Annotated in this window: 97 protein-coding genes, 1 other RNA gene and 1 pseudogene (1 of these 99 running past the window's edge); 35 read left to right on the forward strand and 64 right to left on the reverse strand. The window is 61.0% G+C overall.

Annotated features, from left to right (window positions below; translation table 11 throughout):
* Positions 1-147 precede the first annotated feature (147 nt).
* The gene (locus NLI84_RS07085; protein WP_255989218.1) at positions 148-1737 is read left to right on the forward strand and encodes a peptide chain release factor 3; all 1590 of its coding nucleotides are present in this window, start codon (positions 148-150) and stop codon (positions 1735-1737) included.
* A 142-nt stretch (positions 1738-1879) separates the two neighbouring features.
* On the opposite strand, the gene NLI84_RS07090 is transcribed toward NLI84_RS07085, so the two are convergent.
* The 6 genes from NLI84_RS07090 to NLI84_RS07115 all read right to left on the reverse strand — a co-directional run bounded on the left by NLI84_RS07090 (position 1880) and on the right by NLI84_RS07115 (position 7620).
* Positions 1880-2953 carry a glycoside hydrolase family 18 protein gene (locus NLI84_RS07090; protein ID WP_255989220.1) on the reverse strand — a complete coding sequence of 358 codons (1074 nt, stop codon included), beginning with the start codon at positions 2951-2953 and terminating at the stop codon, positions 1880-1882.
* Positions 2954-2989: 36 nt separating this feature from the next.
* Positions 2990-3343 (reverse strand): RidA family protein, encoded by a 354-nt coding sequence (locus tag NLI84_RS07095; RefSeq protein ID WP_255989221.1) that lies wholly within the window; start codon positions 3341-3343, stop codon positions 2990-2992.
* A 145-nt stretch (positions 3344-3488) separates the two neighbouring features.
* Positions 3489-4682 (reverse strand): DesA family fatty acid desaturase, encoded by a 1194-nt coding sequence (locus NLI84_RS07100; protein ID WP_255989222.1) that lies wholly within the window; start codon positions 4680-4682, stop codon positions 3489-3491.
* 113 nt (positions 4683-4795) lie between these two features.
* A complete protein-coding gene (locus NLI84_RS07105; protein WP_255989223.1) occupies positions 4796-6145 on the reverse strand; it encodes a mechanosensitive ion channel family protein in 1350 nt (449 codons plus the stop codon).
* Positions 6146-6157: 12 nt separating this feature from the next.
* The gene (gene rfaE2, locus NLI84_RS07110; protein WP_255989224.1) at positions 6158-6649 is read right to left on the reverse strand and encodes a D-glycero-beta-D-manno-heptose 1-phosphate adenylyltransferase; all 492 of its coding nucleotides are present in this window, start codon (positions 6647-6649) and stop codon (positions 6158-6160) included.
* A 143-nt stretch (positions 6650-6792) separates the two neighbouring features.
* Positions 6793-7620: a ferritin family protein gene (locus NLI84_RS07115; protein WP_255989225.1), complete on the reverse strand. Its 828-nt coding sequence runs from the start codon at positions 7618-7620 to the stop codon at positions 6793-6795.
* A gap of 126 nt (positions 7621-7746) precedes the next feature.
* Between NLI84_RS07115 and NLI84_RS07120 the strand changes: the two genes are divergently transcribed.
* The 4 genes from NLI84_RS07120 to recD all read left to right on the forward strand — a co-directional run bounded on the left by NLI84_RS07120 (position 7747) and on the right by recD (position 17661).
* Positions 7747-8481 carry a competence/damage-inducible protein A gene (locus tag NLI84_RS07120; RefSeq protein WP_255989227.1) on the forward strand — a complete coding sequence of 245 codons (735 nt, stop codon included), beginning with the start codon at positions 7747-7749 and terminating at the stop codon, positions 8479-8481.
* 98 nt (positions 8482-8579) lie between these two features.
* Positions 8580-12029: an exodeoxyribonuclease V subunit gamma gene (gene recC, locus NLI84_RS07125; protein ID WP_255989229.1), complete on the forward strand. Its 3450-nt coding sequence runs from the start codon at positions 8580-8582 to the stop codon at positions 12027-12029.
* The gene (gene recB / locus NLI84_RS07130) at positions 12026-15631 is read left to right on the forward strand and encodes an exodeoxyribonuclease V subunit beta (protein WP_255989230.1); all 3606 of its coding nucleotides are present in this window, start codon (positions 12026-12028) and stop codon (positions 15629-15631) included. Before recC ends, recB begins: the two co-directional genes overlap by 4 nt.
* Positions 15628-17661: an exodeoxyribonuclease V subunit alpha gene (recD, locus tag NLI84_RS07135; RefSeq protein ID WP_255989231.1), complete on the forward strand. Its 2034-nt coding sequence runs from the start codon at positions 15628-15630 to the stop codon at positions 17659-17661. The genes recB and recD overlap by 4 nt, the downstream gene beginning before the upstream one ends.
* Before the next feature lie 341 nt (positions 17662-18002).
* On the opposite strand, the gene NLI84_RS07140 is transcribed toward recD, so the two are convergent.
* Both NLI84_RS07140 and NLI84_RS07145 read right to left on the reverse strand, forming a co-directional pair.
* Positions 18003-18875, reverse strand: coding sequence for a hypothetical protein (locus NLI84_RS07140; protein WP_255989233.1), 873 nt, complete (start codon positions 18873-18875; stop codon positions 18003-18005).
* Between the two features lie 258 nt (positions 18876-19133).
* A complete protein-coding gene (locus NLI84_RS07145; protein ID WP_255989234.1) occupies positions 19134-20060 on the reverse strand; it encodes a LysR family transcriptional regulator in 927 nt (308 codons plus the stop codon).
* 431 nt (positions 20061-20491) lie between these two features.
* On the opposite strand from NLI84_RS07145, the gene alaS reads away from it, so the two are divergent.
* From alaS to NLI84_RS19145, 10 genes are all read left to right on the forward strand, one after another.
* On the forward strand, positions 20492-23125 hold the full coding sequence (gene alaS, locus NLI84_RS07150; protein WP_255989236.1) for an alanine--tRNA ligase: 2634 nt from the start codon (positions 20492-20494) through the stop codon (positions 23123-23125).
* A gap of 56 nt (positions 23126-23181) precedes the next feature.
* Positions 23182-23412 carry a DUF1653 domain-containing protein gene (locus NLI84_RS07155; protein ID WP_255989237.1) on the forward strand — a complete coding sequence of 77 codons (231 nt, stop codon included), beginning with the start codon at positions 23182-23184 and terminating at the stop codon, positions 23410-23412.
* A 106-nt stretch (positions 23413-23518) separates the two neighbouring features.
* Positions 23519-23818: a hypothetical protein gene (locus NLI84_RS07160; protein ID WP_255989239.1), complete on the forward strand. Its 300-nt coding sequence runs from the start codon at positions 23519-23521 to the stop codon at positions 23816-23818.
* A gap of 48 nt (positions 23819-23866) precedes the next feature.
* The gene (locus NLI84_RS07165; RefSeq protein ID WP_255989240.1) at positions 23867-24415 is read left to right on the forward strand and encodes a DUF1415 domain-containing protein; all 549 of its coding nucleotides are present in this window, start codon (positions 23867-23869) and stop codon (positions 24413-24415) included.
* A 63-nt stretch (positions 24416-24478) separates the two neighbouring features.
* Complete coding sequence (locus NLI84_RS07170) at positions 24479-26833, forward strand: heavy metal translocating P-type ATPase (RefSeq protein WP_255989241.1); 2355 nt, start codon at positions 24479-24481, stop codon at positions 26831-26833.
* A complete protein-coding gene (locus NLI84_RS07175) occupies positions 26826-27125 on the forward strand; it encodes a hypothetical protein (RefSeq protein ID WP_255989243.1) in 300 nt (99 codons plus the stop codon). Before NLI84_RS07170 ends, NLI84_RS07175 begins: the two co-directional genes overlap by 8 nt.
* Positions 27126-27156: 31 nt before the next feature.
* Positions 27157-27369, forward strand: coding sequence for a heavy-metal-associated domain-containing protein (locus NLI84_RS07180; RefSeq protein WP_255989244.1), 213 nt, complete (start codon positions 27157-27159; stop codon positions 27367-27369).
* Positions 27350-27652, forward strand: a complete 303-nt coding sequence (locus tag NLI84_RS07185; protein ID WP_255989246.1) for a metal-sensitive transcriptional regulator — start codon at positions 27350-27352, stop codon at positions 27650-27652. The genes NLI84_RS07180 and NLI84_RS07185 overlap by 20 nt, the downstream gene beginning before the upstream one ends.
* 88 nt (positions 27653-27740) lie before the next feature.
* Entirely contained in the window at positions 27741-28904 is a 1164-nt protein-coding gene (locus NLI84_RS07190) for a YjgN family protein (protein WP_255989247.1), read from the forward strand.
* The gene (locus NLI84_RS19145; RefSeq protein WP_255989249.1) at positions 28901-29905 is read left to right on the forward strand and encodes a M48 family metallopeptidase; all 1005 of its coding nucleotides are present in this window, start codon (positions 28901-28903) and stop codon (positions 29903-29905) included. Before NLI84_RS07190 ends, NLI84_RS19145 begins: the two co-directional genes overlap by 4 nt.
* A gap of 358 nt (positions 29906-30263) precedes the next feature.
* On the opposite strand, the gene NLI84_RS07200 is transcribed toward NLI84_RS19145, so the two are convergent.
* Together NLI84_RS07200 and NLI84_RS07205 are read right to left on the reverse strand one after the other, a co-directional pair.
* The gene (locus NLI84_RS07200) at positions 30264-31403 is read right to left on the reverse strand and encodes a serine hydrolase domain-containing protein (protein WP_255989251.1); all 1140 of its coding nucleotides are present in this window, start codon (positions 31401-31403) and stop codon (positions 30264-30266) included.
* 92 nt (positions 31404-31495) lie between these two features.
* The gene (locus tag NLI84_RS07205; protein ID WP_255989252.1) at positions 31496-32731 is read right to left on the reverse strand and encodes an aspartyl protease family protein; all 1236 of its coding nucleotides are present in this window, start codon (positions 32729-32731) and stop codon (positions 31496-31498) included.
* A gap of 1198 nt (positions 32732-33929) precedes the next feature.
* Between NLI84_RS07205 and NLI84_RS07210 the strand changes: the two genes are divergently transcribed.
* Entirely contained in the window at positions 33930-34406 is a 477-nt protein-coding gene (locus NLI84_RS07210) for a hypothetical protein (RefSeq protein ID WP_255989253.1), read from the forward strand.
* Between the two features lie 19 nt (positions 34407-34425).
* On the forward strand, positions 34426-34827 hold the full coding sequence (locus tag NLI84_RS07215) for a hypothetical protein (RefSeq protein ID WP_255989255.1): 402 nt from the start codon (positions 34426-34428) through the stop codon (positions 34825-34827).
* Between the two features lie 952 nt (positions 34828-35779).
* Here NLI84_RS07215 and ssrA read toward each other — a convergent pair.
* From ssrA to mutS, 8 genes are all read right to left on the reverse strand, one after another.
* Positions 35780-36143: a transfer-messenger RNA gene (gene ssrA, locus NLI84_RS07220) on the reverse strand.
* Between the two features lie 78 nt (positions 36144-36221).
* Positions 36222-36623 carry an alternative ribosome rescue aminoacyl-tRNA hydrolase ArfB gene (gene arfB / locus NLI84_RS07225; RefSeq protein ID WP_255989257.1) on the reverse strand — a complete coding sequence of 134 codons (402 nt, stop codon included), beginning with the start codon at positions 36621-36623 and terminating at the stop codon, positions 36222-36224.
* A 26-nt stretch (positions 36624-36649) separates the two neighbouring features.
* Positions 36650-37471 carry a thymidylate synthase gene (locus NLI84_RS07230; protein ID WP_255989258.1) on the reverse strand — a complete coding sequence of 274 codons (822 nt, stop codon included), beginning with the start codon at positions 37469-37471 and terminating at the stop codon, positions 36650-36652.
* 94 nt (positions 37472-37565) lie between these two features.
* Positions 37566-39641, reverse strand: a complete 2076-nt coding sequence (locus tag NLI84_RS07235; protein ID WP_255989259.1) for a sensor histidine kinase — start codon at positions 39639-39641, stop codon at positions 37566-37568.
* Positions 39642-39752: 111 nt separating this feature from the next.
* Positions 39753-40334 carry a transcription elongation factor GreB gene (gene greB, locus NLI84_RS07240; RefSeq protein ID WP_255989260.1) on the reverse strand — a complete coding sequence of 194 codons (582 nt, stop codon included), beginning with the start codon at positions 40332-40334 and terminating at the stop codon, positions 39753-39755.
* A gap of 6 nt (positions 40335-40340) precedes the next feature.
* Positions 40341-41438 carry a 23S rRNA pseudouridine(2605) synthase RluB gene (gene rluB / locus NLI84_RS07245; RefSeq protein WP_255989262.1) on the reverse strand — a complete coding sequence of 366 codons (1098 nt, stop codon included), beginning with the start codon at positions 41436-41438 and terminating at the stop codon, positions 40341-40343.
* A 108-nt stretch (positions 41439-41546) separates the two neighbouring features.
* A complete protein-coding gene (locus NLI84_RS07250; protein WP_255989263.1) occupies positions 41547-41981 on the reverse strand; it encodes a hypothetical protein in 435 nt (144 codons plus the stop codon).
* 94 nt (positions 41982-42075) lie between these two features.
* Complete coding sequence (gene mutS, locus NLI84_RS07255; protein WP_255989264.1) at positions 42076-44637, reverse strand: DNA mismatch repair protein MutS; 2562 nt, start codon at positions 44635-44637, stop codon at positions 42076-42078.
* Positions 44638-44810: 173 nt separating this feature from the next.
* Between mutS and NLI84_RS07260 the strand changes: the two genes are divergently transcribed.
* Positions 44811-45287, forward strand: coding sequence for a hypothetical protein (locus tag NLI84_RS07260; protein WP_255989265.1), 477 nt, complete (start codon positions 44811-44813; stop codon positions 45285-45287).
* Positions 45288-45296: 9 nt separating this feature from the next.
* Here the strand turns inward: NLI84_RS07260 and NLI84_RS07265 are convergent, their stop codons facing one another.
* From NLI84_RS07265 to phaR, 3 genes are all read right to left on the reverse strand, one after another.
* Positions 45297-45722, reverse strand: a complete 426-nt coding sequence (locus NLI84_RS07265) for a DUF3293 domain-containing protein (RefSeq protein ID WP_255989266.1) — start codon at positions 45720-45722, stop codon at positions 45297-45299.
* Between the two features lie 2 nt (positions 45723-45724).
* Positions 45725-46507 (reverse strand): inositol monophosphatase family protein, encoded by a 783-nt coding sequence (locus NLI84_RS07270; protein ID WP_255989268.1) that lies wholly within the window; start codon positions 46505-46507, stop codon positions 45725-45727.
* A 221-nt stretch (positions 46508-46728) separates the two neighbouring features.
* Positions 46729-47379, reverse strand: coding sequence for a polyhydroxyalkanoate synthesis repressor PhaR (gene phaR, locus NLI84_RS07275; RefSeq protein ID WP_255989269.1), 651 nt, complete (start codon positions 47377-47379; stop codon positions 46729-46731).
* A gap of 224 nt (positions 47380-47603) precedes the next feature.
* Here phaR and NLI84_RS07280 point away from each other — a divergent pair, with 224 nt between their 5' ends.
* Positions 47604-48170 (forward strand): phasin family protein, encoded by a 567-nt coding sequence (locus NLI84_RS07280; protein ID WP_255989270.1) that lies wholly within the window; start codon positions 47604-47606, stop codon positions 48168-48170.
* A gap of 63 nt (positions 48171-48233) precedes the next feature.
* Here the strand turns inward: NLI84_RS07280 and NLI84_RS07285 are convergent, their stop codons facing one another.
* From NLI84_RS07285 to rimP, 8 genes are all read right to left on the reverse strand, one after another.
* Positions 48234-49289 (reverse strand): SGNH/GDSL hydrolase family protein, encoded by a 1056-nt coding sequence (locus NLI84_RS07285; protein WP_255989272.1) that lies wholly within the window; start codon positions 49287-49289, stop codon positions 48234-48236.
* Positions 49290-49484: 195 nt separating this feature from the next.
* Positions 49485-51638, reverse strand: coding sequence for a polyribonucleotide nucleotidyltransferase (gene pnp / locus NLI84_RS07290; RefSeq protein ID WP_255989273.1), 2154 nt, complete (start codon positions 51636-51638; stop codon positions 49485-49487).
* Between the two features lie 226 nt (positions 51639-51864).
* Positions 51865-52134, reverse strand: coding sequence for a 30S ribosomal protein S15 (rpsO, locus tag NLI84_RS07295; protein WP_255989274.1), 270 nt, complete (start codon positions 52132-52134; stop codon positions 51865-51867).
* A 96-nt stretch (positions 52135-52230) separates the two neighbouring features.
* Entirely contained in the window at positions 52231-53133 is a 903-nt protein-coding gene (truB, locus tag NLI84_RS07300) for a tRNA pseudouridine(55) synthase TruB (RefSeq protein ID WP_255989275.1), read from the reverse strand.
* A gap of 56 nt (positions 53134-53189) precedes the next feature.
* Complete coding sequence (gene rbfA / locus NLI84_RS07305; RefSeq protein ID WP_255989276.1) at positions 53190-53561, reverse strand: 30S ribosome-binding factor RbfA; 372 nt, start codon at positions 53559-53561, stop codon at positions 53190-53192.
* A gap of 150 nt (positions 53562-53711) precedes the next feature.
* Entirely contained in the window at positions 53712-56408 is a 2697-nt protein-coding gene (infB, locus tag NLI84_RS07310) for a translation initiation factor IF-2 (RefSeq protein WP_255989277.1), read from the reverse strand.
* A 16-nt stretch (positions 56409-56424) separates the two neighbouring features.
* Positions 56425-57897, reverse strand: a complete 1473-nt coding sequence (nusA, locus tag NLI84_RS07315; RefSeq protein ID WP_255989279.1) for a transcription termination factor NusA — start codon at positions 57895-57897, stop codon at positions 56425-56427.
* A gap of 67 nt (positions 57898-57964) precedes the next feature.
* The gene (gene rimP / locus NLI84_RS07320) at positions 57965-58393 is read right to left on the reverse strand and encodes a ribosome maturation factor RimP (protein ID WP_255989394.1); all 429 of its coding nucleotides are present in this window, start codon (positions 58391-58393) and stop codon (positions 57965-57967) included.
* 313 nt (positions 58394-58706) lie between these two features.
* Here rimP and fadD point away from each other — a divergent pair, with 313 nt between their 5' ends.
* The 6 genes from fadD to NLI84_RS07350 all read left to right on the forward strand — a co-directional run bounded on the left by fadD (position 58707) and on the right by NLI84_RS07350 (position 64262).
* Positions 58707-60368: a long-chain-fatty-acid--CoA ligase FadD gene (gene fadD / locus NLI84_RS07325; RefSeq protein ID WP_255989395.1), complete on the forward strand. Its 1662-nt coding sequence runs from the start codon at positions 58707-58709 to the stop codon at positions 60366-60368.
* 24 nt (positions 60369-60392) lie between these two features.
* Entirely contained in the window at positions 60393-61547 is a 1155-nt protein-coding gene (locus tag NLI84_RS07330; protein WP_255989280.1) for a PilT/PilU family type 4a pilus ATPase, read from the forward strand.
* A gap of 60 nt (positions 61548-61607) precedes the next feature.
* On the forward strand, positions 61608-61964 hold the full coding sequence (locus NLI84_RS07335; protein WP_255989282.1) for an ArsC family reductase: 357 nt from the start codon (positions 61608-61610) through the stop codon (positions 61962-61964).
* Complete coding sequence (dapE, locus tag NLI84_RS07340; protein WP_255989283.1) at positions 61961-63115, forward strand: succinyl-diaminopimelate desuccinylase; 1155 nt, start codon at positions 61961-61963, stop codon at positions 63113-63115. Before NLI84_RS07335 ends, dapE begins: the two co-directional genes overlap by 4 nt.
* Positions 63116-63121: 6 nt before the next feature.
* Complete coding sequence (locus NLI84_RS07345; RefSeq protein WP_255989285.1) at positions 63122-63745, forward strand: hypothetical protein; 624 nt, start codon at positions 63122-63124, stop codon at positions 63743-63745.
* Between the two features lie 97 nt (positions 63746-63842).
* Positions 63843-64262, forward strand: a complete 420-nt coding sequence (locus NLI84_RS07350; protein ID WP_255989287.1) for a VOC family protein — start codon at positions 63843-63845, stop codon at positions 64260-64262.
* A gap of 49 nt (positions 64263-64311) precedes the next feature.
* On the opposite strand, the gene NLI84_RS07355 is transcribed toward NLI84_RS07350, so the two are convergent.
* Positions 64312-65868 carry a family 16 glycosylhydrolase gene (locus NLI84_RS07355; protein ID WP_255989289.1) on the reverse strand — a complete coding sequence of 519 codons (1557 nt, stop codon included), beginning with the start codon at positions 65866-65868 and terminating at the stop codon, positions 64312-64314.
* A 963-nt stretch (positions 65869-66831) separates the two neighbouring features.
* On the opposite strand from NLI84_RS07355, the gene NLI84_RS07360 reads away from it, so the two are divergent.
* Entirely contained in the window at positions 66832-69354 is a 2523-nt protein-coding gene (locus NLI84_RS07360; RefSeq protein ID WP_255989290.1) for a heparinase II/III domain-containing protein, read from the forward strand.
* A gap of 3 nt (positions 69355-69357) precedes the next feature.
* Here NLI84_RS07360 and NLI84_RS07365 read toward each other — a convergent pair whose 3' ends face one another.
* From NLI84_RS07365 to earP, 3 genes are all read right to left on the reverse strand, one after another.
* Positions 69358-69672 (reverse strand): integrase core domain-containing protein, encoded by a 315-nt coding sequence (locus NLI84_RS07365; RefSeq protein WP_255989291.1) that lies wholly within the window; start codon positions 69670-69672, stop codon positions 69358-69360.
* A 385-nt stretch (positions 69673-70057) separates the two neighbouring features.
* On the reverse strand, positions 70058-70624 hold the full coding sequence (gene efp, locus NLI84_RS07370) for an elongation factor P (RefSeq protein ID WP_255989292.1): 567 nt from the start codon (positions 70622-70624) through the stop codon (positions 70058-70060).
* Between the two features lie 48 nt (positions 70625-70672).
* Entirely contained in the window at positions 70673-71818 is a 1146-nt protein-coding gene (gene earP / locus NLI84_RS07375; RefSeq protein WP_255989293.1) for an elongation factor P maturation arginine rhamnosyltransferase EarP, read from the reverse strand.
* Positions 71819-71899: 81 nt separating this feature from the next.
* Here earP and NLI84_RS07380 point away from each other — a divergent pair, with 81 nt between their 5' ends.
* Both NLI84_RS07380 and NLI84_RS07385 read left to right on the forward strand, forming a co-directional pair.
* Positions 71900-72196, forward strand: a complete 297-nt coding sequence (locus NLI84_RS07380; RefSeq protein WP_255989295.1) for a hypothetical protein — start codon at positions 71900-71902, stop codon at positions 72194-72196.
* Positions 72197-72713: 517 nt separating this feature from the next.
* Positions 72714-73199 (forward strand): annotated as a pseudogene (locus tag NLI84_RS07385) (FxDxF family PEP-CTERM protein); the annotation flags it as partial.
* 353 nt (positions 73200-73552) lie between these two features.
* Here NLI84_RS07385 and wecC read toward each other — a convergent pair.
* From wecC to rpsU, 24 genes are all read right to left on the reverse strand, one after another.
* Complete coding sequence (gene wecC, locus NLI84_RS07390; RefSeq protein WP_255989298.1) at positions 73553-74800, reverse strand: UDP-N-acetyl-D-mannosamine dehydrogenase; 1248 nt, start codon at positions 74798-74800, stop codon at positions 73553-73555.
* Positions 74801-74803: 3 nt separating this feature from the next.
* The gene (gene wecB / locus NLI84_RS07395) at positions 74804-75925 is read right to left on the reverse strand and encodes a non-hydrolyzing UDP-N-acetylglucosamine 2-epimerase (protein WP_255989299.1); all 1122 of its coding nucleotides are present in this window, start codon (positions 75923-75925) and stop codon (positions 74804-74806) included.
* On the reverse strand, positions 75922-76695 hold the full coding sequence (locus tag NLI84_RS07400) for a WecB/TagA/CpsF family glycosyltransferase (protein ID WP_255989301.1): 774 nt from the start codon (positions 76693-76695) through the stop codon (positions 75922-75924). The genes wecB and NLI84_RS07400 overlap by 4 nt, the downstream gene beginning before the upstream one ends.
* Complete coding sequence (locus NLI84_RS07405; RefSeq protein ID WP_255989302.1) at positions 76676-78823, reverse strand: heparinase II/III domain-containing protein; 2148 nt, start codon at positions 78821-78823, stop codon at positions 76676-76678. Before NLI84_RS07405 ends, NLI84_RS07400 begins: the two co-directional genes overlap by 20 nt.
* Complete coding sequence (locus NLI84_RS07410; RefSeq protein WP_255989303.1) at positions 78804-79865, reverse strand: glycosyltransferase family 4 protein; 1062 nt, start codon at positions 79863-79865, stop codon at positions 78804-78806. Before NLI84_RS07410 ends, NLI84_RS07405 begins: the two co-directional genes overlap by 20 nt.
* A complete protein-coding gene (locus tag NLI84_RS07415; protein WP_255989304.1) occupies positions 79862-81112 on the reverse strand; it encodes a phenylacetate--CoA ligase family protein in 1251 nt (416 codons plus the stop codon). The genes NLI84_RS07410 and NLI84_RS07415 overlap by 4 nt, the downstream gene beginning before the upstream one ends.
* Positions 81105-81542 carry a serine O-acetyltransferase gene (locus NLI84_RS07420; protein ID WP_255989305.1) on the reverse strand — a complete coding sequence of 146 codons (438 nt, stop codon included), beginning with the start codon at positions 81540-81542 and terminating at the stop codon, positions 81105-81107. The genes NLI84_RS07415 and NLI84_RS07420 overlap by 8 nt, the downstream gene beginning before the upstream one ends.
* Positions 81543-81546: 4 nt before the next feature.
* Positions 81547-82530, reverse strand: a complete 984-nt coding sequence (locus NLI84_RS07425) for a glycosyltransferase family 2 protein (protein ID WP_255989397.1) — start codon at positions 82528-82530, stop codon at positions 81547-81549.
* Positions 82530-83753, reverse strand: a complete 1224-nt coding sequence (locus tag NLI84_RS07430) for a polysaccharide pyruvyl transferase family protein (protein WP_255989306.1) — start codon at positions 83751-83753, stop codon at positions 82530-82532. Before NLI84_RS07430 ends, NLI84_RS07425 begins: the two co-directional genes overlap by 1 nt.
* Positions 83754-83757: 4 nt before the next feature.
* Positions 83758-85290 carry a lipopolysaccharide biosynthesis protein gene (locus NLI84_RS07435; protein ID WP_255989307.1) on the reverse strand — a complete coding sequence of 511 codons (1533 nt, stop codon included), beginning with the start codon at positions 85288-85290 and terminating at the stop codon, positions 83758-83760.
* Positions 85283-86800: a hypothetical protein gene (locus NLI84_RS07440; protein ID WP_255989308.1), complete on the reverse strand. Its 1518-nt coding sequence runs from the start codon at positions 86798-86800 to the stop codon at positions 85283-85285. The genes NLI84_RS07435 and NLI84_RS07440 overlap by 8 nt, the downstream gene beginning before the upstream one ends.
* Positions 86801-87475, reverse strand: a complete 675-nt coding sequence (gene epsI / locus NLI84_RS07445; RefSeq protein WP_255989309.1) for an exosortase-associated protein EpsI, B-type — start codon at positions 87473-87475, stop codon at positions 86801-86803.
* The gene (gene xrtB / locus NLI84_RS07450) at positions 87456-88349 is read right to left on the reverse strand and encodes an exosortase B (protein ID WP_255989310.1); all 894 of its coding nucleotides are present in this window, start codon (positions 88347-88349) and stop codon (positions 87456-87458) included. Before xrtB ends, epsI begins: the two co-directional genes overlap by 20 nt.
* Complete coding sequence (locus tag NLI84_RS07455) at positions 88336-89202, reverse strand: polysaccharide biosynthesis tyrosine autokinase (protein ID WP_255989312.1); 867 nt, start codon at positions 89200-89202, stop codon at positions 88336-88338. The genes xrtB and NLI84_RS07455 overlap by 14 nt, the downstream gene beginning before the upstream one ends.
* A 12-nt stretch (positions 89203-89214) precedes the next feature.
* Entirely contained in the window at positions 89215-90582 is a 1368-nt protein-coding gene (gene epsF, locus NLI84_RS07460; RefSeq protein WP_255989313.1) for a chain length determinant protein EpsF, read from the reverse strand.
* 13 nt (positions 90583-90595) lie between these two features.
* Positions 90596-91393: an SLBB domain-containing protein gene (locus NLI84_RS07465; protein ID WP_255989314.1), complete on the reverse strand. Its 798-nt coding sequence runs from the start codon at positions 91391-91393 to the stop codon at positions 90596-90598.
* Between the two features lie 33 nt (positions 91394-91426).
* Complete coding sequence (locus tag NLI84_RS07470; RefSeq protein WP_255989315.1) at positions 91427-92335, reverse strand: EpsD family peptidyl-prolyl cis-trans isomerase; 909 nt, start codon at positions 92333-92335, stop codon at positions 91427-91429.
* A 4-nt stretch (positions 92336-92339) separates the two neighbouring features.
* Positions 92340-93821, reverse strand: coding sequence for an undecaprenyl-phosphate glucose phosphotransferase (locus NLI84_RS07475; RefSeq protein ID WP_255989316.1), 1482 nt, complete (start codon positions 93819-93821; stop codon positions 92340-92342).
* 96 nt (positions 93822-93917) lie between these two features.
* Positions 93918-95054 (reverse strand): porin family protein, encoded by a 1137-nt coding sequence (locus NLI84_RS07480; RefSeq protein ID WP_255989317.1) that lies wholly within the window; start codon positions 95052-95054, stop codon positions 93918-93920.
* 1029 nt (positions 95055-96083) lie between these two features.
* Positions 96084-98027, reverse strand: coding sequence for an RNA polymerase sigma factor RpoD (rpoD, locus tag NLI84_RS07485; RefSeq protein ID WP_255989318.1), 1944 nt, complete (start codon positions 98025-98027; stop codon positions 96084-96086).
* 82 nt (positions 98028-98109) lie between these two features.
* On the reverse strand, positions 98110-99993 hold the full coding sequence (dnaG, locus tag NLI84_RS07490) for a DNA primase (RefSeq protein ID WP_255989320.1): 1884 nt from the start codon (positions 99991-99993) through the stop codon (positions 98110-98112).
* 267 nt (positions 99994-100260) lie between these two features.
* Entirely contained in the window at positions 100261-100707 is a 447-nt protein-coding gene (locus NLI84_RS07495; RefSeq protein ID WP_255989321.1) for a GNAT family N-acetyltransferase, read from the reverse strand.
* Positions 100707-101147, reverse strand: coding sequence for a GatB/YqeY domain-containing protein (locus tag NLI84_RS07500; RefSeq protein WP_255989322.1), 441 nt, complete (start codon positions 101145-101147; stop codon positions 100707-100709). Before NLI84_RS07500 ends, NLI84_RS07495 begins: the two co-directional genes overlap by 1 nt.
* Before the next feature lie 106 nt (positions 101148-101253).
* Entirely contained in the window at positions 101254-101466 is a 213-nt protein-coding gene (gene rpsU / locus NLI84_RS07505; RefSeq protein WP_148715328.1) for a 30S ribosomal protein S21, read from the reverse strand.
* Positions 101467-101617: 151 nt separating this feature from the next.
* On the opposite strand from rpsU, the gene tsaD reads away from it, so the two are divergent.
* Positions 101618-102631 carry a tRNA (adenosine(37)-N6)-threonylcarbamoyltransferase complex transferase subunit TsaD gene (tsaD, locus tag NLI84_RS07510; RefSeq protein WP_255989325.1) on the forward strand — a complete coding sequence of 338 codons (1014 nt, stop codon included), beginning with the start codon at positions 101618-101620 and terminating at the stop codon, positions 102629-102631.
* Between the two features lie 4 nt (positions 102632-102635).
* Here the strand turns inward: tsaD and acuI are convergent, their stop codons facing one another.
* Positions 102636-103619, reverse strand: coding sequence for an acrylyl-CoA reductase (NADPH) (gene acuI, locus NLI84_RS07515; RefSeq protein WP_255989326.1), 984 nt, complete (start codon positions 103617-103619; stop codon positions 102636-102638).
* Between the two features lie 83 nt (positions 103620-103702).
* Here acuI and NLI84_RS07520 point away from each other — a divergent pair, with 83 nt between their 5' ends.
* From NLI84_RS07520 to NLI84_RS07530, 3 genes are all read left to right on the forward strand, one after another.
* On the forward strand, positions 103703-104221 hold the full coding sequence (locus NLI84_RS07520; protein WP_255989328.1) for an acyl-CoA thioesterase: 519 nt from the start codon (positions 103703-103705) through the stop codon (positions 104219-104221).
* Between the two features lie 188 nt (positions 104222-104409).
* On the forward strand, positions 104410-104706 hold the full coding sequence (locus tag NLI84_RS07525) for a hypothetical protein (RefSeq protein WP_255989329.1): 297 nt from the start codon (positions 104410-104412) through the stop codon (positions 104704-104706).
* 80 nt (positions 104707-104786) lie between these two features.
* Positions 104787-105548, forward strand: coding sequence for an RNA methyltransferase (locus NLI84_RS07530; protein ID WP_255989330.1), 762 nt, complete (start codon positions 104787-104789; stop codon positions 105546-105548).
* Positions 105549-105566: 18 nt separating this feature from the next.
* On the opposite strand, the gene NLI84_RS07535 is transcribed toward NLI84_RS07530, so the two are convergent.
* The 6 genes from NLI84_RS07535 to NLI84_RS07560 form a co-directional block, all read right to left on the reverse strand.
* A complete protein-coding gene (locus NLI84_RS07535) occupies positions 105567-105866 on the reverse strand; it encodes a hypothetical protein (RefSeq protein WP_255989331.1) in 300 nt (99 codons plus the stop codon).
* Between the two features lie 100 nt (positions 105867-105966).
* Complete coding sequence (gene clsB / locus NLI84_RS07540; RefSeq protein ID WP_255989332.1) at positions 105967-107193, reverse strand: cardiolipin synthase ClsB; 1227 nt, start codon at positions 107191-107193, stop codon at positions 105967-105969.
* On the reverse strand, positions 107190-107951 hold the full coding sequence (locus NLI84_RS07545; RefSeq protein ID WP_255989333.1) for an endonuclease/exonuclease/phosphatase family protein: 762 nt from the start codon (positions 107949-107951) through the stop codon (positions 107190-107192). The genes clsB and NLI84_RS07545 overlap by 4 nt, the downstream gene beginning before the upstream one ends.
* A gap of 162 nt (positions 107952-108113) precedes the next feature.
* Entirely contained in the window at positions 108114-109001 is an 888-nt protein-coding gene (gene htpX / locus NLI84_RS07550) for a protease HtpX (protein ID WP_255989335.1), read from the reverse strand.
* A 49-nt stretch (positions 109002-109050) separates the two neighbouring features.
* Positions 109051-110367 carry a hemolysin family protein gene (locus NLI84_RS07555; protein WP_255989336.1) on the reverse strand — a complete coding sequence of 439 codons (1317 nt, stop codon included), beginning with the start codon at positions 110365-110367 and terminating at the stop codon, positions 109051-109053.
* Between the two features lie 251 nt (positions 110368-110618).
* Positions 110619-111974 carry an L-serine ammonia-lyase gene (locus NLI84_RS07560; RefSeq protein WP_255989337.1) on the reverse strand — a complete coding sequence of 452 codons (1356 nt, stop codon included), beginning with the start codon at positions 111972-111974 and terminating at the stop codon, positions 110619-110621.
* A gap of 288 nt (positions 111975-112262) precedes the next feature.
* On the opposite strand from NLI84_RS07560, the gene NLI84_RS07565 reads away from it, so the two are divergent.
* The 3 genes from NLI84_RS07565 to NLI84_RS07575 all read left to right on the forward strand — a co-directional run.
* Positions 112263-113735: an inorganic phosphate transporter gene (locus NLI84_RS07565; protein ID WP_255989338.1), complete on the forward strand. Its 1473-nt coding sequence runs from the start codon at positions 112263-112265 to the stop codon at positions 113733-113735.
* Between the two features lie 120 nt (positions 113736-113855).
* Entirely contained in the window at positions 113856-114383 is a 528-nt protein-coding gene (locus NLI84_RS07570; protein WP_255989339.1) for a GbsR/MarR family transcriptional regulator, read from the forward strand.
* Positions 114376-115343 carry the 5' portion of an SRPBCC family protein gene (locus NLI84_RS07575; RefSeq protein ID WP_255989341.1) on the forward strand. The gene runs 61 nt beyond the window's last position, so only the first 968 of its 1029 coding nucleotides appear in the window; it begins with the start codon at positions 114376-114378; its stop codon lies off the right edge, out of view. The genes NLI84_RS07570 and NLI84_RS07575 overlap by 8 nt, the downstream gene beginning before the upstream one ends.

Below are 115343 nucleotides of genomic sequence, written 5' to 3' on the forward strand. Positions count from 1 at the left end.
GAAATCTCGGCCGGCAACCATCCCGAGCAAGGCGCCATCTTCACGCTGCGGCTGCCGACCGAACCCGCACGCACCAAACGCTGACGCCCTCGCCCGGGGGCGGCGCTTGCCGTACAATCACGCGTTTTTCCAAGCGCAATCAATACCATGACCGAGATCGCCCGCGAAGTCGCGCAGCGCCGCACCTTCGCCATCATCTCCCACCCCGATGCGGGCAAGACCACGCTGACCGAGAAGCTGCTGTACTTCTCGGGCGCGATCCAGGCCGCCGGCACCGTCAAGGGCAAGAAGGGCGGCAAATTCGCCACCTCCGACTGGATGGAGATCGAAAAGCAGCGCGGCATTTCGGTGGCCTCCTCCGTGATGCAGTTCGATTACCGCGAGCACACGGTCAACCTGCTCGACACCCCCGGCCACCAGGACTTCTCGGAAGACACCTACCGCGTGCTCACCGCCGTCGATTCGGCGCTGATGGTGATCGATGCCGCCAAGGGCGTGGAAGCGCAGACGATCAAGCTTTTGAACGTGTGCCGGTTACGCAGCACGCCCATCGTCACCTTCATGAACAAGTACGACCGCGAGGTGCGCGACAACCTGGAGCTCTTGGACGAGGTCGAGAGCGTGCTCAAGATCCGCTGCGCGCCGATCACCTGGCCGGTGGGCATGGGCAAGACCTTCCGCGGCGTGTACCACATTCTCAGGGACCAAGTGATCCTGTTCCGCGCGGGCCAAGGCCCGCTCGACGAAGTGGAAGTGATCGACGGCATAGCCAACCCGCGTCTGGATGAATTGTTCCCATTGGAAATCGGCCAGACCCGGATGGAGCTGGAACTGGTGCAGGGTGCCAGCCACCCCTTCGTGCTGGAGGAATTCCTCGCCGGCGACCTGACCCCGGTGTTCTTCGGCTCGGCGATCAACAACTTCGGCGTGCGCGAGATCCTCGATTCGCTGGTCGACTGGGCGCCGCCACCGTCGAGCCGCGATGCCACCGTGCGCACCGTGGCCCCCAATGAGGAGAAATTCTCCGCCTTCGTGTTCAAAATCCAGGCCAATATGGATCCGCGCCACCGCGACCGCATCGCCTTCCTGCGCATCTGCTCGGGCCGGTTCGAGCGTGGCATGAAATTCAAGCACTTGCGCCTGGGCCGCGATATCGCCGCCAATTCGGTGGTGACTTTCATGGCGCAAGGCCGCGAGCAGGTCGAAGAGGCCTATGCCGGCGATATCATCGGCCTGCCCAATCACGGCAATATCCAGATCGGCGATTCGTTCTCCGAAGGCGAAATGCTGGCTTTTACCGGCATTCCTTACTTCGCGCCCGAATTGTTCCGCGTGGTGCGCATCAAGAACCCGCTGAAACTGAAGCAGCTGCAAAAAGGCCTGCAGCAATTGGGCGAGGAAGGCGCGGTGCAGGTGTTCAAGCCGCTCAACGGTTCGGACCTGATCCTGGGCGCCGTCGGCGTGCTGCAGTTCGAAGTCGTCGCCAGTCGCCTGGCCAACGAATATGGCGTCGATGCGGTATTCGAATCATCCAGTATCTATACCGCGCGCTGGGTCACCTGCGACGACGCACGCATGCTGAGCGACTTCGAGAGGCAGCTGGAAAACAACCTGGCGCGCGACGCCGCGGACAGCCTCGCTTACCTCGCGACCAGCCGCGTCAACCTGGAGCTGATCCAGGAGCGCTGGCCCAAGCTACGTTTTCACGCGACACGCGAGCACGCGGTCACGCTGTAACAATAAGCCGGCGCAAGCGCCGGCTTTTTTACAGACATCCTAGCGCCCAGGCTCGCCCGGATCGGGACGGCGGTGGCGAGGCAGCCGCCTTCCCATCCCGGCGCCCCGAGCGGCTACACGCCTGCCACTGCCGCCAACTGTATCAGCGATGCGTCCACAGGGTATTGAGCAGCGTATCGGTACCGTCTTCCGTGTACTCCCAAAAGAAGGTTCCCGCCAAGCCCTGCTCCTTCGCATAGCTTGCCTTGTGGCGCAATGATTCGGCGTCTTCGTAAGTCACGAATTCGTCACCGTCGACCAGCAGCCAGGGGGCCTTGGCAAGCGCGTCCCAGTGGCGGGCTGCACGGCCCGTGGCGATCAGCGTGCAGATTTCGGTGTAGCTGTAGCCGCCATTGCTCTTAGGGGTACCCTGCGCGCCAAGGCCAGCGCTACCCACGCCCTTGAGGCTGCGCCCGTAGAAGGCGCAGCCCAGCACCAATTTTTCCCGCGGCAGACCGTTGGCGACGAACAGTGCCACCGATTTTTCGCAACTGTCGCCTTCCGGGTCGACGGGCGTGTTGTAGAGGTTGGTATGGTGCCCGGCACGGGTCGCCCAGCCGTTGTAGAAATCGTAGGTCATCAGGTTGACGAAATCGCACAGCCGCGCGACTTCAGCCATTTCGACCCCATCGAGGTAGTACTGACCGGCACCTGCAGCGATGGTCAGCAGATAACGGTCGTCGCCCTGGCGGCTTTCGGCATCCGAGAGCGCGTCGAGCCGTTCACGCAGGTCCGCCAGCATCAGCGTGAAGTTGCGCTTGTCCTCGGGGCGCGCCTTGATGCTCGCCATGTCGTTGCTTGGGTATTCCCAATCGAGATCGATGCCGTCGAGCCGCCTTTCCTGCATAAAGGCGATGGCGGCCTTGGAGAAGCGCTCGCGCGTGCCCGCGTCGAGCGCCGCGTCGGAGAAGCCATCGGCAGCCCAACCTCCGATCGAGATCAACAGCTTGAGCTTGGGATTGATCTCGCGCAGCCGATGCAGCGTGGCGAAGTGGGTCTGGGCCCTGGCCTGCTTGTCGGAATCACCTTCGGCAAAGAGCGCCAGTTCGCCGTCGCCGCGGATATTGGCAAAGGCGAAACAGATATGGGTCAGGCGCGTTGCGTCACGCTCGAGCGGCAGGCCGCTCCAGTCTTTCCAACCGGCGAAGTAGGCAAGCAGGATGGGGTTGCTGGACATCACGATTCCTTCAAACGGTTAGAAGATCAACGACGATCACAGGGCGGCGATCACCGACATTTCGACACGGTAGCGCGGGTCGGCCAGGCGCGCCTCAACCGTTGCGCGCGCCGGAGTCTGGCCATGCACCACCCACCCGGACCAGACTTCGTTCATCGCGTCGTAATCGGCCATGTCGGTAAGGTAGATGGTGACCGAGAGCAGCTTTTGCTTGTCCGAACCCACTTCGCCCAGCAGGCGATCGATCGCGGCCAGCACTTCCTCGGTCTGGCCACGCGCGTCTTTGTCCAGCGTATCGGCAATCTGGCCGGCGAGGTAGACCGTGTTGTTGTGGACGACGATTTCGGCGAGGCGTGGCCCGATGTGGTAACGCTGGATGGCTGCGGACACGGCAAGGCTCCTTGAGTCGGGGGAAATAATAAGGCGAACCTCGTAAGGTTCGCCTTGCTCAAATTGCGCTTCGCCGGCGATACGGTACGGGTAAGCCATGTGGACACTCCATCATGGCCGCCGTATCGCGTCCGTGCAATCAGGATCAGTGCACGGCAGCGACCGAGCGCAAACGCAGCGAGAACTCCTGCAGCGCGGCGATGCCGCTCGCTTCGGCGCGGGAACACCAGTCCTGCAGATGCTTCACCAGCTCGCTGCGGGTCAGCGAGGAGCGCTCCCACAGCCGGGTGAGTTCCTGACGCATCTGGTAGACCTGAGCCAGCGTCTTGCTCTCAGCGAGCAACTGATCCAGGCGCTGCTTGTCGTTCTCGGGCGTGTCCTTGGCATCCTGCTTCAGCCACACCTTCATCTGGCGGGCCGGATTGGCTTCCAGTTGCGGCAGGCGGGCGTTGGCGCGCAGCTTGTCGAGCTCCTCGGCGACGATGGCCTTGAAGCTGCGGGCGTACTGCGCCGCGATGGCGTAGCGGTTGGCGATCACCACGGCGAGTGCATGCTCGTCGATTTCCGGACGGACCTCAGCGCGCTTGAACTTGGGTGCCACGCGGCGCACCTTGGCCATGCGCAGGAGTTCCAGCGTGCGGATATAGCCCCAGCCGATGTCGAACTCGAACCACTTGTACGAGAACTTGGCCGAGGTACCGAAGGTGTGGTGGTTGTTGTGCAGCTCTTCACCGCCGACGATGATGCCCCACGGCACGAGGTTGGTCGACGCGTCCTCGCACTCGAAGTTGCGGTAACCCACATAGTGGCCCAGGCCATTGATCACGCCAGCGGCCCAGAACGGAATCCACGCCATCTGGATCGCCCAGATCCAGATGCCGTTCGGTCCGAACAGCATCAGGTTGATGATCATCATCGTGGTCGGGCCCTTGGCGCTGTGCTTGCTGTACAGATTGCGCTCCAGCCAGTCATCCGGCGTGCCATGGCCGAACTTTTCCATCGTTTCGGCATTCTTGGATTCGGCGCGATAGAGCTCGGCGCCTTCCCACATCACCTTGTTGATGCCCAGCACCTGCGGGCTATGCGGATCTTCCGCCGTCTCGCAACGCGCGTGGTGCTTGCGGTGGATCGCCGCCCACTGCTTGGTGACCATGCCCGTGGTCAGCCACAGCCAGAAACGGAAGAAGTGGCTGGGAACCGGGCCCAGATCGATGGCGCGGTGCGCCTGGTGACGGTGCAGGTAAATCGTGACCGATGCGATGGTGATATGGGTGAGCACCAGCGTCACCACGATATAGCCCCACCAGGGCAGGTCGATCAGGCCATTGAGCCAAGTCATGCTTTGTGTATCTCCGTAGGTACAATGCGCGCGCACCCTAACACGGGATTCACTCGCAGGGCGCTGATATTAATCAAATTTTCATCTGATTGCATGGGTGATTATACCGGCGGCTACCGCTCGTTGCCTGGAACCGGGTCGCCCGAGTCCAATCCCTGCAAGTTGCCATCGCCCGCTTGCCGGCTGGCCGGGCGAAAATGCACCACATCGACCCGATTGAAGGGGATGCTGATTCGGTGCGTCCGGAATGCTTGCCAGATGCGCTGGTTAATGTCTGACCGCAACGCCAGCGTTCCGTTCTCGGGATCTTTCACCCAGAAGCCCAGCGACATGTCGACGCCGCTGGCGGCAAAGTTCTCGAGAAAGGCGCGCGGCGCCGGATCGCGCTTGATGCGATCGAATCCGGCGGTGGCATCGACCAGCAATTTCATCACCAGGTCCAGATCCGACTCGTAAGCGACGGACACCGGCATCTTGATCCAGACATCGCGCGCGTTGTACGACTGGTTGACCACGGTGGACGTGATCAGGGATTCGTTCGGTACCAGCGCCTCGGTGCCATCGGAGCCCTTCACCACCACGTAGCGCGACGTGAGGCCCGTGATCACGCCCTGGCGATTGTCCACCTGGATCAGGTCACCGAGCTTCACCGAGCGATCGAGCAGGATGATGAAGCCCGATACATAGTTGGACGCGATCTTCTGCAGGCCAAAACCCAGGCCGACGCCCAAGGCGCCGCCGAATACCGACAGCACGGTGAGATCGATCCCGACCAGCGACAACGCCACGATCACCGCCAGCACCACCAGCAAAGACTGGGCGATCTTGACCGAGACCACGCGCAGGTTCATGTCGATCAGGCTCGCGGCCATCATGCGCGCTTCGAACAAGCGCCCCAGCCACATCGCCACCACCAGCGTACCGGCCACCGACAGCACGCCATTGATCACACTCAACAGTGAGATCGAGGTCTTGCCGATCGCAAAGTGCACCTCGTTCAGCGCTTCGGCAAGCTCGGGCAGGATGCCAACCACGTGCAACGCATACAGCAGCCAGATCAAGCCGGCGATGTAGCGCTCGGTGCGTTGCAGCCAGGCCGCATTGTTGAACGCATTGCGCAGCACGTAGACCAGCACGCGGATATTGACCATGGCCATCAGCAGCACGATGGCCACGTCGATCAATTTGTGCGGCGGCGCCCAGGCAAAGCGCAACAGGAAATTGAACAGCCACAGCAACAGCAGCGCGTTGAGCGGGAAGAAGATCCGCATCAATCCTTCGCCGCCGTGCTTCCAGCGGCTGTTCTCCAGCCCGAGCCTCGGCTTGAGATAATGGTTGCCCAAGGCGGCCAGCAACAGCGCCAGCAGCAGCAAGCCTGCCTGGACCAGCAGATGCGGATGCCCCAGCCCGAGCCGGTTGATATCCGCGATCAGTGAAACGACGAGATTCTGGCGTTCGGTCATGGTTGCTCGCACCTAACCCAGCGCACGGATTTTCTGCAACATTTGCGTGGTCGAGGTCTGATGCAGGAACGGAATCGAATGCACCTGGCCGCCCCACTCCAGCACCTCGCGACTGCCGACGATGCGCTCGATCGACCAATCCCCCCCCTTGACCAGCACATCGGGCCGGCAGGCCAGGATCAGCTCGTGCGGCGTATCGGCGTCGAACCAGGTGACAAGATCGACACTGGCAAGCGAGGCCATCACTGCCGCGCGGTTGGCAAGCGGATTGATCGGCCTGTCATCGCCCTTGCCCTGGCGCTTTACCGACGCGTCGGTATTGAGCGCCACGATCAGCGACGCGCCCAGCGCGCGCGCCTGCGCAAGATAAGTGACATGGCCGCGATGCAGGATATCGAAGCAGCCGTTGGTGAACACCAGCGGGCGCGGCAAGGCCGCAACGCGCTCGGCCAGTTGCTCCGGCGGGCAGCAATACGCTTCGAAATCGGGTAAGGGGTAGTCCATGCGATCGGCTCGGCTAGTCTCGGGCAATATCGGGTTTTAGCATGGCAGGCTCATCACGCCAAACCCCCCGTCACCCGGTGTGGAAATGACTGCGGCGCTACGGCAATACAGCCGCAGCGCCGCAAGGGAACAAAGAAGGCGAATCAGGCGACGACCAGCTGCTTGCGATAACGGTTCAGGTCCGAGATCGATTCGAGCGCCACGCCGAACAGACTGGACAGGTTGCGCAGGATGCCGCCGACCACGCGTGCCTCCCACTCCTTGCCGAACTGGATCTGGCCGTCGAGCCAGTGCTCCAGCCATTCCGGATCCGGCAGGCGGCTTTGCACGGTGTCGTTCGGATACAGCTCCTTGTTCACGTGCAGATTGGTCGGATGCAGCGGCTTGCCCGAGCGGCCGCTCGACGCCATCAGAAAACCAATCTTGGCAAAGGCGGTGCGCGCCTCGTTGCCACAGCGCTCAATCGCGCGCTTCATGTATTTGAGGTAGGCGCCGCCATGGCGGGCCTCGTCGGTCGACAGCGTCTTGTAGATCGCCTTGATCACCGGCTCGGTGTGCCACTCGGAAGCACGGCGATACCACTGGGTCAGGCGCACTTCGCCGCAGAAATGCAGCATCAGCGTTTCCAGCGGCGGCGCCGGATCGAAGTCGAAGCGCACCGCGTGCAGCTCTTCCTCGGTGGGTACAAGTTCCGGGCGGAAGCGGCGCAGGTATTCCATCAGCACCAGCGAGTGCTTCTGCTCCTCGTAGAACCAGATCGACATAAAGGCCGAGAAATCGGAATCGTCGCGGTTGTCACGCAGGAACATCTCGGTGGCGGGCAAGGCCGACCATTCGGTGATGGCGTTCATCTTGATCGTCATCGCCTGTTCATCGGTGAGCAGGCTGGCATCGAACTCCCCCCAGGGAATATCGTTGGCCATATTCCAGCGTGCCTTTTCCAGGTCGGCGAACAATTGGGGGTACAACATCGATGCAGCTCCTTCGGCTTCGAGGTTTATCATAGAAGCCGGGACGTAGGCTTGAAAGTGCCCGTATTAGAACCGTTGTCATATCGCGCGGCAAGCCAAAAACTTGCGTTTCATGGAGATGTCACAATGGACTTCCATTTGTGTATCGTTGGCGACGAGATTCTGGAAGGTCGGCGTCAGGACAAGCACTATGCCGCTGTGCTGGAACGGCTCACTGCGCGGGGTCATCGGCTGGCCGCCGCTTACTATCTGCCGGACGACCGGGATGAACTCGTCGAGGTCTTTGCCCGCACGCTCGCCCGTGGCGCCCACGTGATTTCCTGCGGCGGCATCGGCGCCACGCCGGACGACCATACCCGACAGGCGCTGGCGCTCGCGGCCAACGTGGCGCTGGAACTGCACAGCGAGGCGGCCGCCTTCATCGTCGCGCGCAGCGGCGATGCCGCGTACCCGCACCGCATCCGCATGGCCGAATTTCCGCTCGGCGCCCAACTGATCCCCAACCCGGTGAACCAGGTGGCCGGCTGCAGTTATCGCCATCACCACCTGCTGCCAGGCTTTCCCGATATGGCCTGGCCCATGCTGGAATGGGTGCTCGATACCCACTACCAGGTTGGCACCACTGAACAACGGTACAGCCTCTTGGTGCCCGATGCCCGCGAGGGCGACCTGATCGCCGAGATGGAACAACTGGTCGAAGCGCATCCTGGCCTGCGCTTTTCCTGCCTGCCCTCGTTCGGCAATGCACGCCATCCCGGACCGCACCTGGAATTCACGCTGGCCGGCGCCGATTCCGCCACCGCAGCCGCCTGGCTGAACGATGCGCTGCGCACCCGCGGCTACCACGTGGAGCAACCGTGACCTGGCTTTCAGCCGCATCGAACCCGGCGGCGGCGTTGCCGCTTTCCACGCCCTGCCCGCTCCACTAGACTGCCGCCCTTCGCGCTCACACCCACTCCATGTCCGGCACCCCGCCCATCACTCCCGGCCTGATGATCGTCCACGGCAACCGGCTGGAAGCGCTGCGCGCGCTCACGGTGGCCTGGCTGCGCGCCTATCCACTGGCGCCGCTGGAGAACGAGGTGGTGCTGGTGTTCAGCAACGGCATCGCGCAATGGCTCAAGCTCGCGCTGGCCGAAGACCCGCAAGGCATTGAGGGCGGCTGCGGCATCGCCGCGGCGCTCGATATCCAGCTGCCATCACGCTTTTTGTGGCAGGCCTATCGCACCGTGTTGGGTGCCGCGGCCGTGCCCGAATCGTCGCCGCTCGACAAGGCACCCCTCACCTGGCGGCTGATGCGGCTGTTGCCCGCCTTGCTCGATCGTCCCGAATTCGCCGCGCTGGCGCTGTTCCTCGCCGATGACGCCGATCTGCGCCATCGCCACCAGCTGGCCGAACGGCTGGCCGACCTGTTTGATCAGTACCAGGTCTACCGCGCCGACTGGCTGGCTGGTTGGGCCGAGGGCCGCGACGAGATCACCACCCGCGCCGGCATCCGGCCGCTGACGGAGGACGAGCGCTGGCAGGCCGCGCTATGGCGCGCGCTGCTCGCAGACACCGGCGCGAGCGGCAACAGCCGAGCCGGCGTACACCAGGCCTTCGTGGCCGCACTGGCGGACCATACCCCGCCCCCGCCCGGCCTGCCGCGCCGCGTGGTGGTGTTCGGCCTCTCTTCCCTGCCCGCGCAGGCGGTCGAGGCACTGGCTGCGCTGTCGCGCCATAGCCAGGTGCTGCTGGCGGTGCACAACCCCTGCCGCTACTACTGGGGCGACATCGTCGAAGACAAGGCGTTGCTGCGCGCCCGGCATCGCCACGCCGCCAAGCCGGGGTTGCCCGGCGTGCTCAGCGAAGCGCTCGCGCACCAGCACGCCCAACCGCTGCTGGCCGCCTGGGGCAAGCAGGGGCGCGACTATATCAACCTGCTCGACCAGTTTGACGACACCGCCGCCCACCTGCCGTTGTTCCGCCCGATCTCGAACGAGCGCATCGATCTCTTTACCGAGCCCGCTACCGGCACGCTGCTTGGCCAGCTGCAGCACGACATCCTGGAATTGCGCCCGCTTGCCGAGACGCGCGCACGCTGGCCCGCGGTCGATCCTGGGTGTGACGACTCAATCCGCTTCCACATCGCGCACAGCGCGCAACGTGAAGTGGAAATCCTGCACGACCAGCTGCTTGCCCGCTTTTCCGCCGACCCGACGCTGCGGCCGCGTGACGTGATCGTGATGGTGCCGGACATCAACGCCTACGCGCCGCATATCGCGGCGGTGTTCGGCCAGATCGCGGCCAGCGACGCGCGCTACATTCCCTACACCTTGGCCGATCAGGGCCGGCGGGGCCGCGCGCCACCGCTGATCGCGCTCGAACACCTGCTGAGCCTGCCCGAGCGCCGCTTTACCGCCAGCGAAATCCTCGACCTGCTCGACGTGCCAGCCCTGCGCCAGCGCTTCGGCATCTCCGAGGCCGACCTGCCCACGCTGCGACGCTGGATAGCCGGCGCCGGCATCCGCTGGGGGCTCGATGCCGAACAGCGGGCCAGCCTTGGCCTGCCCGGCGAGCTGACGCAGAACAGCTGGCTGTTTGGCCTGGCGCGCATGCTGCTGGGCTACGCGGTTGGCAGCGGCGAGCCGCTGTCGGGCATCGCACCGTATGACGAGATCGCCGGGCTCGACGCGGCGCTGGTCGGCCCGCTCGCCCGGCTGATCGAACTCTTGGCGCTCAGCCGGGACGAGCTCGCCACGCCTGCGGCGCCGGCGCAGTGGGGCGAGCGGCTGATGGCGCTGTTGCCGCTGTTTTTTGACGCCAGCAGCGACGAGGATCTCGCGCTGATCACTCAGTTGCAGCAGTTGCTCGACGACTGGCTGGCGCTGTGCGAGGGCGCGCGCCTGACCGCGCCACTGCCGCTGACGGTGGTACGCGAGGCGTGGCTGGCCGGGCTCGATGCCGGCGGCTTGTCGCAGCGTTTCCTCGCCGGTGCGGTCAATTGCTGCACGTTGATGCCGATGCGCGCGATTCCGTTCAAGGTGGTGTGCCTGCTCGGCATGAACGATGGCGACTACCCGCGCATCCAGCCACCGCTCGATTTCGATTTGATGGCGCGCGACTACCGCCCCGGGGATCGTTCGCGGCGCGACGACGATCGCTACCTGCTGCTCGAAGCGCTGCTGTCGGCGCGCGACGCGCTCTATATCAGCTGGGTGGGCCGCAGCGCGCGCGACAACAGCGAGCGCGCCGCTTCGGTGCTGGTGGGGCAATTGCGCGACCACCTCGCCAGCGGCTGGACCCATGCCGCAGGGCACGACCTGCTGGCCGCGCTCACCACCGAACACCCGCTGCAGCCGTTCAGCCCACGCTATTTCGACGGCCAGCACGACCTGTTCAGCTACGCGCACGAATGGCTGGCCGCGCACGAACGCGTGACACTGCCCGCGGCCCAGCCCTTGCCCTCATTCGTTCCCGATGCCGCGCTCAACCTGGAAACGCTGCGCCGCTTCCTGCGCGACCCGGTCGCCAGTTTTTTCAGCGATCGCCTCAAGGTGAGCCTCGATCAACGCGACGATGAGCTCGATGATGACGAGCCGTTCGCGCTCGATGGCCTGGCGCGCCATCAACTGGCCGAAGCGCTGCTGACCGAAGCGCTGGCAGCCGACAATAGCGCCGCCGCGATCGAGCGTACCGCCAACCGGCTGCAACTCGCCGGCGCGCTGCCGCTGGCGGGCTTTGGCGAGCTGGCACGCGCGGCGCTTACCGATCCGCTGAATGACCAGATCGCGCGCTATCGCGCGCTGTGCGCACGCTGGCCGGAACCCTTGGCGTCGCCGCTGGCGCTGCAGTTTGCATATGGCGATATCTTGCTCGAAGCCTGGCAGGGCAGCGTACGCACCGATCCGGCCGGCGAGCTGGCGCTGCTCTTGCCCATGGCTGGCACGCTGCTGGGCAGTGGCAAACCGCCGCAGCGCAAATGGCACCGGCTGCTCGACGCGTGGCTGATCCGGCTGATGGCGAGCGCCTGCGCCACGCCGCTGACCGTCATCGCTGTCGGTGCCGATACCAGCCTGCGCTTAGCTCCACTGTCGCAAGCCGAGGCCGAGACCATGCTGCAAGGCCTGCTCGATGGCTGGTTGAGCGGCATGCAGCGGCCGCTGCCGGTGGCGTTGCGCACCGCGCTGGCTTGGCTGGAAACGCGCGACAAGAGCCCGGAAGCCGCGCACGACAAGGCGCAACTCGCCTTCGAGGGTAACGAGCGCAGCATCGGTGAGGTGACGCAAAGTGCCGCCCTCGCCCGCCAGTACCCGGATTACGCCACGCTCAGCGCCGACGGCGAGTTCGAGCGCTGGGCCGAGGCGCTGTACCAGCCGCTGCTCGATCATCCGCCGCAGGTGGAATCGCCCTCGCAGGTGCAGCCATGAGCCGGCCGCTCGCGCTCACCCTGCCGCTGTCGGGCAGCCGGCTGATCGAGGCCAGCGCCGGCACCGGCAAGACCTACACCATTTCGGCGCTCTACCTGCGGCTGGTGCTGGGCCACGGCGGCGAGCACGCATTCGGACGGGCGCTGCTGCCGCCCGACATCCTGGTCGTCACCTTCACCGAAGCGGCGACGCAAGAGCTGCGCGACCGCATCCGCACACGCCTGGTGGAGGCCGCGCACGTATTCCGCAGCGAAACCGAGCCGGACCCGCTGCTGGAACAGCTGCGCAGCGATTACCCGGAACACGCGTGGCCGCAATGCGCGCGCCAGCTCGATATCGCTGCGCAATGGATGGACGAAGCCGCTGTCTCCACCATCCATGGCTGGTGCCAGCGCATGCTGCGCGAGCACGCCTTCGACAGCGGCAGCCTGTTCGAGCAGACGCTGCAGACCGACCAGCGCGTGCTGCAGGCCGAGGTGGTGCGCGACTACTGGCGCACGCACTGCTACCCGCTCACCGGCGGGCCGCTCAACTGGGTGGCCGAGCACTGGCGCGATCCCGATACCCTGGCCGGGCAGCTCGTCGCCGGCACGGATGCCGTGGCCGCCAATCCCGATCAGCCGCTGTCGGTGTTGCTGGGCGCACCACTGGCGCAACGCGCCGACACACTGACGACCTTGAAAGCACCGTGGCCGGCATGGTGCGACGAGCTGCAACAGCAGCTCGAAGCCGCCTACGAAAACAAGCAGTTCGATCGACAAAAACTGAATCAGAAGCGACTGAAGGACTGGTTTGACGACCTTCGAGACTGGGCCGCCGACGACTCCGTGTCCTTCCCCTTGAGTGACGCCGCCTACAACAGGCTCAGCCCCCAGGGCTTGAGCGAGATCTGGAAAGCAGGAAGTCCACCCAACCACCCGGCGCTGGACGTGCTGGCTGCGCTTCCCGCTGCGCTCGCCACCCTGCCCGATCCGGCCTCCGATGCGTTGCTGCATGCGTCCGCCTGGGTGTCCGCTCGGCTGGAGCGCGAAAAGCTGCGCCGTGCCGAGATGGGCTTTGACGACATGCTGACGCGGCTCGACGCCGCGCTGCAGCGCAATCCGCAGCTCGCGGCTGTGATTCGCCGCCAGTTCCCGGTGGCGCTGATCGACGAGTTCCAGGATACCGATCCGCTGCAGTACCGCATCTTCGATACCGTCTATCGCGTAGTCGAGAACCGGCCGGACACCGCGCTGCTGCTGATCGGCGATCCCAAGCAGGCCATCTACGGCTTTCGCGGTGCCGACATCCACACCTATCTGGCCGCGCGCGCCGCAACCGCCGGCCGGCATGCGAGCCTCGGCACCAATTTCCGCTCCAGCCATGCCATGGTCGCGGCGGTGAACCGGGTATTCGCCAGCGCAGAGGCCCATCCGCGCGGCGCCTTCTTGTTCCAGCGAGGGGGTGACAACCCGTTGCCTTTCGTGCCGGTCGCAGCGCAGGGCCGTCCGGAGCGCTGGACCATCGCCGGCAAACCCGCGCCGGCGTTGACGCTGTGGCAGCTCGACAGTGAAGCCCCACTCGCCGGGGAGCGCTACACGGCACTATATGCCGACACCTGCGCCAGCGAGATCGTGCGGCTGCTGCAGCTCGCTCAGCACGACAAGGCGGGCTTCGCGCGCAACGGCAAGCCCACGCCGCTGCAAGCGGCCGATATCGCCGTGCTGGTGCGCAACGGCCGTGAGGCATCGGCGATTCGCGGTGCGCTGGCCGCGCGCGGCGTGAAGAGCGTCTACCTCTCGGACAAGGACAGCGTGTACGCGAGCCAGGAGGCGCGCGATCTGCTGCTGCTGCTGCGCGCCTGCGCCGAGCCGGGCCAGGATCGCGCGCTGCGCGCTGCGCTGGCCTGCCGCACGCTGGCGCTGCCGCTATCCGACCTCGCTCGCCTCAACGACGACGAGCGCCATTGGGAAGCGCGGGTGCTGCAGTTCCGCGACTACCACGCGCGCTGGCAATCCGCGGGCGTGCTCGCCATGCTACGCAGCCTGATGGGCGAGTTTGCGCTGCCACAGCGGCTGCGCGAGCGCGCCGATGGCGAGCGGGCGCTGACCAATCTGTTGCACCTGTCCGAGCTGCTGCAACAGGCGGCCGCGGCGCTCGATGGCGAGCTCGCGCTGGTTCGCCATCTGGCCGACTGCATCGCGGGCGGCAGCGACGCAGCGGACGAACAGGTATTGCGGCTGGAAAGCGACGAAGGCCTGCTGCGCGTGATCACCGTGCACAAGTCCAAGGGGCTGGAATACCCGCTGGTGTTCCTGCCCTTCGCCTGCACCTTCCGTCCGGAGGAAGGCAAAAGGCCGTTGTATGCGCGCGAAGCCGGCCGACGCGTGCTGCGGCTCAAGCCCACGCCGCAGGAAATCGACGCCGCCGACGACGAGCGCCTGGCGGAGGATCTGCGGCTGATGTACGTGGCGCTCACCCGCGCGCGGCATGGCTGCTGGCTGGGGCTGGCCGACATCAAGCGCGGCAACAACAAGGCATCGCAATTGCACCGCTCGGCCATCGGCTACCTGCTCACCGGCGGCGCGGCGCTGGCCGACACTGGGGAATTGGCCGCGCAGCTGGCGCGCTGGGATGAGCCCGGCGTGATCGCGATCGAGCCCGCCCCCCAGTCGGACCGCACTCCCCTGCAGATGGCGCTCACCTTCACCCCCGCGCTGACCGCAAAGCAACCAGCGCGGCGCGCGCGCGAACACTGGTGGATTGCCAGCTACTCCGCCTTGCGCCTGGCCGATGCGTTGCCCGATGACGAGCACGCGCCGCCTGAGCCGGCCGACGCGCTCAGCGCACGGCTGGGCGAGGATGGCCGCCATGCCCACGGCAGCGCGCAGCCGGCGGAGGATAGCCGCTTGCACCGCTTCGCCCGCGGCCCCGGCCCCGGCAGCTTTCTGCACGGCCTGCTCGAATGGGCCGGCCGCGAGGGCTTTGCCCGCATCGCCCAGCAACCCGCGCTGGCGCGCGATCTGATCGCCCGCCGCGCCGCACCGCGCGGCTGGCAGGCCTGGATAGACCCGCTGAACCAGGCATTGTCCAGCTGGCTGACGCTGCCGCTGTTGGCCGACGGCACGGCGCTTTCAGGACTGCGGTGCTATCAGGTCGAGCTGGAGTTCTGGTTTGCCGCGCACGCAGTCGACGTCACCCGGCTCGATGCCCTCGTCAGCGCGCATACCGAGGATGGCGCCCCCCGGCCGCGCTGCGGCGCCCAGCAACTCAATGGCATGTTCAAGGGCTTTATCGACCTTACGTTCGAGCACGGCGGGCGCTATTACGTGGCCGACTACAAATCCAACTGGCTGGGTGAGCACGACGATGCCTATAGCGCAGAGGCGATGCAGAGCGCCATGCTGGAGCACCGGTACGATCTGCAGTACACGCTGTACGCGCTGGCGCTGCACCGCCAGCTGCGCGCCCGGCTATCCGATTACGATTACGAACGCCATTTCGGCGGCGTCGTCTATCTGTTCCTGCGCGGCCAGCATGCCGATGGCCACGGCATCCACCGCGCCCGCCCAAGCCGGGAACTGATCGATGCGCTCGACGCGCTATTCCGGGGGCAATCATGAGCCGGCTTGCCGACAAGCTGAATGCGCCGCAGGCGCCGCTGCCGCAACCCTTCATGCCACTCGACGATGCCGCCCACCTCGCCCGGCTGCTGGATGCCTGGGTCGAGCGCGGCTGGCTGCGCGCGCTCGATGCCGCGCTGGTCGGGCAGTGCGCAACCCTTGCCCCCGATGCGCCGGCGCTGGTGCTGCTGGCCGTGGCCCTCACCAGCCACCAGCTCGGCCATGGTCATGCCTGCCTCGACCTTGCGCAGGCGCTGGCGAGCCCGGACGACACGCTCTCGCTGCCGCCCGATGGCGAGGAAGACACACCCACGCTGCGACCGTCGCAACTGCTCGCGCCGGTGGCACTGGCGCAATGGCGCGCGCTGCTCGCCGGCTGCACCCTGGTCGACGCCGCCGGCCCCGGCGAGCGGCCCTTGGTGCTGGCAGGCGAACGCCTCTACCTGCGCCGCTACTGGCAATACGAGCACCAGGTCGCCCAGGCGCTGCGGCAGCGGCTGGCGCAGGCTACCTGCGTGCCGGACGACCTCGCCGCGCGCTTGGAACGGCTGTTTCCCGATCAGCCCATCCGGCCGGACTGGCAGATGCTGGCCTGCGCGCTGGCGGTGCGCGGCCATTTCACGTTGATCACCGGCGGGCCCGGCACCGGCAAGACGACCACCGTGGTGCGGCTGCTGGCGCTGCTGCAGGGCAAGGCGGTCGACGACGGCGCGCCGTTGCGCATCCGCCTCGCCGCGCCCACCGGCAAAGCCGCGGCGCGGCTGTCGGCATCGATCGCCGCACAGGTGAGCGCGCTGGCGGTGGATGAGGCCGTGCGCGCGGCCATCCCCACCCAGGTGGGCACCGTGCACAAGCTACTGGGCAGCCGGCCCGACACCCGCCGTTTCCGCCACCACGCCGGCAATCCGCTGCCGCTCGACGTGCTGGTGGTCGACGAAGCGTCGATGATCGACCTGGAAACGATGGCGTGCGTGCTCGCCGCCCTGCCCGCTCACGCCCGGCTGGTGCTCTTGGGCGACAAGGACCAGCTCGCCTCGGTCGAGGCCGGCGCGGTGCTCGGCGAGCTGTGTCGTGATGCCGAGGCGGGGCACTACAGCGCAGCGACGCAAGCGTGGCTGGAACAGTTCGCCGGTGCTCCCTTGGCGGATTTGACTGCCGGCGATGCAGAGCGCCACCCGCTGGCGCAGCAGACCGCCATGCTGCGCCACTCGCGGCGCTTCGGCGCCGACAGCGGCATCGGCGCGCTGGCACGGCTCGTCAACACACAGCAGGCCGCCCAGGCTCGCCGCCTGCTGCAGGCGCCGCCGGCCGACCTTGGCCTGTTGACGCTGGGCTACGGCGATACCGAGTCGCTGATCGCACTGGCGATCAACGGGCGCGGACCTGCCGCAGGCTACCGCCACTACCTGGCGCTGCTGCAACAGCAGCGGCCGCAAACCAGCGAGCTGGCAGCCCACTTGGCCTGGGCACAAACGGTGCTGCAGGCCTTCGACGCCTTCCGCCTGCTGTGCGCGGTCCGGCGCGGCCGCTGGGGCGTGGACACGCTCAACCAAGAGATCGCGCAGGCACTGCACGCCGCCGCGCTGTTGCCGGCGTTTGATGGCTGGTATGAGGGCCGTCCGGTGATGGTGACGCGCAACGACTACGGCCTGGGCTTGATGAATGGCGACATCGGCATCGCGCTCAAGCTGCCCCATGAAACCGGCGCGCTGCAACTACGCGTCGCCTTCGCCCGCAACGACGGCTCGGGCGAATTGCACCTGGTGCTGCCCAGTCGCCTCACCGACATCGAAACGGTGTTCGCGATGACGGTCCACAAATCGCAGGGCTCGGAATTCGCCCACACCGCGCTGGTGCTGCCGGCCACCGCCAGCCCCATCGTTACCAAGGAGCTGGTCTACACCGGCATCACCCGTGCCAGCCGCGATTTCACGCTGATCGAGGCAAGGGCCGGCGTGCTGGAGGAAGCGATCGCGCGGCGGGTGCAGCGCGCCAGCGGCTTGCTGGAGCAGATCGCGCCAACGGCGTAGGTCTCGGTGCCTGCAACGTGGCAAGCTCTGCGTGGCCCCTCCCTTTCGGCCTGCAGCACGGCCAGGGCCATTTCTGCAATGCCGTATCGTTCGCCGCTGGCCAGCTGCAGCGAGTGGGTAGCATCTTCACAACACCCGCCTACAGTAGCCGGCGCCGGGCCTACGCCGGCAACAGCGCGGCTAGGCCGCACCCGGAGGTGCCGCATAACAGGACGTGCAAACGCTATTCAAGATTGACCCGCTCGCTGACTTGCACTGACCACGACGCAGCTGGTGATTCCCCGGTCGCCTGCTCTACAGACTGGATTCAACTAATCGAATGCGTGCACCCTGAGGTTGTACTAGTTGGAAATGGCTGCCGAGGTTACTAGATCAACAAACATCGACGATAGGATATGGTCGCTGGCCACTAAGCACCCGAACGATTGAAAGTCAGGACAATAAAAGTACTCACCACCGACAGCCACATCAGCGTGGTTGCAGGGCCCGTCATAATTCGCGATTCGCGCCATAACCGCTGAATTGTTTGCGTCTCGCATGTCGAGATGAAACTTAAGCGTCAATTCGTTCTGGTCGGCCACAAGAAATGCCCGCACTTGTCCCAAATCCGAACCCAGGCACGCGGCGACTCGTCCGACCTCCAAGATCGCCACAGATTTCGACCGCCAGCGTGTGACCTCCTTATACGCCCGTTCGCGAATGGCGGTTCCATACACCACTGCGCGGCCATGAGCCAAAATCTCCCAAAGTGGCTCTGCATCGGGGTATGGTTTGCCTGACCAATAATCAGTGATCCATTCTGTTGCGACTAGTTGGTCGTTTGTATCCTTGGGAGCGTAGGTAATCCAGTTCGAATCCAACCGCGCGACCTGCGCAGTTTCAAGGAGTTCGAGTTCGGCGAGGTACTCGTCTTCGAAATAGTGGCCGCCCCAGCCTGCGCCTGGGACACGGCGTGCTTGAGCTTCATCCTCAAAAAAGTACATTGCACTCAATCTAGAAGGAAGGTGCGGGCAGATTCCCTGTCGTACGAGTTCTATCTGCAGCTCGTTGTGAATTCGAGAAACGTCGCGATCAAGAAGCATCTGAGCGACCATCATCGAAACAGCGCACGAGTTTGGGGGAGTTTCGGCATATGCCGATACCAGAACTCCTCTGTAGACGGCCCATGCGACTGCAGGGTGGCTAACGTCCAGATACGCAAAGACAGTGGTCATAGGCACTCCTTCAGGAATCACCTGCCGAAGTTTACTGACTATCAAGTTTGCGGCCGCGTTTAAAAATCGACCAATTGCGGTCGGCCGTTACCCCGCCCTACCGATTTCGGGGATGCGATCCATGCTTCGGCGTTCCAGTGAAACCCTCGCGATAAGGATCGCGAGTGCGAAGCAGCGGTAAGTCGGCCGTAACATCGATCAACAGCTCCGGCACCGGGATGGTCCTAGTCGATGCACAACCGCAGCTGCCCTAGGCCTTCAGGCCGCAACCGACGCGAGGTTCAGCCCCCTGTCCCACGGCGGTGCATCGCCCCAGGCCTCGACCAGGAAATCGATCATGCTGCGCACCTTGGCGGTGACATGGCGGCGGCTGGGATAGACCGCCCAGGCGTAGAGCTCGGGCTGCCCATGCTCGGCGAGCAGCGGTATCACTTCGCCACTACGCAGCGCATCGGCGATCAGAAAGGTCGGTTGGCGCACGATACCTTCGCCCGCGATCGCCGCCGCGCACAGCATGTCGCCGTTGTTGGCCCTGAAGTTGCCTTTCACCTTCACCTTTTCGCTGCCATCGATGCCGAAGGTCCAGTCGTCGCCCGTGCTGGCGTAGGTGTAGGCGAGGCAATTGTGCGTGACGAGATCCTGCGGCGTGGAGGGCATACCGTGCCGCGCGAGGTAATCGGGCGAGGCGCAGATCACCAGCCGGATCGGGCACAACCGGCGAGCGATCAGGTTGCCCGGCAATTGCGGCGAGATGCGCAGTGCCAGATCGAAGCCCTCGTCAACGAGATCGACCGCGCGGTCGGCCAGTTCCAGATCCAGCGCCACGTCCGGGTAGCGCTGGCGGTATTCGGCCAGCAAAGGCGATAGGTGGCGGATGCCCAGCGACAGCGGCGCGGAGATGCGCAGCGTGCCGCGCGGCCGCTGCGTGGCGCTGGACAATGCCGCCTCGGCCTCTTCGATATCGCCAAGGATCTGCTGACAGCGCTCGTAGTAGGCGAAGCCCGATTCGGTGGGGCTGAGCTTGCGCGTGGTGCGGTTCAAAAGCCGCGTACCCAAGTGGTTTTCCAGATCGGCCACGAGGCGCGACGCCGCCGTGGTTGAGATCTGCAAACGCTCGGCCGCACGCACGAAGCTGCCCGCTTCCATCACCTTGGCAAACACCTGCATCGCCACCAGTCTGTCCATGATTTATCCCGGATATCGATATATATCGCACCTATCCAGCCAGTTTATTTCATCCTGAGCCGGGACCAAACCATCGCTACACCGTTTGTCACGGCTTGCCGACTCCAGCCCGCGCACCCGGCGCCCGGACGATTGGCCTGCCCCTGGCTGACGCGTCTGTCTGGCTCGTCCTGCCCGTCGCGCGCAGGCAGGATCAGACAGGCTGAATGGCACCAGCGCCACGCGGGTGGTGATCGCCGAGTAAACGCGGCTGCCAGGCTGCCCGCCCCCCGGTTGCCAGCACGCCTACACATCGTTCTTTGCACTGCCAGTGGGCCGGCGCGGTCTCGTTGCGCGTGCCGCAGTGCACGGCCACGCCCCTGCCGCCTGCGGCGCTTTTCCTTTAGAATCGAAAGCTTTGTTATTCCCACGCCTTCGTGCGCGAGCGCTCAATGAAAACCGCCGAGATACGCCAGCAATTCCTTAGCTTTTTTGCTTCCAAGCAGCATCAGGTCGTCGCCTCCGCCCCACTGGTGCCGGGCAACGATCCGACCATCATGTTCACGGTGGCCGGCATGGTGCAGTTCAAGGACTGCTTCCTCGGCAAGGAAAAGCGCAATTACACCCGCGCCACCACCAGCCAGAAATGCCTGCGCGCCGGCGGCAAGCACAACGATCTGGAGAACGTCGGCTACACCGCGCGCCATCACACCTTCTTCGAGATGCTGGGCAACTTCAGCTTTGGCGACTATTTCAAGCGCGACGCCATCGCCTACGCCTGGGAATTCCTGACCAGCCCGCAATGGCTCGCGATCCCGGCCGAGAAGCTGATGGTCACCGTCTACGCCTCGGACGATGAAGCGTTCGACATCTGGCACAAGGATGTCGGCCTGCCCGTCGAGCGCATCGTGCGCATCGGCGACAACAAGGGCTCGCCGTACGCGTCGGACAATTTCTGGACCATGGGCGACACGGGGCCGTGCGGCCCTTGCACCGAGATCTTCTACGACCACGGCCCGTCCGTGGCCGGCGGCCCGCCCGGATCGGCCGATGAAGATGGCGATCGCTTCATGGAAATCTGGAACAACGTGTTCATGCAGTTCAACCGGGACGAAACCGGCACGCTGCATCCGCTGCCCAAGCCCTCGGTCGACACCGGCATGGGCCTGGAGCGCATCTCCACCGTGCTGCAGGGCGTGAAGTCCAACTACGAGACCGACATCCTCGCCGAGCTCGTGAAGGGCGCCGCGCGCGAGACCGGTGTGGCCTACAGCCAGGACCAGCCCTCGCTCAAGGTGATCGCCGACCACATCCGCGCCTGTGCCTTCCTGGTTGCCGACGGCGTGCTGCCATCCAACGAAGGCCGCGGCTACGTGCTACGTCGCATCATCCGCCGCGCGGTGCGTCACGGCTACAAACTCGGTCAGAAGGGCCTGTTCTTCCACAAGCTGGTGGCCGATCTTGCCCGCGTGATGGGCGACGCCTACCCGCAGCTGGTCGATGGCCAGCAACGCATCACCGAGACGCTCAAGGCCGAAGAAGAGCAGTTCGCCCGCACGCTCGACATCGGCATGGCGCTGCTCGAAAAATCGCTTGAAGGCGGCAAGACCACGCTCGATGGCAAGACCGCGTTCACGCTGCACAGCACCTATGGCTTTCCGATCGACCTCACCGCCGATATCTGCCGCGAGCGCAACCTTGAGCTCGACATGGCCGGCTACGAGCGTGAGCTCGCCGCCGAGCAAGAGCGCGGCCGCGCCGCCGGCAGCTTCAAGATGACCGCCGGCCTCGCCTACGACGGCGATGCCTCGCATTTCCACGGCTATAGCGAAGTGAGCCGCGATGCCACCGTGCTGGCGCTCTACAAAGGCAACGAGCAGGTAGAAACGCTCGCGGCTGGCGAAGAAGGCGTGGTCGTGCTCGATCACACGCCGTTCTACGCCGAATCGGGCGGCCAGGTAGGCGACGTCGGCACCATTTCCGCCACCGGCGGCCTCGATGCGCTGTTTGACGTGACCGACACGCAGAAGGTGAAATCCGACGTGTTCGGCCACCAGGGGCGTCTTGCCAGTGGCACGCTGAAGGTCGGCGACGCGGTTGCCGCCACCATCGATCTGCACAAGCGCCACGCTACCCAGCGCAACCACAGCGCCACCCACTTGTTGCACTCGGCGCTGCGCGAGGTGCTGGGCAAGCACGTCGAGCAGAAGGGCTCGCTGGTCACGCCGGAACGCACCCGTTTCGACTTCAGCCACCCCAAGCCGCTGACCGCCGCGGAACTGGCGCGCATCGAGTCGCTGGTCAACCACGCCGTCCTTGCCAATACCGCCGTCGATGTTGCGCACATGAGCTACGACGACGCGATCAAGGCAGGCGCCATGGCGCTGTTTGGCGAGAAGTATGGCGACGACGTGCGTGTGCTGAAGATGGGCGAGTTTTCCACCGAACTGTGCGGCGGCACCCACGTCGGCCGCACTGGTGACATTGGCCTGTTCAAGATCATCGGCGAAGGCGGCGTTGCCGCCGGCATCCGCCGCGTCGAAGCCAACACTGGCGAGGGCGCGCTGGCGCTGGTGCAATCGCACGAAGCCGAACTGAAGGCCGCGGCCGAGATCGTGCAGGCGCAGCCGGGTGAGTTGCTAGCCAAGCTGGAGCGGCTGCAGGCGGAGCTGAAGGCCGCGCAGAAGGAAGCGCAGGCGCTCAAGGGTCAAATGGCGTTTGGGCAGCTCGACCACTTGCTGGGCGCGGGGCTGCGCACCATCAACGGCGTGAAGTGTGTCGGCAGCCATGTCGAGGGCGTCGACGCCGGCACGCTGCGCGAGATGAGCGACAAGCTGATGGACCGCCTGGAAAGCGGCATCGCGCTACTCGCCGCCACCGGCGACGGCAAGGTGAGCCTGATCGCACGCGTTTCCAAGGATCTGACCGGCAAGGTCAAGGCGGGCGAGCTCGTCAACGTCGCGGCGCAGCAGGTCGGCGGAAAGGGCGGCGGCCGCCCGGACATGGCGCAGGCCGGCGGCACCCAACCGGAAAACCTCAAGGCCGCACTGGATGCGGCGACCGAGTGGCTGAGCAGCAAGCTATAACGCAGCGACACACTCCAGGCCGGCCCACGGGCCGGCTTTTTCATTGGAATCCTTGCATGACCGATCTCACCAAACCGACGTTGCCGACCGGCCGCTACCGTCACTACAAGGGCAAGGACTACGAGGTGCTGGACCTCGTTCGGCACAGCGAAACCGAGGAGTGGCTGGTGCTGTATCGCACGCTGTACGGCGACTTCAGCCTGTGGGTGCGCCCTTATGCGATGTTCGTCGAGCTCATCGAGATCGATGGCGTGCAGCGACCGCGCTTTTCGCGGATTGCGCAGTGACCCGGCCCACAGACCACGTCGTGGCAACGCCCGTCGGCGATGCATGGCGCGCCCGTTGCCGCGAGAATCCGGGCTATGCTCAGGCTATCCTCATCGAGCGCCATCCATGAGCCTGCCTTATCCCACCGTACTGACCCCGGTCGATGAAATCGGCGGCATTCCCTTCTCGGTCGAGCTCGAAGACGGCCGCATCGTCGATTGCTTCATCAGCATCGATGCGCTGTCGAGCAACTTCACCGCCTGCGACACCAAGGAAGGCCGCATCCGCACGCTGCAAGGCCGCACGCTGTTCACCCGCTTGGTGCGCGAGCGCATGGCCGCCGGTGAAGAGGAGCCGGTCTACCTCACCTACGCCGTCGTGTTCGGCTATCTGTCGCGCAATCCCACGCTGCCTAGAACCGAATAGCGCCACCCGCAGTATCATGGCGACCGTGTACTTCGCTATCGCCCTCGCATGACCGCCGACCTCGTCATTGTCCGCACCCGCAACTGGCTGGAAAAGGCCGTGATCGGGCTCAACCTGTGCCCGTTCGCCAAGGCGGTGTATGTGAAGGAGCAGGTGCGCTATGTGGTCAGCAGCGCCCGGCATCTGGACGCCTTTCTCGACGAGCTGGAGCACGAACTGGTGCTGCTGCGCGATGCAGACCCCAAGGCCATCGACACCACGCTCTTGATCCATCCCACGCTGTTTGCCGAGTTCGACGATTTCGTCGATGTCATTGCCGCTGGCGAGCGCGTCGTGGCGGATCTGGCGCTGGAGGGCGTGTTGCAGCTGGCGCACTTTCACCCGCACTACCAGTTCGAGGGTAGTACCCCCGACGATATCGCCAACTACACCAATCGCGCGCCCTACCCCACGCTACACCTGCTGCGCGAGGACAGCATCGCGCGCGCCGCCGCTGCGTTTCCCGACCCGGCCGCCATCTTCGAGCGCAACATCGCCGTACTGCAGGAGCTGGGCCCGGAAGGCTGGCGACGGCTATTCCCCGACACCGACCGATAAACGGGCTGCAAATATACCCCCACGGGGTTTAATATACCCCTATAAGGTATATGGAGTCCTGTCATGCGCCAGACCCTCACGCTGCCTATCGCCGGCATGACCTGCGCCGCGTGCGCCACCCGCATCGAAAAGGTGCTAAACCGCCAACCCGGCGTGACTGCCACGGTGAACTTCGCCACTGAATCGGCACAGGTCGAGCTGAGCGACGCCGCCACCGTCGACACCGCCGTTGCCACCATCCGCAAGGCCGGCTACGACGTGCCGGAATCGACGCTGACCCTGGCGCTGGAAGGCATGAGCTGCGCCGCCTGCGCCACCCGCATCGAAAAAGTGTTGAACCGCCTTCCCGGCATCACCGCCAGCGTGAACTTCGCCAGCGAAACGGCGCAGCTGCGCGCCAGCGGGACGATCGATGAAGCCGCGGCCATCGCCGCTGTGGTCAAGGCCGGCTACAGCGCCCGCGCAATCACCCCGGATACCCCCACCGGGCATCATGAAGCGGCATTGCGCCGTACCCGGCTCGCCTTCGCGGCGGCCGCCATCCTCACGGCGCCGCTGCTGATCGAGATGGTGACGATGTTCGCGGGCTGGCATGAGCTGGTGCCGCGCTCGCTGCAATGGCTGCTCGCCACGCTGGTGCAGTTCACGGTCGGACTGCGCTTCTATCGCGGCGCCTGGCACGCGCTGCGCGGCGGCGCCGCCAATATGGACGTGCTGATCGCGCTCGGCACCACCATGGCCTGGGGCTACAGCAGCGTGGTCACCGCGCTGGATCTGCATCACCAGCACGTGTATTTCGAAGCCAGCGCCGCGGTGATCACGCTGGTCCTGCTCGGCAAGTGGCTGGAGGCGCGCGCCAAGGGCAAGACCGCCGGGGCGATCGCTGAACTGCTGGCACTGCAGCCCAAGACCGCCCGCGTGCTGCGCGACGGCCATCCGGTGGAGGTGCCGATCAGTGCGCTCAAGGTGGGTGATACCGTGATCGTGCGCCACGGCGAGCTGTTGCCAGTGGACGGTACGGTGCTGGATGGCCGTGCCGCGGTGAACGAAGCCATGCTGTCCGGCGAATCGCTGCCGCTTGCCAAGATCGCCGGCGACAAGGTCTATGCCGGCACCCACGCGGTGGAAGGCATGCTCACGCTGCGCGCCGATGGCGTTGGTAGCGCCACGCAGCTCGCCGAGATCGTCCGCCTGGTGAGCGAGGCGCAGGGCTCGAAGGCGCCGATCCAGCAGCTGGCCGATCGCATCTCCGCCGTGTTCGTGCCGGTGGTGGTCGCCATCGCCGTGCTCACCTTTGTGGCCACCTGGTGGTGGAGCGACGATTTCGCCACCGCGCTGATCCATGCCGTCGCCGTGCTGGTGATCGCCTGCCCCTGCGCGCTGGGTCTGGCCACCCCCACGGCGGTGATGGTCGGTGTCGGCCTGGGGGCAAAGCGCGGCATCCTGTTCCGCAACGCCACGGCGCTGGAAACGGCCAGCGAGATCGGCGTGCTGATCGTCGACAAGACCGGCACCTTGACCGAAGGCCAGCCCGGTATTGCCGCCATAGCGCCGTCGCCAGGCTGGAACGACGCGCAAGTGCTACAACTGGCCGCCAGTGCCGAGGCCGGCTCGGAGCATCCGCTGGCGCGCGCGCTGCTGACCCGCGCGCAGCAACACGGCGTCGCGCTACTGCCAGCGACCGATTTCGCGGTCGAGGCCGGGTCGGGCGTGGCCGCCAGCATCGAGGGTCAGGCGGTGCGGGTCGGCGTGCCCGGCTGGGCGACGACGCTGGCCGACGCGCAGCAGGCACAGGTGGCCGCGCTATCCACACACGGCCATACGGTGATCGCGCTGGCGATCGACGGAGTGCTAGCCGGGCTGATCGCCATCGCCGATACCGTCCGTCCCAGCAGTAAGGCCGCGGTGGCCGCGCTGCAGGCGCAAGGCGTGCGCGTGGTGATGCTTACCGGTGACAATGCGCAGACGGCCGCCGCCGTGGCGCGGGAAGTCGGCATTTCTGAATACCGGGCGGGGGTAAAGCCGGGCGACAAGGCCGCGGCCATCGCCGAATTCAAGCAGGATGGACGTCGCATCGCCATGGCGGGCGATGGCGTGAACGACGCGCCGGCGCTGGCCGCCGCCGACGTGGGTTTTGCCATGCGCTCGGGCTCGGATGTGGCGATCGAGGCGGCGGACATCACGCTGATGCACAACGATCTGGCGCACGTCGCCGAGGCCATCTCGTTGTCGCGCGCCACGCTCGCCAAGATCCGGCAGAACCTGTTTTTCGCCTTCTTCTATAACGTGCTGGGCATCCCGCTGGCCGCGCTCGGCCTGTTGAGCCCAGTGATTGCCGGCGCAGCGATGGCGGCGAGTTCCTTGTCGGTGGTCGGCAATGCGCTGCTGCTGCGTCGTTGGAGGGCGCGCCGTGACTGACTGGCTCAAATCGCTGGCGCGGATTCCGCGATTCGCCATGGTGTTCGTCTGGCCCAGCGCGCAGGTATGGCGCCAGCGCGGGCTCGATCCCTATCGCTGCGGCAGTGACGACGAAGCCAACGCGCTGCTCGGCCGCAGCGACCGGGCAAGCTTGGTCAGCCTCTCGCTGCCGGGCGGCCTGCAAGCCCGGCTCGGTGCCTGGCCGCGCACCAGCGGGATAGCATCCGCGCTCGGCATGCACTGGGGCCAGCCCTATGCCGAATCCCGGCAGCGCGTGCCGCGCTGGCGGTAACCCGTTTCACTACAACCCAAGGAGCACCATCATGAGCGAACTGACCCTCACCATTTCCGGCATGAGCTGCGGCGGCTGCGTCGCCAGCGTGACCCGCGCGCTGCAGGCGCAGGACGGCGTGGCTGCTGTGACCGTGACCTTGGCCCCGCCGCAGGCCCACATCCGCTACGACGCCGCCGTGATCGGCGCGCAGCAACTGGAAAACGCCATCGAGGATGCCGGCTATGACATCGTCCGCGGATGATTGCTGCGACCACCAGCGCGTGGTGCGGGAGAACAAGGCGGCGCTGGTCTCCCGGCTGAACCGCATCGAAGGCCAGGTGCGCGGCATCAACAAGATGGTGGCGGAAGACCGTTACTGCATTGATATCCTGACACAGGTGGCGGCCGCCAAGTCGGCGCTCGACAGCCTGGCGATGCAGCTCCTGGAAGCGCACGCACGCGGCTGCGTGAGCGGCGCCATCAGGGAAGGCGATGGCGAAGCGGCCATTGCCGAGCTGATGCAGGTGATCCGCAAGCTCGGCTAACAACAGTCGCGACCTGCCCACTTTGCTTACAGTGTGGAAAAGCCATTACACTGGCGCGACAACGATAAGTCGTATCAGGGAGCACACAATGGACGATCACATCAGCGCGCCGCACAACGGCGCCGAAGCGGCCTTGCCGCCTACCGCCGCAGCACCGGCAATCCCGCCAGCGCCGACCGAGCCACCACTGCTGCGCTGGCCGCTGGCCTTCCACGGCCAGGGCAGCGAGTATTTCCGCATCTGGATCGTGAACCTGGCGCTCAGCATCGTCACACTGGGCATCTACTCGGCTTGGGCCAAGGTACGCCGGCTGAAGTATTTTTACGGCAACACCGAGCTTGCCGGAGCGCGTTTCGACTACACCGCCGATCCGCTGAAGATACTCAAGGGCCGGGCGATCGCCTTCGTGTTCTTTGCCGCCTATGTCGCGCTGTCAAATATACATCCGCTTACCGGCATCATTGCCGTGCTGCTGCTGTGGCTGGCGCTGCCCTGGATGATTGTGCGCTCACTGGCCTTCAACTTGCGCCATACGCGTTACCGCAACGTGTCGTTCGGCTTTGCCGGCACGGCAGGCGGTGGTTACAAGCACTTCTTGCTACTGCCGCTGTTGCTGATCCCGTCGCTCGGCATGGCCCTCCCCTACGTGCAGCACCAGCAGCGCCAGTTTCTGATCAACAACCTGCGCTTTGGCAACCAGCAGTTCGACATGAAGCCGGTGATCGGGCCGTATTTCCTGATTTATCTCGCCGCCATGGGGATTGCCAGCGGCGTCGTGATGCTGCTGATCCTGATGGTCGTCGTGATCGGCCTCGTTGCCGCCGCCGCCGGGATCGCATTCGATTGGGGCAACTCGTCTGACGCCCTGGGCGTGCTGGCCGTGCTCGGCATTGGCGGCATTTTCCTCGCCTACGCAGGAATGGGCATGTTCTACTCCATCGTGATGCAGACCATGCATGTGGCGCTGCTCAACGTGACCTGGAGCAACACGCGGGTGGCCGATTGCCAGATCGAGAGCAAGATCGGGCTGCCCGGCTACGTGAAGCTGCTGTGCACCCGCATTCCGCTGTTGGTGATTACGCTGGGCCTTGCCACGCCCTGGGTCGTGATCACGTTGATGCGCTATCGATTGCAGCACACGGCCATTCATGCACCCAATGATCTGGGCAAGTTCGAAGCAGCCATCGCCAGCTATGGCAATGTCACCGGCAGCGAGGCCGGCGAGCTGTTCGACCTCGACCTCGCACTGTGAGCACGCCGCAAGCGAACGCCACCTTCTACGATGGCGCCACCTCCGGGGCATGGCCAGTCACGTTGACGCGTGAGGGCCAGCAGCTGCAGGTGAACGGCCTCGCCGAGGCACGCAGCTATGCCTTGGCCGAGGTGAAGCTGGAGCCGCGGCTCGGGTCGCAGCCACGCCGGATGGCGCTGCCGGGCGGCGCGATCTGCGAAAGCCACGACCACGACGGCATCGCCGCAGTGTTCGGCCAAGGCGACGGCTTGCTGCACCACCTGGAAAGTCGATGGCGCTGGGTGGGCTACGCGGCGCTGCTGCTTGCCGGCTTCGGCGTGGCATTCTACCTGTGGGGCCTGCCCCTCTTGGCCAGCAGCGCCACGCTGATGACTCCGCCCGTCGTCGAGCGCGTGATCGGCGACAAGGCGTTCGAGCATCTGGCCACGCTGGATCTCGATCTGAAACCGACTGCGCTGCCGGCCAAGCGCCAGGCAGCCCTACGCCAGCGCTTCGCCCAGCTGGTCCCTTCCGATAGTCGCTACCAGTACCGGCTGCACTTTCGCGCGGCACCAACGATCGGCGCCAACGCCTTCGCCCTGCCCGGCGGCGTGGTCGTGCTGACCGATGAGCTCGCCGCCATCGTCAGCGACGACGAGGTGATTGCCGTGCTGGCGCACGAAATCGGCCACGTGGAGCTGCGTCACGGCCTGCGCATGATCTACCAGAGTACCGGCATGGGCGTGGCCGTTTCCGCCGTGCTGGGTGACGCCCCCAGCGCCGCAGCGCAGGTTGCAAGCTTCGGCGCGCTGGTGCTGCAACTGGGCTATTCGCGCGAGCTGGAGAGCGAGGCCGATCGCTACGCCCAGGAGCGCCTGACCGCACTGGGCCAAGACCGCCGTAAGCTCGGCAGCGCGCTTGCCAAGCTGATGAAGGCGCACAAGGAGAGCGAGTTGAAAGTGCCGGCCCTGCTGTCGTCGCATCCGGATACGGCAGAGCGGATCAAGACCTTGTCCCGATAAGGCATAAGCCGCCTCCGGAAGGCGGGTAGCCTGGAGCGGGCAACCGCCAAGACTCGCCCCGTTGATTTTCAACGGGGCGAGTCTTGGCGTCGGCGGGAGCAGCACCCCGAGCCGAACCCCAGGAAGTCAGCGCCGCTGGTTGGGCGATGCGGCAAGAGGTCAACGCTCGATGCCCTCGCCGTCAGACTGCTGGATGTTGAGCAGCAGCACGGCGTAGACGTCCACATCGAGGTGCTGCCATGCGGCGTGCATCGCTCGACCCAGGTCGTCGGCTTGGCGGCCTGGTTTAAGGCGGCTTGCAGCGGGGCGCCGAGCTGGAGGCCGTCCTCGACAGGCTGCAGTGGCATGGCGCGTGGGTTCAGTCCAGGAGTCGCGTCAGGGCGTCGGCCAGGCGCTCTTCCGCATGCGCGGCGTAGCCGTTCGCCAGAACCACCGCGGCACGGTCGCGCTCCGGCGCGATGGCCATCATGGCATAGAAGCTGTATTCGTCGCTGCCTGCGCTGAAGGCGATCGGGCGCGACTTGAAGTCGGCCGTCTGCATCCAGCCGGGTGATTGCAGGTCGCCGACCACCTCGTGCATCTGCCGGGCCGTTGCTGGGCTGATGAGCAGGCCCTCGGTGCCGCGCAAGGCCCGCAGGTGCAGTTGCAGGAAGGCGGCAACCTCCGTCAGCCGCATGCTCAGGCCGCCTGCCGGATTCACGACCGGCGGGAACGCGATCAACGGTGTGTCGGGATCGATAGCCACCCACTGGCCCGAGCCGTCCAGCAGGTGCGGCCAGGGCTGAGCGCGATCGGAGCGCGCAGCGGGCGACACGAACTGGGGCGAGATGCCCAGCGGCCGGAACAGCCGCGCCTGCATCAGTTCCTCGTAGTCCTGCTGGCCGACCTCTTCGAGGACTGCGCCCATCGCCATGTAGCCGCCGTTCGAGTAGACGAAGGTCCCGGGCGGCGTGGCGGGCGGCTGGGCTACCGCCCAACGCAGGAACTGCATGCGCTGCTCGCGCGGGGTCCCACTCATCGGCGGGAGCGCAAGAAACTCGTCCAGCGACACGAGGGCATAGAGGCCGCTGCGATGCGTTAGCAGGTCGCGCACGGTGACTTGGGCGTACTCCGGCAGGCCGATTGCAGCCAGCTCGGGAATCGCCTCGTACAGGCGCATGTCCCAACGCAGCCGTCCGGCCTGGACCTCGACGCCTGCGAGGGTGGCGGTAAAGGCCTTCGTCATCGAGCCGATCGAGAAGCGGTCGAATGCCGACACCGCGTTCGCGCCGGTGCCCCCGACGCGGCGAAGGCCGGCGGCGCCAAATCGCATTGCGTGCGAGTCGGCCGCCAGGACGGCAACGCCAGGCATTCCATTGGAAGCGATCGTCTCGCGCGCGACCGTATTGGCGTCAGCCAGCTCGGAGGTAGAGTCCCCGCCGCCGCAAGCCACCAGCATGGCGGCGGCAACCCAGGTGGCGATGAATCGGGAATAGAGGGGCAGGCGTCGTTTGTACATGGCAGTCCTTCGGGTGTATTGCACATAGGTTTAGGGGTTTAGAGTCCTGACCGGGTGGCCTGGCCCGCTTTTGCCGCGCTGCACGCGGCCGATCAGATCAGTTCGCGCAGGCGCAGCGTGACCTCGCGCTCGGCGGCGGCGCCGTCGCGCAGGCGCAGCTGCGGCGACCCGCCCGGTGTCGCCAGAGCCCGCCGCAACATGCGGGCATCGCCGGCCAGCGGCAGGCCGTCGAGCGCAAGCAATTCGTCGTCGAGTTGCACGCCCGCGTCGGCGGCCGGGCTGCCAGGCACCACGTCGGCAACGACAAAGCGACCGTCGCGCAGCGGCGCTGCCAGCCCGGCGCACGGCGCAACGAACGGCTGCGACCGCGCGGCGCCGGGCTCGAGGTGCAGGCGCCGGCCCGCGCTGTCCAGCGTGACGGCGAAGCGGTGCCACAGCTCGCCGCCGAGGTTGCCCATCCACCCGTCGCTGCCGAACAGCCCGTCGTTCTCCAGCGACAGCTCCACGACCACGCCGCGGAAGAGCTGGTCGCCGAGGCCGAGTTCGCCCACACGCACGATGTCGCCGCGTGTCACCCCGTTTGTGCCGATACCGGTCACCATGCGCACCGCGGGCTGCAGGCGCCGGCGCAGGTCCAGGCGTTCGACCGACGGCGTGAACACCGTGACCGCATTGAAGGCCCCGGTGTCGATCGAGAACCAGCCGATTTCGCCGGCGACGCGGGCTTGCACCAGCAGCTTGCCGCTGGGGCTGCGCTGCAGCGGCAGTATCGTCGCGCCGGGCGGCGGCGCCGGCAGGCCGGCGGCGGACGCGGTCAGCCGCAGGCGGCCAGCGGCGTAGTCCAGCCGGGGCACGAAGCGCTCGAAGAATCCCATACCGAGCACGCCGTCGTACGTGAACTCCTCTGGCATCGGGATGACGTAGGCGACGCTATCGCGCACGACGGCGTCGCCGACCGCCAGCCTGTCGAGCTGCACCCAGTGCCGGGGCACGCTCGGGCCGCCGGCTCCCGAGCCGGGTACCGTGCCCTCGGACAGCTTCAGGCCGAGCCGCGCCGCGGTCCTTGCGCTGACCACATCGCGGTCGGCGCCGCTGTCGAGCAGGAAGTGTAGCGCCTGTCCGTTGACGCTGACCTCGACCGACGCATACACGCCGTCGAGAGCCATCGGCAGCTCGACCACTTCGACCGGCGCATCGCCGCTCCCCCCGCTCCCGCCACCTCCACAGCCCGCCAGGCTGGCCGCGAGCGGCGCCACGAGCGACGCCTGCAGGAACCTCCTCCGATCCATATTGCCTCCTATGGCGCAGACGAAATAACTGTATTGCATATTTTTTTGTTATCAAGCGTTCATTCTGGGCAGCGCAGGCTGTGTGGGCGCGCGCGAGGCGCTCGGCCGCCAAGCCGCACCACAGCGCGTCGTCGCTGGAGCGCCGCGCGATCTCGAGCAGCGTCAGGCGGATCAGGTTTCGCTGCACGAGGCTGCCGCCGAAGCGGTGCGTCCGCGGGCTATCAACGGCACACCTGCACCAAGGAGATAGCCCGCCTTATCCATGGCGTCTGTTCAGGGCACGAAGACGACTTCTGGAAACTGCGTCGATACTCCGTTCAGCAGCGCGTTACAGCTGGCTCCGCGCAGGTGACAATCGAAAAATGCCACGGCGTGGCACGTTGGATCGAGGCGGCGCGAATCGGGTCGACCGTGCCAATGGTGTCGGCCGCATCCTCCGGTAGCAGGCCCAAGACTGATGCGACTTGCGCAAGGATCAGGACGAAGTCGCTATAGGTGGCGAGCAGTTCATTACATCTACACCTCTTGAAAAACCAGACTGTCTTCGCTTTATTGGGTACTCTCACTGTGAATCGCCTGACTTTCTGCCACCGGGCTAACCTTTCAGTCAACTGGACAGCCTAAAGCTACGCTTTGGGTTCCCTTCGCTGCTGTGCGGCTCCGGCTGCCAGTTACTTCCAACGTTATGCCCAATACGCCCATGACCCTGGCCGACCTTGATAACGCATTGATACAGAGCGTGATTGCGGCCATGTACGGCTGTTTGAGGTCTATTGCTCGGCCACATATAACAAGACCAACTGGCCATCTGACAAATTGTCAATTCATGCATTGAAAACATCAATGTATTTTGATCAAGCCGCGAAACCGGGGACAAAGGAACATTTTGCCTCCCAATGGCGCACAACATGGCTTGCGGCATTGATTTGATAAAAACGGAAAGAGCGCAGTTATTTTGGAATGCAATTATGGCTAGACTAACTGGGCCTATATGCTCTTGACCCACACAAAAGACATACACAAAACAACTGGGCAGGCTCTTACGATCCCGCAACAACTGCAACCGTTGATAGTTGCTTGGCTCTGAAAAAAATTACTCACTATGGCCATAGAAGATGAATATTAGGTATAGCCTTCCGATCAATGTGACAGCCCAAAGTTGCGCTTTGGATTCCCTCCGCCGCAAGCGGCTCCAGCTGCCCGGTTACCTCCAACATTGGGCCATGAGGATCGCGTAGTGAAACAGATCTTGGTCATCCTGATAGTAGCGGTAACTTTTGGCTGCACGCCCACTCCTAAAGTAGAAGAGACGGTAGATAAAGAGAGAGCCAACCTCACCACGCTGGTCATGGAGTCCATGATTGAAATCCAGCGCAAGGATCGCGAACACGTTCACTTCAAGGCAGAGCAACTTTTTGTTTCAGAGCGAGCGACTTCTGGAAATCCAAGAGAATTTGATTTGGCGGTTGGCCAAGTGTTCTTTCACCCCGACCACCACTATCGAATCGTTTTTACCGTCCGTGAAATCGACGATTCAATTGTGGTGCTAGACTACGAATCAGTTTTCTCACACGAATCTTTCGGAAAGAATTTGATCACAAAGGACAGGGGCACAATTAATGTGCCCTACAAGCAACCGGTAGCGGCCCACCAAAGCGCTCCAGCGGACAGTTCACCAACTGCGCGGCCACCGGCGCTGATTTTCATTCGTTAGGCCTCGTGGAGCACGCATCGTGAACCGAACACCCGCAGTCCTCTTATTTGGCATCTGTGCCACTCTCCACGCCGCAGAACCGGCTTTCAAGTCATGGGACGGCAATTACCTTCCTATTTTTCAGCTTCCACGGGAGAAGCACGCTGAGTCCTTTGAGACGCTTCTGGCGAGTTCCATCCCCTCTCCTTCGACGGCCGAAGATTTGGCTACGCGCTACTGGTTTAGCAATCATGGTCTCCTCGCTGAGGAGGGGCTCCGCGTTTCTGGCTTGTTCCGTATCGGGCGCGACATCAAGGGATTTGCGGCGAAAGGAGAGTGGGTTTGGGAGGTTCGCGTTACGCATCTTGGTTTCAGTCTTGACGGGGTCATTTGGATCAACGCGCACTCAAAAAAGATTCATGCTTTCGGCCCGAAATCGTAAGTCGGCTAACTCTCCTTGCGTTGCAATGCCCATGCTGACCCAGCGCCCCTCTGTCCCCCACCACCCCGAGGCTCTGCCTGGGCTGCCTATCATTCGGCGGCCAGCGAACCCAGCTGCTGCGCATCGGTGCTGCTTGGTACGTTTAGGTCGCATTCCCGGACACTGGCGACCTGAATACGAAGGCGAGGCGCTCTGTTAGTGAAACAGCCGTGCAGCAATGAACACGCAAGCGCAGCGTCTGTCAAAATGCCCACCTCATCCTTCGAACGGATGTCTTGAAGCAGGCTTCCCCACTGGAAGGCGCTGCCCAAGTGAAACGCTAGAGTCTGCAATGCGATGCTCAGCCGACACTGACCAACTTGTTCATGAACTTCTGCTTCGGCCGAGAACCGGCCGTTGGATTCTTGCTGCGGTTGACCAGAGCAGATCGAGGGCGGACATCCTACGTTTGACTTATGTAGAAATCGTCGTTTGCCTTAGCGCTCTTGTCCGGTATTGACTCACGCAAGTTCGCTGAGAAGGATCAGATGTGATCGATCGGCACATGCTACGCTGAGCGACTCTTTTGAAGCATAGTTGTGGAGCTCCTCATGTTTACCTGTCTTAATCAGTCTTGCGATGCACGCTGGAAACAGGAAGAAGTAGTAATCAAGAACGAAGGACAGGGTGAGCTGTTTCGCTGCCCGCTGTGTGGTGCTAGAAACCGGGTGGTCCGCAGTGTAAAGCCCAATGGCCGCGTCACTTACAAGCAGATATATCCCAGTCAGCGAACTGAATAATGCATCGCCCCTGCTTGCGCAGGTTCTGATGGGTTGCCTCGACAGGTTGAATCCACAGTCAAATGGCCATATCACTTCAAGCGCCTTGCCTCCCAGTGTTGACGATCACCCCAAATAGTCCCAAAAAAAAGCCACCAAGCTTTCGCTAAGTGGCTGATTTTTAACAGAAATAGTGGTGGAGCCGGCGGGAGTCGAACCCGCGTCCGGAAGCCCTCTACGAAGAGTTCTACATGCTTAGTGTGGTCTACTGGATTTAACCCTTAACACGCCGGCCCACAGGCTTGTTACGGGCGAGTCACCTTGGATTTAACCCCGGGCCAAGTAACCCGATCCGAGGCGATCCCATCTGAATGACTCTGCTGTCGTTTTTAGGCGACCTACCCGGTGGGCAAAGTAGCGCAGAGTCTGGCGCGATTAAGCAGCCAGAGCGTAAGTTTCGTCGTTTGCGACTAAATGAATTCAGCGTTTAACGGGGTGACTGAGATCCCGGCATGCCCTCACCCGCTTTGCAACCCCCGTCGAAACCATGGCGGCCCCAGTGAAGAACTAACATTGTACCCGCTTTACCTCCCGCGCGCGACCGGCAAAGCCAGCAGCGCCTCAAGCTGAGCGGATTCAATCACCGCTGCCAACCTTACCGCGTAGCGCCTTGACCTGTCCGCGGCCGGATTTGGCATCCAGTCGACGCCGTTGCGAGCCGCGGGTGGGTTTGGTGGCGACGCGCGGCTTGGCCACGACCATCGCCTGCGTCAACAGCTGCTGCAGCCGGGCCAACGCATCGAGCCGGTTCTGCTCCTGGGTCCGGTAGCTTTGCGCCTTGATCACCACCACGCCGTCACGCGTGATGCGGCCGTCATTCAGTTGCAGCAGGCGTGTCTTGCAATAGTCCGGCAGGGATGATGCGCGGATGTCGAAGCGCAGATGGATGGCACTCGCCACTTTGTTCACGTTCTGGCCACCGGCGCCCTGGGCGCGGATCGCCTCCCACTGCACCTCGGCCGGGTTGATCTGGATCATCGTCTCGGTCGCACGCTAGCGACAGCTCACACGGCCACCGGGGCCTTGATCGCCGGCCAGGATTCGTAACCCACCAGTTCGAAATCGGCAAACTCGAAATCGAACACGCTGGTCCGCGCCGGGTTGAGCTGCATCCGCGGCAGCGGCTTGGATTCGCGCGCGAGCTGGGTGTGAACCTGCTCCAGGTGATTGGTGTAGATATGGCAATCGCCACCGGTCCAGACGAAGTCGCCAGGCTGCAGATCGCAAGCCTGCGCCAGCATCAACACCAAGAGCGAGTAGGACGCGATATTGAACGGTACGCCCAGGAACAGGTCGGCGCTGCGCTGGTAGAGCTGGCAGGAGAGCTTGCCGCGCTGGTCGGCCTCGCCCGGCTGGGCCGGCGCGACATAGAACTGGAAGAACGCGTGGCAAGGCGGCAGCGCCATGTTTTCGATCTCACCGACGTTCCAGGCCGAGACGATGATGCGGCGCGAATCGGGATTGTGCTTGAGCTGCTGCACCACCTGGGCGATCTGGTCGATATGGCGACCGTCCGCGGTCGGCCAGCTCCGCCACTGATAGCCGTAGATGGGCCCCAGCTCGCCGCCCTCGCGCTCCCATTCGTTCCAGATCGAAACGCCGCGCTCCTTCAGCCAGTTGTTGTTGGTTTCACCGCGCAAAAACCACAGCAACTCATAGATGATGGATTTGAGGTGGACCTTCTTGGTGGTGACCAGCGGAAAACCCTCGGCCAGATTGAAGCGCATCTGATGGCCAAATACCGATAGCGTGCCGGTGCCGGTGCGGTCTTCCTTCTTCACCCCGTGGTCAAGAACGTGCTGGAGAAGGTCGAGGTACTGCCGCATATGGCGCTCCGAAGGCAAAAAGTAAAACGGCCACCGAGCGGTGGCCGACCAATTTTACGCGAAGCAGTGGCGCTTGGGCGCTGCGCGTTTGCAATCAGCCTGGCACTTTGTCACCTGCGATCGGCAGATCCACGTAGAAGGTCGCACCGTGCCCCAGCACACTCTCACAACCCACCTTGCCATCCATGGCCTCGGCCAGCCGCTTGACGATCGATAGACCCAGGCCGGTGGTGTGCTCACCGCCGGTCGGCACAGCCGAGAGCCGGCTGAATTTGCGGAACAGGCGCTCCATCTCGTGCGTGGCGATCCCCGGCCCCTGGTCGGATACGCGAACTTGCACCCGCTCACCGATGGCAACCGCCTCCAGCCGGATCGTGGTCTGGTGCGGCGCATACTTGGAGGCGTTCGAGATCAGGTTATCGAGCACCTGCCACATGGCCTGGCGATCGGCCGTGACTTCCAGGCCGTTGGGGGTGTAGATGCAGTACTGCTGTTTTTCCGCGAGCCGCGTTTCCCAGCTGGCCACGAGCTCCGGGCATAGCACATCCAGCGACAGCCGTTCCGGTTGCAGCTGATAGAGGCCCGCCTCCAGCGCGTTGATATCGAGCAGGTTGCCCAGGATGCGTTGCATGCGCTCGGACAACTTGACGATGCCAAGCAGGCGGTCTTCGATCCGCTCGCTCGACCACTCGCCAAGCTTGCCGACGATCAGTTTGGTCATGCCCTGGATGCTGGCCACCGGGTTCTTCAAGTCGTGCGCGGCAATGGTCAAGAGTTCGTTCTTTTCCTCGTTGAGCTGGATCAGCCGCAGGTTGGCCGCTTCCAGCTCCATATTGCGTACCGCGAGCTCCTCGGTGCGCTGCTCCACCAGCTCCTCCAGCTTGTGCCGGTGCAGCTCGATGGTGGTGGCCATGCCGTCGAAGGTGCGCGCCAGTTCGCCCAGTTCGTCATCACGGTGCGTATCAAGGTTGTCCGAGCGCTTGCCGGCGGCCAGCGCGAGGATGGCGCCCTTCAGGCGCGATAGTGGCTGCGCCACATCGTGCCGCAGCGTCCAGGCCATCACCGCCAGTTCCAGCACCAGCGCGATCAGGCCCAACAGCAGCACCATGCTCGCCGCAAGCGCCGCCTTTTCCTGCAGCATGCGCTTCGGATACACCGAGACGAACAGCCAGTTCGCGCCCTTGATCGGCGCAACGCCCAGCCATGCGCTGCCGTCGAGCGACTCGACAAAGGGGCGTGTCGGCGTCGCCTTGAGCACCGACTCGTACAAGCCACGCAGCTCCGCATCGTCCATGTCGGTCACGCGATACGCCCCGCCGGCGTCGCGGATCTGGTTCATCCGCCCCGGATGGGCCACCAGGTCGCCATCGCGGGTGATGATGAAATTGTGCGTGCCGGGAATGCTGATGCTGTTGGTGCGCTCTATCAGCTCGTCGAGCAACACGTCCTGGCCAGCGCCGCCGACAAAGCGCCCCAGGTAGTCGATGGGGGTGACCACCGATACCATCCACTGGATGGCCTGCTTGTCGAAGTAGATGCCGGTCCAAAACGTCTTGCGTTCCGGATTGCGCGCCGGTGTCGCGCCGATTTCGGTCGGCAACTCAGCGGCAAAGTCGGCTACCGAACCATTGCGCGCATAGTTCAAATCCGGCAGGAAGATCACGCTGCCGTCCGATACGTTCAGATCGATGAAGGTGTCGTAATAACGGCTGCGGTGTGCCGGGCCGTACTGGCTGGTCAGATCGAAGCCGACCAGCACCTCGCGCATGAACTCGGGCGTGAGCTTCACATTGGGCAGCAGCGCGACCGTGGCCTGATGCTCGAAATCGTCGAGTTCCAGCCGCACCCGCCAGACGCCATCACGCTCCTGATTGAACAACTGGTGAAAGCGTGGCGCCGGATCGGTATCGCCATAGAGCGCCATGCGGCGCACGAACTCGTCGCGCAAGCGCTTGGTGTTGATTTCGGCTTGCAGGAAAGGCTCGGATTCGAGCTGGCTGCGCGCGGCGATGTATTTGCCGAGGTTGACCAGCGCCTCTTCCTGAAAGCGCCAGTAGCTGTAGTAATACGAGACGGCGGTGAGCACCAGCGCCACGATGCCGATACGCAGCGCGATATTGCGCAGCACTCGGCGGGATAGCGTGGGCGTGGGTTTGACAGGCTCGGTCATGGCACGAGCATAACGGAGCCAGTTATCAGCGCCAAGCGGACAGCTCGCTACTGTCGCCTATGCAGCGAATCGGGCAGTAAATCATGACAATGGGTTGAATATCCAAGGCTTTCAGTCCTGCCTGGCCGGATCGGGCGGCCCATCGAGCCTGCGATAGACCACGGTGAGAATTTCCAGCTCTTCGATGCCGGCCGGGGTGCGCAATTGCACCACATCGCCTTCGCGCGCCTTCAATAGCGCCCGCGCCACCGGGCTGGTCCAGCTGATGTGGTTGCGCTTGAAGTCGGTTTCGTCGACGCCGACGATGGATACGGTTTCCTCACTGCCATCTTCGCGCAAATAGCTGACCGTGGCGCTGAAGAATATCTGGTCGGTGACTTCACGCGTTTCCGGGTCGACCACCTCGGCGTGTTCCAGCCGCTTTTGCAGGAAGCGGATGCGCCGGTCGATTTCGCGCAGGCGGCGCTTGCCATACTGGTAATCGGCATTTTCGGAGCGATCCCCATTGCTCGCGGCCCAGTTCACCACCTGGGTCACGTGCGGGCGCTCCTTGTGCACCAGATCGTAGAGCTCGGTGCGCAGCCGGTGCCAGCCGCCCGGCGTCATGTAGTTCTTGCTGCCTGCGGGCACCTTGAGCTCGGGCGGCAGCTCGTCGTCCGCATCCTCGCTCTCGCGGGTGAAGGCCTTGCTCATGCCGCCTCAGTCCTTGGCCTCGCCGTTGAGCTTGAGGTCGGCCCATTTCATCACCGCCAGCACCTCGGTCTCGTTCAGCTCGTAGAACTGGCCGCGCTTGAGCCGGGGCGGCAGGCCGAACATGCCAAAGCGTACCCGCATCAGGCGACTGACCTGCATCTCGTAATGCTCGAACATGCGGCGTACCTCGCGGTTACGGCCCTCCTTCAGCACCACGTTGTACCAGTGGTTCATGCCCTCGCCACCCGAGGCATTGATATGGTCGAACTTGGCCGGACCATCGTCGAGCTCGATGCCTTTCTTCAGCTCGGCGATCTGCGCGTCGGTCAATTCGCCCAGCACGCGCACCGCGTATTCGCGCTCGATCTCGAAGCGCGGGTGCGTCATGCGGTTGGCCAGATCGCCCGAGGTGGTGAATACCAGGAGGCCCGAGGTATTGAAGTCGAGGCGACCGATGGCGATCCACTTGCTCGAAGCGAGCTTGGGCAGGCGCTCGAACACGGTCACCCGGCCTTGCGGATCATCGCGGGTGACGAGTTCGCCTTCCTGCTTGTGATAGAGCACCACACGCGGCAGGCGGTCCGGCCAACGCAGCGCCACGCGCTTGCCGCTCACGCGCACATCGTCGCCCGGTTTGACCTTGGCGCCGAGTTCGGCGATGCGGCCATTCACACTGACTTTGCCTTCGGCGATCCAGGTTTCCACCTCGCGGCGCGAACCCCAGCCGGAGAACGCCAGCGCCTTCTGCAGGCGTTCCTCGCCGATCTGGTCGGCGGCAATGCGTTTCTCGCGCAGCTGTTTCTGCTTGGCCACCTGCACTTGCGAGCCGGCGCGCACCCGCAGTTTCTTGGCACGTTTCACCGGCGCGCGGCGCTCGGTCACCGGCTGGGCGACTTCCTCGCCGGATCGCGCCGTGGCGGCGGCTCTTGGCATTGCCGACTTCGCCGCGGGCTTGCGCCGCTTGCCATCGCCCAGCGCCGACTTGCTGCTGACCCAGTCGCCGCCAGGGCTACTCTTGGCCTGTGCGACCTGAGCGCGCCGTTGCTGACCGGCCTTCTGTTCACTGATCGCCGGCTGCGGGCGACGTGCTCGGTTGTTTTTCATGCGGAATGTTTCCAGTTCAAACCGGGATTATACCTTGGAGCTCCAATGCGCCGCGCCAAAGAACAAAGGCCGCCATCAAGGCGGCCCTGTCGGCAGCGCGCATCGGCATCATCCCTCGGCAAAAAAGGCAATGCTGCCTATGCTGGTGAGCCCCAGATTGAAATGCTGGCGGGCAAACTCTTCGCTGCGTCCGGACAATTCCGCACGACGCATGATTTCGTGCAGCACTTCGACTTCCTTGAACCACTTCAAGAGCCGGGTATCGTTGTTGACAAAGGTTTCGATCGTATTCTTGGCCGGGTGATCGCCCAGCACGGCGACGAGCCCTCCCTCGGTGCTGGCGAGCTGAATAGCCGGCGGAACGGTAACGCCCAGCCCATCCAGATGCCCCATCAGGTCGTCGCCGTAGCGCTTGAGCTCGTTGGCCGCCTTGCTGCGAATGTCCGACAGCCTGACAGGCCCTTCGCCTCCTTCGGCGCCGAGGAACCGCGCTATGCCGCCGTCGAGTGCGGCGCCCTCTTCCACATCGCTTACCATGTTCACGGTGTTCTTCCTTGTCAGTTTAGGTATCAGTTGATCCACCACATCCTAGCAAACCGAATTTTGGATTTTCGGGGCAATGTGACAGACGGTTGACCTAAAGCAAGGAACGGAGTTCATAGAGCATTTCCAATGCCTGGCGCGGGCTGAGCGCATCTGGATCAAGTTCGGCCAGACGCTCCATCGCAGCATGGCTCACCGGTTCCGGTTCGGGCACAGCCTGAGGCGCAAACAAGTCTCCTTGTAAGCCATTTGCCACGCCAACCTGTTCAAGATCCGTAAGCTTACGTTTTGCCTGTCGGATCACCTCCCGCGGCACGCCGGCGAGCTGGGCCACCGCCACACCGTAGCTTTGCGAAGCGGGGCCTTCCTGCACCGCGTGCAGGAACACGATCTTGTCCTTGTGCTCGATTGCATCGAGATGGACATTGGCCACCACCGGATAATCCTGAGCCAGGCGCGTCAATTCGAAATAGTGCGTGGCGAAGAGCGTGTAGGCGCGGTTCTTCTCGATCAGAGCCCGCGCGATTGCCCACGCCAGCGCCAGCCCGTCGAAGGTCGAGGTTCCCCGTCCGACTTCATCCATCAGCACCAGGCTCTCGGCGGTAGCATTGTTGAGGATATTGGCGGTCTCGGTCATTTCGACCATGAAGGTCGAGCGCCCGCCCGCCAGATCGTCGCTCGCGCCGATCCGGGTAAAGATGCGGTCGACCCGGCCGATCGTGGCGCGCGTCGCCGGCACCAGGCTACCCACATGCGCCAGCAGCACGATCAGTGCCACCTGGCGCATATAGGTCGACTTACCGCCCATGTTCGGGCCGGTGATCAACAGCAGCTTGCGGGTGGCCGCCAGCGCCAGATCGTTGGGAATGAAGTCTGCGATCTGTGCCTCGACCACCGGGTGGCGGCCGGCCTCGATATCGAGCAAGCTGTCGTCGACAAACTCCGGCGCCACATAGCGACCGGTGACCGCGCGCTCGGCCAGGCACGCCAGCACATCGACCGTCGCTACCGCTTGCGCCGCCAGACGCAGCTCCGCAAGTTGGGGTTGCAGGCTTTCCAGCAGCTGCTCGTATAGCTGCTTTTCCAGCGCCAGTGCCCGTTCCTGCGCCGACAAGGCCTTGTCTTCGAACTGCTTGAGTTCCGGCGTGATGAAGCGCTCGGCGTTCTTCATCGTCTGGCGACGGCGATAATCGGGCGGCACCTGGCCGAGGAAGGAATTGGTGATCTCGATGAAGTAGCCGGCAACGCGGTTGTACTCGACGCGCAAGGTGGCAATGCCGGTGCGCTCACGTTCGCGCACTTCCATCTGTGCCAGGAACTCGCCGCCGTGGGTCTGGATCTGGCGCAGCTCGTCGAGCTCGGCCGAGTAGCCATCGGCGATCACCCCGCCCTCGCGCAGCACCACGGCGGGCTCAGGCAGGATGGCGGCAGCCAGCTGCGCCTGGATCGCCGCATCGGGCGCCAGTGCCTGGGCCAGGCCGGTGAACAAGCCGCTTTGCGGCAACGCGGCGATCAGCCGCGGCAGCTGCGCCAGGCTATCGCGCAGGCTGGACAGATCGCGTGGCCGCGCCGAGCGCAAGGCGATGCGTCCGGCGATGCGTTCGATATCGGCGATTTCGGCCAGCACCCGCTGCAGATCGACATAGCTGCCGGCATCGATCAGCGCGGCGATCGCGTCCTGCCGCTCCAGTATGCGCGACTGATTGCGCAGCGGATGGTGCAGCCAATGCGCCAAGAGGCGCGAGCCCATGCTGGTCGCGCATTGATCGAGCAGCGAGAACAGCGTGGGTGCGGCCTCGCCGCGTATCGTTTCGGTGAGCTCCAGATTGCGGCGCGTGGCGGCATCGAGTTCGATGTACTGGCTGGCATACTCGACGCGCAGCCCGGCCAGTGCCGGTAGCGCACCGCCCTGCGTGCTCTTCACGTATTCGAGCAGCGCGCCGGCCGCGCCCAGCGCCAGCATCGGCTCGTTGATGCCGAAACCGGCCAGATCATGCACGGCAAAATGGCGCGCCAGATTGCGATTGGCCGCGTCGGCATCGAACTGCCACGGCGCGAGGCGCCGCACCGGAATCTGCAGCTGATCGAGCAAAGCGAGCTCGGTATCGTCGCCGACCAGCAACTCGGCGGCGCGCAAGCGCTCAAGCTCGGACGGCAGCTTGTCGACTTCGGTATCCATCAGCGCGAAATCACCCGAGGCCAGCGACAGCCAGGCGAGACCCAGCCGGCCCTTGTGCGCGACCATGGCCAGCAGGCGGTTCTCGCGCTTGTCGTCGAGCAGCGCCGCATCGGTCAGCGTGCCGGGCGTCACCACCTTGACCACCTTGCGCTCGACCGGCCCCTTGGCCGTCGCGATGTCGCCCACCTGCTCGGCAATCGCCACCGATTCGCCCAGCTTCACCAGCTTGGCCAGATACCCCTCGCAGGCATGGTAGGGTATGCCCGCCATGCGGATTGGTATGCCGGCGCTCTGGCCGCGCGTGGTAAGCGTGATGTCGAGCAGCTTGGCCGCCTTCACCGCATCGTCGTAGAACAGCTCGTAAAAGTCGCCCATGCGATAGAACAGCAACTTATCCGGGTGCTCGGCCTTGAGCCCCAGATACTGCTGCATCATGGGGGTGTGGCTTAACTCGTTACTTTCTTTTTTCTGCTTCATCGAGGCGCTGTCGAATACTATGTGGGCTACACGGTAAGGCCGGCATTTTAGCAAGGCCATCGCCTCAGGCGCGCTTATTTGGTGTGCGACTTCGGTGCATGTTCGAGTAGCTTGCGCCGTTGCAGGCAAAGCAGCCGTGTGCAACCAGGCTTTACCCAAACCAAGACCTGTTTATGAATCACGTCATCGTCGCCCTGGTGCTGGCCCTCATCGCTGGTGCAGCACCCGCCGATGCCACGGCGGAATCACGCAACATGGACATTGCGCAGCCCGAGCACGCGTCAGCCATCCTCAGCAAGGTGAATCTGGACCGGGTAAAACGCCATATCATCGTGGCGGGTTCGCGCTGCACCTATGCCAACAAGTACAACCACAACCCCTGCCTTGCGACCTCCGACTTCCATCTTTACCTGAACCCCGACCCAGGCCCTGACGGACATCCGCAGTGGAATATCGATTGCGATGTGACGCGCGGCGATTTCAACACACTGGTAGTTCAGGAAAAACATGACCAGAACGACTGGCACATGGTCGCTTTCATGGGGATCGACAAGCCGGTACACGTTCGTTCAGGGTCGCGCCGGGTGCTGGAGCAGGCAGTACGACAGGTACTGGATCAGCTCAGCGCCAGCGACACAAGCGGGCAATAGCACTGCCGCTTAGCGACACCACACCAGCTGCACAGGCTCGCCAAGGCGGCCAACTACCACGGCGTTCTGCTCGAAGCGCTGACCCCATGCGCGTGCCGCCGCAAGTTCAAATCCCGGCACCCAGAGGGAGGGTTCGGATTGCCAGCCGGCTTCGTCAGGCTCGCCGAGCGCTTCAACCAGCGTAAAACCCGCCGCACTCAGCGCATCGATCAGGTTCTGATGCCGAGCCAGGTTTTCATGCGCGCAGAGTTGGGCGGCTGAATAAGGATTGCAGGCCGAGATCAACAGCCAGCTCGTTTCGCCCAGTCGCGCCAGCTCCGCGTCGACCTCGGGGTGGCGCTGCCCCACGCGTATGCAGAAGCCGAGCGATGGCACCCGATAGCGGGTGGCGCGGTAGGCCGCGCCAAACTGCGCCTCGAGCTCGGCCTCGGTCATGCTTAGCGGATATGCTGCTTGATCAGGTGCAGCATCTGGCCGAACACGCGCGGTGTGCCACACAGCACGTCGCCCGACTGCAGGTAGTGTTCCTCGCCCTTCATGTCGGTGACAAGGCCACCCGCTTCCTGCACCAGGAGGATGCCGGCGGCGATATCGACCAGCTTGAGATCGAATTCGAAGAAACCATCGAAACGGCCGCAGGCCACGTAGGCCAGATCCAGCGCCGCAGCGCCCGGGCGGCGCACGCCGGCGGCCTGCTGCGCCATATCGCGGAAGATCGCCATATAGGCTTCGAGGTTATCGAACTTGGTATAGGGAAAGCCGGTGCCGACGAGCGCATCGGACAGATCACGTACCTTGGAGACACGGATGCGGCGATCGTTCAGGAAGGCGCCGACGCCGCGGGTCGCGGTAAAGAGGTCGTTGCGGTTCGGGTCGTACACCACCGCCTGGGTGATCACGCCCTTGTGTTCGAGCGCGATCGAGATCGCGTATTGCGGAAAGCCGTGCAGGAAATTGGTGGTGCCATCGAGCGGATCGATGATCCAGGTAAATTCGGATTGACCGCGATTGCCCGATTCCTCGGCATGGATGGCGTGGGTGGGATACGCCTCGAGGATGGTCTCGATGATGGCCGCCTCGGCGGCACGGTCAACTTCAGAGACAAAGTCGTTGTGGCCCTTCTTCTCTGCCGCGATCAGATCGAGGTTGTTGGAGGCGCGCTGAATGACGGAGGCAGCGCGGCGGGCGGCACGAACGGCCGTGTTGAGCATCGGATGCATGGCGGGTTTCCTAGTTTTGCGAGAAGCGGTCGACCACGCTGCATTGCCGCAAATGCGGCAGTGACAGGAACCCGCCGCGCCAGGCGCGGCATCGATGCGGATTGTGGGGTCACCCGAGGCAACCGGCTTCTAAAGATCGAAAAAATCGCGGCTATTGTACCGCGACTCTTCAGATTGCGCTAAGCCCCTGTTCACACGGGTATTTGTGCCTGCCTCACGCTTCAGGACGCCTTGGGTGGGCGACGCTTCGCAGTCTTGGTCTCGTCGTCGCCATCCTTGCCAGCCAGCGGCGGCTCGGACGGCTGAGGCTCGCCGGGGCCCGGCTCGTTCTTGGCATACCCTGGCATGCCAAAGCCGGTGAACAGGTGCTTGGCCCGGTCCTGCAGCTGTTGCTGCATCTCGACGAACAGGCTGGTGCTGCTTTCCAGGTAGTTGCTCATCATGTTCTGCAGCGCCGGGCCCTGGAACTTCATGAAGTCGCCCCACAGGTTGGCGTTATTGAGCAGCGGGTTGTCGGTGCTGATGGCAGACTGCGCCTGGTCCTGCAGCCGGTGCTGCATCTCGGCGAACAGTTGCATGTTCTTCTCGAGATAGTTGCCCATCAGCCCCTGCATCGCGTGGCCATAGAAGCGGATGATCTGCGTCAGCACGTCATAGGTGAACAGCGGCATGCCGCCCGCCTCTTCTTCCATGATGATCTGCAGCAGCACGCTGCGGGTGATGTCGTCGCCGGACTTGGCGTCGAGCACCTGGATGTCGGTGTTGTCGAGTACCAGTTGCTTCACGTCCGCGAGGGTGATGTAGGAACTGGTCGCGGTGTCATACAGCCGCCGATTCGGGTACTTCTTGATCACGCGTCTAGCGGCACTCATGCCTTCTCCCTGCTTGTAGTCATTGTTCGTCCAAGTACAGAAAGATAGCTTGCGTTCATCGTTTTATGCAACCGCTCATGCTGCACCGCACAAATAAAGGTTGACATGGGAAGCCCCCATCGCCAGAATGACCCTCGTATTGTGCAAAGCAACATGGCAATTGCATGCTGCGTTCGGCACAACAAGTAGATCGAACCCATCCTCTGAAAGACAGGAGTGCAATCATGAGCCAAGCCCAGCAACAATTCATCGACTTCGCTACCGACTACGTCGAGTCTTCCCTGCGTTTCGCCCGCATCTCGCTCGATTCCGTCGAACGCGTGACCAAACTGAACCTCGAGACTGCCAAGAGCTCGCTCGAAGACAGCGCCAAGAATGCCAAGGCCCTCGCCTCGGTGAAGGATGTACAGGAAGGCCTGGTTCTGCGCCAGAAGCTGGGTGAAGCCGGCGTCGAGCAGTTCTCCGCCTACTCCAAGAGCCTGTACGACATTGCCTCGCAAGCCCAGGCTGAAATCGCCAAGCTGATCGAAGAGCGCACCACCGTGTTCAACAAGGACGTGGTGTCGGGCCTTGATCGCTTCGTGAAGTCGGCCCCGGCCGGTACCGATGTCGCCGTCGCCGCCGTCAAGTCCACCGTGCAGGCGACCGCCGCCGCCGTCGACAGCCTCACCAAGGCCGCCAAGCAGGTTGCCGATTTCACCGATGCCTCGGTGAAGGCCGCTACCACCGCGACCGCCGACGCAGTCAAGGCCGCCACCAAGCGCGCCGCCAACAGCAGCACTGCTGCCTGATCTGCCGCGTTGCAGCCATAAACAAAGGGCGCCCTCGGGCGCCCTTTGTTGTTTCTACTAAGATCACTTCCAGATGCCCAGGCCATCCACCAACGCGGTCAGCCTGTCTGCAATGGCTTGGTGATCCCTGATCGACGGATGCCACTGGCAACCCAGATTGTCGAGGCCGTCGTAGTAGAAATAAGCGACACGAAGGTCGCCTGCCGCCCTCGCTTCGGTCACGATCTCTTGCGCCACCTCGCGCAAGGTGTTTTCCGGCCACAGCGCGGTAGCGCTCACCACCACGTAGGGCCGACCGTAGCGTTGCCGCAACTGCGCGATCAGATCGCGATACGCGGCCTTGTACGCCGTGCGCAATGTTTCCCGGGTAAAGGCCTCGCCATCCTTGGGTGGCACCGAGAAATCGTTGATGCCTAGCCCGACCACCACCAGTTGCGGTTTCCACGCCGGGTCGACCCAGGCGGTGTCGATCGCCGGCACAGCCCGATCGTAGTAGTCGCGATAGTCCACCGTGGGCAAGGCACCGGCGTAGTTGCGCACCAGGCCCAGCCCGGAATACCCGTTCAGCTGGTAGTCCGCAGCGAAACGTTTCGCGGTCAGCGCGCCGAAGGTGATGTCGGCATTGCTGCTCGCCACGAGCTCGGCATCGCTGCAATCGCGCTTGCCCGATTCGGCACCCAGCCCCGCAGTATACGAATCTCCGATGAACTCGATCTGCCGGGTAGAGGCTGCGGGCGGCGGCAACAACTTGCCGCCTTCGCCTGCGACAAAACCAAGGAATCGGCCACTGCCCTCGGCAAGCTCGGTGCGTTTGACGACGCGGATGGTGTGGCTGCCCTGTGGCAAATCCCTGACCCAGTGCGTCGTTCGGTCGGGTCTGGCGACGATGCCGGCCGGCTTGCCATCGACTTCGATCGCGTAGTGGTTGGTGTCGTCGTCGAACCTGATGCCGACGCTGCGGCCCTCGAAGCGGGCATTGAAATACACACCAGGCCAGCCGACACGGACACTGCCATCTGCTTGGCGCAGCACGCGGCCGCCAACCTCGTAATCGCGGGTCGCGGCCGGCGACGACACCGCCAACGTAGCGAGCGTGGCGGCAATGATGGACAGCTGCATGACTCCTCCTGTTCGCTGATGCGACTCTCTGCCGGTTGAGGGCACGGCGCTAAGCCCAGCCGATGGTGCTGGTCTGGCGAATTCCCAGCAAGCACTCCCAGGCAGTCGCGCGAGCGCGGTCATGCAAGTGCACAAGCGCTGCAAAGAAAAACGCCACGCTAGGCGTGGCGTTTCTCAGGCGGAGCCAGTTGCCGATTATTCGGCAGCAGGTGCCTCGACAGCCGGCGCGACGGCCGGAGCCTGCGCCACGGCTTCGTCGTTCAGTACGGCCTTGATCGACAGACGAACGCGACCCTTCTCGTCCTGCTCCAGCGCCTTCACGCGCACGACCTGGCCTTCCTTCAGGTAGTCGCTCACGTTCTTGATACGCTCGTTGGCGATCTGGCTGATGTGCACCAGGCCATCGCGACCCGGCATGATCGAGACGATGGCGCCGACGTTGTTGTCGAGGATCTTCACCACCGGGCCTTCGTAGATCTTGCCGATCTCGACTTCGGCGGTGATTTCGCCGATGCGACGCTTGGCTTCATCCGCGCCCTCGGCCGAAACCGAAGCGATGGTGATGGTGCCGTCTTCCTGGATGTCGATCTGGGTACCGGTTTCCTCGGTCAGCGCACGGATCACCGAGCCCCCCTTGCCGATCACGTCGCGGATTTTCTCCGGGTTGATCTTCATGGTGTAAAGACGCGGTGCGTGCTGCGACACTTCGGTATTCGCGCCGGCGACTTCAGCCTTCATGATGCCCAGGATGTGGATACGGCCAGCCTTGGCCTGATCCAGCGCCACCTTCATGATTTCCTTGGTGATGCCGTTGATCTTGATATCCATCTGCAGCGCGGTGATGCCGTTGTCGGTACCGGCCACCTTGAAGTCCATGTCACCGAGGTGATCTTCATCGCCCAGGATGTCGGTCAGCACCGCGAAGCGGTTGCCTTCCTTGATCAGGCCCATGGCGATACCGGCCACGTGGCTCTTCAGCGGAACGCCGGCATCCATCAGCGCCAGGCAACCGCCGCAGACCGAAGCCATCGAAGACGAACCGTTCGATTCGGTGATTTCGGAAACGACGCGCATCGAGTAGGCGAACTCTTCCGGCGTCGGCAGCACGGCCACCAGGGCGCGCTTGGCCAGACGGCCGTGGCCGATTTCGCGGCGCTTCGGGCTGCCGACGCGGCCGGTTTCACCGGTCGAGTACGGCGGGAAGTTGTAATGCAGCATGAAGCGGTCGGTGTACTCGCCGGCCAGCGCATCGATCTTCTGCTCGTCCAGCTTGGTACCCAGCGTGGCAACGACCAGGCCCTGGGTTTCACCGCGGGTGAACAGCGAGGAGCCATGGGTGCGCGGCAGCACGCCGTTGCGCACGACGATAGGACGCACGGTGCGGGTATCGCGGCCGTCGATACGCGGGTAGCCATCGAGGATCTGGTTGCGGACGATCTTGGCTTCCATGTCGTGGAAAATGCCGCGGATCTTGTTGGCTTGCAGCGTATCGGTGTCTTCGGTGATCAGCGCAGCCTTCACCTTGGCCCAGGCTTCGTTCAGCTTGACCGTGCGAGCCTGCTTTTGCGCAATGCGGAAGGCTTGGGCAATGTCGTCACCGGCGATGCCGGCGATTTGCGCTTCCAGTGCCTCGTCGCGGCTCGGCTCTTCCCAGTCGAACAGCTCCGGATTCACTTCGTCGGCGAGTTCGTTGATCGCGTTGATCGCGGCCTGCAGCTGCTCGTGGCCGAACACCACGGCGCCCAGCATCACGTCTTCCGGCAACTCCTTCGCTTCGGATTCGACCATCAACACCGCTTGTTCGGTGCCGGCGACGACCAGATCCAGCTGGCTGGCCTTGAGTTCGTCCTTGGTCGGGTTCAGCAGGTACTGGCCATTGGCGTAACCGACGCGCGCGGCGCCGATCGGGCCCTGGAACGGCACGCCGGCGATCGCCAGTGCGGCCGAGGCGCCGATCATGGCAGGGATGTCAGAATCGATCTGCGGATCGAGCGAGATCACGGTGGCGACGATCTGCACTTCGTTGAAGAAGCCTTCCGGGAACAGCGGGCGGATCGGGCGATCGATCAGGCGGCTCGTCAGGATTTCCTTCTCGGACGGACGACCTTCACGCTTGAAGAAACCGCCGGGGATCTTGCCGGCGGCGTAGGTACGTTCTTGGTAATCGACGGTCAGCGGAAAGAAATCCTGACCGGGTTTGACGCCCTTGGCGGCGACGACGGTGACCAGCACCACGGTGTCGTCCATGGAGACGACGACGGCGCCGGAGGCCTGGCGGGCGATTTCGCCCGTTTCCAGCTTCACGGTGTGCTTGCCGTACTGGAACGATTTCACGATTTTATTGAACACGGATTTTCCTTTTCTCTACAGTGCACCCTCGGCCCTGGGCGTAGCGGCAATGGCAATCGGGCCGATGCAATACAAGCTGCGCGGGGAGCGCGGGGTTGAGTAATGCGACGATTGCCGGTTCCGACACAACCTGCCGGTCTATCCGCCGTCGGAACCACGGTTGAGCGGGTAGACCGTTTGAAACAAAAAAGTCGCAGTCTTGAGAGACTGCGACTTTTGGCCGGGATTACTTGCGCAGACCCAGCTTGGCGATCAGTTCGCGGTAGCTGTCTACGTTGGTGCGCTTGAGGTAGTCCAGCAGACGGCGGCGACGCGACACCATCTTCAGCAGACCACGACGCGAGTGGTGATCCTTGGCATTGGCCTTGAAGTGGGGGGTCAGGTCATTGATGCGCGCGGTCAAGAGGGCCACTTGCACTTCCGGGGAACCGGTATCGCCTTGTGCACGTTGGAACGACTTGACGATATCGGCCTTCTGTTCGACGGTAACTGTCATTTATTCATTACTCCAAAGTTGAGGGGTCAATGCCCCGACAAGCGCGGCGAGCCCCTCTCCTGTGGTGGATCCGGACCCTTCCGCGCTTCCCCGCGCTCACGCTGTGGAAAGCAGTCGTTTGGACCTCAGCACCCTATCGGCACCGACCTCGCCCAAACCGAGGAACCGCGCATTATCCGCATTTTGCGAGCCAGCGTAAAGTATGAATTCGCCCGGTTGCTGGCCGTCCAGCCGTACGGTCATGCCATGACAGATGCGTTCGGCCTGCTCCGCATCGAGCGTCAGCGCGGGCAGCTCCGCGACCAGCGCTTCGGCCGGCATCAGCAACGCCTCGCGCGCCGGCATCTCCAGCTCGGCCAAGGCGTCGAGCGAAATCGCATCCTGCAGCACGAAGCCTGCGGTGCGGGTACGGATCAGGCCGGCCAGATAGGCGCCGCAGCCGAGCGCCTTGCCCAGGTCGTCGGCCAGCACGCGGATATAGGTGCCCTTGGAACACAGCACGTCGAGCACCAGCGTGATGCCGTCAAAGCTGACCACATCGAGCGCATAGAAGGTGATGCGCCGCGCCTTGCGCTCGATCTCCACGCCCTGGCGCGCGTATTCATACAGCGCCTTGCCCTGGAACTTGAGCGCCGAATGCATGGGCGGCACCTGGTCGTACTCGCCAAGGAAGGAGGCCAGCACGGCGCGCACCGCCGTCTCGTCGCACGTGACTTCGCCGCTCTGGGTGATCTCGCCTTCGCCATCGAGCGTAGTCGAGACTTCACCGAGCCGGATCGTCGCGCGGTAGCCCTTGTCGGCGTCGAGCATGCGCTGCGAGAACTTGGTCGCCTCGCCGAAACACAGCGGCAAGAGGCCGGTCGCGTACGGGTCGAGCACACCGGTGTGGCCGGCCTTCTCGGCCTGGAACAGCCAGCGGGCCTTTTGTAGCGCACCGGTGCTGGAAAAGCCGAACGGCTTGTCGAGCAACAGCACCCCATCGATTTTTCGTTTTGCCATGAGACAGACAGGAAAGCGGAAGGATTTGGGGCAAGGCGATCTTGCCCCCTGGTACATCAGTTGTCGTCCGGCGCCTTGGGCAGACTGGACGCCTGGGCGATCAGGCTGTCGAGCTGCATGCCGCGTTCGATCGAATGATCGTAGTGGAAATGCAGTTCCGGCATCTTGAACAGCTTGAAGCCGCGCGCGAGCTGGCTACGCAGGAAACCCTTGGCGGCTTCCAGCTTTTCGGCGATCGCCGCCGCATCCTCGGCAGTGCCGAGGAAGGTGTAGAAAATCTTGGCGTGCGAGTAGTCGCGCGTCACTTCGACATCGGTGATGGTGATCAGCGATGCCTTGGGGTGATCGAGTTCCGCGCGGATCAGCTCGGCGATATCGCGCTGCAGCTGCTGCTGGATACGATCGGATCGGGTGAAATTCTTGGCCATGGTCGGTGAGGAGTGAGGCGTGAGAGGCAGAGGTGTGAAACCCGCTCACGGCCGGTTCAAAAGCAAAAGGCGCAAGAGGAAAACCCCTTGCGCCGGTGTGAATGCGGGGTGGGCTGTTACACCTCTCGCCTCACCCCTCACACCTCACGGTTACAGCGTCCGTGCCACTTCGACGATTTCAAAGACTTCCAGCACATCGCCTTCCTGGATGTCGTTGTAGTTTCTGAGCTGCAAGCCGCACTCGTAGCCGGCGCGCACTTCCTTGACGTCGTCCTTGAAGCGCTTGAGGCTTTCGAGCTCGCCCTGGTGGATGACCACATGGTTGCGCAGCAGACGCACGCCAGCGTGGCGCTTGACGATACCATCCTGCACGTAGCAACCGGCGATCGAGCCGACCTTGGACACCACGAACACCTGACGGATCTCGACCTGGCCGATGATCTGCTCGCGCTTCTCTGGGGCCAGCATGCCCGACAGCGCTGCCTTCACGTCATCCACAGCGTCGTAGATGATGTTGTAGTAGCGCAGGTCGACGCCTTCGGATTCGGCAAGCTTGCGCGCTGCCGCATCGGCGCGGACGTTGAAGCCGACCACCACCGCCTTGGACGCGAGCGCCAGATTGACGTCGGATTCGCTGATGCCGCCAACGCCCGAGTGCAGGATCTGCACGCGCACTTCGGTGGTCGACAGCTTTTGCAGGCTGCCAGCCAGCGCTTCGGACGAACCTTGCACATCGGCCTTGATGATGATGGGCAGCGTCTGCACTTCGCCTTCGGCCATCTGCGCGAACATGTTCTCGAGCTTGGCGGCCTGCTGCTTGGCAAACTTGACGTCGCGGAACTTGCCCTGACGGAACAGCGCGATTTCGCGCGCCTTCTTCTCGTCAGCCAGCACCATCGCGTCCTCACCTGCGGCCGGTACTTCGGATAGGCCGAGGATTTCGACCGGGATCGAAGGACCGGCTTCGTTGATCTGCTTGCCGTTCTCGTCGAGCATGGCGCGCACACGGCCCCATACCTGACCGGCCAGCACCACGTCCCCCTTCTTCAGGGTACCGGACTGCACCAGCATCGATGCCACCGCGCCACGCCCCTTGTCTAGACGAGCTTCGATGATGATGCCCTTGGCCGGCGTGTCGATTGCGGAAGTCAGTTCCAGCACTTCGGCCTGCAGCAGGATGGCGTCGAGCAGCGCGTCGATGTTCGTGCCCTGCTTGGCCGACACTTCGACGAACTGGGTATCGCCACCCCAGTCTTCCGGCACCACCTCGTGCGCCACCAGTTCCTGGCGGATACGCTCGACGTTGGCACCTTGCTTGTCGATCTTGTTCACCGCCACCACGATAGGCACCTTGGCTGCCTTGGCATGGTGGATGGCTTCGATCGTCTGCGGCATCACGCCGTCGTCGGCCGCCACCACCAGCACCACGATGTCGGTCGCGCTGGCACCGCGAGCACGCATGGCGGTAAACGCCTCGTGACCCGGGGTGTCAAGGAAGGTGACCATGCCCTTCTCGGTTTCGACGTGGTAGGCACCGATGTGCTGGGTAATGCCACCGGCTTCGCCCGCCGCCACCTTGGCGCGACGGATGTAATCCAGCAAGGACGTTTTGCCATGGTCGACGTGACCCATGACGGTGACGACCGGGGCGCGATGCAGTTGTGCGTGCTCGCCCTTGTCGGCTTCGTCCAAATAGGTATCCGGATCATCGAGCTTGGCAGCGACCGGGTTGTGGCCCATTTCCTCGACCACGATCATCGCGGTTTCCTGGTCCAGCACCTGGTTGATGGTCACCATCATGCCCATCTTCATCAGCGCCTTGACCACTTCGACGCCCTTCACGGCCATCTTGTGCGCGAGGTCAGCCACCGAAATGGTTTCCGGCACATCGACGGTGTGAATGATTGGGTCGGTCGGCGCCTGGAAGGCGTGGGCATTGTCAGCGTCAGACTGACCGCCCTTGTTGCGGCCACCGCCCTTCTTGGAGCGCCAGGCATTGCCGGAATCGGCACCACCGCGGGTCTTGAGGCCCGCGCCCTTCTTGCCGCGGCTATCGCGATCATCGCGATCGTCCTTGCGAACGCCAGTCGCCGGCTTCTTGTCGGCGGGCTTGGCAGCACCTGCCGCGGCCGGTGCCGCAGCGGCGGCCGGTTCGGGCTTGACCGGTTCGGGCGCACGCAGCGGCGTGTCCTTGGGCTTGCGCAGATCGACACGCATGCCGATACGCGGGCGATCGCCCAGCGTCGGCGGCGCAGCCGGCTTGGCTTCGGCCACCGGGGCCGGAGCGGGAACAGGCTCGGCAACCGGCGCCAGCGACGGGGCGGCTACCACCTCCACTGCCTCGGCTACGGCAACCGGCTCGGGGGCAACTTCGACTACCGGTTCATCCTTGCGCTCGGCGCGTTCCTGCTTGGCACGCATTTCGGCGGCCTGACGTTCACGCAGCTCGGACTGGCGACGCGCCTCGGCTTCGCGCTGGGCAAGTTCGCCCGCATCGAGCGACGGCGCCGCGGCGGCCGGAGCGGATGCGGACACAGCGGCGAGCGGCGCCTCGGGGGCGACGATCACACGCTTCTTGCGCACCTCGACCTGGATGGTCTTGGCCTTGCCGGTCGCATCGGTCTTGCGGATTTCGCTGGTTTCCTTGCGGCCCAGCACGATCTTGGGCTTGTCCGCCCCACCGCCATGTTTCTGCTTCAGGTGGTTCAGCAAACGCGTCTTGTCGTCGGCAGTCACCGTATCGCCAGCGCCGGACTTCGAGAGGCCGGCCGCGCGCAGCTGCTCCAGCAGCTCCTCGGGTGGCATCCTGAGCTCCGCAGCAAATTGACTGACTTTTATTTCACTCATTCAAATTCCTCCGGGCTCAGGCGAACCAATGTTCGCGGGCCTTCATGATCAGTTGCTTGGCGGCTTCCTCATCGATACCGGTCAGTTCGGTGAGTTCATCCACCGCCAGTTCGGCGAGGTCGTCGCGGGTATGGATATCGCGCTCGGCCAGGGTAGCGGCAAGTTCAGCCGTCATGCCTTCGAGCGTCTTCAGGTCTTCGGACTGGTGTTCCAGCTTTTCCTCGCGGACTATGGCCTGCGTCAGCAAGGCATCGCGGGCACGGGCACGCAGCTCATTGACGGTTTCCTCGTCAAAGCCTTCGATTTCCAGCATTTCGGCCAGCGGCACGTAGGCCACTTCTTCCAGCGTGTTGAAGCCTTCCTGCACCAGCACGTCGGCGACGTCCTCGTCCACATCGAGCGCACGCACGAAGAGTTCGCGCACCTTGGAGAACTCTTCCTCGTGCTTCTCCTCGGCTTCGGTCACCGTCATGATGTTGATCTTCCAGCCGGTGAGCTCGGAAGCCAGCTTCACGTTCTGGCCGCCACGGCCAATGGCCATCGCCAGGTTTTCCTCGGCGACCACCACGTCCATGGCATGGCTTTCCTCGTCGACGATGATGGAGCTGACGTCGGCGGGACTGAGCGCACCGATCACGAACTGCGCCGGATCGTGCGACCACAGAATGATGTCGACGCGCTCACCAGCCAGTTCGTTGGTCACGGCGTTGACGCGGGTGCCGCGCACGCCGATGCAGGTGCCTTGCGGATCGACACGCTGGTCGTTCGACTTGACGGCGATCTTGGCACGCATGCCCGGATCACGTGCCACGCCCATCAGTTCGATCAGGCCGTTCTCGATTTCCGGCACTTCCATCTCGAACAGCTTTTCCATGAATTCCGGCGCGGTACGCGACAGCACCAGCTGCGGGCCGCGACCGCCACGGTCGATGCGCAGCAGGAAGGCGCGGGCGCGATCGCCGACGCGCAGGTTTTCCTTGGGGATCATCTGGTCACGCGGCAGGACGGCTTCGAGCTTGCCCAGCTCAATGATGGCGCTGCCACGCTCGATGCGCTTGATGGTGCCCGAGACGATATGTTCGCGACGCTCCAGGAAATCGTTCAGGTTCTGCTCGCGCTCGGCGTCGCGGATCTTCTGCAGGATGACCTGCTTGGCAGTCTGCGCACCGATGCGGCCGAACTCGATCGGCTCGAGCTCCTCTTCCCAGGTGTCGCCCAGCTTCAGGTCCTTGTCGTAATCGGGCGCATCGGTGATAGCGATCTGGCGGCTCGGTTCCTCGTGATCGTTGTCCTCGACCACGGTCCAGACGCGGAACGAGCGATAATCGCCACTGTCGCGGTTGATTTCGACGCGGATATCCACCTCGTCGTCGTAACGTTTCTTGGTGGCGGAAGCGAGCGCCATTTCCAGCGCGGTAAACACGACGTCTTTCTCAACGTTCTTTTCGCGGGCCAGTGCATCGACCAGCAACAGAATTTCACGGCTCATTGTCGTTTAATCCTCGGGCACAGACAGCTATTCAAATAATTCGTATCGGTGGGATTTTGTTCAAAACTCAAAACTGCGGCTCGATGCGCACCTTGTCGATCTGCGACAGCGGCAATGCCAGACGCTCACCATCGCACTCGACCAGCACCTGCTCATCTTCCAGACCAAGCAGCTTGCCAACGATGCGCTTGCGCTTGTCCGGCAAGGGCAGGCGCAGCTTGACCTTGACCATTTCACCGGCAAAACGCGCGAAGTCGGCCGGCTTCTTCACCACGCGATCGAGCCCCGGCGACGAGACCTCGAAGCGCTCGTATTCGATGTTCTCCACCATGAACAGGCGGGTGAAGTGGTTGCTCACGGTGACGCAATCATCGACCGTGATGCCGCCCGGTTTGTCGATAAAGAGACGCATCAGGCCACCGTGGCCTATCTCGAAATCGACCAGTTCGTACCCCATGCCATCCAGCGTGGTTTCCAGAAGTTCCTGCAGATTCACTGCCACTACGTTTCCTTCGCTACAAACGAAAAATGGGCTGCAAACCTGCGCCCATTCAAAAAAGCACACCCACTGCTGGGAATCGCTTGCGGTCATCATCGCCTTGCAAGGCGGCGCAGACCGTTGTTTTCAAACGATCCCCTTGGGGATAGACCGGATTCTAACAGAAACAACCACTTGGCGAAACTGTCGTTGGCGGGTGCTTGTTGCACCCGGATTACGCCGCTAGAGTTGGTGCGCAATGCGGTGGCATAGCGCTTGGTCCATGCCCCGCTCCAGTGCACGCACGCTGGTCGCCACAAGGAGAAGAACGATGGAGCGCCCCTGGTTTCAAAGCTATCCCGAGCATGTTCCACATGAAATCGATGTCGAGGAGTTCAGCTCGGTACCCGATGTGTTCGCACAAACGGTGCGCAAATATGCGCAACGCACTGCCTTCATCAACCTGGGGAAATCGCTGACTTACGCCGAGGCCGATGAACGCGCCACCGCCTTCGCGACCTTCTTGCAACAGGATCTGAAACTCGCCCCAGGCGCGCGCGTCGCGGTGATGATGCCCAACCTGCTGCAGTATCCGATCGCCATCTTCGGCATTCTCAAGGCCGGGATGACGGTGGTGAACGTCAATCCGCTCTATACGCCGCGCGAGCTCGAACATCAGATGAAGGACTCGGGCGCCGAGGCCATCGTCATCGTCGCCAACTTTGCGCACACGCTGGAAAAGGTGGTCGCGCACACCCAGCTGAAGCATGTGATCGTGACCCAGTTGGGCGACCAGCTCGACTTTCCCAAGCGCCTGCTGGTCAACCTCGTCGTCAAGCATGTGAAGAAGCTGGTGCCGGCCTATCGCCTGCCGGGCCACATCAAGTTCAACGACGCACTGGCGCGTGGCGCACAGCACGCTTTTTCGCCGGTCGACGTCAAGCTCGACGACCTCGCCTTTTTGCAATACACCGGCGGCACCACCGGCGTGGCCAAGGGTGCCATGCTGACCCACCGCAACATCGTGGCCAATATGCAGCAGGCCCACGCCTGGATACGCGGCGTTGTCGACGAAGGCGGTGAGATGATCGTGACCGCCTTGCCGCTCTACCATATCTTCTCGCTGACCGCGAACGGCATGGTGTTCACCAAGATCGGCGCGACCAACCTGTTGATCACCAATCCGCGCGACATCGCGGGTTTCGTCAAGGAGCTGGCCAAGTACCCGGTCACCAGCATGACCGGCGTGAACACGCTGTTCAATGCGCTGACCAACAATGCCGAGTTCGCCAAGCTGGATTTCCGCCGCTGGAAGCTGGTGCTCGGTGGCGGCATGGCGGTGCAGCACGCGGTCGCGGAAAAGTGGAAGCACCTGACCGGCGTGCCGCTGATCGAAGCCTATGGCCTCACCGAAACATCGCCCGCCGCGGTGATCAACCCGATGACGCTCAAGGAATACAACGGGATGATCGGTCTGCCCATTCCGTCCACCGTTGCCGAAATCCGCGACGACGACGGCAACCCGGTCCCGGCCGGCGAGCGGGGTGAGCTGTGCATCAAGGGCCCGCAGGTAATGAAGGGCTACTGGAACCGTCCCGAAGAAACGGCCAAGGTCCTGGGCAGCGATGGCTTCCTCGCGACCGGCGACATTGCCATCATGTCGCCCACCGGCTACTTCAAGATCGTCGATCGCAAGAAGGATATGATCCTGGTGTCGGGCTTCAATGTGTACCCGAACGAGATCGAGGACGTGATTGCCGACCATCCGGGCGTGCTCGAAGTCGCCTGTGTCGGCGTGAATGACGAGCGGACCGGCGAAGCGATCAAGGTTTTCGTGGTGAAGAAGGATCCTAACCTCACCGCCGAGGCCATCATCGCCTATTGTCGGGAAAACCTGACCAATTATAAGGTACCCAAACAGGTGGAGTTTCGCAGCGAGCTTCCCAAGTCGAATGTCGGTAAGATTCTGCGCAGGGAGCTGCGCCAGAACTAATTCTCATATCAAAAGACCGTCACCATGAACCTGTTGCCCTTTTTCAAGCTGATGGCCGAACACAAGGCCTCGGATCTGTTCCTGTCGTCGCACTCGCCGGTGATCATCAAGATCAATGGCCACTGCCGGCCGGTGAACAACCAGGTGTTGCAGGGCGAGCACGTCAAGCAGCTGGTCTACCAGCTGATGAGCGACGAGCAGATCGCGGCCTTCGAAGCAGACTGGGAATCGAACTTCGCGGTGCCGGTGCCGGGTGTCGGTCGCTTCCGCATCAATGTGTTCAAGGCGCGCGGCAGCGTGTCCATGGTGGCGCGCTACATCCGGGTCGACCCGCCCTCGCTGACCGAACTGCGCATCCCCGAAGTGCTGAACGAGCTGGTGATGCAAAAGCACGGCATCATCCTGGTCGTCGGCGCGACGGGCTCGGGCAAGAGCTCGACCATGGCGGCCATGCTCAACCATCGCAACGAGGAGCACGCCGGCCACATCCTCACCATCGAGGATCCGGTCGAGTTCATGCACCACCACAAGAAATCGCTGGTGAACCAGCGCGAGATCGGCTTTGACACCAAGAGCTACCACGAGGCGCTGAAGAACGCGATGCGCGAGGCGCCCAATGTGCTGATGATCGGCGAGATCCGCGATCAGGAAACGATGACCCACGCCATGCAGTACGCGCAGGCCGGTCACCTTTGCCTGTCCACGCTGCACGCCAACAACAGCTATCACTCGCTGTCGCGCATCGTGAACTTCTACCCGCAGGAAGCACGCGAAGCGCTGCTGTACGATCTTTCCACCTCGCTGCGCGCCGTCGTCTCCCAGCGCCTGATCCGCAACAAGCAAGGCGTGCTGGTGCCGGCAGTCGAGATCATGCTCAACACGCCGCGCATCGCCGAGCTGATTCGCAACGGCCAGCTCTCCGATATCAAGGAGGCGATGGAGCAATCGCTGACCGATGGCTCGGTCACTTTCGAGCAGGCCTTGTACAAACTGTACAAGGATGGCGAGATCGAGCTGGACGAAGCCTTGCGCAACGCCGATTCGGCGACCAACCTGTCGTGGATGGTGAACAACGCACAGAGCGTCACGGAGCAGGAGCAGGCCCGGCGCGCACCCGCCCAGACCCAAGCCTCCACCGCGCAGGACGTGGAAGTCAACTTCGATATCTCGCTACACTGAGTATCGCTCCCTCCCTTATCCGGGGCCGCGTCGCGGCCCCTTTGCTTTGCAGGAGCCCGCATGAGCCCCCCTACCCTTTACGGCATCGCCAACTGCGATACGGTGAAGAAATCACGCGTCTGGCTGCAAGATGCAGGCGTCGACTACGGCTGGGTCGACTACAAGAAAACGCCGCCCACCACCGCGCTACTGCAGGACTGGATCGCCCAGGTCGGCTGGGAAGTGCTGGTGAACAAGGCCGGCACCACCTGGCGCAAGCTCGACGACGCCACCAAGGCGCAGGTCGTCGATGCCGCGTCCGCCGTCGCACTGATGCTGGCGCAACCCAGTGTCATCAAGCGTCCCGTGCTGGAGCACGGTGGTAAAATCACGGTTGGATTCAAGCCAGACACTTACCAGGCCCTCTTTCGCACATGAACGCCCCCACCCAAGACCTCCTTGCCGACCCGACCATCGCCCTCACGGTGCGCCTGCTGCGCCAGGCCTCGGTCACGCCCGACGACGCCGATTGCCAGCAGATCATGGCAAGGCGGCTCGAGGCGCTGGGCTTTCAAATCGAACACCTGCGCTTCGAGGACGTCGACAACCTGTGGGCGCGCTTTGGCACGACAGGCCCGGTGCTGGTGTTTGCCGGCCACACCGACGTGGTGCCGACCGGCCCGCTTGAGCGCTGGCAATCGGACCCATTCACGCCGGACGTGCGCGATGGCCACCTCTACGGCCGTGGCGCAGCCGACATGAAGGCCTCGCTCGCCGCCTTCGTCACCGCCACCGAATCGTTCCTCGCCAAGCATCCCGAACCGCGCGGCTCCATCGCCTTCCTGATCACCTCGGATGAGGAAGGCCCGGCCCGCAACGGCACGGTGAAGGTGGTCGAGACGCTACAAGCCCGCGGCGAAGCCATCGACTACTGCATCGTCGGCGAGCCCACCAGCGCCGAGCGCTTTGGCGACACCATCAAGAACGGCCGTCGCGGCTCGTTGTCCGGCCAGCTCACCGTGCACGGCGTGCAGGGGCATATCGCCTACCCGCACCTGGCGAAGAACCCCATCCACCTGGCAGCGCCGGCGCTGGCCGAGCTCGCCGCCACCGAGTGGGATCGCGGTAATGCCTATTTCCCGCCGACCACCTGGCAGGTATCCAACATCCATGGCGGCACCGGCGCAACCAACGTCATTCCCGGCACCATGGACGTGCTGTTCAATTTCCGCTTCTCGACCGAGCAGACTGCCGAGACGCTCAAGACCCGCGTGCACGCGATTCTGGACCGCCACGGCCTGGAATATGAAATCGACTGGACGCTGAACGGCGAGCCCTTCCTTACCGATCACGGCGCGCTGATCGATGCGATGCGTGCCGCGGTCACCGCGGTCACCGGCGAGCCGCCAGAGCTCAATACCACGGGCGGCACCTCCGATGGCCGCTTCATCGCCAAGCACTGCCCGGAAGTGGTCGAGTTCGGCCCGATCAACAAGACCATCCACAAGCTGAACGAGTGCGTGGCAGTGGCCGATATCCCACAGCTGGCCGCTGTGTACGAGAAGACGCTGGAACGGCTGCTGGGCTGAGCGACGATGCGACGCGCGCTACCTCTCCTGTTTGCCCTGCTGGCCAGCTCGGCGAACGCTGAGCCCGCATCCTTGCTGATCCCCGGCGAATACCATGGCGGCGAGGCGCCGGCTGAGCCCGGCCCGGGCTGGCTGGCGCTGGTCGAGCGTGACGGGACCTGGTCGCTGCAAGCGACCCTGATCCTGGCCGAGCCGGTGTTCGATGTGCTGCTGGATCAGACCGGGGAGACGAGTGGCGTCCGCATCGCCACGCCGGCGCAGGACGCGCTTGCCCTGCTGCGCCACCCGGCGCTGCGCGCCGGCGAGGTAAGCCAAAGCGGCGGCGACGGCGAAGTCCTGGACCAATCCGGCGTAGCGCTGTCGCTTGGCGCGCAGCACTACCAGCTGGCACGGACCGACTCCGGGCTGCTGCTAAGGCAAGGCAACACCGCCATGCCGCTGGCGGCGCTGGAGCCCGAGGACAGCGCCACGCTGCGCTGGGCTGGCGATCTCGATCGCGACGGCAGGCTGGACCTGCTGATCGAGTTCAGCGGCGACAACCGCCTTGCCCGCTGCGCCTATCTATCCAGCCTGAGTGGACGCTCCGGTGCCCCGTCCCTGCTGGCTTGCCATGAGGCAACCGGCTGCTGAACACGAGTGCATCGGTCGGCGGGCACGCTGGAAAAACGCGCAAAACCGATCAAGGCCGGCGGCCTATGCTGGGTGGATTCCCCAACAGGAGCCCACCATGAACCACGACAACCCCAGCATCATGTCCCACGTATCCCTCGGCACCAACCGCTTTGCCGAGGCCGCCGCGTTCTACGACGCCGTGCTCGCCACCGTCGGCGCACGGCGCGTACTCGACTTCCCCGGTGCCATTGCCTACGGCAAGGCATACCCGGAGTTCTGGGTACAGACGCCATACGACGGCCAGCGCGCTGCCGCCGGCAACGGCACCCACTTCGGTTTCTTCGCCGCGAGCCCAGCCGAGGTCGACGCCTTCTACACTGCGGCGCTCGCTCATGGTGCCAGCGGCGATGGCGCACCGGGGCCGCGCGAGGAATACGGCGCCCCGTACTACGGATGCTTCGTGCGTGATCTCGATGGACACAAGATCGAAGCCGCCTACTGGGACAGCGAACTCGCAGCCAAGCTGGAGCTGTAATGGAATGCAAAAGGCCGCCCTGAGGCGGCCCTTTGCGATGCGCTGGCGCTTACTTCTGCCAGACGCGAACGTAGTCGACCTTCATATACAGCGGGAAGTCGGCCTTGTTCGGTTCCGCCCAACCGGTGAACAGGCCGCCCAGCGCCAGGTTCAGGTTGATGTAGAACGGTTTGCGGAGCTCTTCCATGTTTGCTGCCGTGATATCGATGGTATGAACCGGCGTCGGCCGGGTTTCGCGATCGATGTAGTAGCGCAGCTGGTTGGCGTCCCACTCGATCGTGTACAGATGGAACTGGGTCACATCACCAACTTCAGCATTGCCCGGACGCTCGTTGTTCTGACCGTCGGCCCACGGGAAGACACCGATGCGCGAATCCCAGAATGCATTCTGGAACGAACGCGTTTCGGTGTTCTTCTGCTCCATGATGTCGATCTCGCCGCAACTGGACCAGTTGGACGCCATGGTGTCGTAGTGGGTGATCGGCGCGTTGTAGTTGGTGGTATAGGTATCGTCGCACGACGTACCCATCATCCAGAACGCGGGCCAGGTACCAATGCGGCGCGGCAGGGCCATGCGTGCCTCGATCCGGCCGTATTGCCACGAATGCTTACCCTTGGTGGTCAACCGGGAGGAGCGCTGATACCACTGGCGGCCGGAGATATTCATCGGCGTATCGAGGTACTCGGCCTTGATCACCAGATTGCCATTCTCGCGATAGGCATTCTCGGGGCGATACCACTCCCACTCACCGTTGCCCCAGCCCTGGAAGGCGCCCAGGCCCGGATTCAGGCCGTTGCCGACATGGTAGTTCCAGTTGTTCGAGCTAGGCTGACCGGAGCCATCGAACGTGTCTTCCCACACGACGTGCCAGCCGCCCGGGCTCGGAGTCGGGGTTGGGCCCGGAGTCGGGGTCGGGGTCGGACCCGGAGTCGGGGTCGGACCCGGAGTCGGCGTCGGACCCGGGGTTGGCACGGGGGTCGGCGACGAGTTATTCAGCGTGAACTGCGTCCAGGCAGTGTCGAAAGCGCCGCCACCAGCGCGACCCACGGTGAGGAAGTAGCGCACGGTGGCGCCGGCCGGAATACCGCTCACCGTGTAGCTGTTGTTGCTACCCGAAACGTCCATGCGCACGTTGATCTGGCCACCACCATTGATCTGGTAGTGCAGATCGGCCCACGGCGCGTTGTTGGCGTAGAAGCGCACACTGGAAGCAGTCAGTACCTGGTGGCCATACGCGGCGGCCGGGGTCGGGGCCGGAGTGGGATTGGGCGTCGGTGCCGGGGTCGGTTGCGGCCCTGGCGTAGGTGCTGGCGTCGGCGCCGGGGTCGGTGCCGGTGTGGGACCGCTCGAGCAAGTGCCTTGGTCGAACCACAACGAAGGTGTGGCAGCGGGGTTCCAGTTGGTGCCCGCGTAGGCAGTGTGCGTCACCAGCGAACGATAGTTGTGGCCGCTATACGAGGCCGTGCTACCCAACGCGTACGTATTGCCCTCGGCCCACGGTGCCACACATGCGGCGGCCAGGGCCGCTTCACTTGCCAGGCCCCCGGTGACCAGAGCCAACGACGCTGCCAGCACGCGCAGCGTCTTCTGCTTGCTGTGTTTCATGATCCATCCTCTTGATTTGATGTATTCAGTCGCATCCACATGCTTTCAACGCCATTCGGCTCAGTGAAAGCGCTTTCAATAATGCACGCCATGCCATGGCTATGACAGGGGTCCGGGTATCGGCGGTCTGTTGTTGGTGCGGCGCACAATCAAGCTAGCGTCATTTCCGCTACAAGGGTGCACAAAACTTGTGCATAGCAATATCGATGAGCGGCACTTCCTCGCCGCTATTGCCGCGACCTGTGGTGCAGGCAGTCCTCATCGCCGCGCGGTGCTGCCTGCCCCGTTCAGGATGGCTCATTGAACGCGGCGCATCGATGGCTCCCCCTCCAGTTCCATCGGCGCCCATACCGTTCAAACCGCGCTCAGCGCCTGACAGCGTGCCTGGCGATTGTCGTTCGTCGGTTATTAGCGGACGTGGCCTGCTAAAACCGCGTTGCCAGCAACGCATTGTTCTTTTTCACGCTGACATGCGCCTTGGCGAATTTCCTTTCGCCATCCTGATTGGTTCGCCGGGATGAATGTCGAAATACGCGCAGTGCGCCAGTGATATCGGCATGCGCCTCTTGTCGCAGCCCGCAATTTCCAAGGTAAAAACCGCTCCTTTCCGATAATTGACAATTAGGCTCTATTTTGCAGAAATAGCCCAGCTTATTCAGCCGGAAAGCATTAAATAAAATAAATGAAATTGTGTTGTTTTACCTGAAAGCAAGCTGCTCCTCTACGCGTTTACCACCAGTAAACTCGCCGCTTCCAGCTGGTTTCGGTAAAACCAACACCGACAAACGGTGATTCACAACTCCCTTTCAGGTCGATAGTCTTACGGCCATTGAATAAGAAAATTCTAATACTCTAATAAACATCAGGGAATAGATCGGTCGATTAATAGACTGAATCACATGCCCATGGCTTTCATTGAATCAAGCCGGGCCATTCATAATTCTATTTAAGTTGATTATTACCATGACCACGATTCGTCCTATTTCTGCAAGTATTGTGGGTATTGTTGTTGTCTCGACTTTGACCGCTTGCGGCGGCGGTGGAGAAGGTACCAACGACAATACAAATACCGTCGACACGAACGCTAATATCTACGGTGCATCTGCCGGAAAATCTTCGGCGACCAGCTCCGCTTTCACCACCATCGAATCTACCAAGCCAGCCATCCTCAACGATTGGATGCACCAAATGGTCGAAAGTGAACGTCTGCGCGGCGTCGCCATCGCCCAACCGCGCCCCGTTATCCGCGAAACGGTGACGCAGAATCCCCCGAGCTTCGCTTGGCCGCTCCACAAGTTCACGCAACCCAATCAAGCAGTTCGCTACTCGCTCCAAATCCGTTTTCCGGATGGTTCAGTCCAAAGCTTCTGGTCCGACTACAACTGGTATCTCCCTCGCACCAAGTTCCCCGCTGGCAATTACGCTTGGCGCGTCGTGGCCCCGAAGCTCGGCGCGAAAGGCGTAGACGATATTGGGATGTGGCGGCCGTTCACGATCACAGACGACGCAAAGCCGTTGTTCGACGACGCAAAGCTTGCCGTTGTGGCAACCGATCAGAGCTGGTTCAACGCTGTAAGCAGCATGGCCCACCCGCGTATCATTTCGGATACTTATCTTCAGTCACTGCGCCCTCAGTTCCTGAACCAGCGCCTAGCTGTGTGGAACGAAATCAAGCGTAAAGTCGCGCTTCAAGCAAGCGATCCTGCCAAAGCCCCGCCGCAGGCTGATATGAGCAACGCAAACTGGGTCATTCAGCTGCCGCAAACCGTGAACACTGAACAAGACCGGATCGAAATGGCTGCGATGGTATGGCGCATGCAAAAGAATTCATCCGTGCCTGCTGAACAAGCCGCAGCTGCAACAGCACTGAATGATTTGAAAGCACGCACCTTCAACCTGGCTTCATGGAGCACGGAAGATCTCGACGGCCAAGGCAGTGGCGATGACAGCGCGGTCCGCAATCTGCTTTGGGCACTGGTACTGGGTTATGACAACCTTTACCCAGATTTGACTTCGTCGGAAAGGGACTACCTGATCAACGTCATCGCGACCCGTGCAAGCCAGCTGGAGAACCGTGTAATCGGCCCAAACCGTTCGGTTGAACACTACCCGCTGGACTCAAGCGCGGCAGTGGGTGCGTATGCTCTTTCGGCAGCTACGGCAGTTATGGCTGGAGACATGAGTGGCGGCGTTATTCACCCCCAATTTGATGCCGGCAAGTTCGCACGCTATGTTCCGATGGCCTACTCTTTCCTACACGCATCCGGCGGCGATGATGGCGGCTTTGGCAATGGCGGCGGCTACGGTCTGTTTGACTTGAACAACATGTACCCCTACTACGATGCATTGGGCACAGTCACCGGGGTCGACCCTTATCGGTTGCAAAAATTGCGCAACAGCATGGAGTATCAGTTGTTCTCCCGCCCTGCAGGTGGCGCTTCTCAAGCCCCTTTTGGTGACGGTACGACGGTGGAAGGCCCGCAGGTTCCTTACTATGCCTACTGGTGGGCAACACGCCTGCCGGGCCAGATTTCCAACTGGATGGCCACCGTCTACCCGGTTGCGGCGACGCACTCTCGCCTCGCGCGGACCCTGCTTTCACCGCCAGTGGTACCGGTCCCCGCGAGCACGCCCGGTGTAACCGAGCTGTCCAAATTATTCAAAAACACAGGCACGGTGTATATGCATAGCAGCCTGACCGATCCACAACGTGCTTCGGTCCACTTCAAGTCGAGCCCCTTCGGGTCTTACAACCACAGCCACGCAGATCAGAACAGCTTCGTCGTGAGTGATCAGGGCAAGGCATTGCTCATCGATAGTGGCTACTATGACTACTTCCTGTCGCCGCACTCGAAAGGCTGGTACCGTCAGACCAAGGCACACAACGCCATCACCTATAACGGCGGCCAAGGACAACGTATTACGATCAATGGCTTGTCTTCGGACTACTCGGCAGCGGGGGCAATCGTCGGCTACGCAGATACCGGGGAATTCACGATCAGCACAGGGGATGCTACGCCTGCGTACGACGCTCCGATTACTCGTGCTCGTCGCACCATTGTCTACCTACGTAAGAATCTGGTTCTGGTCCACGACGATCTGGCAGCTAGCACACCGGTACGCTGGGAATGGAACTTCCATACCCTTACCAATCCGCAGTTGACCGGTGATGCCTCAGGCACAGTCAAGGTGGTCAATGGCGCAGCAAGTGCCTGCATTAAGCAAATCGGAGGAGATCGGTTCACTACCCTGGGCGTGAATGCCAACTTCCCTGTCGATCCGGCAATGAGCTTTACGCAGCAATATCACGGGACTTGGTCGATCCCCTCACCAACGGCTCAATGGCAAAGCGTGATGTTGGTCGACATTGGTTGCAAGGAAACAACTGAACCGACCGTGGCCACCAGCGGAGACAACATCACCGTCGCAATTGGCAGCAAGCAGTTCCGTTTCACCCGCAACGCGCTGCCGGCCTATGCCAACTAACTGTCAGGTTCCACCTGTTGTAGACTTGTTCCTGAACAATTCCGGTCGCTCTTTTTGCCACACTTTCAGCAATTCGACTGGTGACTGCAAGCCCAAGGCCGTTTGCGGAATGCGGTGGTTGTAGGCCTGCAGGTCACCTTGGCGTGCCCTCGCCAGCTCTGCCGCACAGGCAAAGCGCGTTTGCTTCACCAGTTCGCTGATCCGGCCGTTGAAACATTCGACCATCCCGTTCATTTGCGGCGTACGTGGCGGGATCAATCGATTCTGGATGCCCAGTGCGGCGCATTGGCGGCCAAACACATGCTGGCCATTCGGCATCTTGGCTTTGCTGGTGAAGCGGTCGGTAAACTGGCTGTCGTTATCAGTGAACAGTTTTTCGATCTTGATGGGTGAAGCTTTGGATAGCCACCGCAGGAAGTCAACGCTGCGGGCTTCGGATAGGTCGGGATAGATGCGCAGGAATATACCCAGCGCGTCGCCCGGTCGATCGCCACGAACAGGCAGCTTCGTGAGGTTTTGTCGGGCATCTGCGGCAAATACTTGATGTCAATGAGAATGTAGCCCAGCGCGTAGTCCTTTAACCCCTTGGCGGCCCCCTCGTCAGGCCCTTCTGGATTCAGGCTCGCATATACCCCGCCTTGTGTAGGGGGCGGCTAACAAAAAAGCCGCTCGTCGAGCGGCTTTTTTGTTATTACATCGAGAATCAGGAAGCGCGCTTCTTGAATTCGCCGGTGCGGGTATCGATTTCGATCTGGTCGCCGATCTCGATGAAGGCCGCAACCTGGATCTGGGTTTCAGTGCCCTTGAGCTTAGCAGGCTTCATCACCTTGCCCGAGGTGTCGCCACGCACGGCCGGCTCGGTGTATTCCACTTCGCGCACGATGGTGGTCGGCAGTTCAACCGAGATCGCCTTGCCGTCATAGAACGTCACTTCGCAATGATCTTCCATGCCATCGACGATGAAGGCCACGGCATCGCCGACATTTTCGGCTTCGACTTCGTACTGGTTGTACTCGCCATCCATGAACACATACATCGGATCAGCGAAGTAGGAGTAGGTGCACTCGCGCTTCTCGAGCACGACGACTTCGAACTTGTCATCGGCCTTGTAGACCGACTCCGACGGAGCGTCCGTCAGCAGGTTCTTCATCTTCATCTTCACGACCGCAGCATTGCGGCCGGACTTGTTGTATTCGGTTTTCTGGACCACGAGCGGCTGGCCATCGACCAGAATCACGTTGCCCGAACGGAGTTCCTGTGCGGTTTTCATGCGAATTCCTGTTACAGCGGGGTTGCGATGGATAAATTCAAAAACTCGCTATTGTAACTTGCTCCGGGCGAAGCTGACCAGATTGGTCACCAGGTCGCCCTGTTCGTGCAGATGGGCGGCCCAGCGCCGGGCATGGGGCCCCTGCGCGGCCAGCGTGCCGGCAAAACCGGGCCAATCGAGCTGGCCCGCGCCGTTGAACGCCAGCCAGAAGCGACGGAGCGGAGCGGTCAGGTCCTCGGGCAGCCCTGCGCAATAGCGACCGAGAAAGGCATCGAGCTTGACGAGATGAGCGTCCTCCTCCTGGCGATAGATCTGCCAGGCCATGGGCAGCGCCGCCCATTGGGCGCGCACGAAGCTGTCCTCGCCACGTACGAGATTGAGATCGCAACTCCACAGCAGGTGGTCGTATTCGTCCTGTCGCAGGAAGGGCAATGTGAGCACGGTCAGCGGCCCTCGTTTCACGCAGCTCCCGGTCTGGGGCAAAGGCAGTTGCAGCAGATCGCACAACTGCCGCAGCGCCCGGCCCGCCGGAACCAGGCAGCACACCTCAAGGGGGCCGTGCAGCCACGCGTCGACGAGTGTCGCTGGAACCTCGTAGGCAAAAAGCGATATGTACACATCGGCAAGCGGTGCGCCCTGCGCCGAGCGCCATTGCGCCGCCTCAGCCGCAGCCCACGCAGCACGCCGCCCGGCCAGGCCAGGTTCAGCCAGCAATCCGCCGGTCCCTCGCTCGAAGCCAGGAAAGAAGAAATACTTGGCCATGCCCTCTCGCGGAGAAGCGAGTCCATGGCAACCCTGCACCCAATCTTCGGCGGAAAGGTATTCGAGATTGAGCCAGACCGGCACGGGTTGCCGCTGGCGCATGCGGGCAGGCCAGCCTGCGGGCAAATCGCAGGCGAAAGCCTCGATCACCACGTCGCCCGGCTCCGCCGAGCTTGCCGCCTCCCAGTGCGCAACCTCAACCCCGGCCACCTGCTGCCGGATACGCGTCGCATCGATCTGCGGCCAGATGCGCGCCAAGGCATGTAGCTCGTCGATCCACAGCCGTACGCGCTGGCCGCGCGCCGCCAGATCGCGCGCCAGGCGCCAGCACACGCCGGCGTCGCCGTAGTTGTCGACAACGCGACAGAACAGATCCCACGTCCACACGGCATCGTGCTCGCTGTCATTAGTCAGGTAAATTTGTCCATTCATCAGCAAGCTCAAAGAAAGCAATTGATGGTTTTGTGCAAGACGGATATATTGCATTGCAGCATAAGTCACCGGAGGTCAGTCATGCGCCTTGTACATGCCGTCTTCGCCGTAACGCTGCTAATCGCCGGCCACGCTCACGCTGAGCTGCTCGGCTATACCAGTCCCGCGGCCTTGACTGGCACAAATTCCACTTTTTTGCAACGCAGCAATCAAACCGATCCGAGCAGCTCGGGCTGGAGCGTGCGGCTACCGGTGAGCCTGACCCCTGCCACCGGTTTCGAGCAGCAGGTTGCTGATGATGCCAGCGATTCCGCACGGCTGCTGCTGCTGGTCGTGGGCGCCCTTGCCGTAGCGTACGGCCGTTGGCGCAGGCGCTGAAGCATTGCCAGCTGCTTGCAGTGACTTAAGCCGCGTAGCCAGACCAGTACCGTCCGAGATCGCGACGTGACTGTGGTCACGTGATCCAGCACGCCGCATTGCGTGATCGCAGTATGGGTCGACAAGGCCTGCCGCTAGCGACCGCTGTTCCGGGCCTGCCGGCCACATAGACCGCGCAAAAAGACAGGAGACGCCTATTGCCACGACCCCCTTCATTAGAAAAATGTGTGCTGTGATTTCAGCAGGTTGCGGGCCAAAAACTGGTTATTTCATACCAGTGCAACTAGCCCGTGTGGAAATCTGTGCGCCACTTCTCGTTTAGTTGCACTAACTATCCTCCCAATTACCGCCGTCCATCTGTCTTACAGCAATCAATTCACATATTTCCAATACGTAAAATAATATATGTTAGCTGGCCCATCCGGTCATCAGAACGGGAAACCAGCGCTCAATGCAATTCAATCGAAAGGAGTTCACAATGCAACTTAGCAAGATGAAATCGCTTATTGCCGGTCTTTCGCTGCTCGCAGCCGGCGCCCAGGCTCAGGTCATCGACTGGGACATCCATGACGCCACGGAATTCGAAACCGTGCGTCATAACCAGCTGGAAACGGGTCTGATCTTCCAGGACTACTTTACGTTCACCCTGCCCAGCACATCGCACCTGTGGAGCAATACCGTCGCCAGCAATCTGGGCAGCGTGTTGCGTATTTCCGCCGGCAAGCTCGATCTGTACTCAGGCAGCTTCTTCGACGTGACGCCGGATGCCCTGGTGGGCACCCATCTGTACGATGGTACCACTGGCGACGCCACCCACACCTTCTCCAACCTCGCTGCTGGCAATTACTACTACAAGGTAACCGGTCTGCTGACCGGTGTCCTCGGTGGCCAGTACACGATCACCTCGGCCGTGTCTCCGGTTCCGGAACCCGAGACCTATGCCCTGATGGGCCTGGGTCTCGTTGGCCTGATCGCTGCGCGCCGCCGCAAGCACAAGGGCTAATCAGGCTTACGCAATACACACTCCCTTGTAGTAGAAAGCCCCGGGGCAACCCGGGGCTTTTTTTGCGGTGTGCATTTGGGAAATTCAATTCCCCATTCACCACAACGCCAGTCATCGCGGATATTCGGTAGACCCGAAAAACGCAATCGCGCCATTGCGGATGATTTGAAAGCCCTTTCTTTAAAAAACCAATGAGGGCAAGCCGAAAATTCAGCACCGGCTTTATCAGAATCCACTTATCAGCAATGGCTACCGAAACAACGACTCGCCACGCCAATTAAGCAATCGGACTGGAATCGTTCAATTCCAGCCCGACCTATCGAGCTGCTTGGCGCGATCCGGCAGATTGACGCTCAGCGCGACCAGAAGAAGCCGCGGGTATCGATCACCACGCGGGTCTGCAGCTTTTCCTGGCGCACGCGCTTGAACTGCTTGTGATCGACCAGCAGCAATACGATGTCGGCCGCCTCCACCGCGGCATCGGCATTGACGAACTCGACCTTGCCTTCAAGCTTGTTGGGCAGCTTGTCGATATGCGGCTCGGCCACCAGCAGGCGACCGAGGTTGCGCTCGGCCAGATCGGCAACGATGTCCATCGCCGGGCTTTCGCGCAGATCGTCGATATTGGCCTTGAACGCTAGCCCGAGGCACGCGATCACCGGGTTCTTGAAACGATCGGCGGCACGCGCCACCTGGTCGATCACGTGGTGCGGCTTGCCGTCGTTCACTTCGCGCGCGGTGCGGATGATGCGGGCTTCCTTCGGCGCCGAATCGACGATGAACCACGGGTCGACCGCGATGCAGTGGCCGCCCACACCTGGGCCCGGTTGCAGGATGTTGACGCGCGGGTGGCGGTTGGCGAGCTGGATCAGCTCCCACACATTGATGCCCAGCTTGTCACTGATGATGGAGAGCTCGTTGGCGAAGGCGATGTTCACGTCGCGGAACGAGTTCTCGGTGAGCTTGGCCATTTCGGCGGTGCGGCTGTCGGTCAGCAGGCACTCGCCGCGCACGAAGATCTGGTACAAATCGGCCGCCATCTCGGCAGCGCGCGGCGTCATGCCGCCGACGATGCGATCGTTCTCCACCAGCTCGCGCAGCACGTGGCCCGGCAGCACGCGCTCCGGGCAGTACGCCAGCTGGATGTCAGCACTCTCGCCCGCCTGCTGCGGAAAACTGAGGTCAGCGCGGTATTCGGCCAGCCATTCGGCCAGTTGCTCGGTGGCGCCCACCGGCGAGGTCGATTCCAGGATCACCAGGTTGCCCTTTTGCAGCACCGGCGCGATCGAGCGGGCGGCCGCTTCGATATACGACAGATCCGGCTTGTGGCCGTCCTTGAACGGCGTCGGCACGGCGATGATGAAGGCGTCGGCCTCCTTCGGGCTGGTGTGGGCAACGAGATTGCCTTCCTTCACCACGTGGTGCACCAGGCCATCGAGATCCGGCTCGACGATATGGATCTGGCCACGATTGATGGTATCGACGGCATGCTGGTTCACGTCGACGCCGATCACCTTGACACCACGGCTGGCGAGCACAGTCGCGGTCGGCAGGCCGATGTAACCCAGGCCGATCATGGCAACGGTTTGATACTTGTACATGTTCTAGATGCTCCAGTTGGCAAGGATGTCGTTGATGCGGCGCGCGGCCAGGCCGTCGCCGTAAGGGTTATGGGCCTGACTCATCGCGGCGTAGGCCGCTGCGTCGTCGAGCAGGCGCGCCGCTTCTGTCGCGATCAGCGCACGATCGGTGCCGACCAGCTTCACCGTACCGGCAGCAACCGCCTCTGGGCGTTCGGTGGTATCGCGCATCACCAGCACCGGCTTGCCCAGCGACGGCGCTTCTTCCTGGATGCCGCCGCTGTCGGTGAGGATCAGCGCAGCACGCGTCATCAGGTAAACGAAGGGCAGGTAATCGAGCGGATCGATCAGGTGCACGTTGCTGCGCCCCGCCAGGATGCGCCGCACCGGCTCCTGCACATTGGGGTTCAGGTGCACCGGGTAGACGATTTCCACGTCTGGCCGATCGGCGAGTTCGCCCAGCGCCGCGCAGATGTTTTCGAAACCGCCGCCGAAATTCTCGCGGCGATGGCCAGTGACCAGGATCAGCCGCTTGCCTTCGTTCAGAAAGGCAAAGCGCGTCGCCATCTTGTCGGCCAGCAGCGCATCCTGCTTCAGCCGTGCCTCAACCTTGAGCAAGGCATCGATCACCGTGTTGCCAGTGACATGGACGTTGGCAGGGTCGACGTTCTCGCGCAGCAGGTTGTCGCGCGCCGTCTCGGTCGGGGCGAAGTGCAGCGCGCTGATGGAACCGGCGATTCTGCGGTTCATCTCTTCGGGCCACGGCGAGTAGATATTGCCCGTGCGCAGGCCGGCTTCAACATGGCCAACGGCGATGCGCTGGTAGAAGGCGGCAAGGCTCGTCGCCATGGTCGTCGTCGTGTCGCCGTGCACCAGCACGATGTCCGGCCGCCATTGGCCGAACACATCGCGCAGGCCGGCCAGCACGCGGCTAGTCACATCGGTGAGATCCTGGCCGGGCTGCATCAGGTCCAGATCGAAATCGGGTTGGATCGCAAAGAGCTCCAACACCTGATCGAGCATCTGGCGATGCTGGGCGGTGACGCAGACGCGGGTCTCGAAGCGTGCGTCCGACTTGAGGCTTTCCACCACCGGGGCCATCTTGATGGCCTCGGGGCGCGTGCCGAATACCACGAGTACTTTCATGTCGTCTTACCTGTGAAGCGGGCCAGCATCGCGCGGGCCAGCAGTACGAAGAAATACATGTCCTCGACGAAGTAGCGCCGGAACATGCGGCGCGGCTCCTGCAGGAAGCGGTAGAACCATTCAAAACCGGTCTTTTGCATCCAGACCGGCGCGCGCGTGGTCTTGCCGACCATCACGTCGAAAGTGCCACCGACGCCCATGGCGAAGGGCACCTTCATCTGCACCTGGTAACGCCCGAGGAACTGTTCCTTCTTGGGCGAGCTGATGGCGACGAACAAAAGGTCCGTCTTGCTGGCGGTGATTGCATCGACCACGCCCTGCTCTTCATCCGCCTTCCAGTAACCGTTGCGGTAGCCGGCCACCTGTAGCGCCGGGTAGGCGGTGGTGAACTTGTCGACCACGCCCTTGACCACGTCTTCCTTGGCGCCGAGGAAATACACGCGCCAGCCGCGCTCGGCCGAGGCCCGCATCAGGTTCTCGAACAGATCGACGCCGGCGACGCGCTCCTTGAGCGGCGTGCCAAGCAGCTTGGACGCCCACACCACCGGCATGCCGTCGGCGTTGATCAGCGCGCAGTTGTTGATGATCTGTTTCAGTTCCGGATCGGCATGCGCCTTCACCACCTTGTCGGCGTTGATCACGACGTGCTGGTTGGGCAGGCCGCTGGCGATCAGCTCGCCGATGCGATCCAGCGTTTCGGCCATCGACAGGTTGTCGACCTCGCAGCCCAGCACAGTCAGACGCTGGAATTTATTGACTGACACGGACATCACCATTTGCTCCAATTTCGACATTTCTTCCATGAACACTTAACATGATGTCTTCTCTACGCTTGTAGGATAAACCCACTGGCCATTTAGTCTTATTGCAGGACAAATCAATTAAAAATGCCATTACCTGTTCTTTTGTAGGAGTGCGCGATTTCCAAGCCGTATGCCACGGCTGTAGGGCCCCTACCGGCATTCCCTTGTAGTAGCTTGTATTAATACCGGTTTGATAGGCCAGATCATTTCCTTCAAGTTCGTAAACACAAAGCTGATCGTTAGCCCACGCGCGATTGCCCAGTTGTACTAATTTCTTCGTTGGATGTAGATTCCACTCCCATGCCAAAGGTGTGTCTGCGAGGAGCTTATCGACTACCAAGAGTAATGAGGGCTTGAGATAAACCACCGTTCTCGTAGCAGCTTTGACTGGAGCTGCAAAACCTTGCGACAAATCTAGCGTAACAAAGCCATAGTCCTTACCCACTCCACGTTGAACAACTGCATCACTCGCCACCTTGGGCGAAGACTGTCCTTTACCACCGCCATAAGTCGGTAAACTGTGTGAAACAGACTGTTGATAATAATTTTTCCATTGCGCAGAACCGTACCAATCATAACGGCCAGAATTGACCAGCAATGCTTTGTTGCCATTATGAACAACGAACGCACCAAGATCCGCGTGAGCATGACCTTGAAGCTTGCCATAACGGGTCCTAACGTAAACAGCCATGCTGTCCAGTGAATTTGCATCCTCATACCATCCCAACATACCGGACTGCGGAAAATAAGCTGAATTAGCAGGAGTCCAACCTGCACCCTCTACTTTAAACTGCGAATGGGCTAGGTAATCTAGGACCGGCACCTCGTCGTTACCGATTAATTGGCGATACCATTTTGATGCGGGCACATCGACAAAGTCCGCAAGTAGTGCACCATAATGCTTTCCTACCGGGCTTTCATGCCCATCACCAAAGAGTGAAGTGGGGGCATTGGGTCTTATCATGTATGAAAAATAACGAGGCGCTGCCCGAAACCAAACATGATTAAAAGGATTATACTTTGTAGTCTGCTCAATCACACGTAGCGCATAAACACTGTTGACAATAGTCCACTGCTCATAAGCGCCGCCACTCTCATAGCCGCCATCGGCATTCCAGTAAGGGTTCCCCGCATATACCGCCCGCCTTAGGTTTGCAGCCACATACTGTTTCGCCCATGCCGAACGATTGTAAATAATCAAAGCAGCCGCTATTGCATTCACATAGGAATTATATTCTGTCGCGGTTTCGAGTGGCCGACCCTCCCATTTGTCGGCATTAATCGCCGAGTTTCGAGCGACTTTCTCGATACAAGTTGCCCACTCTGCCGCATTGCTTTGGCTATAACCAACGAAATCATACGCGTAAGCGAGTGCCCACAGAAACGTCCGAGCAGAACGCCCATCCGTCAAAGATGTGGAGATTGATGAGCAATTGGAAAGAACAGCATCTATTTGATCTGACAATTCAGACTTGTATTGGCTGTTATTAGTAAAATACCAAAGGTTAGAAGCATACGTTGCTCGATCCGACCATTTTTTTATAGCTTCAATATGCTCCAACATTGCAGGAGCCGATTGTGCCGTAGCTGTAGACACGCCTGCCGTGCTTGCTGAAACCCGTTCATATGCTCGAGAAAGCTCCCAAATCTTTTTCTTTCTTGCAGCACTGTCTGTACCATCTCTTGCTAAGATACTCATAGCAAAGCCGTCCATGATATAGGGGCGCTGAAGACCGGTATGGAGCACATCCTTTTGCGAGAAGGCCTCAACTTTTGGACTATCTGCTTTAATCTGGAAACACCGCTGTATGGCTGCCCCACCGTTTTTGGGTCGAGCCGAGGCACAATACTGGCCAGGTTTTAATGGCGCATTGGGAATCCAATAGGAGGAGTTCAATTCAAGTTCACTCACGACGCTACCATTTTCGACCAACCGGAAAAGAACAGGGCTATCACTGACCCATTGAAAAATGGGGGGGTTCTGCACTTCCTCCCCGCTCGTCAGCGAGAAAGAAAACGGAGGGGCAGAACTTGCTGTAGCACTGATAAAGCACGTGGCCAACAGCAACCACTTTTTACGCCACGTGGTTTTCATAAATGGCCTCAAGCTGTGCTTCCATATGATCAAAAGAAAATTCCGATTGGGCACGCATATAGCCCGCCTCAGCCAATCGAAAAGCTTGTTCGGCGTGATCCATTGCCCAAGTTAACGCACTCGCCAGCTCATCTGTAGCTCGCGCAGGGACGAGCAGGCCCGCTTCGCCATCGGACAAAACCCAGCGGATGCTGCCTACGTCAGAAGCAATTACCAGTTTGGCCCGTGCCATCGCCTCAAGGATAACAAATGGCAACGCCTCTTTATGCGAAGGTAAAACCAGCATATCGCAGCGAGCAAGTGCGCTTTCCTTTTCTTGCCCTGCAAGCCAACCCAGCAAATGAACAGAGGATTCGATACCAAGCCGACTTATAAGCTCACGAGCCCAATCCTCATCACCCACTCCGCCCAACTCCAAGACGAAATCGGGGTGTGATTTCAGGACACATTGTGCGGCGATCAATAGCTCCTCCAAACCCTTGGGTTTGGAAATACGGCCTAGATACAGGCAGCGCTTGAACGAAGAGCTAGCTGTCGGACTCGGGGGAATCACGACTGCATTTGGGACTGAAATGCATCGTGCACGAGGAGCGATCGAACCTACCCACTCAACCCAATCAGGACTCAGCGCCAATACAGCATCTGCTTTTTCAAAGGCCCGCACCAGCTCTCTACCAGTAAGACGGCGTTGATGCCTGGTGTAGAACTCTTTGAAAGTACCACCATGTAAATGAAGTACATATGGAACGGAAAAGGCCTGAAGAAGACGGATCATGCCCCATTTACGCCACCAACTTATGCCCGTGGCCACGTGAAAATGAACGACCAGCGTTTTTTCACAAATAACTAAATAAAGCACGTACGCGTATGCTTTTGCTGCTTGGATCAATTTTTTTAGCTTTCCCGCGTCAACGTGGCTAGCGAAATAATCCACTTCAAGGCGTTCGAATAGACCGGCCATTTGAGCACTTTTCGCCCAAGTCGCCATACCTCCTTGCGCATCAGGAGAAGGGCCTATCATCAGCACGCGCCGCGCCTTCATTCTACTGCTTCCATTTTTATGACGTATCGTCTTTTTCCATTCGCTTGAACGACAAAAGGCGCTTCGACAATGCTGTAGTGCTCAAACGACATGTCACGTTTTAGTCTATCAAGTAAACGGGTCGCCTCAAATGGCTGGCCTTGATTGTCAAACAATATTTTTATTCGACACTCATCAAAGTGGACCTGGAAGCCTTTAACTCCGCTTCCAATGAACAAATTGGAGAAATAAGCCCCGGGAAATTTTTTTCCCGCAAGATCGATTACAAGATCATTTGCCCGGCCTGAGAACTCAGTGATGCGTGGCCACGCTCTCCCGCATTTACAGGGCTCATGACTCAAGGTAGCAAGATCCCCAGTGTCGTATCGGATGAAGAAACTGGCGACATTGGCAAAATCGGTTCCACGCAGATGCCCATCCGCATCTATCTCAGCAAAACAACGATCCCAAACAATGTGCAACCCTTCGCCAGCCTCACATTCAAAGGCAGAAATTCCCGCATCATTGCAGCCGTACTGATTAAAAACTCGAACGCCAAAAGCATTTTGTATATCACGCTTCGCAATCATTGAAAGATTTTCAGACGTGGACATTACGGCAATCAATGAATGATCGTTGACCGCCTTGGGGTTTTGCAGAACATACTGTGCCATGGTGTGCAACGCAGTCGAATAACCGTAAAGCACCTTGATCTTCTTGCGCACCAGCTTTTCGCAATGGTCTTTGATGGCGTCATCATTCATACCCATTGCAGACAGCGGATAAACGTTCATCAACCGATAAAACAGTTTATGCTTCCACGTATTGGAAAAAAGCGCCGCCCCAGCAAGAAATGCCACGGGCTGACCTAAGCGGTATCCGGCTGCGCTCCACGCAAGATAGATGCAAGCCCAAAGATACGATTGGGCCAATTCTGAAGATTCAAACTGGAAGGGTGCACCGGTCGAGCCGCTTGTTTTCTTCAGAAAGCGCCGCCCACGGTAGTTTTTGTTGATAAATCCTTGCGGATCAGATCGCACGGTATCCTTGTCCATCTTCGGCCAAGATACAAGGTCGGTGGAATCCATCCCCTGAAACACAGCAGCATTTGCAGCAGCCAACTTCAGCAAAGCGATTTTCCTGAAGTTGTTCTCGGAAGCAACTTCAGCTTGGGACTTGAACTGGGAAACCGACAGTTCACGATATAGACGAAAGGACCGTGTTCCCCTCAATAAGTCTATCAATCTAAATCGCAGATAATTAATCATGCGGGATGGCCTTCGAAGCACCTGGCATCAGGATGCGAGCGGGCACGCCAACAGCTAGAGCCCCCGCAGGCACATCGGATAATACGACTGCATTTGCACCGATTTTAGCGCCCTTACCGATTGTAACTGGTCCGAGAATTTTCGCACCAGCTCCAATCAACACATCGTCTGAAATGACTGGCACCTCTTTAAACTCAGACCGCCCGCCAATTGTAACGTTTGGCGCAATAACCACGCGATTTCCGATCTTGGCTCGTCGATGAACGACAATACCCAATCCTTGGTAACCAAAGATCACACCTTTCCCCACTTCGACCGAGGGGGGAAGCACCACTGAAAACAAAACCCTATTCACATGACGAATTAAAGCCGGCAAAAACGGAATATGCCAACGATAAAGCCAATGAGAAACTCTAAATAAAAAAAGCATCGTATCAGCCCTGTTGAATCACCTTGCTCGGAATCGCCAGCCTGGGGTCGTCCACATGCTTGAACAGGCCGACCAGCAAACCCAAAGTTCGATAGTGCCAGTGCATGAAGGAAAAGGCGGCGTCACCCAAATCTCTTTTCTTAAACAGAAGCATCAAGAAAAGACCGAACCATATCGCACCGGTGTACAGCAATACTCTCGCATCGATAAGAGCAAAGAGCGATAACAAAAACAACCCGATTACAAGCAGCGGCTCACGGTTAATCCGAATCGCATCGCGAAGATAACCGCCTCGCATCGCACCCTTTAGCAACATCGCCGAAGCGTGGGCATATCCGTTACGCCAATGGCGCATCAACAACCCACCTGTCGATTCATCGTGGCCAGTATGAGATACACCAGGCCGCGCCAAGCGCCACAGGCGCCAGCCAGTCTTGCGCAAGCGCATACCCAATTCTGCTTCCTCATACGCCGGCAAGAACCGATGGGAAAAATAACCGACACCGTCGACCGCAGCTTTTCGGTACAACCCCCCTCCGTTTAGCCATGGCACCTCACCAGGGCGCGCAGAAGGCCTTGTTTTCACACGATGTCTGTCAAACATGTTGTTCACTCGCGAGTCCGAGAGAACTCCTCCCACACCTGCTAGGCCTTGGTCCTGTTCCAGCGTTTGAACTGCTTCACGTAAAAACCCGGGCTGCATCACCATATCCCCGTCCAGCATGTAGATCAGCTGTCCCTGAGCATGCTGATAAGCCAACTGGGCAGCAGCTCCAGCGCTGCGATCCTGCTTCCGCTCAAATTGAACGATCTTGATTGGATATCGCCTCGCTATCTCGACCGTACTATCGGTGGATAGGCTATCTGCAAGAATTATTTCACAATTCAGGCCAGAGGATTCACGCATCACGGAATCCAAGCACTCACCAATGCAATCTTCTTCATTAAGCGCTTTGATCAGTATCGAGATATAAGGAGAAGCAACCATCACAACAATCTCATGAAATGCTGAATGCCTTCGCGTGCCTTCTCGCGCATTTTGGGCACTTGCTGATCGAGCGCCGCTCGAATCTGGGACTCTTCGGACTCAAGCAATGCCAATGCGCCCTTCAAGCTTGATTCACCAACGTCAGGGGTTTCCAAAACATAGCGGCAATGGCCAAAAAGGTCATTGTTGATCCCCTTTGCCTTGATACTATAAGCGATCGAGATTGTGGGTACAGAGCTGGAAAATGCAGCAATGGTCGCGTGAGTCCTCGCGCCGATAAAAAAACGACACAGCGAGATAACGTATTTTAGTTGGGATGCATTAAGACCAGATGGCGGCATGCTGACAGAATCTGGGGGGGAAAACTCAGCCAAGATCTCCCGCATATAGATTTCGTCGTTATTGAAAACCCTGCCGTCAAGCGGAACCACATGCGGAACAAGCAGTACGTGATAACCCTGTCCCATTGCGTGCTGAACGAACCGAACGACTTCGTTCCTGAGTACAACCGGGTCCTCGCCGCGCGCACGGTACTTTTGGATAAGGGGGCTGACATTCAACCCGACGACTGGCTTGTCGGTTTTTGGCCAAAAGGAAGATACATCAAACGGCTCCGGCTTAAGCGCGAATGCTGAATCCGCCACTTGAATCAGATTGCTATGCAATCCCTTACCACGAAGATAATCATAGCTATTTGTTTCACGCACAGAAACAAGAGACAAACGCTGAAGATGTTCGACCACTTGCTGCACCACGCGTGGTTCTTTATCAAAAGGACCGACCGAAGCGGCCCAAAGCGCACACGGCTTTTCGGATCTCAAGGCGAACTCGGCCACATTCACGAAGTGGAATAGTGATACCAAGCCATAGTCCAAGGAGTAGTTATCCCCGCCGATCGACACTAACGCATCCGCGGATGCAATATCTCTTGCATAGGGATGGCCGAGGTTAGGCTGGGGCCAACGCCAGGACTTCAAAAAGTCAAAGCGATTGGCCAGCCGCCCACGCCATTTTAAATTTTTATGGACTGGAATCGCATTAACAAACCGAATACCGTCGCGGCTCGCCGAACGCCATTGATTCTTATCACGCTCAATATCGTGCGACGGTACGAGAATCTCTGCATCAGGGCGTGCCTCTCGGAGTAGCATGGCATTGGAGCGCACCAAAGCCTCACACCCACGATTACCAAAATTATCCTGGCCAGTCAAATATATTTTCACGATTTTACCAAATAAAAAATTTAGATAGTTTTTTAGGCAAAGAAGATCGGATCCATTCCCTTTCCTGCGCAGAAAACGGTTTGAAGAAACTTGTTATGATGAGACAAGCAATTGCGGCAATAGATCCAGCCATTAATAACCCAAAAATCGAATGATTAGCTAGGACAATGGGGTAGGCTAGTCCTATACCGGTGATGCAACCAGTTACCATTAAAAGAAGCCGCTTGATATCAACGTACAAGTGAAATCCGGCACGGCGAAGCAGTACGATACAGACCGTTGACCAAAAAAATTCACTCAAAACAGCACCGATAGCAAAGCCGATCACACCCCATTGCGCTGCCAAGCCTAGGCCGATAACAAGCCCCAAGCTGGCACTTGCCGTCGACGCGATACTTACTTTTGGCGACCCCATCGATAAATTGATCAAGCCCAGCACTTGATGCACACATTGCATAGATAACGTCAGCAAGCAAACCAGAAACAAGATCCCCACTCCATGGAATTTTCCATGGCTTAACATATTCAATAACGGCTCACCGACATAAAACACGAATGCCACCACTGGGAAGAGCGTGAAATAATTCATTTTGAGTACGAAATTGAACATTTCGCTTAATACTTTCGGATCCTTGCGCTGCTCATATCTCGCCACGAACACAGGACGAACGACACCAAGCAACAAAAATCCTGGCAAATAGTTTTTCACCATATCCGCAATGGATTGTGCGAAACCAAAGTAAGCCGCTTGAATTACTCCCAGAAATTTCGCCACCAACAGCTTCAAGATGTTGTTGCCATAAATTTGGCCCAACACCTGATTAAAGTAAAATTGAAAGCACACTCTCAATACGCGCCACAAATCAAGCCCGCCATGCCTCTCTTCTTTTTTTGAAGCAGGAAATCGTTTTACACCACGGATCAAAACAATGCTGCCATAGCAGCAACCGGTAAGTGTTGCAAGTAGATCTACTTGAAACACGAGCGCCAGGCTTGCTTGATCGACCATCAACACCAATGCCAAATAGGCCGCCATTCTTGCCAGTGAACGAATTAGAAAGACGATCTGCGATGCGCCTTGCCACATCAATGCTGGAAAAACCTCGACAAAATAGCGCATCTGGATTTCAAACACCAAAAGCACCGCTAGCAGACTGGCATATTTTTGCAGCTCTCTTGCGCCGAAATACTCCGCGACCCAGGAGAAAACAGCATAAACGGCAACGGCATATATCAAGGAAAAAGCCATTCTCAACGCCGAGGAGAAAATCAGAGCTTTCCGAAGAAAACGATATTGCCCCGCAACCGCCAGTTCGGTTACATATTTCTGAGCGAAAGTCGACAAACCGAAGCCGCTCAGCAGATACGATATTTCAACAATTGCGAAGTAGGCTACATAAATGCCATATTCTGCAGGCGCCACAAGCTTGACGAGTAACGATAAGGCCAAGAACGTCGAAAGCGCGGAGACTCCTTTTCCAAGGACGAACGATTTGACGCCGCGCTTTGCACTAGCGGCACCGAACATATTACTCATTTCTGTTCCGATAGAATTTATAAGCAACCAAAACGTAGCTTGCGAGGAGTACGTAAAAAACCTGTGAAACCGGCAACTCAGTCATATCCCGATTGTATATTGTCATTGGTACTGCAAAAAATAGCGCCGCGGACGAGGCACGCAGCCATGCTTTATCCCGACCTAGGGTTTGTGGCCAATTTGCCACCCTTTTTGCGAGCAGGGCCGTGGCAAGAAAAAAAGCGAATATGAGTAGGGCGCCAACAACCCCGACCTCCCATAACAGGACTGCAACTGAATTTCGCCCCGGGCGGTACAACGGGTAATATCGCGCCGCGATCTGCCCAACCATGGTTTTTCCGGTTTTTACTGCCCCAACACCGAATCCAAAAAATGTTCTGCCCACGTCGATCTTGCTCGCCTCCTGCCACCAAAAAACGAGCGCAGCAACTCGGCCAATTTCCCCAGTTTCGTAATTTATAATTTTAGGATCAACCGTAAGCTCTACTGTGCGCTCAATATAAGACCCTAGATCACGCTGACTACTATTCTCCCCAAACTGCTTGAAGTATGCATAGGCCCCTGCCCACAATACAGCGATCAACAACAACGTTGCGCCCATGAATAAAATCGGTCTTTTGAACAACACATCCCAGTAAAGATAAATACCCATAAATGGCAGAAGAATGAAGGCCACTTTGACTTCAGCAAAGCCAATTGCCGCGAGCGTGGAAATGGCGATGAAGACCACACTCCGAAAAGAGATAACTTTTTTCTGGAAGAGCTCAATCACCCCGAAAAAACCAAACAGCATAAAATATGCCATCATGCCGCTAGCACCACCTCCGTTTGGGTCGCCTCCGAACATGCCAACGACGGAGTCCCATTTAATGCCAGTGGTGCGCTTTGGCACAACAAATAGAACTTGGTATGCCACAAAGGGTAGCTGGGCAAGCATGAATACCGGTATACAGCGAAGCAATCGGTCAAAAACTGCCATGTCCATTTGCGTGAGCAATAGGAAAAAGAACAGGGAGTAGTACCAAAGATAGTCTTTAGATCCAAGAAATAGTTGCCAGCCGCTTTGCCAGGAATAAAGGGAAGAAAACAAACCCCACCCAAGGAATAACAAAATCAATAGGGAGGCAAAAGGCAATCTGTTATTTTGGTAGTTGGCAGGGCTTACCAATTCAATGAAAACACGAAGATACAACACGAGGCAAACAACCGCCGGCAACCATATTGCCTGGTCTATTCGCAAAAAATAGAGCGCTTGCCCCAACACCACAAATGCAAGAATGGTTACTAAATATACGAGCAACCGAGCAGGAAATACGAGCACAGCACAAACAGCAAGCATTCCGAAAAAAATCGCCGCTGCCTTAACTCCCCCAACAGCAATACCAAGCCCAATAAAAAACGCGAAAGCAGATACCGCAACGATGAGCAACAAGCGCTTTATCAGCGCCCACCATGCCGGGACGTTACCAGCATTTAGCAATCGTTCGACGATGGTGGTCGATATTTCCAATCAGACACCCCCAGCCAAAAGAGAGGTTGATTTCGGACCGATGTAATCGAACAGCTGCTCTACAAACTGCGCTTGAATATCATACTCGGCATTCGATTCATTGCCGATCGTTGACACCCGAAAAATCAACCCATCAGGAATAATCCCCCGAAGGCCGTACTTAATTTGCTCATATTTTGAATCTCTACCACCAAGCGTATTTTTCTCCCCTAACAAGGTCCAATAGGTAACTGGTTCAATTCTTTCATTTATTTGTGCAACAAGACGGGTTACGCGAATATTTTTAGGCCCAATTGCTAAAACCCCTTCCTTCCGTGAAGAGATAGTAAATCCTTGGGCTGGGTAGCACGCTTCAGGGCGGTGCATACCCATTCCATCGCGCTGATCTTCCCCGTATGCAACAGAAAGCATAACGCGCTGCCCTTGAGCATTCACATACGTACGACTCACTAGTTGGTTATAAATCCTATCCAATCCAGCTTGTGCTTCCGGCGATATCTCTATAACCGACTGGCCAGGAAGTTCACGCCAAGTACCAAATTCACTTGGAATGATATTCTGAATATTGACGGCCCGCGATTGAGAAAGCATCGTTGCCGGCTTCATTGCAATAGCCGCAAGAGCGGATGCCAACATCACTGCAGCAATCAAATAATTAAGCAAAGGCTTGTTCATTTTGTCCCATTGATTTCTTTAAAAAAAGGCCCAAAAATTTGTCCAATGCAAAAATTGCAACGAGTGCCACGGCAAACAAAAGAATCCCCGCGAAATCGTGTGCAAAGCCCTGACCTGCTTCAGCACCAAAGTGATAAGTGAGCAAAATCAACGCCATAACTCGTATGACATTGGCGGCAAAAGCAATTGGCAGTGCCGCAAACACCAGAATAGCATTTCGAAGCTTTCCACCATCACCCACCAAATAGGCGTACAAGCACCCGACGGTGAGAAGGCTGAACATTGAATTGAGCCCCGAGCAAGCATCTGCAACCAATAGTTGATATTGCCCTACACTTAGCACAACACCGGTTCTTGCGATAGGATATCCAGCGTTGTACAAAATCATCTCAGCGACCGCTGATACTTGATTTTTTAACGCACCCGTTAGCAGATCTACAACCGCACTGGGTAACGGGATCAGAAAAACGATGAAAAACAAGGGGAACCAATAGAATCGAACCGCGCGCCAGCCTCTATCAATGAGGATCAGTGAAATTAGTATGGAAATGAATGCGCCAACTTCCAGCATCACAATATCTTGAGATCGACCAAGTACATAAGCAGCTAGAGTAGGAATCAACAACAAAAAAGCCAGGCCGTAGTGTGGTTTCTTGTCAATAGCTTCGTAAGCACTCCACTTCTGCCAAAACATCCAAGCCAATAATGCAAGTAATGCAAAGCTATGGGCATGCTCCGTTTCTTGCCAAAGCCCTGTTGAGAGCGAATATATTGTTGGCAATAGAAGTGAAAACAGTCCAACTAGCAGAGGTAGCCGCTCTCGTAACATATGCCCCATCTCCCACCCAGTATGCTGCATATCAACGACCTTCATTCAAGACACATCCAATGACTAAACTTCTTGCTGCTGCCAGCTGTGTTTTGACGTTCTGTAAAGCCTTTATACTACTCTTGCCTTGTTTTGCCACGAGTAGAACACCCGGCACATGAACAGCAAGTAATTGCGCGTCTGCAATATCTGCCAGTGGATGAACATCATATAAGACGATATCGTATTTCGAGCCCAAATCAGCCACCAAGGTAGAAACACCTTGCTTAGAGAGCAACTCTTGAGGGTTGGGTGCAGGGCTTCCAGCAGCAAGCAAATACAAATTGCGCAGCTCACCAATCTGGTGAATGACCGATGATGTGGCTCTTCCAGCCAGGATATCGCTCAAGCCCAAGCGGTTTTCTATACCAAAAAGGGTGTGCTGTGTCGGCTGACGTAGATTTGCATCAACAATCAAGGTGCGCTTTCCTAACTGGGAAAACAATACCGCAAGATTGGCTAATAAAAGTGATGCTCCACAGTCACGATCATGGGCAACCAACATGAGTGAAGTGTTTCCTAGTGAAGTCCATTTCAATATCAACTGGCTTCGTAAGCTACGGAGGGATTCGACTTGTACGCTAAACGGATTGTGCGCTGCAAGCAGCTCTTCACTGATATTTGCTGAACCAAGCTGCAAGTAAGGGTATGAAAATTGTGACGATACCGCATGCAACAAATCCTGCTCTGAAATAAAACCAAGCTTAACCAGTGCTTCGCCGAATCGAACGGACTCTTTTTTTTGAAACACCAGCGCCTGCTCAGCCTGCATGGGGTTGATTTTTCCCTGGCTCAACAATACGCTTCCTAATTTACGTGTATTGTCCTCATCTACTTCTTTAAGATCCAAAATATTCATAGCTCTAGCCTCTTAAGCCTTAACCAACTCGGATGCCACCCTCGCAGGGCGCTGAGCAGAAATAGCCGCCAAGACAGGCAAATCCAATATCTGCTCCAAGTCGGCAGCGGAACGGACTTTCCGATCAAGTAGCTCCTTGACCAGAGCGACAACGACACCTAGTACTGCACCGACAAAAATGGCAAGTATTAGATTGAGCAGTGTATTGGGGCTGGAATGTGTCGCCGGCTCAATCGCACTCTTCAGCACCAAAACATTGGTCTGACTAGACTGGCTTTCGAGCGCAGTTTGAGAAAGACGTTGCAATGCTGCGTCGTATGTCCTCTGTGCGCTCTCAACTTCACCTTGAAGTACTCCAAGACGTGCGCGTTGTGTTTTAAGCTGCAAGACTCTTTGCTTCTGCGCCTCTAGTTCACTCCCCAGGCTGGATTGTCGGCTGTTCGCGTTACGCGCTGCGGTATTTAGTCCTCCCGCATATTGTGCGAGCAAGGAAGTTAACTCCTTTTTGCTTGCCTCCAGTTGCGCGCTTGCCTGCAAATATCGCGGATGATTAGGTCCATCCTTTTCTGAAATTTGACGCAAGGCCACTTCCAGTTGCACGACTTGCGCACGCTGCTGCTGAACAGCCGGATTATTGAGTACATCCGGTGCACCTTCCCCCCCCAGGGTCCGCGACCTTGCATCTACGGTCGCTCCTTGCATAGCCGCGAGCTGAGCACTCAGTTCATTGAGCCGCTGTGTTTCTATGTCTAGCCGCTCATCATTTGCCACGATACCTTGAGATTGCTGATATTCCGAAAGCACCTGTTGAGCATCTTCAAGTTTCTTCTTCAAACCTTTCAGCTGCACCTCAAAGAACTTATAGTTCTGTGCGGCAGCGCTCATTTTCATATCCGCGATATTTTGGATATAAGCCTTCGTAAAACTGTTAGTGATTTCGGCCGCAAAAGCTGGGCTACCCGCATCATATTGCAGCGTTATGACGTTACTATCTCGACTTGGTTGCACCGACAATTTTTTGAGTAACGAAGCGGCTACCCAATTTCGGAGATCCCCCTTGCCATCTGTCGATTGACGCCATTGTTCCTGAATCTCTGCAGACTCGGCCAGTCCGTTCATCTCAACTACTTTAAGTGCGGTGCTGTAGCTTTGAATAATGTCAACCTGGGTAGTCATAAAACTCGGCGCAAGGTAACCTTGCACCGGCATACCACTTACTGGATCAGTGGCTTTTACATCCAAAGCAATTTCAGCATCGGCCGTATATTGCTTCGGCAAAATAAGAGTCACTGCCAATGCACTGACTACTACACATACGAATACCAGGATAGCCCAATACCGTCTGGCCCAGACAATCGACAAGAATTGAGAAAGCTCCATTTTCTATATCACCTCAAAATAAGCTTTCTTCGATATAAATCGTATCATTGACATGAACGGCATCAGTCAGGCTCAAAGCGACTTTCTCCTGTCCCTCGGCGGTCCCTGCACGAAATACGTTGATATTCTTATGGCTGGCACGGGGATTGAATCCGCCAGCTACAGAAATGGCCTGCATGACGGTCATGCCTCGCTCAAGACGATAGTTTCCGGGGCGATTCACTTCCCCATATACATAAAATTGCTGCGCGCGAGGCACATAGAGCACATCCCCGTTTGCCACAGGAATACCCAACTGAAGCTCCCCTCCTTCTGCAGCAAGCTCAGACAAGCGAAACTCCTTGCGTTTTCTTTGAGATACGAGAATTACCGTATCGCCGCCATTTACGCTAATTCCACCAGCCTGAGCAATTGCTGCTACAAGATCAGTCGGACTATCCAACATGTATCGCCCAGGACGATTCACTTCACCAACAACTGCTATACGTTGACTTTTATACTGCAAAATAAATACGTTAACGTTAGGCTTCAGGATAAAGCCGCCTTTTTGCAGCTTATCCGATATCTGCTTCGCTGCCGAATCGAACGTTTTACCTTGAAGATTGACCGAACCGATTAATGGGAATGACAAATCACCTTCCGAAGTTAATTGTGCTTCCGTATCAAGATCGGGATGATCGTATACGGTTACTCTTACGACATCGCCAGGACCAAGCAGATATTTATTCTCATTCAAATCATAATTCTGCGTTTCGGCCATCGATACCAAAGGCATCAGCAACAGCGCTACCATCCAAAGAATTTTCATCATTGGGCTTTACCTTGCATCAGTAAATATTGATTTTTACAATTTCTTTGCATGCGACTGCTCAGGTGCTTTCTGCTCAACCTTTTTAGTCGATGCAAAATCCTGTAGATATTCGACTTTAGCGGCGGCTCTCAGGTTGGCCATACCTTGCTTTGCCTTGTTTTGCCGCTCCATATTCACGAGGTAGGTTTGAATAAATGGCTTTGCTTCTTCGGCATTCATTGGAGCAGGCGTTGTTCCATCATTCAACAACAGCAATGTGCCTCCGTTCTCTGGAATAGCAATCACGTCTCCTTGATGTGAGGTTGCGATTTTATCGAGCATGGGTAGCGGCAACTGTTCTGCCGTGCGCCGAATATCCGCAGATTTAAATTCCATGCCAGCGTTAGTGAGCACGTTGGCGACCTCATCAGCGGAATGAGCATTGTCCAAGCCCTCCGCCACACCCGATGGAATTGCAGGACCACGTACGCTAAATGCCTTGAATTGATAGATCTTCCGTTCAGAAAAAAGAGCAGGATTGCTCTGGTAGAACGCGGCTATTTCTTGTTCGCTCGGCGTGGCTTTTTTTACCAGGTAACGTTCCGCTGCGGCTTGTGCTAACACTTGTCGCTTCGATTGCTCAATCGCCTGCAGTACGGTGGGATCTCGATCCAGCTTCAGGTCGACTGCCTTTTGAACCAACAATTCTTGATCCACCAATTGCTCCAGGGCAGAACGCTTCAACGCTTGCTCATCTGCGCCTTCTGGCTTGCCGCGTTGAGATAAAACATGGTTGAGCTGCAATCCGGTGATTTCGGTGTCGTTGACCTTAGCGAGGACTTGGCTTGGCGAGCTGGGTCGATCGCCGCCGCAAGCAGTGAGTAGTGCAAGGAGGATCAGAGCGGCGAAGCCGTTTGCGGAGTGATGCTGGGGCATGGCGTAGTGTCCGTAGAATAAAGGCATGGGCTTAATAGGCGTGCTTGTCGCGCAACATCGATGTTGCTGTCTGCAGCACGATCTTGAGATCGAGCCAGAACGACCAGTTGCGCAGGTAGTCCAGATCGAATTCGATACGGCGTTGCATCTTGTCGATGGTGTCGGTCTCGCCGCGGCAACCATTGACCTGGGCCCAGCCAGTGATGCCCGGCTTGACCTTGTGCCGGATCATGTAGCCGGGGATGAGCTTGCGGTACATCTCGTTGTGGGCGTTGGCGTGCGGGCGCGGGCCGACGATGCTCATCTTGCCTTCGAGCACGTTGATGAACTGCGGCAGCTCGTCGAGCGAGGTCTTGCGGATGAAGCCACCGATGGGCGAGAGGCGCTGGTCATTCTTGGTCGCCTGGGTGACCTTGTCGCCGTCTTCCATCACTGTCATCGAGCGGAACTTGTAGACGAGGATGCTCTCGCCGTCAGCGCCGTAACGACGCTGCTTGAACAGGATGGGACCAGGCGAGGTGAACTTCACCGCCAGTGCAACGCCCAGCATGATGGGCCAGATCAGCGTGAGGATGCCAAGCGCCAGCACGATATCGGACAGGCGTTTGACGATGCCGGCCATGCCCACGAAGGGGCTTTCGCACACCGCCACCACCGGAATGCCCGCCACATGGTCAAAGCGCGCCTGGATCAGGTCGCACACGAAGAAATCGGGCAGGAAGTAGATCGATACCGTGCTGTCCTTCAGGTCTTCCAACAGCGCGAGCACTCGGGGTTGCGAGGTCATCGGCAGCGATAGATAGATCTGCTGCACATTGTGTTCTCGTGCATAGGCAGCCAGCTGGTCAAGGCGCCCCAGCAGCGATTGCTGGTCCACCCCATCCAGCCGGTCAAGGCTGCGATCGTCGAAGTAACCGAGAAATTCCAGCTTGAGCTCGGGCGTGCCGAGTATCTTGCGCGCCAGCGCCTGCCCAGCCTGGTTGGCCCCGACGACGACGGCCCGGCGCTTCGCGACGAGATCGCCCCGCCGATTGAGCAGCAGGACGCGAAACAGCAGGTGGACGGCGAGCAGCGTCAACGGCGCCACCACCACCCAGGCCAGCATGAACGGAGGATACAGATAAGCATTGAAACCGGAAAATCGACCCAACAGCCACAGCGCGCCTACCACGCATAGCCAGCCCACGACGAAGCGCCCTACACCCATCAGCGGCCGGCTGATGCCCGGCACGAACAAGAAGGAGCCGTCGAGCAACAGCGACGTGAGCAGGAAAGCCAGCGCCGCCCACAGCAACAGATAGCCGTTCCAGCTCACCTCGAACGGGATGGCCAGAAAGTAGAACACGGCCACTACGACGACCGGGTCGAGGAAGGTCTTGCAGAAGCTGACGATGGGCGCGGCGTTGGCCAGCTGGCCGAAACGCTGATTCCCGCCCGCCAGCTGCGCCACGCCCGGCTGCAGCGGTACCGGCAAGCTGCCAGCCGGCAAGATCAAGTCGGCATTTGCATTCATATCAGTTCACCTTTGCGGAACCCGGTCTTTGTGGGAACCGGGAAGACCGGGGCGCTGTGGAACCCGGGGTAAGGTTCCATCGCCCCACGCGTTCATTCAAAACCGTCCGATCAGGCTCGCGCCGTACATCGTGCTGTCGTAATCCTGGGTCGACAGCTCCGCTTCGCGGCTTTGCCATTGCACGTAGGCCCGGGCTGTTACGGCACGGTGAAACTGGTAATCCACCACGCTACGGAAAAACAGGGTTTCATCGTCAAATCCGCCTAAACCGCTACGCGCGGCACTGCGCTTGTCGTAGCGACCCGCCAGTAGCACGGTCACCTTGCTGGTCGCATCGAACGTTGCATTGAGCTGGTAGCGATCAATCACCCGACGCACCAGGTTCTGCCCCGGATCGTCGAAACTGCGCGACAGCGCCAAGTCGAAATCCAATCGCTCGCTGAGCTGCCAGCTTGCATTCACCGCGCCCACGAAATTGTTGCTGGCATTGCCACCTTCAAAGCGCTGCCAATTCACCCAGCCGAAGCTGCCACCCAACTCGGTCAAGCCCGTCACCGGCCAGCGCCAGATCAGATCCGCGCCATGCTGGCGATAGCCTCGCCGCGTCGCCATCTGCCCAAGCAGGCCTCGCCGGTACTCCAGCTCGGCGTAGTTCGCCTGTACGCCGAATTCGCTGCCCTTGCCCGTGCGGACCGTCGTTCCCAACGTCCAGCGCGTCTCGTCGTAATCCAGATCGGTGCGCAGATCGTGCCGCTCCCCGGTCACGGTCACGCCGCCGCTCACCACCCAGTTGCTGACGAGGCGCCAGTCGGCGCGCGCTTCGCCGGTGCGGTTGCGATACATGTCGACTACGCCGCGCGCGACATCCTCGAACGAGGACAGCGTCTCCAGATCGCTGTAGCGCAACATGCCGGACCAATCGTTGCCCAGCTGCCAATTCCAGCCCGCCTCACCGCTCCAGCCGGTGTAATTCAGATCGTCGTAATGCAGGTACATCGGGGCCCAGACCTCGGCGTCGACATACAGCGTCTGCCTGGAAACCGGCAATCGGCCATGTAACGACATGCGCGGCTCGATCACCGTATCGCTGCGCTGGTCATCGCCCAGCCGGCCGACCGGGTCCACCCCGTCGCTCAGCCGAAACAGGTTGTCGTCGTGCCGAACACCCAGCTGCGCCTCGAGCACCAGCGGGTCGGTCGGGTCGTACGCGGCCCACACCGGGAGCACCAGCATCCCCAGCAAGACTGCGTCCCGGCACGGTTTCAGCATGCAAAAAGACTCACTAAATTACATCCTTAGAAATATTAGTTGAATTGTTTCAAATATATCTGCCAGCGTCAATTAACGACCAGAGGATTATGTCGCAGCGCAGCAAATACAACGATGAAAGCGCATCATTTTTACTGTCTGATGACGTGTTGGCTATGTCATCCATCACCAACCGGCTGCCGCTTGACCAAAATCAAACATAAATCATTGTTTACGTGAACAAAATGAACATAACGTGAAAAAATCACGTTGCAATCCAGCCCCCACTTCTTGTTCGGCAAAATTGTTGCACTACAAAATAAAATAATTAAAATCTAATATTAAGACCATAAAAACCATCACTTACTAATAATTACATCGCTTACAAAACAAAATTATATCGGACAATCGTAGCCCTTTCACCACCGAGCGGTCGTAAGCTTCTCTTCGGGCCGGCCGCACGACGCCAATCGACCGATCGCCGGTCAGCCGGCAACACGCGGCATCGCCCGCGGCAAGGCCCAAACAGGTAGTCGAAGTGACGACGCTACATCGTCACAAGCGCGTGAATTTGTGGCATAGTCTCGCCCTCGGGCCTCTAGCTCATGTCGGTTAGAGCAGCGGACTCATTCGGAAAGAGTGACCTTCGCCAGAAATGGCGATTGAAAATCGGGTGAACTCAGGGAAACCTAAAGGCCGTTGGGCCCACGGCAATCCTGAGCCAAGCCGGGGCTACAGCTCCGGAAGGTGCAGAGACTAGCGGAGGGGTAGAGCCCCCTTAATCACCGCCTAGAGCGCCCGACATCTGACCGCGGCCACACGCCGGCGAAGATGGTGAGATAGTCCAAGGTGGCAGGGAAACCCGCCGTAACTTGAATCCGTTGGTGCCGAGTTCGACTCTCGGGGGGCCCACCAAGATCAAAAGCCCCGGCTGCTGCCGGGGCTTTTCGTTGTCCACCGCTCACGCGACAACAAAAAACCCGGCCGAAGCCGGGTTTTTTGCATCACATCCGATCACTGATCGTTGCTGACGCTTTCGAGGAAGCTCTTCAGCCGCTCCGACCGGGTCGGGTGGCGCAGCTTGCGCAGCGCCTTGGCCTCGATCTGGCGGATCCGCTCGCGGGTCACGTCGAACTGCTTGCCCACTTCTTCCAGCGTGTGGTCGGTGTTCATGTCGATACCGAAGCGCATGCGCAGCACCTTGGCCTCGCGCGGGGTGAGCGTGTCAAGGATTTCCTTGGTGGCTTCGCGCAGACCGGCGTACACGGCGGCGTCGGACGGCGCCATGTTGTTCTGGTCCTCGATAAAGTCGCCCAGATGCGAATCGTCGTCGTCGCCGATCGGTGTTTCCATCGAGATCGGTTCCTTGGCGATTTTGAGGATCTTGCGGATCTTCTCCTCAGGCATCTCCATCTTCTCGGACAACTCTTCCGGCGTCGCCTCCTGGCCAGTTTCCTGCAGTATCTGGCGCTGGATGCGGTTCATCTTGTTGATCGTTTCGATCATGTGCACCGGGATACGGATGGTGCGCGCCTGATCGGCGATCGAACGGGTGATAGCCTGACGGATCCACCAGGTCGCATAGGTCGAGAACTTGTAGCCGCGACGGTATTCGAACTTGTCCACCGCCTTCATCAGACCGATGTTGCCTTCCTGGATCAGATCGAGGAATTGCAGGCCGCGGTTGGTGTACTTCTTGGCGATCGAGATCACTAGGCGCAGGTTGGCCTCGATCATCTCGCGCTTGGCGCGGCGAGCCTTGGCTTCACCCGTCGACATCTGACGGTTGATCTCCTTGAGCTCCTTGATCGGCACCATGGCGCGCTCTTGCTGCTCGGCAAGCCGGCCCTGCTTTTCCATCACCGCATGCTGGTAACGCTCCAGCACGTCGGAATACTTGCGACCGGCAGCGATTTCCTCGACCACCCATTGCGTATCGGTCTCGCGCCCCGGGAAGGTCTTGATGAAATGGTCGCGCGGCATCTGCACCTTCTGCAGACAGATATCCATGATCTCGCGCTCGTAGCCACGGATCTCGTCGACCATGGTGCGCAGCTGGTCACACAGTGCCTCGACCTGGCGGGCCGAGAAGCGCACGAACTGGAACTGCTCGGCGATCATCTGCTGTGCCGCGACGTAGTGCTTGCTCTGCACGCCGTCCTTGGCCAGCGCCTTGAGCATGATGTCGAATTGCGCGCGGATCGGCGCGAAGTGCTCGCGCACTTGGCCTTTGAGCAGTTCGAGGTTGGCACTGGCTTGCGAGGCCGCATCGCCCTCTTCATCTTCCTCACCCGCCTCGCCGTCAGCCTCGAGCTCTTCCTCTTCGACGATTTCGGGCGCAGGCGCCTCCTCGACCGCGTTCGGATCGATGATGGCGTCAACCACTTCGTCGATACGGATTTCGTCGGCGAGCCCCTTGTCGACCAGTTCCAGAATGGTCTGGATCGTGGTCGGGCAAGCGGAAATCGCCTGGATCATGTGCTTGAGGCCTTCCTCGATCCGCTTGGCGATTTCGATCTCGCCTTCGCGGGTCAGGAGCTCCACCGTACCCATTTCGCGCATGTACATGCGCACCGGGTCGGTGGTGCGGCCGAATTCGGAATCGACCGAGGACAGCGCAGCTTCGGCCTCCTCGGCGGCATCGTCATCGGTAACGGCCGGTGTCGCGTCGGACATCAGCAGGTCTTCGGCATCGGGTGCCTCGTCATAGACCTGGATGCCCATATTGCTGATCATGCTGATCACGCCCTCGATCTGCTCGGCATCGAGCATGTCTTCGGGCAAGTGGTCGTTGATCTCAGCGTAGGTGAGGTAACCGCGCTCCTTGCCGAGCACGATCAGCAGTTTGAACTTGGCCTTGCGGGCTTCCGCGTCCAGTTTCTCGCCGCCCTCGCGCTTGGACTCCTTGAAGTCGGTGCGCTCTGCGTCTTCTTTGTCGAACTCGTGATCTGCCGCCATGTGTCTCGGGACTCAGAAAGATTCGGAAAAACCGAGGATTATATCAGATCGGTACGACCTATTACGGCCATTTAGATTCCGATCACCGATGAAATTTTTGTCGCTGCGCGTCGCGGACCAGGTCCTGGTATTCCTGCTTCTCGGCTTCGGTCAGCCCGCCATGCACGGCCCGATATTCGAGTTGCGCCTTGCGGTCCAGTGTAGTCGGTAGCGCCAGCGACTGCCCGACCACGGTCAGCGTCTGCTCGAACTCCCGCGCCAAGTCCGCGCGATCCATTTGAGCATTGCCGAACAGCCCGCTCGACTGCGCCGACAAGGCCAGCAATTGCTCGAATTCCACCTCGCCACGCCATAGCTCAACCAGCTGCATGCCCGAATCGAACTGCCCATAGTCGCGTGCCGCGCTCAGTACCGCACGTGCAAGCTTGGCCTTGCCCTCCGTCGGCCAGGCCAGCCATGCCGGCTCACCGGCCCGGGCAAGCGCCGGCTCGACCATCACCAGCTGCAGCAGGCGCTCGAATGGATCCTGGCGAACCTTAGCCGGCGCCAAGCGGGGCCGCTCGCGACGCCCGCCGCGCTTCCAAGGTTTGTCGCCCGGCCTCCAGTCGCCACGCTCGGCCTCACGCCACCCTTGCTCGACAGGCCGGGTTTCCTGTTGCTGCGCTTCGCCGGTTCGCCCTTCCAAGATTTGGTCGAGTTCGCTCAATTCCAAGCGGCACAATTGCCCCAGACGCTTTTTCAGCATCAACGCATAGGCGGGGGCCTTGACGCGCGAGAGCAGCGGCTTGGCCAGATGGATCAGCCGCGCGCGCCCTTCCTCGCTCTCGAGCTCCACCTGGCTCGCCAGTTCGCGCAGCAGGAACTGCGCAAGTGGCGTCGCTTCCTGCACCACCAGCTGCTCAAAACGCTCGCGGCCGAACTCCTGCACGTAGGAATCGGGGTCGTGCTCCTCGGGCAGGAACAAGAAGGTGAGTTTCTTGCCGTCGGCCAGGATATCGAGGCTGTTTTCCAGCGCGCGCCACGCGGCGCGGCGGCCCGCCTTGTCGCCGTCGAAGCAGAACACCACGTCGTCGGCGAGCTTGAGCAGCTTCTTCAGGTGCTCGGGCGTGCAGGCAGTGCCGAGGGTTGCCACCGCGTATTCGACGCCATGCTGCGCCAGCATCACCACGTCCATATAGCCTTCGACCACCAGCACCCGGCCGATGTCGCGGATCGCCGCGCGCGCCTGCGTGAGACCGTAGAGCTCACGCCCTTTTTCGAACACCGGCGTTTCCGGCGAGTTCAGATACTTGGGCTCACCCTGCCCCATCACCCGGCCACCGAAGCCAATCACCGCACCGCGCTGGTTCATGATGGGAAACATCACCCGGTCGCGAAAACGGTCATAGCGCCGCTTGCTGTCTTCCTTGTCGACGACGAGGCCGGCCTCGGCCAGCAGCTTGTTCCAGTCGTAGTCGGGAAACACCTTCTTCAGCGCCTGCCAGTCGTCGCCCCCCGGGGCGTGACCAAGGCCGAAGCGTGCCGCTGTGCGCCCTTCCAGCCCCCGCCCCTTCAAGTAGGCGATTGCCTGCGGTGCGGTTTTGAGCTGCTGCCGATAGAAATCACTGGCAAGCTTGAGTGTGTCGAGCACGCCGGGTTCCGTCCTGGGCGCGGACGGCACACCGCCCTGCTCTTCGGGCACCTGCACACCGACGATATCGGCCAGCTTGCGGATCGCTTCCGGGTAGGCCAGCCCTTCGTACTCCATCACGAAGCCGATGGCCGAGCCGTGCACGCCACAGCCAAAACAGTGATAAAACTGTTTGGTCGGGCTCACGGTGAACGAAGGCGATTTTTCCTTGTGAAACGGGCAGCAGGCGGCGTAGTTCTGCCCCGCTTTCTTCAGCGGCAGGTAGCGCTCTACCACGTCGACGATATCGACGCGATTGAGCAGATCCTGGATGAAGGAATCGGGGATACGTGCCATCTAGGGCCTGTCATCCGTTGTTTCACGACTGCGTTCTGGGCAGTTCGGGATGCTGCGCAAGGAGTCGGACGCGCCGCGGTATAAATACCGCAAGCGGCTGGCAACGCCGCGTAGCGCCCGAAATGCCCAGAACCCGAGGGGCTGGGCCGAAAAAACACCATCCACTGCGTTGCACTCCTGCCAATAACCGGTTATTGCCTGCGTCGCACGCCTGGTGTCTGGCGCCTTTTCGACCCAGCGCAGCCGCGAAACAATGGATGACAGACCCTAAGCCACTGGCGCAGTGGCGACAAAGCCGGTCTTGATGCCGTCGCGGAAGCCGCAACGACGATAGAAATCGACGACACCCGGATCGCGCGCGCTGGTCGACAGCATCACTTTGTAGCTCCTCGCCTGCCAGGCGTGCGCCAACGCGGCATCGAGCACCGCGCGCGCGTGGCCCTGGCGCCGATGCGACGACAACGTGACCACATTCTCGATCAGCGCATAGGCGCGAGCACCGCGGGTCAGATTGGGAACGATGATCAGGGTACAGCTGGCGACCGGCACGCCATCGGCCTCGGCAAGCCACACCGAAACGCCAGGCTGCGCCAGCAGGCGCGCCCAGGTTTCGTGGGCGACATCGGGCTCAAGCGCCGGATCATCCGGGTTCAACGCCGCCATCAGATCGAGCACGGCCGGCAGGTCTGCCGCTGTGGCGAGTCGGACCGGCATTAGATCATCCGCGCCTTGACGAGTTTGCTGACCTCGCCCATGTCGGCGCGCCCGGCGAGCTGGGCCTTCAGGTCAGCCATGATTTTGCCCATGGCCGCCGGCGCCTTGCCGTGCGTGCCAATGACCGCATCAATGGCCGCGACCACTTCGGCCTCCGACAGGCGCTGCGGCATGAAGTCGAGCAGCACGGCCACCTCGGCCTTTTCCTTGTCCGCGAGATCCTGGCGCTGTGCGGCCTCGTATTGCTCGATGCTGTCCTTGCGCTGCTTGAGCATCTTGTCGATCACTGCGACGACGTCGGCATCGTTGAGCTCGATGCGCTCGTCGACTTCGCGTTGCTTGATCGCCGCCATCATCAGGCGGATCACGCCCAGCCGTTCGGTCTGGCGCTCCTTCATGGCGGTCTTCATTTCTTCCTGGATACGGGCCTTGAGGCTCATGGACACTCCTGGGATAAGACAAGCGAGGCCGCTTAACGACGGCAATGGACACAAAGACACAAAGGCCGCTCGATGGCGGCCTTTTCAAACTCGAACGCGTCGAGTCTTAGTACAGCTTCGGCGGCAGCTGTTGGCTGCGCAGACGCTTGTAGTTGCGCTTCACGGCTGCAGCCAGCTTGCGCTTGCGTTCGGCAGTCGGCTTCTCGTAGAACTCGCGCGAACGCAGTTCGGTGAGCAGGCCAGTCTTTTCTACCGAGCGCTTGAAGCGACGCATCGCAACTTCAAACGGCTCGTTTTCTTTAACGCGTACAGAAGGCATCGAGGCGAAATCCTGTTTGAACCAAGTGAGATTACTTGAATAAAGGCGACGATTATCCTTCAGTCAACAGGACATGTCAAAACCTTCTCTTTGCGTGCGGCCGGATAGCGGATTACGATGTTGCGTTTTCGCACCTACGCAAGGCCGCCGCATGCTGGTATTGGGGATCGAATCATCCTGCGATGAAACGGGTATCGCACTCTACCATACCGAGGCGGGCCTGTTGGCGCATCGCATCCATACGCAGATCGCCATGCATAGCGAGTATGGCGGCGTGGTGCCCGAACTGGCATCGCGCGACCATATCCGCCGCGCATTGCCGCTATTGGGCGCCTGCCTCGCCGAAGCGGACAAAGCGCTCGCCGACATCGACGCCATTGCCTACACGCAAGGGCCGGGCCTCGCCGGCGCGCTGCTGGTGGGCGCATCGGTCGCCAATGCGCTCGGTTTCGCGCTGCAAAAGCCGGTGGTCGGCGTTCATCATCTGGAAGGCCACCTGCTCTCGCCTCGGCTGGCCGATCCCAAGCCCGAGTTTCCTTTTGTCGCGCTGCTGGTCTCCGGCGGTCACACGCAACTGATGGCGGTGCATGGCGTGGGGCAGTACGAGCTGCTCGGCGAGACGGTCGACGACGCGGCCGGCGAAGCCTTCGACAAATCGGCCAAGCTGCTGGGCCTGGGCTACCCCGGCGGCCCGGCGCTATCGAAACTCGCCGACACCGGCAACGCCAGCCGCTTCAAGCTGCCGCGCCCCATGCTGCACTCGGGCGATCTCGACTTCAGCTTCTCGGGCCTCAAGACCGCCGTGCTCAAGCTCGTCACCGAGCAATCGCCGCTGGGCGACACCATGCGCGCCGATATCTGCGCGGCCTTTCAAGAAGCCATCGTCGAGGTGTTGCAGAAGAAATGCCTGGCGGCGCTGAAGCAGACGGGCATGACACGACTGGTGATCGCCGGCGGCGTCGGCGCCAACCGCCAATTGCGCGCGGCGCTCGACGATGCGGCACAGCGCCATCGCTACACGGTGTTTTACCCGCCACTGGAACTTTGCACCGACAACGGCGCGATGATCGCGTACGCAGGCGCAATGCGCTTGCAGCACGCGGTATCCGGCTATGGCTATGGCGTGAAGCCGCGCTGGGATCTGGCAAGCCTTCCCGCAGCCTGAACCGCTACCGGTTCACGTCGACGACAAAGCGCCCGCGGTGGCGCCCTTCGAGGATGTCGTGCGCTTTGGCCAGACTATCGCCCAACCCGATCTCGGTGACGATGTTCTCCAACCCGGCGATATCGAGGTCGCGGGCCAGCCGCTGCCAGGCTTCGCTGCGCCTGGCGAGTGGCGCGTAGACGCTGTCGATACCGTAAAGCGCAACGCCGCGCAGGATGAAGGGCGCCACCGTCGCCGGCAGGTCCATACCCTGCGCCAGACCGCACGCTGCGACTGCGCCGCCGTAGCGCACCTGGGCGCAGGCGTTGGCCAGCGTGTGGCTGCCGGCGGTATCGATCACCGCGGCCCAGCGCTCCTGCTGCAGCGGCTTGCCGCCATGGGCGAATTCTTCGCGCTCGAGCACTTCGCGCGCGCCCAGTATCTGCAGGTAGGCACCCGCGTCGGCCTTGCCGGTGAGGGCCGCCACCTGGTAGCCCAGCCGAGCCAGCAGCATCACCGCGATCGAGCCAACCCCGCCGGTCGCCCCCGTTACCAGCACGCTGCCGCCGTCCGGGCGGATCCCGTGTCGCTCCAGCGCCAGCACGCACAGCATGGCGGTGTAGCCGGCCGTGCCCACCGCCATGGCCTGGCGCGGGGTGAACCCTTGCGGCAGCTTCACCAGCCAGTCGCCCATGAGGCGCGCCTTCTGCGCGAGACACCCCCAGTGCACCTCGCCGACACCCCAGCCGTTGAACACGACAAGATCACCCGGCACAAAATCGGGATGGTGCGATTCCAGTACTACGCCGGCCCCGTCGACACCTGGCACCATGGGCCAGGTGCGCACCACGGGCGAGCGATCGGTGATTGCCAGCGCGTCCTTGTAGTTGAGCGTCGAGTAATGCACGCCAACGAGCACGTCGCCGTCGGGCAGCATCACGTCGTCAAGTTCGGTCAGCTGGGCGTCGAAGTTACCATCCTCGCGCCTGAGCAACACCGTTTTAAACATGAGCCCCTCCGTATCCAGCGATTGACGCCACTCTCCCTGATTATCGATAACGATAGCCCCAACATCGACGAGGCACGATTGCGATGAACCTGTACTTGCGGCTGATCTGGCTGCTACTCACCGCCCGCTGGCGAGCGCGTTGCGATCTGCTGGGCCCCTGCCGGCTGGCGCTACGCGTATGGCCGAACGATCTGGACCTGTATAGCCACGTGAACAATGGCCGCTACTACACGCTGCTCGATCTCGCGCGCACCGACCTGATGCTGCGCTCGGGCCTTGCCGGCAAGATCAGCGCGGCGGGCTGGTTTCCGGTTGTGACCTTGTCGACGATGCGCTACCGCAAGGCTTTGACGCTGTTCCAGCGCTTCGAGATCGAAACGTCGGTGCTCGGCTGGGACGAGCGCTCGGTATACCTGCAGCAACGCTTCTGGCAAGACAGCGAGATCGCCGCCTCCGCCGTGATCCAGGCGCGCTTCGTGCGCAAACAGGGCGGCTCGGTCCCCAGCAGCGAGTTGATGGCGCTGGCCGGACACCACGAGGCGCCCGCCCCGCTGCCACAGTGGCTGCAGGCCTGGGCGCTCGAGGCCGCCGATCCCAAATAGCGTTCGCGGCAGGCCAGGCGCGGGTCCACGCATGGCGACACCCCTTTGCAGCGCACCCGTCGCAACGTCCATGGCTCGCCGGCTCACCGCACGGACCGGGCGGGCGTTGAGAGGTTCGGGCAATATTCAACATGACCATGTCAAGTCCGGCGCTACGATAGGGGACAATTCCCACACGGAGCGCGGCCATGACCGAGTGCCACGAAATCCAGGCGCTGAACCTGATCCAGGCCATTTCCGGCATCAAGCTCAGCACGACACAGCTGCGCCAACTCATCGCCGAATCCCGGGGGCTGGCCAATGCCGTCGCCCACTGGCATGGCGAGCGCAGCGAGGCCGGACCGATTGCACAGGCGCTGGCGCAAACATTGCTGCAGCAGCCCTGGCCCATCGGCACCCTGGTGGAAAAGCAGGGTGAATTCATCAGCCGGCTGCAGGCGGCTGCGAGCGAGCGCGGTTACGACGTCGTACCGATCGCCGACTAGGAGCGCGCGGATGCCGGCGGTAGAATCGCCCCTTTGCCGCTCCACCGTCCCCGGCTCGCCGCCGCCGCAGGTTGATCTCCATGACCCAGAATCACGACGAAGCACTATCCCGCATCCGGGTAGTGCTCTCGCATACCTCGCACCCAGGCAACATCGGTTCGACCGCCCGCGCCATGAAAACCATGGGCCTGTCGCGGCTTTATCTCGTCAACCCCAAGGAGTTTCCGTCGCCGGTCGCGAGTTCGCTGGCGTCCAGCGCCGACGATCTGCTCGAATCGGCCATCGTCGTCGACAGCATGGAAGCGGCGCTCGCCGGCACCACGATCCAGGTCGCGATGACCGCGCGCCGACGTGAACTGGTATTGCCGCTGCAGACGCCGCGCCAGTTGGCGCCCGAGCTGATCAACGAGGCCGCGCACGGTGGCGAGGTGGCGCTGGTGTTCGGCACCGAGATGAGCGGGCTCACCATCGACGAAGTACGGCTTTGCAATCGTCTGGTCACCATTCCCACCAGCCAGACTTATTCCAGCCTCAATCTGGCGCAAGCGGTGCAGGTGCTGACCTACGAGCTGCGCAGCACTCTGGACGACGATGTGAGCTGGCTTGCCGAGAAGCCCACTTACGCTTCGCACGAGCACGTCGAGCTATTTCTGGCTCACCTGGAAACCACGCTGTCGACCATCGGCTTTCTCAAGCCCTACGCGCCCAAGCGGCTGATGCCGCGGCTGCGCCGGCTTTTCCAGCGCACGCGGCTGGAACAGGAGGAAGTGGACATCCTGCGCGGCGTACTGCGCGCCACGCTGGAATACGGTGAGCATGCGGCGCAGAAGAAGGACGACTAGGCCAGATTTCGAGTCCGCCTAGTTCGCTTTCCAAATCCCGTTTTCGCAGAAACTGCGGCAAAGCTTCACCGCATCGGGTCCGGCTGAGCCGTCAGGCGCCAGCGCGAAGGTCTGCGCCGGTGGCGCCTCGTCGGTTGTGCTCACGGACTCTGGCGGCAGGTCCTCCTGCAATTGCGCATAAGGATTGAAGCTGCCCGGCTCCACCACCTCTCCCAACGCAGGGCCTTCCGAGTCGGCCCACTGCGGCTGCACCGCATCGAGTGCCAGCACCGACACCGGCAGCACCAGCAACAACAGGATGGAAAAAACACGTGGCATTTAGCCCTCCCCGGGTTTGGCGTTCGACCGTCGCATTGTGCACCGCAGCGCAGCATCTCGCGCTCACCCTCGTCACCCATGCGGCACCGGTGGTCGGCGCTCACTCCAGATAGCGTCGCCCCCCGTAGCCGGTCAGCCCCATCACAAAACGCACCGCGCCGAAGCAGATCCAGACGAGACCGCGTAGCAGCAGGCCGGCGCGCGAAACCCGTTCCTGCGAGATCCGCCGCGAGTTGCTGGCGATATGGCGCCCGATGTCGGTGCGCAGCGCTTCGGCGACTGCAGGATCACGCACGAACAGATTTGCCTCTCGCGCCAGCAACAAGCTGAATGGATCAAGGTTGCTCGACCCGACGGTGGCCCACTCCCCGTCGATCACCGCGGCCTTGGCATGCATGAATCCGGCTTGGTACTCGTAGATTTCCATGCCGGACTGGAGAAAGCGCCGATAGTAAGCCCGGGTGGCCCAGTGCAGCAGGAAATGATCGACCTGGCCCTGCAGCAGCAACACCACGGTCACTCCGCGCGCCGCAGCCGCGCGCAGCGCATGGCGAAAGCGGTAGCCCGGCAGAAAATAGGCATTGGCGATCACGATCTCGCGCCGAGCGTGACGGATCGCATGCAGATAGGCGTGCTCGATGTCGTGGCGATGCCGCAGGTTATCGCGGATCGCGAACGAAGCGATCGCGTCGCCGCAAGGCGCCAGCTGCAGCGGAACGCGGCTCCTGGCCACCCAGTCCCGCTGCAACTGCACCCAGGCGGTGTGGCGCCACAACCGATCCGCCGCGGCGTGCATCTGCGCCAAGAGCGGCCCTTCCACGCGAAAGGCATAGTCATAGCGTGGCGCCAGCCGTAGCGGAGCCGGCTCCTGATCGGAGAGGATATTGATGCCGCCGACAAAGGCGACGCGCCCGTCGATCACCGTGAGCTTGCGATGCAGCCGACGCAAGCGGCTCCGGTTGAGCGACAGCGGCCGGATGTCCGGGCGAAAGAACAGCAACCAGGCCCCGGCCGCCGCCAGCCGCTCCTGCCAGGCTGGTGCGAACGCCCTCGCGCCGAAACCATCGATCTGCAGCTTGACGTGCACCCCACGCCGCGCCGCATCCTCCAGCGCGCCAACCACGCGCTCGCCGATATCGTCGTTTTCGAACAGATAGGTTTCAAGGAAGATTTCACGGCTCGCCATTTCGATTTCAGCGAGCAGCAGAGCAAAGAAATCGGCACCGTTGTAGAGCAAGCGTACCCGGTGACCGCCGGCATACGGCACCTTGATCGGGGGAGGAAATCGCCAGTGGCGCAAGTTCTGCAGCGACCGTGGCGGGCTCATCGGCCCTCCTCGCGGCGCAGCAGCTGCGCATACAAGGGAGCGTGGTCGGACAGCATCGTCCACGGCTTGCCCGCCAGCACATCGGCGGCCTCGATCTCCATGCCGCGCACATAAATGCGATCGAGCGTGAGCACGGGCAATCGTGCCGGAAAGCTCTTGGCGGGGTAGCCGTGTTTCTGCTCGAACGCCTCGGCCAGGCCGAGTTCGGCATGCAGGAACGGCGTGGCCTCGCGTCGCCAGTCGTTGAAATCCCCGGCCAGGATCATGGGCGACGTCATCGGTACTTCGGCATGCACGTATTCGGCCAGCAGCCGCAGTTGTTGCCGCCGGTCCGCCGCGCGCAGGTTCAGGTGGACCGACAGTGCGTGCAAGGGGCGCTGCCAGCCCGGCACCTCCAGCACCGCATGCAAGAGGCCGCGCTGCTCGTAACGGTGCAGCGTCAGATCGTGATTGTCCCAGCGCCGCACCGGAAAGCGCGATAGCAAGGCATTGCCGTGATGCCCATGCCGATGGCTGGCATTGCGGCCATACAACGCGATCAGCTCGTCGCCGGCCAGGTACTCATGCTGCGGGCCCGCAGGCCAGGTGGAAAACCGGCGCTGCTTGGCCAGATGCTCGCCCTGCACCTCCTGTAACAGCACGATATCGGGCGCCAGCGCCGAGAGCGCGTTGCGCACGTCGTGCACCACCAGCCGCCGGTTCAGCGCCGACAGGCCTTTGTGGATGTTGTAGGAGGCAACCCGCAGTGCTTCTTTCAATCGAAACGACACCTTGGCTTGTTGAGAAACCAATATCGGACATTTCTCGGTACTTAACTTTTACGAGATCAGTGCCGGTCTAACATTTTCATAGTAATTAGCGCTGTTTGGACAGCAAAAAGCCGGCTCGAAACAGCCGGCTTTTTGCCTTGACAGTATCCCTCAGCCGGCGCGTGTCTGCAGCGCGGCGATACGCTCCGGAATGCTGGGGTGACTGGCGAACAACGCCATCAAACCGTGGCCGCCGCCGGCGATGCCGGACGCTGCCATATTGGCCGGCAGCACACCTGCTTCCAGTCCGCCCAGGCGTTGCAGCGCGGCGATCATCGGCCGTGGCGTACCCAGGATGCGGGCGGCGCCCTCGTCGGCACGGTATTCGCGGTGGCGCGAGAAGTAGGCGACGACCACGCTTGCCAGGATGCCAAACACGATCTCGCAGACGATGACGGTGACAAAGAAGCCTATGCCCTGCCCGGCCTGGGCGTTGTCATCGTTGCGCTTGAGGAAGGAGTCGACAAAAAAGCCGACCACGCGCGCCAGGAAGAACACGAAGGTATTCACCACGCCCTGGATCAGCGTCAGCGTGACCATGTCGCCATTGGCGACGTGGGCGATCTCGTGCGCCAGCACCGCTTCGACTTCGTCGCGGTTCATCGTCTGCAACAGACCGGTCGACACGGCGACCAGCGAATTGCTTTTCGACGGCCCGGTGGCAAAGGCGTTGGGTGCGCCGTCGTAGATCGCCACTTCCGGCATCGGGATATTGGCGCGTTGCGCCAGTTTGCCCACCGTTTCCACCAGCCAGGCCTCGGCCTGGTTGCGCGGCGTTTCGATCACCTGCGCGCCGGTGCTCCACTTGGCCATCATCTTGGAGATGGCAAGCGAGATAAAGGCGCCACCAAAACCGAAGATAGCCGCCATCACCAAGAGGGCGCCCAGGTTGAGACCATTGGCGGTCAGGTAGCGGTTCACGCCCAAGAGGCTCGCCACGATGCTGAGCACCAGCATCACGGCAATATTGGTCGCGATCAGCAGAATCACGCGTTTCATTGGTTTCCCCCGTTGACTGGACTGCGGGCCTTGCGGGCCCATCGCGCATTCAGACCGCGTCGCTGTTCGCAGGTTCACTATCGTGCACGATGCGGCTCGCCAAGACTTTGTCGATGCGCTTGCCGTCCATATCGACCACCTCCAGGCGCCAGTTCTCCCAGGTAGCGATGTCGGCTGTGTGCGGCAGGCGCCCCAACAGCAACATCATCATGCCGGAGAGGGTGTGGTAGCGACCCTTGTCCTCTTCGGGCACGGCAGCGAGCTCGAGCTTGTCCTTGAGCTCGGGGATGGGGATCAGCCCATCGAGCAGCCAGGAACCGTCCTCGCGCGCCACGGCCCAGGCGTTCTCGGTGTCATGCGGCATGAACTCGCCGGTGATCACCTCGAGCACGTCCTGCAGCGTGACAAGGCCCTGCACTTCGCCGTATTCGTCGACGACGAAGATCATCTCGACGCCGGAGGCGCGAATCTGCTCCAACAGCTCCATGCCGGTCAGCGTCTCGGGCACGAATACCGCCGGACGCAAGGGCGTCTGCATCAGGTCGACCGCCTTGCCCGCCAGCGTCTGCTGCAACAGATCCTTGGCGCTGACGATGCCCAGCACATTGGCCAGGCCACCCCGGCAGACCGGGAAGCGGGTGTAATCGGCCTCGGCCACCTTGGCGACGTTGACCTGCGCCTCGTCGTCGAGATCGAGATAAACGATGTCGGCGCGCGGAATCATCAGCGAGGCGATCTGGCGATCGTCGAGGCGGAACACGTTGCGTAAGAGCGCGTGTTCGTTTTCCTCGATCACGCCGGCTTCGGAGCCCTCCTCCAGCATGGCGTGGATTTCATCCTCGGTGACGCTGGGGCCCACCTTGCCCTTGATGCCCAGCACGCGCATCACGGCCCGGGTCGATACCGACAGCAGCAGCACGAAGGGGCGGGTGATGAAGGCCAGGCCCTCCATCGGCCGCGACACCAGTCGGGCGATGGCCTCCGGATTCATCTGGCCGATGCGCTTGGGTACGAGTTCACCCAGCACGATGGCGAAATAGGTAACGACGGCCACCACGATAAACAGCGCCAGCGGATCGCTGACATGCTGCGGCACGCCATAGGTTTGCAGCCAGTCGGCAAAGGGCTCAGCCAGTGCGGCTTCGCCCATGATGCCGGACAGCACACCGATCGAGGTGATGCCGATCTGGATGGTGGAAAGAAAACGGGTGGGATCGTCGCCCAGCTTGATCGCAGCGGCGGCGGACACGTCGCCGTTCTCGGCGAGCTTGGCCAGACGTGCGCGCCGCGCGGTAACGAGCGCGATCTCGGACATGGCGAACACGCCATTGAGCAGGATCAGGCCGAACAGGATCAGGATTTCCACGACGCACCTCCGCACGATTCAGCAGCACACAAGGGCCGGCGGGTGGAGGGGTCGGTGCCGGCTGACAGGAAGGCAGCGGCCAAAGGGGATGCGGGCAACAGCCCGCGGCGCGCGGTGACGCGCCAAGATCGAGGTCGACTCATACGCGGGGACTGGACAGGCCCCGTTACTCCTTTGCTACATGGCAAACAGCGCTGAATCTACCGCATTTTCTCCAGCATGTCTGCCGCGCCTCCATGTCAAAAGCATATTCAGCAGGCAGGCGCGCCGACGGTGAGCGCCAGCCCGCCCAGCGCCGTTTCCTTGTACTGGTGCTGCATGTCGAGCCCGGTACGCAACATGGTGGCGATCACCTGATCAAGGCTGACCTTGTGTTCGCCATCCTCCAACAGCGCCAGCTGCGCCACCTTGATCGCCTTCTCGGCGGCGATGCCATTGCGCTCGATACAGGGTATCTGCACCAGGCCGCCGACCGGGTCGCACGTCAGCCCCAGGTGATGCTCCATCGCGATCTCGGCGGCGTTCTCGATCTGCGCCAGCGTGCCGCCCAGTACGGCGCAATAGGCGCCGGCCGCCATAGAACAGGCGACGCCCACTTCGCCCTGGCAGCCGACTTCAGCGCCCGAGATCGACGCATTCATCTTGTACAGCATGCCGATCGCTGCCGCGGTGAGCAGGAAATCGATCATGCCCTGCTCGCTGGCGCACGCATCGAAGTTGCGCCAGTACTGCAGCACCGCCGGCACGATGCCGGCAGCCCCATTGGTCGGGGCCGTCACCACGCGGCCGCCGGCGGCGTTCTCCTCGTTCACCGCCATCGCGTAGAGCATGGGCCACAGCATGATGTCGTGCCGGCCAGCGAGCTGCAGCGCAACCAGCTTGCGAAAGATGCCTGGCGCGCGTCGGCGCACCGCATAGCCACCGGGCAACACGCCCTCGTGCCGGCAACCGGCCTCGATGCAATCGTGCATGGCGTGGGCGATGTCGATCAGCCCCTTGCGCACCGCAACCGGATGCTGCAGCGCGCATTCGTTGGCCCAGGCCACCTCGGCAATGGTCTTGCCCGCGGCACGGCAATGGCCCAGCAGTTCGGCCGCGCTGCGAAACGGGTATGGCACCGCCGCCGCTTCGGGCAAGGGTTGGCCAAACTCCGCTTCGCTCACGACAAAGCCGCCACCTATCGAGTAGTAGCGCTCGGCGGCCAGCTGCGCGCCGGCGGCGTCCCACGCGCGAAAGCGCAAACCATTGGCGTGCAGTTTGAGAAATTCGTGCCGGTGCAGCTGCAGGTCGCGCGCGCAATCGAACCCGATCGGGTGATCGCCGTGCAGCAGCAGCGTGGCCCCCGCCTGCAAGGCCTCGCCGCGCGATACCACCGCCTGCGGATTGCAGCTTGCTGGCTGGCAGCCCTCCAACCCATTCAATATGGCGTTCACGATGCCGTGGCCGTGGCCGGTGAGCGCCAGCGAACCGTAGAGGTCGACCGCAACCCGTGCCACCGGCAGGCGCCGCACGCTGTCGGCAAAGCGTGCCGCTGCCAGCATCGGGCCCACTGTATGGGAGCTGGATGGGCCGATACCGACCTTGAAGATGTCAAATACGCTGAGCATCGCGCGATTCCTCCGAAGCGCGCGGGATGCCGCCTGGCAGAGCGCCTGCGCGGTGGCCCCACGTGTTCGATGATGATGTGAGCTTGGCAGCGCCGGCGCCTGTTCCGCATCAGGGAAAACCTGCGCTCATCATATAGCGGCACCTTCTGGAAACGGCTTGTACCAACGCCCGTTTGCGCTGGCGCAAATGAGCGGCAGAACCGCCCAACCACCAGAGCATGCCGCAGAGCGGCAGGTGGCGCTTTCTGCCATAATCCGCCCGGTCATCAAAAAGACACAAAACACTACATGTTTGATCTCTTCTCCGGGCTCGATGCCTGGGTCGCCATCAGCCTAGTGCTGGCGCTCGCCTTCGTGCTCACCTACGAATTCATCAACGGTTTTCACGACACGGCCAACGCCGTCGCAACCGTGATCTACACCAAGGCGATGCCACCGCATCTGGCGGTGATGTTTTCCGGCCTCTTCAACTTCCTCGGGGTATTGCTGGGCGGCGTCGGCGTCGCCTATGCCATCGTCCATCTGTTGCCGGTGGAACTCTTGATGAACGTGAACACCGGCCATGGCCTGGCCATGGTGTTCTCGCTCCTGTCCGCCGCCATCATCTGGAACCTCGGCACCTGGTACTTCGGCATTCCGGCATCGAGCTCGCACACGTTGATCGGCTCCATCCTGGGCGTGGGTCTTGCCAATGCGCTGATCACGGGCATTCCGCTGGGTGAGGGCATCAACTGGAAGAAGGCGATCGATATTGGCCTGTCGCTGGTGATCTCGCCCACGGCGGGTTTTGTGCTTGCCGCGCTGCTGCTGCTCGCGCTCAAGCGGTTGCTGCCGCTGTCCAAGATGCACAAGACACCGGAGACGCGCCGCGAGATCGACGGCAAGAAACATCCACCGTTCTGGAACCGGCTGGTTCTCGTGCTCTCGGCCATGGGCGTGAGCTTCGTACACGGTTCCAACGATGGGCAAAAGGGCATCGGCCTGATCATGCTGGTGCTGATCGGTATCGTGCCCGCCAAGTTCGTGCTCGATCTCGATAGCACCACCTACCAGATCGAACGCACCCGCGACGCCACCATACATATGCGTCAGTTCTACCAGAACAACGCCACGACGCTCGCCGACTACCTGGCACTGGGCAAGGCGAACAACGTGGATCTGCCGAAGAAATTCAGCTGCGATCCCAAGACTACCGAGCAGACCATCGCCGCGCTGCTCTTGGCGCTCGATGGCATCAAGGATTACCGCGACGTCGCGCCCGATGCCCGCTCGCAGGTCCGTCGCTATCTGTTGTGCCTCGATGACACCGCCAAGAAGGTGGGCAAGCTGCCGCAGATGAGCAGCCGCGACAAGAAGGATCTGGACAACCTGCGCAAGGATCTGACCGCCACCACCGAATACGCACCATTCTGGGTGATCCTGGCCGTGGCGTTGGCGCTGGGTGTCGGCACCATGATCGGTTGGAAGCGGGTGGTGCTCACCGTCGGCGAGAAGATTGGCAAGCAGGGCATGACCTACGCCCAGGGCATGAGCGCGCAGATCGTCGCCGCCGCGGCCATCGGCGTCGCCAATATCTTCAGCCTGCCGGTGTCGACGACGCATGTGCTGTCGTCCGGGGTCGCCGGCACTATGGTCGCCAACCGCAGTGGCCTGCAAGGCGGCACCGTGCGCAACATTCTGCTCGCGTGGGTATTCACGCTCCCGGTATCGATGGGGCTCTCGGCCCTGTTGTTCTGGCTGGCGACGAAACTATTGGCCTGATGGTGCAGCAGCAGACGAAAAGCCACCCTTGCGGTGGCTTTTTTGTTGTCCGCAGCACGGCGCACTTGCATCCCGCCTAAAAATTCATTAATTTCTGTCTTAACAGAAACGGAGGAAATCATGCAGCTCACACCGGTCAAGCAAAAGTTCGTTCTGCACTGGGGCGAGATGGGTACACGCTGGGGCGTGAACCGTACGGTGTCGCAAATCCATGCGCTGCTGTTCCTCGCCGATGCGCCACTGAATGCCGAGGAAATCGCCGAGACGCTGGTGGTCGCCCGCTCCAACGTCAGCAACAGCCTCAAGGAGCTGCAAGGTTGGGGCCTCGTGAAGATTGTCCACGTGCTGGGTGACCGGCGCGATCACTTCGAGACCAGCAAGGATGTGTGGCAGCTGTTCCGCACCATCGTCGACGAGCGCAAGCGGCGCGAGTTCGACCCCACGCTCACCATCCTGCGCGAATGCGTGATGGAGCAAGGCGAAGTCGACGACGCCGCCGCGCTGCAACGCATGCAGGACGTGCTCGACTTCATGGAAACGCTGACCGCGTGGCTGAAGGAAATGGAGAACCTGCCGCCGACGACCTTGATGAAGATCCTCAAGCTCGGCGCCAAGGTGCAAAAACTGCTGGGGCGCGGCGATGACTGAACCATCCGGCGCGACCTGGCAGGCGCGGCTCAAGCCGCCCTACGATTGGGCCACAGTGCAATCGCTGATCATGGTTGCGCTCGCGGGCGTGGGCTACGGCCTGCTGACGCGCGCGCTGTTTGTACTCGGCGACGCGTTGGGGGGGGGCGACATGTTCGAGCTGATGTCGAGCGCCTTCCTGCTGCTGACGCCAACAGCCATCGGTGCCATCACCGTGTATGCCTCGGCCGATGCCGAGAAGCGCAGCTGGTGGTACTACGGCTGCATGCCCTGGGCCGTGGTGACGCTGTTCGCCTTCTCCAGCGGCCTGATGCTGATCGAAGGCCTGATCTGCATCGTGATGGCGCTGCCGCTGTTCTGCCTCGGCGGCTCCGTCGGCGGCCTGCTGATGGGAGCCTTCCTGCGCTGGCGCGGTCGCCAAGCCGGCGTGCTGCACAGCTTCATCGCGCTGCCGCTGCTGGTTGGCGCACTGCCCGGTGGTAGCGATCCGAATGCCTATGGCACGGCCACGGTCAGCATTGACATCGCCGCGCCACCGGCCGTGGTCTGGCAACAGCTTTACAACGTGGGCCAGATCGCACCGGAAGAAGTGCCGGACGCCTTCATCTACCGCATCGGCGTACCCAAGCCGCGCTCGGGCCAGACTGTGACCACACCCGAAGGGCGGGTCAGGCAGGTGCGCTGGCACAAGGGCGTGCATTTCGAGGAAGTCGTCACCGATTGGCAGCCCGAGCGCACGATAGGCTGGACCTACCGCTTCGCCAAGGACTCCATCCCGCCCGGCGCACTCGATGAACACGTGACCCTAGGCGGCCGCTATTTCGGCCTTGAAGCCACGCACTACACGCTGACGCCGATCGCTGGCGGCACCCGGCTGACACTGCAGATCGGCTATCGCGTCAGTACCGATTTCAACTGGTACAGCCACTGGCTCGGGCAGCTGGCGCTGCGCGACTTTGC

The sequence above is a fragment of the Chitinolyticbacter albus genome, assembly GCF_024437655.1.
GTDB lineage: Bacteria > Pseudomonadota > Gammaproteobacteria > Burkholderiales > Chitinibacteraceae > Chitinolyticbacter > Chitinolyticbacter albus.

What these genes read in the sequence shown, in the direction of transcription:
- NLI84_RS07085 (WP_255989218.1), top strand. Translation starts at nt 148, where the DNA reads ATGACCGAGATCGCCCGCGAAGTCGCGCAGCGCCGCACCTTCGCCATC.
- NLI84_RS07090 (WP_255989220.1), bottom strand. Translation starts at nt 2,953, where the DNA reads ATGTCCAGCAACCCCATCCTGCTTGCCTACTTCGCCGGTTGGAAAGAC.
- NLI84_RS07100 (WP_255989222.1), bottom strand. Translation starts at nt 4,682, where the DNA reads ATGACTTGGCTCAATGGCCTGATCGACCTGCCCTGGTGGGGCTATATC.
- NLI84_RS07105 (WP_255989223.1), bottom strand. Translation starts at nt 6,145, where the DNA reads ATGACCGAACGCCAGAATCTCGTCGTTTCACTGATCGCGGATATCAAC.
- rfaE2 (WP_255989224.1), bottom strand. Translation starts at nt 6,649, where the DNA reads ATGGACTACCCCTTACCCGATTTCGAAGCGTATTGCTGCCCGCCGGAG.
- NLI84_RS07115 (WP_255989225.1), bottom strand. Translation starts at nt 7,620, where the DNA reads ATGTTGTACCCCCAATTGTTCGCCGACCTGGAAAAGGCACGCTGGAAT.
- NLI84_RS07120 (WP_255989227.1), top strand. Translation starts at nt 7,747, where the DNA reads ATGGACTTCCATTTGTGTATCGTTGGCGACGAGATTCTGGAAGGTCGG.
- recC (WP_255989229.1), top strand. Translation starts at nt 8,580, where the DNA reads ATGTCCGGCACCCCGCCCATCACTCCCGGCCTGATGATCGTCCACGGC.
- recB (WP_255989230.1), top strand. Translation starts at nt 12,026, where the DNA reads ATGAGCCGGCCGCTCGCGCTCACCCTGCCGCTGTCGGGCAGCCGGCTG.
- recD (WP_255989231.1), top strand. Translation starts at nt 15,628, where the DNA reads ATGAGCCGGCTTGCCGACAAGCTGAATGCGCCGCAGGCGCCGCTGCCG.
- NLI84_RS07140 (WP_255989233.1), bottom strand. Translation starts at nt 18,875, where the DNA reads ATGACCACTGTCTTTGCGTATCTGGACGTTAGCCACCCTGCAGTCGCA.
- NLI84_RS07145 (WP_255989234.1), bottom strand. Translation starts at nt 20,060, where the DNA reads ATGGACAGACTGGTGGCGATGCAGGTGTTTGCCAAGGTGATGGAAGCG.
- alaS (WP_255989236.1), top strand. Translation starts at nt 20,492, where the DNA reads ATGAAAACCGCCGAGATACGCCAGCAATTCCTTAGCTTTTTTGCTTCC.
- NLI84_RS07155 (WP_255989237.1), top strand. Translation starts at nt 23,182, where the DNA reads ATGACCGATCTCACCAAACCGACGTTGCCGACCGGCCGCTACCGTCAC.
- NLI84_RS07160 (WP_255989239.1), top strand. Translation starts at nt 23,519, where the DNA reads ATGAGCCTGCCTTATCCCACCGTACTGACCCCGGTCGATGAAATCGGC.
- NLI84_RS07165 (WP_255989240.1), top strand. Translation starts at nt 23,867, where the DNA reads ATGACCGCCGACCTCGTCATTGTCCGCACCCGCAACTGGCTGGAAAAG.
- NLI84_RS07170 (WP_255989241.1), top strand. Translation starts at nt 24,479, where the DNA reads ATGCGCCAGACCCTCACGCTGCCTATCGCCGGCATGACCTGCGCCGCG.
- NLI84_RS07180 (WP_255989244.1), top strand. Translation starts at nt 27,157, where the DNA reads ATGAGCGAACTGACCCTCACCATTTCCGGCATGAGCTGCGGCGGCTGC.
- NLI84_RS07185 (WP_255989246.1), top strand. Translation starts at nt 27,350, where the DNA reads ATGACATCGTCCGCGGATGATTGCTGCGACCACCAGCGCGTGGTGCGG.
- NLI84_RS07190 (WP_255989247.1), top strand. Translation starts at nt 27,741, where the DNA reads ATGGACGATCACATCAGCGCGCCGCACAACGGCGCCGAAGCGGCCTTG.
- NLI84_RS07200 (WP_255989251.1), bottom strand. Translation starts at nt 31,403, where the DNA reads ATGTACAAACGACGCCTGCCCCTCTATTCCCGATTCATCGCCACCTGG.
- NLI84_RS07205 (WP_255989252.1), bottom strand. Translation starts at nt 32,731, where the DNA reads ATGCAATACAGTTATTTCGTCTGCGCCATAGGAGGCAATATGGATCGG.
- arfB (WP_255989257.1), bottom strand. Translation starts at nt 36,623, where the DNA reads ATGATCCAGATCAACCCGGCCGAGGTGCAGTGGGAGGCGATCCGCGCC.
- NLI84_RS07230 (WP_255989258.1), bottom strand. Translation starts at nt 37,471, where the DNA reads ATGCGGCAGTACCTCGACCTTCTCCAGCACGTTCTTGACCACGGGGTG.
- NLI84_RS07235 (WP_255989259.1), bottom strand. Translation starts at nt 39,641, where the DNA reads ATGACCGAGCCTGTCAAACCCACGCCCACGCTATCCCGCCGAGTGCTG.
- greB (WP_255989260.1), bottom strand. Translation starts at nt 40,334, where the DNA reads ATGAGCAAGGCCTTCACCCGCGAGAGCGAGGATGCGGACGACGAGCTG.
- rluB (WP_255989262.1), bottom strand. Translation starts at nt 41,438, where the DNA reads ATGAAAAACAACCGAGCACGTCGCCCGCAGCCGGCGATCAGTGAACAG.
- mutS (WP_255989264.1), bottom strand. Translation starts at nt 44,637, where the DNA reads ATGAAGCAGAAAAAAGAAAGTAACGAGTTAAGCCACACCCCCATGATG.
- NLI84_RS07260 (WP_255989265.1), top strand. Translation starts at nt 44,811, where the DNA reads ATGAATCACGTCATCGTCGCCCTGGTGCTGGCCCTCATCGCTGGTGCA.
- NLI84_RS07265 (WP_255989266.1), bottom strand. Translation starts at nt 45,722, where the DNA reads ATGACCGAGGCCGAGCTCGAGGCGCAGTTTGGCGCGGCCTACCGCGCC.
- NLI84_RS07270 (WP_255989268.1), bottom strand. Translation starts at nt 46,507, where the DNA reads ATGCATCCGATGCTCAACACGGCCGTTCGTGCCGCCCGCCGCGCTGCC.
- phaR (WP_255989269.1), bottom strand. Translation starts at nt 47,379, where the DNA reads ATGAGTGCCGCTAGACGCGTGATCAAGAAGTACCCGAATCGGCGGCTG.
- NLI84_RS07280 (WP_255989270.1), top strand. Translation starts at nt 47,604, where the DNA reads ATGAGCCAAGCCCAGCAACAATTCATCGACTTCGCTACCGACTACGTC.
- NLI84_RS07285 (WP_255989272.1), bottom strand. Translation starts at nt 49,289, where the DNA reads ATGCAGCTGTCCATCATTGCCGCCACGCTCGCTACGTTGGCGGTGTCG.
- rpsO (WP_255989274.1), bottom strand. Translation starts at nt 52,134, where the DNA reads ATGACAGTTACCGTCGAACAGAAGGCCGATATCGTCAAGTCGTTCCAA.
- truB (WP_255989275.1), bottom strand. Translation starts at nt 53,133, where the DNA reads ATGGCAAAACGAAAAATCGATGGGGTGCTGTTGCTCGACAAGCCGTTC.
- rbfA (WP_255989276.1), bottom strand. Translation starts at nt 53,561, where the DNA reads ATGGCCAAGAATTTCACCCGATCCGATCGTATCCAGCAGCAGCTGCAG.
- infB (WP_255989277.1), bottom strand. Translation starts at nt 56,408, where the DNA reads ATGAGTGAAATAAAAGTCAGTCAATTTGCTGCGGAGCTCAGGATGCCA.
- nusA (WP_255989279.1), bottom strand. Translation starts at nt 57,897, where the DNA reads ATGAGCCGTGAAATTCTGTTGCTGGTCGATGCACTGGCCCGCGAAAAG.
- fadD (WP_255989395.1), top strand. Translation starts at nt 58,707, where the DNA reads ATGGAGCGCCCCTGGTTTCAAAGCTATCCCGAGCATGTTCCACATGAA.
- NLI84_RS07330 (WP_255989280.1), top strand. Translation starts at nt 60,393, where the DNA reads ATGAACCTGTTGCCCTTTTTCAAGCTGATGGCCGAACACAAGGCCTCG.
- NLI84_RS07335 (WP_255989282.1), top strand. Translation starts at nt 61,608, where the DNA reads ATGAGCCCCCCTACCCTTTACGGCATCGCCAACTGCGATACGGTGAAG.
- dapE (WP_255989283.1), top strand. Translation starts at nt 61,961, where the DNA reads ATGAACGCCCCCACCCAAGACCTCCTTGCCGACCCGACCATCGCCCTC.
- NLI84_RS07345 (WP_255989285.1), top strand. Translation starts at nt 63,122, where the DNA reads ATGCGACGCGCGCTACCTCTCCTGTTTGCCCTGCTGGCCAGCTCGGCG.
- NLI84_RS07350 (WP_255989287.1), top strand. Translation starts at nt 63,843, where the DNA reads ATGAACCACGACAACCCCAGCATCATGTCCCACGTATCCCTCGGCACC.
- NLI84_RS07355 (WP_255989289.1), bottom strand. Translation starts at nt 65,868, where the DNA reads ATGAAACACAGCAAGCAGAAGACGCTGCGCGTGCTGGCAGCGTCGTTG.
- NLI84_RS07360 (WP_255989290.1), top strand. Translation starts at nt 66,832, where the DNA reads ATGACCACGATTCGTCCTATTTCTGCAAGTATTGTGGGTATTGTTGTT.
- NLI84_RS07365 (WP_255989291.1), bottom strand. Translation starts at nt 69,672, where the DNA reads ATGCCGAATGGCCAGCATGTGTTTGGCCGCCAATGCGCCGCACTGGGC.
- efp (WP_255989292.1), bottom strand. Translation starts at nt 70,624, where the DNA reads ATGAAAACCGCACAGGAACTCCGTTCGGGCAACGTGATTCTGGTCGAT.
- earP (WP_255989293.1), bottom strand. Translation starts at nt 71,818, where the DNA reads ATGAATGGACAAATTTACCTGACTAATGACAGCGAGCACGATGCCGTG.
- NLI84_RS07380 (WP_255989295.1), top strand. Translation starts at nt 71,900, where the DNA reads ATGCGCCTTGTACATGCCGTCTTCGCCGTAACGCTGCTAATCGCCGGC.
- wecC (WP_255989298.1), bottom strand. Translation starts at nt 74,800, where the DNA reads ATGTACAAGTATCAAACCGTTGCCATGATCGGCCTGGGTTACATCGGC.
- wecB (WP_255989299.1), bottom strand. Translation starts at nt 75,925, where the DNA reads ATGAAAGTACTCGTGGTATTCGGCACGCGCCCCGAGGCCATCAAGATG.
- NLI84_RS07400 (WP_255989301.1), bottom strand. Translation starts at nt 76,695, where the DNA reads ATGTCCGTGTCAGTCAATAAATTCCAGCGTCTGACTGTGCTGGGCTGC.
- NLI84_RS07405 (WP_255989302.1), bottom strand. Translation starts at nt 78,823, where the DNA reads ATGAAAACCACGTGGCGTAAAAAGTGGTTGCTGTTGGCCACGTGCTTT.
- NLI84_RS07410 (WP_255989303.1), bottom strand. Translation starts at nt 79,865, where the DNA reads ATGAAGGCGCGGCGCGTGCTGATGATAGGCCCTTCTCCTGATGCGCAA.
- NLI84_RS07415 (WP_255989304.1), bottom strand. Translation starts at nt 81,112, where the DNA reads ATGATTAATTATCTGCGATTTAGATTGATAGACTTATTGAGGGGAACA.
- NLI84_RS07420 (WP_255989305.1), bottom strand. Translation starts at nt 81,542, where the DNA reads ATGCTTTTTTTATTTAGAGTTTCTCATTGGCTTTATCGTTGGCATATT.
- NLI84_RS07425 (WP_255989397.1), bottom strand. Translation starts at nt 82,530, where the DNA reads ATGGTTGCTTCTCCTTATATCTCGATACTGATCAAAGCGCTTAATGAA.
- NLI84_RS07435 (WP_255989307.1), bottom strand. Translation starts at nt 85,290, where the DNA reads ATGAGTAATATGTTCGGTGCCGCTAGTGCAAAGCGCGGCGTCAAATCG.
- epsI (WP_255989309.1), bottom strand. Translation starts at nt 87,475, where the DNA reads ATGAACAAGCCTTTGCTTAATTATTTGATTGCTGCAGTGATGTTGGCA.
- xrtB (WP_255989310.1), bottom strand. Translation starts at nt 88,349, where the DNA reads ATGAAGGTCGTTGATATGCAGCATACTGGGTGGGAGATGGGGCATATG.
- NLI84_RS07455 (WP_255989312.1), bottom strand. Translation starts at nt 89,202, where the DNA reads ATGAATATTTTGGATCTTAAAGAAGTAGATGAGGACAATACACGTAAA.
- epsF (WP_255989313.1), bottom strand. Translation starts at nt 90,582, where the DNA reads ATGGAGCTTTCTCAATTCTTGTCGATTGTCTGGGCCAGACGGTATTGG.
- NLI84_RS07465 (WP_255989314.1), bottom strand. Translation starts at nt 91,393, where the DNA reads ATGATGAAAATTCTTTGGATGGTAGCGCTGTTGCTGATGCCTTTGGTA.
- NLI84_RS07470 (WP_255989315.1), bottom strand. Translation starts at nt 92,335, where the DNA reads ATGCCTTTATTCTACGGACACTACGCCATGCCCCAGCATCACTCCGCA.
- NLI84_RS07475 (WP_255989316.1), bottom strand. Translation starts at nt 93,821, where the DNA reads ATGAATGCAAATGCCGACTTGATCTTGCCGGCTGGCAGCTTGCCGGTA.
- NLI84_RS07480 (WP_255989317.1), bottom strand. Translation starts at nt 95,054, where the DNA reads ATGCTGGTGCTCCCGGTGTGGGCCGCGTACGACCCGACCGACCCGCTG.
- rpoD (WP_255989318.1), bottom strand. Translation starts at nt 98,027, where the DNA reads ATGGCGGCAGATCACGAGTTCGACAAAGAAGACGCAGAGCGCACCGAC.
- dnaG (WP_255989320.1), bottom strand. Translation starts at nt 99,993, where the DNA reads ATGGCACGTATCCCCGATTCCTTCATCCAGGATCTGCTCAATCGCGTC.
- NLI84_RS07495 (WP_255989321.1), bottom strand. Translation starts at nt 100,707, where the DNA reads ATGCCGGTCCGACTCGCCACAGCGGCAGACCTGCCGGCCGTGCTCGAT.
- NLI84_RS07500 (WP_255989322.1), bottom strand. Translation starts at nt 101,147, where the DNA reads ATGAGCCTCAAGGCCCGTATCCAGGAAGAAATGAAGACCGCCATGAAG.
- rpsU (WP_148715328.1), bottom strand. Translation starts at nt 101,466, where the DNA reads ATGCCTTCTGTACGCGTTAAAGAAAACGAGCCGTTTGAAGTTGCGATG.
- tsaD (WP_255989325.1), top strand. Translation starts at nt 101,618, where the DNA reads ATGCTGGTATTGGGGATCGAATCATCCTGCGATGAAACGGGTATCGCA.
- acuI (WP_255989326.1), bottom strand. Translation starts at nt 103,619, where the DNA reads ATGTTTAAAACGGTGTTGCTCAGGCGCGAGGATGGTAACTTCGACGCC.
- NLI84_RS07520 (WP_255989328.1), top strand. Translation starts at nt 103,703, where the DNA reads ATGAACCTGTACTTGCGGCTGATCTGGCTGCTACTCACCGCCCGCTGG.
- NLI84_RS07525 (WP_255989329.1), top strand. Translation starts at nt 104,410, where the DNA reads ATGACCGAGTGCCACGAAATCCAGGCGCTGAACCTGATCCAGGCCATT.
- NLI84_RS07530 (WP_255989330.1), top strand. Translation starts at nt 104,787, where the DNA reads ATGACCCAGAATCACGACGAAGCACTATCCCGCATCCGGGTAGTGCTC.
- NLI84_RS07535 (WP_255989331.1), bottom strand. Translation starts at nt 105,866, where the DNA reads ATGCCACGTGTTTTTTCCATCCTGTTGTTGCTGGTGCTGCCGGTGTCG.
- clsB (WP_255989332.1), bottom strand. Translation starts at nt 107,193, where the DNA reads ATGAGCCCGCCACGGTCGCTGCAGAACTTGCGCCACTGGCGATTTCCT.
- htpX (WP_255989335.1), bottom strand. Translation starts at nt 109,001, where the DNA reads ATGAAACGCGTGATTCTGCTGATCGCGACCAATATTGCCGTGATGCTG.
- NLI84_RS07560 (WP_255989337.1), bottom strand. Translation starts at nt 111,974, where the DNA reads ATGCTCAGCGTATTTGACATCTTCAAGGTCGGTATCGGCCCATCCAGC.
- NLI84_RS07565 (WP_255989338.1), top strand. Translation starts at nt 112,263, where the DNA reads ATGTTTGATCTCTTCTCCGGGCTCGATGCCTGGGTCGCCATCAGCCTA.
- NLI84_RS07570 (WP_255989339.1), top strand. Translation starts at nt 113,856, where the DNA reads ATGCAGCTCACACCGGTCAAGCAAAAGTTCGTTCTGCACTGGGGCGAG.